The sequence below is a fragment of the Streptomyces sp. NBC_00503 genome, assembly GCF_036346895.1.
Lineage (GTDB): Bacteria > Actinomycetota > Actinomycetes > Streptomycetales > Streptomycetaceae > Streptomyces.
Genome location: NZ_CP107855.1, coordinates 569,435 through 684,777, shown reverse-complemented (window position 1 = coordinate 684,777; position 115,343 = coordinate 569,435). Strand labels below are relative to the sequence as shown.

The following is a 115,343-nucleotide window of genomic DNA, read 5'->3' as shown; positions in this document are numbered from 1 at the left end:
TCGCGAACTGGGGGAGGGCGAAGTATTCGATCTGCGCGACGTCGGGGGCGCCCGTACCGGCCTTGAGCGTGGTGGTGAGCTTGGTGTACTCGTCCTTGGAACGGCCCGCGTTGACGATGTGGACCTTGACCTTGGGGTACTTCTTCTCGAACAGTGCGACGGTCTTCTCGATGTTCGGGACCCAGGTCCAGAAGGTGATCTCGGCGGGCTTGTCCAGTGCCGCCCGCACGCTCGCGGCATCGGCCTTCTGTCCGCCGTCGGAGGCTCCGGATCCGCCGCCGCATGCGGTGAGGAGGAGGGAGAGTGCGCCGGCGCCGGCCGCGGTGAGGGTGCGGGTGCGAGCCGAGGGACGCGGGGATCTGCTCATTTCGGATCCTTTCGAGGGGGAGGTGGAGCGGGGTGGGCCACTGTTTGAGGCCGACTACTGCTTGTCGCCGACTACTGCTTGACGCCGCCGGCGGCCAGACCCGACTGCCAGAACCGCTGGAGGAAGAGGAACGCGACGACCAGCGGGACGATCGCCAGGAGGCTGCCGGTGATCACCAGGGGGAGGATGGGTATGGCCCCGGCCCCGGCGCCGCCCTGTGCGAGCGAGTCCCACTGGCGCAGTCCCACGGTGAGGGGGAACAGCTTCGGGTCGTTGAGCACGATCAGCGGCAGGAAGTAGTTGTTCCAGGTGGCGACGAGGGTGAACAGCAGCACGGTGACGAAACCGGGAGCCAGCAGGCGCGTGGAGATGGTGAGGAAGATACGGAGCTCACCGGCGCCGTCGATGCGTGCGGCCTCCAGCATCGCGTCGGGCACGGCCTCGGTCGCGTACACCCGCATCAGGTAGAGGCCGAAGGGGCTGGCCAGGGAGGGCAGGAGGACCGCCCACGGCGTGTTGACGATGCCCATGTCGCTGAACAGCAGGTACGTCGGGACCGCGAGGGCGGACGCCGGGATCGAGATCGCTCCGATGACCAGGGCGGACAGCACCCGCCGGCCGGCGAACTCGAATTTGGCCAGGGCGTACCCGCCCATCGTCGCGATGACCGAGGCGCCACCCGCCCCGACCACCGAGTAGAGCAGGGTGTTGCCGAACCAGCGCAGGTAGATCCCGCCGTCGTAGGTGAAGACGTCCCGGATGTTGTCGAACAGGTGGAAGCCGTCCCCGAACCACAGGCCGGGCGAGTCGAAGAGGGTCTGGTTGGACTTCGTCGCGCTGATCGCGAGCCAGAGCAGGGGGATCAGGGTGTACGCGAGCATCAGGCCCATCGCCACGGTCAACGGGGTGGACCTGCCCGGACGGCGCCGGTGGGCGCGGCCCCGGGGGCCCGGGCGCCGGGTTCCGGTCACAGGAGGCGCTCCCTTCGAGCGGTCGCGCTCTGGACCGCGTACGCGACGATCACGGTGACCAGGCCGAGCAGCACCGCGACGGCGGCCGAGTAGTTGAACTGGCGTCCGTCGAAGGCGAGGCTGTAGGCGTACATGTTGGGCGTGTAGTTCGTGGTGACGGCGGCGGGCGCCAGCGACTGGAGCACGCTCGGCTCGTTGAAGAGTTGGAAGCTGCCGATCACCGAGAAGGTGGTCGCCATCAGCAGGGCGGGGCGCAGCGCGGGCAGTTTGATGCTGAACGCCTTGCGGAAGGCCCCGGCGCCGTCCACCTCGGCCGCCTCGTACAGCTCCTCGGGGACGGACCGCAGGGCGGCGTAGAAGATCAGCATGTTGTAGCCGACGTACGACCACGTGACGATGTTGCCGATCGACGCGAGCATCCAGCTCTCGGAGAGCAGGTCGGGCAACTCGGTGTGCAGGAGGTCGCCGATCTCGCCGGCCAGGCCGAAGCGGTCTCCGTACAGGTAGCCCCACATCAGCGCCGCGACCACGCCGGGAACGGCGTAGGGGACGAAGAGGCCGATGCGGAACAGGCCCGGGGCGCGCAGTCGCCCGCTGTCGATCGCGAGGGCTGCCATGAGGGCGAGGCCGAGCATGAGCGGCACCTGGATCGCGAAGAAGAGCGCGACGCGGCCGAGGCCGGCATGGAACAGGCTGTCCTTGAACGCCTTGGTGTAGTTGTCCAGCCCGCTGAAGACCCTCCCGCCGATCATGCGCTCCTGGTAGAGGCTCAGGTTGACCGAGTAGACCAGCGGGGCGAGGACCCCGATGGCGAAGACGCACAAGAACGGCAGCAGGAACGCGTGGGCGGTGAGGTTGCGCCGAACAGCGCCACGTCTTCTCACCGCGGGCTCCGGCGGTGGCGGTCGGCGATGTCTCCATCACGGACCGGGGCCTGGTCGGCTCTCACGGGTAGGACCTCCGATGCATGTTTGCGCCAACATCGTGGCGCGGTTCGGAAGTGTGTCGAGAGCTGTCAGTGAGTGTCAAGAGTTTTGGCGGAGATACTTGACGATCCATCAATTGGCGTGTGGTGAAAGGGTTCTCGAAGGGATGGCCTGTGGGGCAGGGTTCGCTGTTCGGTCCGAATCCGATGAGTTGCCTGTTGACCAATGCGGCGTGTTCGCGCAAACATGATGAGCGCCAGGAGGATGCCTGGGCATCACCCCGCGAGAGGAGCTCCGTCATGGCGAAGGATGGGCAGCGGCCGCGCAAACCCCGTTCCCCGGCGGCGGATCGCCTCCGGCCCCCGTCGATGGCGGACGTCGCTGCCATGGCCGGGGTCTCGGCGCAGACCGTCTCCCGGGTGGTCAACGGGACCGCCCGGGTCGACGACGCGACCCGCGACCGGGTCGTCCGCGCCGTACGCATGCTCGGGTACCGTCCCAACACGGCTGCCCGGGCGCTGGCCACCGGCAAGTTCCGGATGATCGGCGTCATCAGCTTCGACCTCAAGGCACACGGAAACGCACGCACCTTGGAGTCGATCGTCTCCGCCGTGCAGTCGACGGAGTACTCGGTCAACGTCGTCGTACCGCAGGCACAGACCCAGGAGGCGGTACTCGACGCCTTCCGGCGACTGAGCGGCCACGCGGTCGACGGGGTCATCGTCAACGAGGCGCAGATCCTGACCGGTTCGCTGATGCTCCCCTTCGGGCTTCCGGTCGTGGTCGTGGACGGCGGCGACGACCACCGCTACCCCGGTGTCCACACCGACCACGCGGCCGGCGCGGAGATCGCAGTGAATCACCTGCTGGGGCTCGGCCATCCCACGGTCTGGCACCTGGCCGGCCCGCAGGACTCCCACCCCGCGCGCCGCCGCGCCGAAGCGTGGCAGCGGGTGGTCATGGCGGCGGGTGCCCCGGTCCCGCCGGTCGTCCACGGCGACTGGACCGCCGAGAGCGGCTACCGGGCCGGCCGGGAACTCGCCGGCCGGCCCGAGGTCACCGCGGTGTTCGCCGCCAACGACCAGATGGCGCTCGGTCTGGTGCGGGCACTGCGCGACGCGGGGCGTTCGGTTCCCGAGGACGTGAGCGTGGTCGGGTTCGACAACATCGCCGAATCCGGCTACTTCCTCCCACCGCTGACCACCGTCGACCAGGACCTCTCCCGGGTCGGTGCTGCCTGCGTGGGCCGCCTCCTCAGCCAGATCGAAGGCGCGCCGTCGGCGGACTCGTCCGTCGTGTCGGTCATGCCGGTCCTGGTGGAGCGGGACAGCACGGCGCCGCCGCGCCGCTGAGTCATTGAGCCACTGAGCCACTGAGCCGTGTACGAGACGTAATGCCTCCCGAAGTATCTGAAGGGGTAAGACAGATGGACTCTCCGGCGCAAGACCGTGCCCGAGGCCTGGGCGCGCGACTGGGCGGCCTCGGATTCGGCGGCGACTACAACCCCGAGCAGTGGGACGAGGCCACCCGCGCCGAAGACCTGCGCCTGATGAACGAGGCGGGCGTCAACCTCGTCAACCTGGCCGTCTTCGCCTGGGCCCGCGTCGAACCCGCCCGCGACGCCTACGACTTCGGCTTCTTCGACACCGTCATGGACGACCTGGCCGCCCACGGCATCACCGCCGATCTGGCGACCATGACCGCGTCTCCGCCCCCGTGGCTCGCCGTCGAGCATCCCGAGATCCTGCCCGTCACCGCCTCCGGAGGCATCCTGTCCCCGGGCGGCCGCCAGCATTTCTGCCCCTCCAGCCCGGTCTTCCGCGACCGGGCCGTCCGCCTGGTCGAAGCCGTCGCCACGCACTACCGCGACCACCCGGCCCTGGGCCTGTGGCACGTGGGCAACGAGTACGGGATCCACGTCGCCGAATGCTTCTGCGACACCTCCGCCGCCGACTTCCGGAACTGGCTGACGGCCCGGTACGGCGACGTCGACGCCCTCAACGACGCCTGGTCCACCGACTTCTGGTCGCAGCGCTACGCATCCTTCGACCAGATCCTGCCCCCGCGCACCGCCCCCACCTACCCCAACCCCTCCCAGCAGCTCGACTTCAAGCGGTTCAGCAGCGACGCACTGCGCACCTGCTTCGCCCTCGAACGCGACGTGCTGCGCCGCCTCACCCCCGACATCCCGGTGACCACGAACTTCCTCGCCGGACACAAGGCGGTCGACGTCCATGCCTGGGCGCCCGAGATGGACGTCCTCGCCCTCGACAGCTACCCCGACCCGCACGGGGAGGCCGCGCACATCGGCGCGGCACTGTCGTACGACCTCCTGCGCTGCGCGGGCGGGGGGAAGCCGTGGCTGCTGACCGAGCAGGCCCCGTCCGCCGTCAACTGGCGGGCCCGCAACGGGGGCAAGGCTCCCGGCCGGATGCGCCTGTGGAGCTGGCAGGCCGTCGCGCAGGGCGCGGACGCCGTCATGTACTTCCAGTGGAGGCAGTCCCGCGGCGGCGCCGAGAAGTTCCACTCCGGCATGGTCCCGCACGCGGGCTCCGAGACCCGGGTCCACGCCGAGGTGCGCGAGCTGGGCCGGGAACTGGCCCGGGTGCCCGAGCTGGCCGGCACGCGGGTCCGCAACGAGGTCGGACTCGTCTTCGACTGGGACAACTGGTGGGCGCTCGAGCTCGATTCGCACCCCTCGGACGGTGTGCGCTGCCTCGACCGCGTCCTCGACCACTACACCCCCCTGTTCGAAGCGGGCGTCGGCATCGATGTAGTCCACCCCTCCGCGGACCTCTCGCCGTACAAGCTGCTGGTGCTGCCCAGCCACTACCTGCTGTCGGCCGGGAACGCGGAGCGGCTGCGGGCCTTCGTGGCGGAAGGGGGATCCCTCCTCGCATCGTTCTTCACCGGGATCGTCGACGAGCACGACCGCGTACACGCCGGCGGGTATCCGGCCCCGCTGGGCGACGTACTGGGCGTACGCGTCGAGGAGTTCTGGCCGGCCGCCGCCGGCGAGCCGGTCCACCTCCGGGCTCCGGGCGGAGACGCCTCAGGCTTCGGGCCGGACTCCGGCCCCGCCCCGGCCTCGCTGTGGCGCGAGGACGTGAAGCTCGTCGGCGCCCGCCCCGAACTGCTCTTCGCCGGACCCGACTGGGACGACGACCGCCCGGCGGCCACGGTGCACACCCACGGCGCGGGGACGGCACGCTACCTCGCGACCCGCCCCGATCCCCTCACGATGCGTGCCATCGTCGACCGCGCGCTCGCCGACGCGGGGGTCGCCCCCGTGCTGCCCGGCCTGCACGCCGGAATCCAGGCGACGCTCCGCCACGGAGCGGATCACGACGTCCTCATCCTGCTCAACCACACCGAGGACACGCGCGAGGTGACGCTGCCGGCCGCCCGTCGCGACCTGCTCGACGACAAGAGGCCTCAAGTCCGCCACGTGACCCTCGCACCGCGAGGCGTCGCCGTCCTCGGCAACGGCGGCAGTTGACCGCATCACCGCAGTACCCATCACGGCACCAACGTCCCACCAGGTACGGTCCGTTCCCAGGTCCCTCGGAGGACACAGTGAGAAGACCCCTACTGCCGGCGGTACTCGGCGCGGCGCTCCTGCTCGGAGCGCTCGGCGCCTCCCCGGCAGCCGTCGCGTCCGCGTCCGTGGCCGCGGCGAGCGCGACTCCCGCGGCGGACGGCACGCCCGCCGCCCTGTCCGACTCCTGGCGTGCGCCCCTCAGTACGCGGGGCCGCTACATCGTCGACGCGGACGGCAACCGCTTCAAGCTCAAGTCCGCGAACTGGCACGGCGCCCAGGGGTCGTGGAACGGCTCCGGTGACATCAACGACCCGGCCAGCCACCACGACGGCGAGAAGTCCGACCAGATGCCGCTCGGCCTGGACCGCGCGCCGATCCCGCGGATCCTCGACGGATTCCACGAGCTCGGCATCAACAGCATCCGGCTGCCGTTCTCGAACGAGATGCTCCACGACCAGCGCTCGGTCTCCGACGCCTCGGTCGCCGCCAATCCGCAACTGCGCGGCAAGACCCCGCTCCAGGTCTTCGACGCCGTCATCGCCGCCACCACCGCCGAGGGCTTCGCGGTGGTGCTCAACAACCACACCAACACCTCGCGCTTCTGCTGCGGTCTGGACGGCAACGAACGCTGGAACACCAGCCAGTCCACCGCGCAGTGGGAGGACGACTGGATCGGCCTCGCCCGCCGCTACAAGGACAACAAGCGCGTCGTCGGCGCCGACCTCTACAACGAGGTCCGCCGCACCATCACCGACGACGCCAACTGGAACTGGGGCGACGGCCACGACTGGTGGGCCGCGTCCCAACACCTCGGCGACCGGCTGCTCACCGAGGCCAACCCCGACCTGCTGGTGATCGTGGAAGGGATCAACTGGCAGGGCATCCCGGCCGACGGACTGCCCCACAGCCGTCCCACCCTCGAACCGGTACGCACCCTCTCGCACACCCTGGTCGCCTCGAACAAGCTGGTCTACTCGGCGCACTTCTACGGCTACACCGGTCCGAACCACACCGGCGCGACCGGTACCGGCGAGACGCACGATCCGCGTTACCAGGACCTCTCCCGCGAGGACCTGTTCGCGACCCTGCAACGTCAGGCTTTCTACGTCACCTCCGAAACCGGCACCCACTTCACCGCACCCCTGTGGATCAGCGAGTTCGGCATCGGCAGTGACGAGACCAACCCGAAGGCGCGAGCCTGGTTCGGGAACTTCGTGGACTACCTGATCGCCAACGACACCGATTTCGCCTACTGGCCCCTGGTCGGCTGGGCCGGACACGGCAGCTGGTCCATCCTCAACTTCGATGATTCCGGCCGCCGTTCAGGGATCCTGGACGGCGCCGACTGGCGGGCCGCCAACTGGAACAGGCTGGTCTCCGCGCCGCAGAAGAGCGGGCAGATCGCGGTCTCCGACACCTGGGACATGCTCAACCTCGATCACGCCGATGCCGTCCAGTCAGCACGCATGAGGACGCTCGGGGACTGGGACTCAGGAGCCCGCAAGGGCACGTGCCCCGACGGGCAGCGGGTCCTCGGCCTGTCGCACCGTGACGGGCGCGGGCTGTGCACCGACGCCGGGGCCGCCGCTCTGGCCGCCACCGTCCCGGCGACGACCGTCGTGAGCGACGAACGCTACGTACGGCAGGGCGACTGGGCCGGCGGCTACACCAAGTACCAGTGCGGGCCCGACCAGTTCATGACCGGCTACAGCCTGCGCGGCCAGGCGGTCTCCGCGGTCCTCTGCGCCCAGGCCGGCAGGACGCTCGGGACGAACGGCCGCACCGTCTGGTTCGACCGGGGTGACAACAGGCCGGCCGGAGGCCCCGGGGGAGAGTTCGCGTCCGGCAACTACAAGGGGCAGTGCGGAACGGACGAATACGCCGCGGGGATCGCCTTCACCGGGGCGTGGGCCAAGGGCAAGACGCCTGACGCCCTGTTGTGCCGCAAGCTGTGACGGTGGAGGGCGCGGTGACCCACCGGGGAGCGATGGGCGGCTCCGGCTGACGTCGGGCTGTTTGAGCCACGCATTCCTGGCCAGACGAGAAGGGATCGCGCATCCGAATCCGGTGCGAATCCGGTCCGTCTCCGATGGAGGTTCCGAGGTGGGAAACGTGACACGTCTGCCCGGCCGTGCCGAGCACCACTGGTTGTGGCAGGAGCGGGCCGCCTGCCGGGAACTGGGCTCGCGCCTCTTCTTCCACCCCGCGGGCGAGCGGGGCCCGGAACGCGAGGCGCGGGACGCGGCGGCGAAAGAGGTGTGCGCGCTGTGCCCGGTGCAGCGCGACTGCCTGCGGCACGCGCTGCGGGTGGGGGAGACGTTCGGGGTCTGGGGCGGGCTCACCGAGGACGAAAGGCGTCGGCTCCGCGCCGTTGGAGAGGACAGGTCCGCACTGTCCTCCACTGCCTGAGTCCCGCCGTCCCCGTCTGCCGAGGGAGTTGTTTCCGCAGGGCTGAGAACGTGTGGAGTTGCACGTCGACCGCCGGTCACCTGGCCGGAGCCGATCTGACCGGCTACGAGGTCGAGGCGACCGACGGTGCCATCGGCAAGGTGGACAAGCACTCCGGCGAGGCGGGTGACGCCTACCTCGTCGTGGACACCGGTGTCTGGATCTTCGGCAAGGAGGTCCTGCTCCCGGCGAGCACCGTGATCCGGGTCGACGAGGCCGAGGAGACGGTCTACGTCGGCGGCGCCAAGGAACAGATCAAGAACGCCCCGGAGTTCCACCGGGAGACGCACCTCGACGACCTCGGGTACCGCGAGGTGCTCGGCACCTACTACTCCCACGGCGGCCCCTTCGGCGGCCGCATTGTCTGATCCGGATCCGGTGAGGGGCCCGAACCCGATGGGTTCGGGCCCCTCACCGGACCCCGACGAGTACCCCGCGCCACAGCACGTGCCGCCACCGGGCCCACCAGCGGGACGGCGGCAGGTCCCAGACGCTCTCCATGCACGGACCAACTCCCCGCGGTACCGGCGGGTGACGCGGCGGCGCTCCTGCCGGACCGGTCAACGGCCGGTGGGCCTGACGGTGGCCGAGCGAGACATGGTGGCCACTCCCTCCCGATTGACTGACGGCTGCCCGGGCGCTTTTGCCCCGGCTTTCCGGGCCTGCACACATCGGCGGGCACCGGTCCGTTCCCCGGGGCGCGCGGTGCCTCCGAAGGCCTGTGCCCCGCCCCGCGCGGACTCGTCGGCCGAGCGACCGGGCATACTCCCTTGACGAGGACGTTGCAGGCGGCGATCCGGGGAGGCGGACATGACCGGAGCAGGGGACGCGTACCGGCCGGGTGTGCTCGGGGACGCCTACTCGGCGCAGGGCGGGTGGGTGGTGGCGGCCCGCGGGGAGCTGGACCAGGACACGCTGGCCCCGCTGGAGGAGGCCCTCACCTCGGCCGCGGGCCGATACCCGATGGTGGTCCTGGACGCCGGATCGATCACCTTCGGGGACTCCTCCTTCCTGAACCTGCTGCTGCGGCTGCACCACCTCACGGTCCTGCGCATCGCCGCCCCCGGCGAGCAGTTGCGGCGGGTCTTCGCCGTGACCGGCGCCGATACCATCCTCTCCCTCCACGCGAGCGTGGAGGAGGCCCTGGCGGCGTGAACGCCCGCCGGTCAGCCGGAGTGGGAGTACGGACCGGCCGCGTGCCGGCTCCGGCCCCCGACGAGCCGGAAGAGCCGTCCCAGGTCAGCAGCAGATGCGCGGTGCCGGCCCGCGCTGCCCCGACTCCTTCCGCGACGGGAAACGAACGTGCCCAGCCCACTGCCTTGACCGCCATTGCCCTCACCTCTTCCCCGCCGTCGAGCGCGCGCTACGGGTTCGTCTACCCGGAGCCGGCGAGGGCATCCGAGGATTTCCGCACCACGCTGCGGGAATTCGGGTTCGGTCCCGATGCGGCTGCGTTCAGGAATGTGGTCCATACCAAGCCCTTGACAGGGTTTTCGTTCACTACTTAAATCACATTGTGATGAAAGGGCCCCCCGGGCCCGACTTCTCACCCCCGTCCCTGTCGGCGCAGCAGCCATTCGGGTTTGCGAGCGCTCCCATGCCCGTGCTTGTCATATGCATGCCACAGGACGATATATCCGCCATGCTCCCTGGAAGGGAGAGTCATGCACCCCCCACACTTATCCCGACGCCTGCTGCTGTCTCTCGTCTCGGTCCTCACCCTCGCGTCGCTGTCCACCGGACTTGCACAGGGTTCGCCCGCGCCGGCGGTGGCGCAGCCACCCGCGACGGCGGCCGCAGCGGCGGCCGCCGTCACCTTCTCCGACGAGTTCGACGGACCGGCGGGCTCCGCCGTGGACGGCGGGAAGTGGCAGATCGAGACCGGCGACAACGTCAACAACCACGAGCGGCAGTACTACACGGCGGGGAACCGCAACGCCGCCCTCGACGGCCAGGGCCATCTGGTCATCACCGCTCGCCGTGAGAACCCCGGCAACTACCAGTGCTGGTACGGAAGGTGCGAGTACACCTCCGCCCGGCTGAACACGTCCGGTCGCTTCACCACGACCTACGGACGCGTCGAGGCCAGGATGAAGATTCCGCGCGGGCAGGGCATGTGGCCCGCGTTCTGGATGCTCGGAAACGACATCGGCCAGGTCGGCTGGCCCAGCTCCGGCGAGATCGACGTCATGGAGAACGTGGGCTTCGAACCGTCCACCGTCCACGGCACCCTCCACGGTCCCGGGTACTCCGGCTCCGGCGGCATCGGCGCCGGGTACACCCTGCCCGGCGGCCAGGCGTTCGCCGACGCCTTCCACACCTTCTCCGTCGACTGGAGCCCGAACGCCATCACCTGGTCCGTCGACGGCGCCGTGTACCAGCGCCGTACCCCCGCCGACCTCGGAGGCCGGCAGTGGGTCTTCGACAAGCCCTTCTTCCTGATCCTCAACCTCGCGGTCGGCGGCTATTGGCCCGGCGACCCCGACGGCAGCACGGCCTTCCCCCAGCAGCTCCTGGTCGACTACGTACGGGTCACCACCGACCCCGCCCCGCCGGCCGGCGCCGGCACCATCACCGGCCTGGGCGGCAAGTGCGTGGACGTGGCGGGAGCCGACACCGCGAACGGGACGGCCGTGCAGCTCTACGACTGCAACGGGACCGCGGCCCAGAGCTGGTCCGTGGGCTCCGACGGCACGGTACGGGCGCTGGGCAAGTGCATGGACGTGACATCGGCCGGCACCGCCGACGGCACCCGGACGCAGCTGTGGGACTGCAACGGCTCGGGTGCACAGCAGTGGTCGGTGAGCGCGGCGCGCGACATCGTCAACCCGCAGGCCAACAAGTGCCTGGACGCGACGGGAAACACCTCTGCCAACGGCACCCGGTTGCAGATCTGGACCTGCACCGGAGCCGCCAACCAGAAATGGACGGTGAACCGATGACCCTACGACTCCTGCACGTGCCCGCGGTGCGCGGCGTACTCGGCGCAGCCGCCACCGCGGCCCTCGTCGCCGGTCTGACCGGCAGCCCCGCGAGCGGCGCCGCGGCCGCCACCGGCACCGTCACCGGCCTCGGCGGCAAGTGCGTGGACGTGGCCGGTGCCAACACCGCGAACGGGACCGCCGTGCAGCTCTACGACTGCAACGGGACCGCCGCGCAGCAGTGGAGTGTCGGCAGCGACGGCACGATACGCGCACTCGGCAAGTGCATGGACGTGACATCGGCCGGCACCGCCGACGGAACCCGGATCCAGCTGTGGGACTGCAATGGCAGCGCCGCCCAGCAGTGGTCGGTCACCGCGGCGCGCGACATCGTCAATCCGCAGGCGAACAAGTGCCTGGACGCGACGGGAAACACCTCGGCCAACGGCACCCGGCTGCAGATCTGGAGCTGCACCGGAGCCGCCAACCAGAAGTGGACGGCGCCGGACGGGGGCGGTACCCCGGTACCCGGACCGGGGGCCATGGCCGTGGCACCGTACCTCTACAACGGCTGGGGGAGCCCGCCGAGCCCCACCACCGTGACGAACGCGACCGGCGTCAAATGGTTCACGCTCGCGTTCGTCCTCAGCAACGGCTCCTGCAATCCGCAGTGGGACGGCAGCCGGCCGCTGACCGGAGGCGTCGACCAGCAGACGGTCAACACCGTGCGGACGAACGGCGGCGACGTCATCCCTTCCTTCGGCGGCTGGAGCGGCAACAAACTGGAAAGCTCCTGCGGCAGCGCGGGCGAGCTCGCCGCGGCGTACCAGAAGGTCATCAACGCGTACGGGCTGAAGGCCATCGACATCGACATCGAGGCGGCGGCGTACGACAGCCCGACCGTCCAGCAGCGCACGGTCGACGCGCTGAAAACCGTCAAGGTCAACAACCCCGGCATCAAGGTCTACGTCACCTTCGGCACCGGACAGGACGGCCCCGACGGCAGTCTGATCAGCAAGGCCGCCGCTTCCGGGCTGACGGTCGACAGCTGGACGATCATGCCGTTCGACTTCGGCGGAGCCGGCCAGAACATGGGAGGGCTCACCATCCGTGCGGCCGAGGGCCTCAAGAACGCGGTCAAGAACGCCTACGGGTACTCGGACGACCTCGCCTACCGCCACACCGGGATCTCCTCGATGAACGGCATCACCGACAACGGCGAGACGGTGACCGTCGACGACTTCCGCACCATTCTCGGCTACGCCCAACAGCGTCACCTCGCGCGGCTGACCTTCTGGTCGGTCAATCGTGACCGGCCCTGCACCGGCGGCGGAGCCGACACCTGCTCGGGTGTTTCCCAGCAGCCGTGGGAGTTCACCCGCGTCCTCGCCCAGTACAACGGCTGACCCCTCCCGTCGCCGCCTACCCCCCACTCATGCCGTACAGCCGGCACAGGAGAGAACGTGCTCAGTTCCCCACGCAGGCCCCGAGCGGTTCGCCATGGCCCGAGCCGGGCCCGCGTCGCACGGCCCTGGACCGCGGCCCTGGTGGTCGCTGCTTCGGCCGCGTCGGTCCTCACCGCCCTTCATCCCAGCCAGGCCGCCACCCCGCGGGCCGCCACCCCGAACGCTGTCGCGAAGGCGGCCGCCGACCTGCCCACGAGCTGGTCCACCGTCGTCAATGCCGGCAGCGGCAAGTGCCTGGACGCGCGGTCGGCCGCGACCGCGAACGGCACTGCGGTGCAGCAGTACTCCTGCAACAACAGCAACGCGCAGCAGTGGGGCTTCACGCCGACCAGCGACGGCTTCGTGCGGATCGGCAACCGCAACGCGAGCACCCAGGTCGTCGACGTGAGCGACGTCTCCTCGGCCGACAACGCCGCCGTGCACCTCTGGGCGTACGGCGGCGGCGACAACCAGCAGTGGCGGGCCGTCGACGAGGGTGGCGGCGCGTACCACTTCGTCAGCCGCCACAGCGGCAAATGCCTGGACGTCCCGGCCGCCTCGACGGCCGACAGCGTCCAGCTGGTGCAGTACACCTGCAACGGCACGGCGGCCCAGCGCTTCCAGGTGGCGCCCGTGAACACCGCGCCCGGGGACGTCGACCTCGGACCGAACGTGGTCGTCTTCGACCCGTCGATGCCGTCGTCCGCCATCCAGAGCCGCCTGAACTCCGTCTTCCAGCAGCAGGAGACCAACCAGTTCGGCTCCCAGCGTTACGCCGTGATGTTCAAGCCGGGTACGTACAGCAACGACGTCAACGTCGGTTTCTACACGCAGGTCCTCGGCCTCGGTCAGTCGCCCGACTCGGTGACGATCAACGGCGCCGTGCACGTGGAGGCGGACTGGTTCCCGCCGCAGAACGCCACCCAGAACTTCTGGCGCGGTGCCGAGAACCTCTCGGTGAACCCGACCGGCGGCACCGACCGGTGGGCGGTCTCGCAGGCGTCCGGGTACCGGCGCATGCACGTCCGCGGCAACCTCGAGCTGAGCGACGGCGGTTGGGCCAGCGGCGGGTTCATGGCCGACAGCAAGATCGACGGACAGGTCCGGTCCGGCACCCAGCAGCAGTGGCTGACCCGCAACTCCCAGCTGGGCAGTTGGACGGGTTCCAACTGGAACATGGTGTTCGTCGGCAGCCAGGGCGTGCCGGGCAACACGTTCCCCAGTCCGCCGTACACCACGGTGGACCAGACGCCGACGGTCCGCGAGAAGCCCTTCCTGTACGTGGACGGCGCGGGCGCGTACAAGGTGTTCGTACCGTCCCTGCGAACCGACTCCACGGCCACCAGCTGGGCGAACGGGAATGCGGCGGGCAGCTCGCTCGGCATGGACCAGTTCTACGTCGTCAAGGCCGGAGCAACGGCCGCACAGATCAACGCAGCCCTGGCCGAGGGCAAGAACCTGCTGGTCACCCCCGGTGTCTACCACCTCGACCAGACCCTGAAGGTGACCCGCCCCGAGACGGTCGTCCTCGGTCTCGGCCTCGCCACTTTCCTTCCTGACAACGGTGTCACGGCCATGACGGTCGCCGATGTCGACGGCGTGAAGGTCGCGGGTGTCCTCTTCGACGCCGGAACCACCAACTCGCAGACCCTGATGGAGATCGGCCCGGCCGGCGCCGCCGCGAACCACGCGGCGAACCCCACCTCTCTGCACGACGTCTACTTCCGGGTCGGTGGTGCCGCTGTCGGCAAGGCGACGACGAGCCTGGTCGTCAACAGCGGCCACGTGATCGGCGATCACATGTGGATCTGGCGCGGCGACCACGGCAGCGGCATCGGCTGGAACAGCAACACGGCGGACACGGGGCTCGTCGTCAACGGCGACGGCGTCACCATGTACGGCCTGTTCGTCGAGCACTACCAGAAGCATCAGACCATCTGGAACGGCAACGGCGGGCGGACGTACTTCTACCAGAACGAGATGCCGTACGACCCGCCGAACCAGGCCGGCTGGATGAACGGCTCCACCCAGGGCTACTCGGCGTACAAGGTCGCGAACTCGGTCACCAGCCACCAGGCCTACGGGCTCGGCAGCTACTGCTACTTCAACGTCGATCCGAGCGTGACCGCCGAGCATGCCATCGTGGCCCCCAACAGCCCGAACGTGCGCTTCCAGAACATGGTGACCGTCTCGCTCGGCGGCACGGGGACCATCCGGCATGTCATCAACGACCGGGGCGGCCCCTCCAACGCGTCGACCAACGTGGCCAACCTGGTGAGCTACCCGTAGCCTGCCGGGCCGTGCGCCGCCCGCAGTTCGTCAGTGGGCGGCGCCCCGGGGGACGGCGAAGTCGGCGAGCCGGACCGATCCCGGCGTGAGCTCCGGCCAAGGGCCGGGGCAGGCGAGCACCGCGATCGCGGACGTCGGGAATTTCTCCGACAGGCGCTCGACCGCTCCGGCTTCCGCGGGGTCCAGGGGCTCGCGGGCGAGCATGACGGCCAGATCCGCCAGGCCCGGGTTGTGCCCGACGAGCAGCAAAGTCCCTACTTCCTCCGGCACTTCGGACACCACCTCCAGCAGGTCTTCCGGCTCGGCGGCGTACACCCGCTCGTCAAAGCGCACCGGGACCTCGGCGCCGAGCTGTCCGGCTGCCAGCGCCCAGGTCTCGCGGGCCCGCCGGGCGGTGGAACAGATCACCAGCGCGGGCAGGCAGCCGGCGTCGCGCAGCCAGCGGCCCGCCGCGGGCGCGTCCCGCAGCCCCCGCGGGCCGAGCGGCCGCTCATGGTCCGCGACGTCGGGCCAGGCGGATTTGGCGTGGCGCAGCAGCACCAGGCGGGCGTCGGATCCCGTGCTCATGAACTCACCCTCATGGGCTCAGCCTCGCACGGTCCACCGGACCGGGGCGGGCCGAACCGTCCTCGAGAGGGCCTGAATGAGGTGCTGCACCCGCCTCCCGGCCATCGAAGTAACCGGACGCGCAGCCCCGCTCTGAGGGCGCACGCCGAACGAGGAGGACGGCCATGGACGAGCAGGGCGGCTCAGGAGGAATCCCGGCGCACGCGAGCTAAGGGCAGGACTCTTCGGTTTTGGCGACGGTGAAGGTCAAGGGCTGGCCGGTGAGCGCGGTGCCGGCCTTCGGGTCCTGCGTGCAGACCTTCCAGTTCGACTCCTGGAGGACCATGCGGCTCTGCGCCGCGTCCTTCACGGTGATGCTCGCATTGGCCGGGAGGGCGGAGCGGACGGCCTTCATGCCCTGGCCGACGAAGTTCGGCATGACGTCGCCCGCGGGCTTCGGGGCCGGTGCGTCCGTGGCGGGGCAGGTTTCTTCGAGCTTGACCGCGCCGAAGTCCACAGCGGTCTTGGTGTCGAGGCCCGCGCCCGGCCCGGGGGTCTGGCTGCACACCTTCCAGTTCCGGTCGAGAGCCTGGAGCCGCTCGCGGCCGAGGGCGTCGTGCGACGTGAGGACGAAGAAGCCGGCCCGCTGCGCTTCGTCCTGGGCCGTCTGGAGGCCCTTGCCGACGAGGTCGGGCAGAGTGGCCGTTTTGGTGGCTGTGCGGGCGCTGTGACCGGTCTGTGCCGCAGGAAGACAGCGCTGTGACGGTTCTGCCTCGGCGTTGAGGATGCTCGGCGGCAGCCTCAACGCCGTCGTAACCGATTCCTCCTCCCCCCCGGGAGCCCTGCGCAGACTCGCCGGACCGGGGTGACGTTCCGGCGGGGGGTGAGGGGACAGACTGGGAGGAGCGGTCACCGGACGGTCTGACGGCTGCACGCAGACCCGAAGAGCCGGGCGGGGCGACCCGAGTCCGCCGGGTACGGGAACTCTCCGTCGATCGGTCCTCACATGCGCGAACTCACCATCACGGCGTCGAAGCGACTCGTGGCCGGGGGCATTCTCTGGGCGTCCCTGGTCCAGATGTTCGTCGTCAACAACGTGATCGTCCTTCCGCGTGCCACGAACCAGAACCTGGTGCACGAGATCATCTCGGCGCTCGGGGTCACGCGGTGCGGACACGTCGGAGGGGTCCGCTTCTGCTCGCCCCTGCACGAGGAGGCCAACGCCGCCTGGATCATCGGCGGGGTGTGCCTGGCCGCGGGTGCGCTGCTCAACATGGCGGTCGTGCCACCGGGCCGGACGCGGAACCTGGCCTTCGGTGCGCTGGCCGTCAGCGGTCTGGGACTCCTGTCCAGCGGCCTCAACCCGTACAACCTCCGCCCGGCCCTCCACCTGCTGTCCGCCGGTACGTGCTTCTTCTGCGGCGGCGTGGGCGCACTGCTGCTCGGCGGTCTGATCCGGCGGGCGCACCGGCCGCTCTGGGGCACCCTGGGCGTCGTGTGCGGGGTGACCACTCTCGTCTTCACCGTCCTCACGGGCCTTCGGCCCGACCCCGGGGTGCAAGGACTGTTCGAGCGGACCTCCGCCTGGCCCACCGTGGTGTGGATCATCGGCTCCGGCGGCTCCATCGCTCTCCAGGCCTGGCGAGCCTCTCGTAGCAGCGGGGCTGAGCGAACTCCCGGCGTGTCCCCGTCAGACGGGTGACTGCTCCCCGCTCTCCTCCGTGCCCTTCGGGGTCACCCGCGTCCCCGGGTGCAGGAACGAGCACAGGAGAGCCGCGGCCATGGCGATGGCCATGCCGTAGAAGACCCTTTGGTTGGCCTCGGCGTAGTCCATGCGGACGGCCCGATCCGCGGTGCGCAGCACCGCGCTGATCGGCCCCACGCCGCTGGCCCGGTGGTCGTCCGGGTGGCCGGTGACGGCTTCCGCGACCCCGCGGGCCAGGCTCCGGGCCTCCGCCTCCGGCATGCCCCTCGTGGTCAGTGTCATCGTGACCCGGCTGGTGGTGACGTGGACGAGGACCGTCCCGAAGACCGCCATGCCCACGGCGGCCGCGAAGTTGCGCACGGTCTGGGTGATCCCGGTGACCTCGCCGTACGAGGCGTCGATCGACCGGTTCGCGGCGTCGGTGGCGGCCGGGGACAGCAGGAGGCCGATGCCCGCCCCGGCCAGCGCGGCGTAGGGCCACTGGTCGTGCGGCGCCAGCTCGGTCAGCTTCCCCGCCCACAGGGCGAAGCCGACGCAGCCGACCGCGCTGCCGAGCATCATCGCGGGCCGGGCCCCCCGTTTGTCGAGGATCCGGCCGCCCAACTGCGCCGAGAGCCCGAAGCCCGCGAAGAAGTACAGCAGGTAGAACCCGGCCTCGTCGGGCGAGGCGCTCAGGCAGATCTGCGCGTACACCGACGCGAAGAACATGACCGGGACGAAGGCGAGCATCGCGAAGAACAGCACCAGCACATCGGCTGTGAACGCCCGGTCCCGGAAGACCCGCAGCTTGATCAGCGGTTCGTCCGTGCGCAGTTCGTGTCGGCAGAACAGTACGAGGACGAGCAGGCCGGCGAGGGTGCACGCCCAGGTCGCCGGGGACGCCCAGCCCCAGGCGGACGCCTGCTGGAGACCGAGCACGCTCAGCCCGAGGCCCACGGCGACGAGCACGGCGCCCGGCAGGTCGAGGCGTTCGGGCCGCCGGACGTCCGGGACGTGGGCGACGGCGGTGAGGACGAGCGAGAGAACGGCGATGGGCACGTTGACCCAGAAGATCGCCCGCCAGGTCCAGGCGGTCAGCCACCCGCCGAGCACCGGGCCGAGGGCGGTCAGTGATCCGGCGAGGACGTAGAACAGGGCCAGTGACCGGCCGCGTTCGTCGACGGGAAAGGCGCCGATGACGACGGCGAGCGCGGCGGGGAAGACCAGCGCGGCGCCCAGCCCCTGGGTGGCCCGGAACACGATGAGCCAGCCCTCGGCGAATTCCCCGGTCGGCACCGAACCGCACAGTGCGGACGAGACGACGAAGACGAGCGTGCCGGCCACCAGCATCCGGCGCGGCCCGAAGATGTCGGCGAGGCGTCCGCCGAGTGCGAAGAACGCGGCCAGCGCCAGCAGGTAGGCGTTGACCACCCGCTGCATCCCGGAAGCGGAGAGGCCGAGCTCCTCGATGATGCTCGGAGCGGCAATGCTCACGATCGTCTGGTCCACGAAGATCATCGCGACGGCGACGACCATGGCCGTGAAGGTGACGGCCCTGTCCGGGGCGCCCCGCCGGCGGGGCGCCCGCCCGCCGCCGTTGCCCGCGGCGCCAGGAGAGGTGCCTGCGGCGGTGCCTCCCGTGCCCTTCACGGACGCCATTCTTCCCGTCGTCGGACCGCTCCGCCCGGCGGCACACCGCGCGCCACCAGCGAAGAAGGTCGTCCGCTCGTCGCCCGGGCGGCCGGAGGTGCCGCGGGCCGTCACATCGGCGGAGCGGTCGTCACGGTCCGTGATGCGAGAGCGGCCGGAAGGAGGCCGTCGGTCGGCCGAACACCGGATCCGGGTGGAGCATGTGAGTGAAGGGTCTCCCCATCGGGACCGCCACGATCCGGCGACCATCCCTCACGGAAGGTGACCTCCGATCATGCCTTCACCAGAGTCGACGGGCCCCACGGCCGCAGGGGTGGACACGAGGAGCGACTTCGCCCGCCTCACCGATAAGATCCAGGCCGCCGGGCTGATGGACCGCCGGCCGGCACATTACGCACTGCGCGTCACCCTCGTGACGGCGCTGTACGTGTGCGGCTGGGTGGCGTTCGTTGTGATCGGGGACAGTTGGTGGACGCTGCTCGTCGCCGCCTTCCTCGCCTTCGTGTTCGGGCAGGTCGGCCTTTTGGCGCACGACATCGCGCACCGGCAGGTCTTCCGGCTGCGCAGGGCCACCGAGGTGTCCGGACGCCTCGCGGGAAACCTCGGGATCTGCCTGGGATACGGCTGGTGGCAGGACAAGCACTCCCGTCATCACGCCAATCCCAACAACGAGGACCTCGACCCCGACATCGCTCCGACGTTCCTCGTCTGGACACGGGACCAAGCACGCGCCGCGCGAGGTCTGCCCCGGCTCCTCGGTCGCTACCAGGCGTTCCTGTTCTTCCCCCTGCTCACGCTGGAAGGGTTCCACCTCCACCTGTCCTCGATCCGGTCACTGGCGGACAAGTCGCTGGGGAACCGGGTCTGGGAAGGAACCCTGCTCTTCGCGCACGTCTTCGCGTACCTCGGTGCCCTCTTCCTGGTGCTGCCACCGACCAAGGCCATCGCCTTCCTCGTGGTCCACCAGGGCCTCTTCGGCATCTACCTCGGCTCCGTCTTCGCCCCCAACCACAAGGGCATGCCGACCCTGCGGAGCACGGACAGGCCCGACTACCTGCGCCGCCAGGTGCTGACCTCGCGCGATGTCCGGGGCGGCAGGCTCACCGACCTCGTCCTCGGCGGATTGAACTATCAGATCGAGCACCATCTCTTCCCCAGCATGCCCAGCCCGCACCTTCGCAAGGCGCAGGGCATCGTCCGCCGCCACTGCGAGGAGCTGGGGATCAGCTATCTGGAAGTCGGCCTGGTGGCCTCGTACCGGCAGGCCATGGCCAGCCTCCACCACGCGGGCACGGCGATCCGGGGGGCCGGCACCACCTGACGCGGCGGTGCCGGTCGTCGGGCCCGCCCCTGCGCGCCGCGTCGGCGCCGTCCCTCGAAGGCGTCTGCCGGTGTTAAGGTTTTGTCTGATCGATCTCGATCGCAGGATTGTTACTCCCCGAGGACGCCACCTTCGTCGCCACGCGACGCCAAGGCGGTGTGCCGATCGAGGGGAGGCAAGGCCTGGGTAGCGCCGTGTGCGCGACCCGGGCCTTTTTTGTTGCCCTGATCCGGGCGGGAGAGATCGTGGACCGAAGCAGGATGGCAAGAGCCCCAGGATGCAAGGACGCATCATGAACACACCCGTAGCCGGGCCCGGCACGCAGGCGGAGCAGATCCTCCGCGGCGTCGGTGGAGCCGCGAACATCGAGAGCCTCACGCACTGCGCGACGAGGCTGCGCTTCCAGCTCCACGACGGGGCGAAGGTCGACGCGGCCGCGCTCGATGCCCTCGACGGAGTCATGGCCACCGTGCCGCAGTCCGGTGACCGCCTCCAGATCGTGATCGGCGGAGCCGTCGCACGCGTCTACTCCGAGATCATGAACCTGCCGTCGATGAGCGGCGGCGGCACGGCCCGCCCGGAGTCCGACGCCGACGTCAAGGCCGCCATGCGGGCCAAGAGCCGCGGCCGCTACGCCTGGGTCGACAACTTCTTCGAGTACCTGTCCGACTCGTTCCGCCCGCTCATGGGCGTCCTGCTGGGCTCCTCGCTCATCATCGCGATCGCCTCCGTCCTCGACGCCCTGGGCGTCGTCGACTTCCGCGCCGCCGACAAGTCCGCCACCTGGGTGTTCGTCGACGCCATGTGGCGCTCGGTGCTGTACTTCCTGCCGATCATGGTCGCCTACAACGCCGCCAAGAAGCTGAAGATCGACCCCTGGGTGGGTGCCGCGGTGATGGCCGCGGTGATGACCCCGAACTTCACGGGCATGCTCAACCCGAAGTCCGGGATCCCCGGCATCACCTGCACCACCAACGGGACGCTGGGCACCCAGGAGTGCGTGGCGCACGTCTTCGGGCTGCCGATGCAGCTGAACGACTACGGCGGCCAGGTGTTCGTGCCGCTGCTGATGGTCGCCCTGCTCGCCCTGGTCTACAAGGGCCTGCAGCGGATCTTCCCGGAGGCCGTGCACCTGGTCTTCGTGCCGTTCTTCAGCATGCTGATCATGATCCCGATCACCGCCTTCCTCATCGGCCCGCTGGGCGTCTGGGCCGGCAACGGCCTCGGTGAGGGCCTGTCGTGGCTGAACGGCAACGCCCCGATCGTCTTCGCGATCATGATCCCGTTGATCTACCCGTTCCTGGTGCCGCTGGGCCTGCACTGGCCGCTCAACGCGCTCATGCTGGTCAACATCAACACCCTGGGCTACGACTTCATCCAGGGCCCCATGGGCGCCTGGAACTTCGCCTGCTTCGGCGCGACCGCCGGTGTGCTGCTGCTCTCGCTCCGCCACCGCGAGAAGGAGATGCGCCAGACCGCCACCGGCGCCCTGGCCGCGGGCCTGCTCGGCGGCATCTCCGAGCCCTCGCTGTACGGCATCCACCTGCGCTTCAAGCGGATCTACCCGCGCATGCTCGTGGGCTGCCTCGTCGGCGGCGTGATCGTGGGCGTCATGGGCGGCGTGGACACCAAGGCCTTCGCCTTCACCTCCCTGCTGACCATCCCGGTCTTCTCCCCGATGGCCACCTACTCCATCGCGATCACGGCGTCCTTCTTCGTCTCGATGGCGCTCGTGTACTTCTCCGACTTCCGCACCCCGGAGGACCGCGCCCAGGCCAACGCCGAGCGCGACGCCGCCGAGGCGGCCTCCCGCGGGGAGTCCGCGGCGGCCGATGAGCGCGAGCTCGTCGCCGTCGGCGCAGCGGCGTCCGCCGCAGGGTCCGTCGCGGGGTCCGGCTCCGTGAGCGGTGCTTCCGCCTCCGCGGCCGGCGCTCCCGCCTCCGCGGCCGGTGCTTCCGCCTCCGCGGCCGGTGCTTCCGCCTCTTCCTCCGCATCCGCCGCCGGGAAGGGCATCGAGCTCGCCGCGCCGGTCGCGGGCCGCGTGGTAAGCCTCGACGAGGTCGGGGACCCCGTCTTCGCCTCCCGGGCTCTCGGCGAGGGCGTGGGCATCGAGCCGGCCGACGGCCGCGTGGTCGCCCCGGTCGACGGGGAGCTGATCATCGTCGCCGCCACCGGCCACGCCTTCGGCATCCGTACCGCCGACGGCATCGAGGTGCTCATCCACATCGGCATCGACACGGTCCAGATGAAGGGGGAGGGCTTCGACGTCCGCGCCGAGGCCGGCCGGCAGGTCTCCGTAGGCGACCTCCTCGTCGAGGTCGACCTCGACGCCGTGCGCGCGGCGGAGCACCCGACCGTCACCCTCATGACCGTCACGAACACGGCGGACCTCGCCTCGGTGGAGCCGCACACCGGGCAGACCGTCACGGCCGGGACCCCCGTGGTGACCGTACGGCGCTGACGCCCCTCCACCGGTCCGACGCGGGCGCGCGCCACCTCGTGGGGCGCGCCCGCGCCGGACTGGGTCGGGGGAGGGTGGCGCCCGGGCGGCGGACGATGCGGGATCATTGGGGAGAACCGGACTGTGGACGAGAAGGAGAGCGGGCGTTGAAGGCGCTGCGGGTCCTCAACAACAACGTGGTCCTCGCGCGCGACGACAAGGGCCAGGAGGTCATCCTCACCGGGCGGGGCATCGGTTTCAGCTCCCGCCAGGGCAAGCCCGTCGACCCCGCTCTGATCGTGCGCGTCTTCGTCCCGGCGGACGGCCGCGACCCCGACCACCTGAGCGAGGTCCTCGCGCTCATCGACGAGGAGGTCCTGCGGGCCGTCGTGATCGCCCTCGACGAAGCCGGCATCGAAGGGCGCGAGTCCACCCGGCCGACCCTCGCCATCGCCGTCGCCGACCACGTCGCGGGCGCGCTGGACCGGGCCGCGCGCGGCATCGTCATCGAGTACCCGCTGCGCGCCGAGGTCGAGGCGCTGTACGCCACCGAGTACCGCCAGGCCCAGCGCCTGCTGGAGGCCATCAACGAGCGCGTGGACCCGCGACTGGAAGCCTCCGAGGCGATCGCGCTCGCGCTGCACCTGGTCAACGCGGGCTTCGCCACCGGCGACCTGTCCTTCACGTACACGATGACCGGTGTCATCCAGCAGATGCTCGCCGTCGTGCGGGAGCGCTACGGGCTCTCCGTCTCCCAGGAGTCCATGAGCGCGGCGCGCTTCATCACCCACGTGCGCTACCTCTTCGTGCGGATCCAGCAGCACCGGCAGCTGACGGGGCACGAGTCCACGATCGGCCAGGGCATCCGCCGGCACTACCCGGAGGCGACCCGCACCGCGCAGCAGCTGGCGACGATCGTGGAGCTGCGCCTGGGGCAGCACCTGAGCGAGGACGAGGTCTCCTACCTGGCGCTCCACGTGGCCCGCATGACCACGGAGCCGGACGACACCGCCGCCTGAGTCCCGTGCCGGTGCCGTCCTGGGACGGCTCCGTCTGCTCGTTCCCGCCGCGCAGGGCCCCGGACGGCCGTTCCGCGGCCGGGCCGCGATAACCTTGGGCCGATTTCCCCCTTCGGAGCCCTCCTGACCAGCGAGGACCTGCCAGACAAGCGAAAGGCAAACGATGGACCACACCCTCAGCGGAGACGGCGTCGAGATCACCGACGCGTTGCGCGCGCATGTCGGCGAGAAGCTGGCCAGGCTCGATGGGCAGGGCACCGAGACCACCAGGGTCCAGGTGACTCTCAGGACCAACGGCTCGGAGCAGACCGCCACGGGCACCCTCCTCCAGGTGGACGGGCAGGACCTCACCCCCATCACCGCAGCCGCCTCCGACATGTTCGTGGCCGTCGACAAGCTTGCCGACAAGCTCTATTCCCAGGTCAGGCGGCACACGCAGCGGGAGTACGGGCGCCCCAAGTAGCCGAGGACGGCTCGGAGCCGCGGGGTCCGCGGCTCCTTTTCCTCCGGCCCGGGATGCGCGCGACCGGCCCTTCGGGGCTGTGAGTTGGCTGTGAAGCGACGTGCGCGGGGGATACCGGGTGCAGGAGGATTGCCGACAAGTTCTATATTCGTATGAACCATCCATGCCGGCCAGGCTGCGGTGATCAGGGGGACGACAGCTATGGGGGACGACTGCGATGGCTGACACCGACGCCGCTCCAGGTGCCCGGGAAGAGTCCCGGAACACCCGCAAGGTGCGCAGGCGGGCGCAGAACCGCAAGCGCCTGGGCATAGCCATGGCCGTGATATCCCTGGCCGGGGCCGCCACGGCGGCTTACGCGTTCACGGTGCGAGGCTCCTCGGGGACCACCGGGAGCGACGCGAAGCTCGCGGCCGCGGGCGGTACGGCCGACGGGGCCGCCGCCGCGAAGGGCGCGGAGCCGCCCTGGGACGGCAAGGTCAAGGTGCTGGGGGACGGCTCCACCTCCTACACCGGGCCGCAGCCCGGACAGCTCAAGCCCGAGCGGCTGAAGCCGGGCGAGAAGCCGCCGCAGTTCGTGGTGTTCTCCTGGGACGGCGCACTGGAAGGCGATGACCACCTCTTCTCGCACTTCCGTCAGGTGGCCAAGGAGAACAAGGCCCACATGACCTTCTTCCTCACGGGCATCTACCTGCTGCCGGAGAACAAGAAGATGCTCTACAACCCGCCCCAGCACAGCCAGGGCTCGGCCGCCATCTCCTACCCGACCGTCCCGCACGTGAAGTCCACGCTGGAGCAGCTGCGCGGCGCCTGGAGCGACGGCAACGAGATCGGTTCGCACTTCAACGGGCACTTCTGCGGGCCCAAGGGCGGCGGCGACTGGAGCCCCGCCGAGTGGAAGAGCGAGATAGACCAGACGTACTCCTTCATGAAGGAGTGGAAGACCAATACCGGTTTCGCCCAGGAGGCGCCGCTGCCCTTCGACCCGGACCGGGAAGTGGTCGGCGGCCGCGCGCCCTGCCTGGAGGGCCAGAAGAACCTCCTGCCCGCGATCAAGCCGTACGGCTGGCGCTACGACGCGAGTTCCGCGGGAGACTTCCAGATGTGGCCGTCCAAGCAGGCGGACATATGGAACTTCCCGCTCCAACTCGTCCCTTTCCAGGGCAAAGAGCTCCAGGTCCTCTCCATGGACTTCAACTTCCTTTACAATCAGTCGGGCGACAGCACGCAGGGCGACCCCTCGAAGTTCGCGGCGTGGCGGGCACAGACCCGGGGCTCGTACATGAACGGCTTCAACCGTGTCTACAACGGAAGCCGCGCGCCCATGTTCATCGGCAACCACTTCGAGGACTGGAACGGTGGCATCTACATGAAGGCCATCGAAGACGTGATGAAGGACGTCTGCCCGCGCGAGGACGTCCGCTGTGTCTCGTTCAAGGAGCTGGCGGACTGGATGGATGCCCAGGACCCCAAGGTCCTGGCGCAGCTGCGGCTGCTCGACCCGGCGCAGGCGCCGGACTGGACCACGCTGATCAAGTAGTCGGGCTCGCCGGAGGCGCCGGGGCGCCGCGACGTCGGGTCGGGCTCGCCGGGGCGTCTTCGCCCCGGCCTACTTCACTGCCTTGATGTAGCCGGCCCACAGCCGCACCGCCCGCTCGCTGGCGGGCGTTGCCGGGGCGTCGCCGCCCAGCCCCGTCAGCGGCAGCGGGACCAGGTCGGTCAGCGCCATCCGGTAGACCACCACGGCCGTCGATTCGCTCTCGGTGTTGGCCACGAACCAGCCCGCCGTGTTCGCGGGGGTCGTTCCCGTCTTGCCCGCCGCACCGGGATGCGCCTTGCCCGCCGTCTTCGCCGATCCCCCGGTGACGGCCTCCTGCATGGCGTCCGTCACCGCGCGGGCGGTCTTGGCCGTCAGGGCCCGGACCGGCTTCGGCACGCTGATCGGCACGGCCGTGCCGTTGCGGGTGATCGAGCGGACCGAGAAGGGATCGGTGTGCATCCCGTCGTTGGCGAAGGTCTCGTAGGCGCCGGCCATCCGGATCGCGCTGGGCGTCGAGTTCTCCCCGAGCGCGAACTGGGGGATCCGCGGTCCGAGGCTCGGTCCGAGCAGACCCACGCGCTCGGCGAAGGAGTCCACCCGGTCGAGGCCCACGTCGAGGCCGAGCTGGAGCATGGGGGTGTTGATGGAGTCGGAGACGGCCTGGCGCAGGGTCACCCGGCCCCAGCTGCGGTCGCCGTCGTTCTGCCCCTTCACCACCTTGCCGTTGCGGTCCCAGTACGGGCCCTCGGGCGTCTGCACGGTGACCTGGTCGTTGCCGTCGTACGTGGTGGAGGGGGAGACGGTCGTACGGTCCTTGCCGCGCGTGCGCAGTACCCCTTCCTCGAGCGCCGCGGCGTAGACGATCGGGGTGAACGCCGTGCCCACCGGAATGGTCGTCGCGTTCGACTCGTTGAAGCCCTGCTTGCGGTAGTCGGGGCCCCCGTACACGGCGAGCAGCCGGCCGTCCGGGGCGACGCTCGCCGCACCGATCTTCACGTTCTTGTCGGTGTTGGGGCGGCGATCGGCGTCGAAGCCCTTCTGCGTCTCCTGCACGGCAGCGGTCAGGGCGGCCATGCGCGACCTGTCGAAGGTCGTGTAGATCTGGTAGCCGCCGAGGTCGAAGTCGGCGTCCCGGATGTGGCCGGCCTTGACCGCGTACGCCTTGGCCAGTTCGACCAGGTACCCCTCCTGGGGGTCGGCGGTGCCGGGGACGGACTGGACCGAGGGCTCGGGGAAGGTCGTGTACGTGGCGCGCTCGGCGCGCGAGAGGTTGCCGGTCGCGACCATGCGGTCGAGGATCCAGTTCCACCGTTCGACGGCCCGGGCGTGGTTCTCCGGGCTGATGGCGGGGTCGTAGAGACCGGCGCCCTTGAGGAGCGAGGCCAGGAAGGCGCCCTCGCTGGCATTGAGCTGCGAGACGTCCTTGCCGTAGTACGCCTGGGACGCGCGCTGGATGCCGTAGGTGCCGCGGCCGAACCAGCTGGTGTTCAGGTAGTCCTGCAGGATCTGCTTCTTGGGCCTCTGGTTGTCCAGCTTCACCGCGAGCAGGAGCTCGGTGAACTTCCGGGAGAAGGTCCGGTCCTGGTTCAGATAGGCGTTCTTCACGTACTGCTGCGTGATGGTGGACCCGCCCTGGGTCTCACCTCCCGTCACCGTGGCGCGCACGGCCCGCAGGACGCCGGAGGGCGAGACGCCGGGGTCGGAGTAGAAGCTCGCGTTCTCGGCCGAGAGCACGGCGCCCTGGACCTTCGTGGGCACCTTGTCGAGCGGCATCTCCTGCCGACTGACCCAGCCCGTCCGCGCCATCGTGGAACCGTCGGCCCAGTAGTAGACGTTGTCCTGTTGTGTGGCGAAATGGTTGAGGTCGTCGGGTACGTCGGTGGTCGCGTACGCGATGGTGAGGAAGCAGCCCAGGCCTATGAACACGTAGACGCAGGCGCCCAGCCACTGGCGCCAGGAGGGTATCCAGCGGCGCCAGCCGCTGCGGCCCGGCCTCGGGTACTCGGGGCGCAGGCGCCGCAGCTGCGTGCGCGCCACGGCAGCGGCCGGTGCGAGGGCATCGAGGCGACCGGGCCGGCGGAGGCGGTCGAGGCGGAGAAACCCGCCGAGGCGGGCCAGGCGTCCGGCGCCCGCGCGGGGTCGTCGGCGCGCCCCGGGCTTGCCCCGGAGGCCCGTCGTCGCCCCGTCGCCGCGCTGCGGAGCAGCCCGCCTGCCTCGCGATCGCCCCGTTGGGGCCGAGTCCTGCCCGTCCACTCCGAATGCCCCCTGTGCTGTGCTTGTCGCCGCCCAGACTAGATGTACATGCTGTGGGGCCGTCCAGCAGGTGGCAGGTGTCACCTGCTGGACAGCAGGGTCTGCGGTGATCAAGCGGAGGCGGGAAGCCCGGCGTGCGGGGCGACTCCCGTCAGGCGGCCGAGGATGGAACCGGAACGCAACCAAATGCTCGCCCAGTTGTGCGAAAATTCCCTCTCCCGGTTTATGTGGACCGGGTGAAAAAGGGGAAAACAGAGTGATACCCAAGAGGTTCAGGCCTGCCGCCATAGCGGCCCTGACCGTGGCCCTGGTGTCCGGCAGCATGCTCGCCTACTCCGCGTCCGCGGTAAGCGGGCCCAAAGCAGCCGACCGTGCCACCGCCGACACCTTCGCCCGCATCGCCGACGACGTCCTCTCCCAGCGCACGCAGGCGCTGGTCGAGGACAAGGCAGGGAGCCACGGCTCCGGCAAGCCCGGCACGAAGACCCGTCTGTCCGCCAAGCTGAAGAAGGACGAGGACACCGCTCTCCAGTCGCTGCGGGCACGCAAGACGCGACTGGCGGAACTCGGCGAGGCCTACACGGGCGCCGACACCCGCGTGGTCGTGGACCGTGCCACGATCACCGGCGGGAAGGCGACCGTCCAGGTCACCGAGCAGACCACGCTCACCTACAAGAAGGTGCGCGGGGACGAGCCGGCGACCACCGATATCGGGACGAAGTACGAGCTGACCCTCACCAGCAAGAAGGGCGGCAACTGGGAACTGGCCTCGATCAAGTCCCAGGACAGCGGCCCCGTCGCGGTCAACGAGCCCCTGGCCGCCAAGGTGAACGTCGTCACGGACGACGGCAACCAGTACCCGCAGGGCACGCCCGCGTCCACCAAGTACCCCGCCACGGCGAACCCCAAGGTGAAGACGGGCGGTGCGTACGACTACACCGCCATGGCGAAGTACGCCGAGAAGTACTGGAGCAACTACAACCCGGCGTACCGGAAGTTCAGCGGGAACGGCGGCGACTGCACCAACTTCATCAGCCAGTCGCTGAAGGCCGGCGGCTGGAAGAACGTGTCGGGCACCACGTACGACTACCGCAACTGGTGGTACGACGGCGCCCTGCAGACCGACTCGTGGGTCGGTGCGAACGAGTGGTCGTGGTTCACGCTGTCCAACCAGCGGGCCACCAACCTTGCCAACGTCTACCAGGCGGACATCGGTGACGTCCTGCAGGTGGACTTCAACAAGGACGGGTCCAAGGACCACTCGATGATGGTGACGTACCGCAGCGCCGCCGGAATGCCGTACGTGACGTACCACTCCACCAACACGTACCGCAAGTCGCTCGCGAGCCTGATCGCTTCCTACCCGGACGCGATCTACTACGCGTACCGCACCTGACAGACGCCGTTCGGCTCCTCCTGCCGCGGCACCCCCGTGGCAGGAGGAGCCGACGGCGGAGCACGTCACCTCGTGACCGACGTCACGCCCCGGGGGCGTCCGCCGGGCCTTCGTAGACGAGAAGGACATGTACATCTGACCGGGCTCGGGGGCCGGACGGGCCACAGCCGACCAACGTACGGACGTGTCGGCGCCGGAGCCGGTACGGCTCCTGCCATGGTGGGCCACCGCGCTCCGTCTCCCCGGGAGGTACCTCCGTGTCCCCACGCACGTCCGGCCGCACCGGCAGGATCCGCTCGTCGCTGCGCCTCGCCGCGGCCGCCGCCGTCTGCAGTGCCGTGCTCGGCGCCTCGGTGCAGCCCGCACAGGCCGGAGCGGACCGGAACCCGCCGCCCGGGACCGGGCTCCACCAGGAGCTGCGGGAGCTGGTGACGAGGCCCGACGGGCCCCCCGGAGCCATCGCCGTCCTGCGCGACGGCGACCACACGGAGGTCTACCGGGCGGGCACGGCCGACGTGGAGAGCGGCCGGCCGCCCAGGGCGACCGACCACATGCGCATCGCCAGCGTCGCCAAGGCCTTCACCGGGGCGGTGGCCCTGGGGCTCGTCGACCGCGGCCGGCTGCACCTGGACGACACGATCGGCGAGGTGCTGCCCGGTCAGCCCGCCGCGTGGCACCGCGTGACCCTGCGCCAACTGCTCCATCACACCAGTGGGTTGCCGGACTATTCGGCTTCCCAGGGGTTCATCGACATCATCTCCGAGGACCCCCGGCATCGCTTCGACTCCCGGCACCTGCTGGAGTTCGTCGCCGACGAGGACCTCGAGTTCCGGCCGGGCAGCCGCTACCAGTACTCCAACTCCGACAACATCGCCGTCGCCCTCATGGCCGAGGCCGCCACCGGACGCCGCTACGAGTCACTGCTGCGCGAGCTCGTGTACGAGCCGCTGGGCATGGACGCCACGAGCCTGCCGCAGGGATACCGGCTGCCCGTGCCCTTCCTCCACGGCTACCAGATCGATCCCGAGGACGGGCCCGTCGACGTCAGTGAGGCCTTCGGCGCCTCCGGGGCCTGGGCGGCCGGGGGCATCGTCTCCACGCCGAAGGACCTGACCGCGTTCATCCGGGGCTACGCGGGCGGGGCGCTCGTCTCGGAACGCCTCCGGCGCCAGCAGTTCACCTTCATCCCCGGCGCCCTGTCCCAGCCCCCCGGCCCGGGTCGCACCGAGGCGGGCCTGGCGATCTACCGCTACACCACGCGCTGCGGAACGGTGTACGGCCACACCGGGAACACGGCCGGCTATACGCAGCTGGTGGCGGCCACGGCCGACGGCCGGCGCTCGCTGACCTTCTCGATCACCACGCAGACGTCCCTCACCAACAACCCCGACCTGCTCGCGCGGGTCCGGGACATCCAGGAGGACTTCGTCTGCGCCCTGCTGCGCAAGTGATCCCGGCCCGCTCCCAGCGGGTGCGAGGTCCCCGCGAAGGGGGCAAGCTGGGTGAGGTGGCGGACAGGCCGGCAGGGTGGCGAGGAAGGCTCTTCGTGAACGTTTCAGCAGCTGGCCGACCCGCACGCGCATCCCGGTGCAGGATGCGGATGACCACCCTGCTGTGCACGGCCGCGGCCATGGCGGCCGCCGTGATCCCCGCCTCCGCGCACACCGGCGCAGCGCCGTCGGCCCGGATCCTGGATCCACGGGCTCCCGGTCCAGTGGTGGTCGTCGACTGCTTCTCCCAGGCCCGGATGCGCCCGGAGGAGTACCTCCTGGCCTGCGGGGACGGCAACAACCGCCTCGTCGCACTGCACTGGGACAGCTGGGGCACGAGGACCGCTACGGCCACCGGCACCGACATGGTGAACGACTGCCGCCCCTACTGCGCGGCCGGCCGTTTTCGCGCCTACCCCGTAACGGTGACCCTGAGCAATCCGGAGACCTGGCCCGACCACCCCGATCTCCTGCGCTTCACGACGATCCGGCTCCTGTACACCGACACCGCACCGGACCCGGTCCCGAAGGACGTGACCTACAAGCTCGTGTACTGAGCGCCGTGCGGGCCCGACGCGGCCGGACGCGCAGGCAGTCAGCAGTTGTTGCCGACCGCGTCGATCTTCCCGCCGAAGCGCCCCTGGTAGTTGGAGGCGTAGTCGCCGACCCGGACCGGGCGGCAGTCCTTGTGGGTCGCCCAGTCGATGAAGGCACCGGTCCTATTGGCCCGGAACGAGCCGACGTGGTCCACGAACGAGGCGGGCAGGTCCACGTAACCGCCGCGCCATACGTACACGTCGCCGGTGCCGTCCTGGAAGCGCCACAGGCAGATGGCGTTGCTCGGGCACGAGGGCAGGGCTTGCGCCGCCGTGGGGGAGCCGAAGGCGGCCACGGCGACCGTTCCGGCGACGAGCAGGGTGCGCAGGGTACGTGCCCTCATGTGCCTCTCCTTCGAGCGGAGTCGTTGCTCCCATCCTCCTCGCACACGCGCGGCTGTGGGAAGACGGCCTCGCCGCCCGGGTCCCCGGGCGCCTTCACTCGGTCGCGGTGTCGCCGTGCCGGTGTGCGACCCTCCATTCGCCGTCCTCGCGGCGGTACACCTGGGTGGCCCGCAGCGTGTACGTGCGCGGCTGCCCGTCCACGGAGGTGGAGGTGTGTTCGAAGCCCGCCGTGTAGGCCATGTCGCCCACCACGTCGTACGCCTGCACTTCGAACGCGTACGAGGTGCAGTCGGAGAAGCTCTTGCCGAGTGCGGTGAAGAGCTTGTCGAGTTCCTGCTGGCCGGTGGCGTTGCGCCACGCGCCCAGTACGCTCACGGGCTCGTTCCGTGACCAGAGGGCCCGGCGGGGCGCAGGGTTGCCGTTGTGCAGCGCGAGCTCGGCCTCGTACAGGGCGGTCTTCACCCAGGTCAGGAAGGTGTCGCGGTCGCTCGTGTGTTCGTCGTCGCGGTTCATGATGCGTCAAGGACACACCCTCCGGTGGGTCCCTGGAAGGAGGCGCGCCCTGAGCGGCAACGCAGGTGGCATGCTCGGAGCAGACGGACGGTCAGTTCTTCCCAGGGGAGGCCGACGTGGCCCTGCTTCCAGACATCACTGCTTTCTACGGCGCCGGTGACGAGGCCGCCCGTCTCACTTCGGGGCGAACGATCGGGACCCTCGAGCTGGTCCGGACCCAGGAGCTGCTGCGCCGTCACCTTCCGGCCCCGCCCGCGGACATCCTGGACGTCGGCGGCGGCCCCGGTGTGCACGCCCGGTGGCTCACGGACGACGGCTACCGGGTCACCGTCGTCGACCCGGTGGAGCAGCACGTCCGCCAAGCCCGCGACCACGGGCTGACGGCCTTCGTCGGGGATGCTCGCCAACTGGACCAGGAAGACGCGTCGTTCGACGCGGTGCTGCTGCTCGGCCCCCTCTACCACCTGCCCGATTCCCCGGAACGGGCACGGGCTTGGCGGGAGGCGCGTCGAACCGTCAGGCCCGGCGGCCTGGTGGCCGCGGCCGCGCTCAACCGTTTCGCCAGACTGCTGGACCCGGGCGCGGGCAGCGCGTTGGACGTCGCGGAGACCGGGCTGCGCACCCGCCGCAACGGCCCCACGACCTACTACCACGGGCTCGCGGAGCTGCGCGAAGAAGCCCGGGAGGCGGGCCTGACCAACCCGGCCGTCCACGGGGTACAGGGCCCTGCCTACGCGGCGCTGAAGGCTCAGGAGCGTCACACCGGGATGCGGGACCTCGGGCCGCAGGCACTCGAAGGGGCCCTCGCCGTGGCACGCTTCGCCGACAGCCGACCCGAACTCGCCCTGACCAGCATGCATCTGCTCGCCCTCGCCTGCCGGACCCCGGCCTAGGCGCAAGCAGTGCCGATGCCGGGCCGCCACAGGGCGCGGAAGATCTCGTCGACCTGCTCCGGTGTGCTCTGCGGACTCTCGGTGAGCCACCACTCCACGAGGGCGACCTGGGCGGCGACCAGGCAACGGGCGACCGCCTCCCGCGGGATGCCGCCGTCGCCCGGGGGAGGGAGGTCGCCGCGCACCACGTCGACCAGCAGGTTCTCGATGTGCGCGCGTACCGGCCGCAGGCCCCGCCCTCATCGCCCCCGCCGCCCAGCCCGTCCCCATCCGGGTAGGGGGCCGCACCATCGTCCCCCTCGTGGAGGCGGTGGGCCTCGCGCTGCCCGCCCGCGCCACCTATCCGCTGGCGGGTCCCGAGGAGCTGCGGGACCTCCTCGATGCCGAGGGGGACGGATACGGCGACCCGTCCCGCAGCCATCTGCGCATGGCCTCCCAGGGGTTCGCCATCCTCGGAGCCAGCCGCGTCATCCTGGTCGACACCTGCCTCGGCGGCCCGAAACCCGACCGGCCCCGCCCGCGGGCCGCACGGCGGATACCTGCGCACCGTCGACGACGGGTGGGGACTGACGGCGGCACCCTGACGAACGGCGGACGCGGCTGCCGCGACCGGCGCCCCCGGTGGGGTATACGTCGGGGTAGGTGCCGGACGGGGCGTACCCGACGCCGGCGGAGGGAGTGGTCGCCGTGGAGCGTACGGCCTGCTGTGTCGTGGGAGGCGGGCCCGCCGGGATGGTGCTGGCCCTGCTGCTGGCGCGGGCCGGGGTGGAGGTCACCGTGCTGGAGAAACACGGGGACTTCCTCCGCGACTTCCGCGGCGACACCGTCCACCCGTCCACCCTGTCGCTGCTGGACGACATCGGCCTCGCCGAGCGGTTCGCCCGGCTGCCGCAGCGGCGGGTCACCTCGGTGCAGCTGCCCATCGGACCCGACCGCTCCCTCATCACGGTCGGGAACATCGCGGCGCTGCACGGCAAGTACAACTACATCGCGATGGTGCCGCAGTGGGACCTGCTCGACCTGCTCGCCGACGAAGCGCGCAAAGAGCCTTCCTTCCGGCTGCGCATGAACACCGAGGCGACGTCCTTCCTGATGGAACGGGGCCGGGTCGCGGGCGTGCGGTACCGCACCGCGGACGGCGCCACCGGTGAGCTCAGGGCCACGCTGACCGTGGCCTGCGACGGCCGCGGATCCTTCGCCAGGGTGCTGCCCGAGCTCGGCCTGGAGAGCTTCCCGTGCCCGATGGACGCCTGGTGGTTCCGGCTACCGCGCCACGAGGACGACCCCAGCGGGCTCGTAGGAGGTCTGGGCGAACGGTTCTTCAGCGCGCTCATCGACCGCGGCGACTACTGGCAGATCGCGGGGCTCATCCCCAAGGGAACCGATGCCGAGCGCCGCGCCGAGGGCCTGGACCGGTTCATGGCCCAATTCACGCAGGCCGTCCCGTGGCTGGCCGACCGGGCGCACTCGGTCACCTCCTGGGACGAGGTCAAACTGCTCGACGTACGGCTGGACCGGCTGCGGCGCTGGCACCGGCCGGGTCTGCTGTGCATCGGCGACGCCGCCCACGCCATGTCGCCGGTCTTCGGCATCGGCATCAACCTCGCCGTACAGGACGCCGTGGCCGCGGCCCGCCACCTCGTGGAACCCCTGCGCGCGGGAAGCGTGGGGCTCCGCGACGTACGCGGCGTACAGCGCCGCCGCATGCCCACGACACTGGCGACCCAGGGGCTGCAACGCCTGGCCCACGCCCAGGTCATCGAGCCCCTGCTGGCCGGGCGCGTCGCGTTCGGCCACCCGCGGCGGGCGAAGCGGCTGACGGAGCTCGTCACCGACTCGCGGTGGCTGAACCGGGTGCCGGCCTACTTCATCGGCTACGGGGCCCTGCGCGAGCGGCCGCCCAAGGAATCGCTCCGCAGCCGCTCCGCCGTCCGGGAGGCGCCATGAGCCAGGAGCCGGTCCTCCTCCCTTACGCCGACCCGGCCTTCGTCGCGGACCCGTTCCCGCTGTACCGGCGGCTGCGCGAGGACGGCCCGGTCCGACGGGTCGTCATCGCGGGCGGCCTCGAGGCCTGGCTCGTCACCCGCTACGAGGACGGGCTCGCGGCCCTGTCCGACTCCCGGCTCAGCAGCGACGTGCGCGACGCCTCCGACACCCGGCTCCTGCGGCAGCTGCCCGACCCGGAGCACGAGGCGATGCTCGGCAACATGCTGCACAGCGATCCGCCCGACCACACGCGCCTGCGCCGCCTGGTCTCCAAGGCGTTCACCGCCCACCGCGTGGCCGACATGGGGCCGCGGATCCAGGCCGTCACCGACCGGCTGCTGGACGCGGTCGTGGCGGACGGGAGCGCCGACCTCGTCGCGGACTTCGCCCTGCCGCTCCCGGTCACGGTGATCGGCGAACTGCTCGGGGTGCCGGTGGACGAGCGGCACGAGTTCCAGCACTGGACCGACCGCATGATGACGCGGGGCGCGGAGCCGCCGGACCCCGCCGTGGTGAACGAGGCGTGGCAGCACATGCGCGCGTACGTCACCGAACTGATCCGCAGCAAGCGGGCGGACCCCGGCGAGGACCTGCTCAGCGCCCTCGTCGCCGCCCGGGACGAGGAACAGCGGCTGACCGAGGACGAGCTCGCCGCCATGGTGTTCCTGCTGCTGGCCGCCGGCTACATCACCACGGTCAATCTCATCGGCGGCGGCCTCGCCATGCTGCTCGCCCACCCCGACCAGCTCGACCTGCTGCGCCGGGATCCCGGCCTGTTGCCGGGCGCGATCGAGGAGTTCCTCCGCTACGACGGCCCGGTCAGCCCCGGCATCGCCCGTTTCGCGCGCGAGGACCTGGAGATCGCGGGCGTGCGCATCCCGCGCGGCGCGACCGTGCTGATCGGCTCGGCCGTCGCCGACCGGGACCCGGAGCGGTTCCCGGACCCCGACCGCCTGGACATCACCCGGCCCGACAACGCCCACTTGGCGTTCGGGCACGGCCTCCACTACTGCCTGGGCGCTCCGCTGGCCCGCCTGGAAGGCCGGATCGCCATCGGCACCGCCCTGCGGCGCCTGCCCGGCCTCGCCCTCGCGGTACCCCCGGCGGAGATCCCCTGGCGCCCCGGCGGCCTGCGCGGCCCCCTGGCCCTGCCGGTGACGTTCGCCCCGGGCGGTTGAGCCCCGGGCGGTTGAGTCCGGGGCGGTGAACGGTGCGGAGGGTCAGGAGACGGAGTCGAGCAAGGGGGCGAACACCGCGGGGAGTCGTCTCCATCCTTCCCGCCCGGCCGAGTATTCGGCGTCGGTCAGGAGGCATGAGTCCAGGAGCCGCTCGGTGCCTTCGCGGTCGAGGTCCGGGGAGGTGAAGACCAGGTGCTGGCAGCAATCGCCGTGCTCGGGGTCCCAGTCGAGGGCGGCCGCGGCCCGCCGCGGGGCGGGGACCAGCTCCCAGGCGGCGTCGGGGAGCGAGGCGAGCCAGGGGCCGTGGTTCTGCACGCACAGCGCGCCGCCGGCCGCGTCCCAGGCGAGCAGCGTGTCGGGGCGGTCGGCGAGCCAGAACCGGCCGCGGCTGCGGGCCGCTGCGCAGGCCAGGTCCTCCAGGGCCGCGTAGAGCCGCTCGGGGTGGAACGGGCGGCGGCGCCGCCAGACGAGAGTGGCCACTCCGGCCTCGTCGGCCTCCTGGGGGAGGCGCGCGCAGGCGGGGTGCTGGGCCGCGGCGGCCGCCTCCACGTCGAAGCCGGCGAAGGCGAGCCGGGTCAGCTCGCTGGAGCCGGTGGGCACCTTGCGTGCCGTCGGGTGCAGCTGGGCGAGCAGGGCGCGGTCCCCGTCGCCGGTCTCCTCGGTGTCGGCGATCGCGAGGACCGGCGCGTATTCGAGCTGACGGGCCCAGGTGTCCCCGACGGTGCGCCGGTCGGTGGCCGCCGCGGCGAGTCCGGCCTCGGCGAGGTCGTCGCCGTTGCCGAGGCAGGGCAGGACCAGCGAGGGGTCGACGGCGGTGATCACGTTGGTGAGTTCCAGCAGGTCACCGGCGTGGGCGGCCACGACTTCGGCCATGGCCCTGGGCTCGACCGAGTCCCAGAGCTCCACGACGGCCAGCCGGGTCAGCCCGCTCGCGGCCAGCCGCTCCAGCTCCGGGACGAGGTCCTCGCGCAGTGCGCAGCAGGCACAGTCGTTGACCAGCGGGGTTTCGTCGGCGGACACCTCACCTCCGGAATCGCGCAGGGTGCGAAGGACGTTGCCGTCGGCGGCCGAGGACAGGTCGTGGTGCAGGGCGACGCTCCCCGGCACCGAGCGCAGCAGGTGTTCGACGGTCTCCTTGCGCGCGTCGGCGTGCATCCCGCCGACGATCACGACGGGGAGGGTCACTTGTGTCCTCCGTAGCGGCGTTCGAAGCGCTCGACGCGTCCCGCGGTGTCGAGGACGCGCGCGGTGCCGGTGACGACGGGGCCGTAGGCGGGGTGGATTCCAGGTTTCATCGGGTGGCTCCTTCCGGGGGAGTGGGGGTCAGCGTTCTTCGCGGAAGTCGACGTGCCGGCGGACGACCGGGTCGTACTTGCGCAGCACCATCCGGTCGGGGTCGTTCCGCCGGTTCTTGCGGGTGACGTAGGTGTGGCCGGTGCCGGCGGTGGAGCGGAGCTTGATGATCGGGCGTACTTCGTTGCGTGCCATGGCCCCAGTATATGGGAATGGCAATCGTTTTCAATAACTGCTCGCAGAGACGCCGGGCACGGCGAGGGGCCGGGCGTCTACCAGGTCGTGTGCAGGGTCTGCGGCGAGCGGTGGATCAGGGTGGGGCGCATGGCGGGCGGGGGGCCGTCCGGGTCGAGGCGCAGGCCCGGCAGGCGGTCGGTGAACACCTCGAGGGTGATGCGCAGCTGTTCGCGGGCCAGGTGCGAGCCGGGGCAGCCGTGGGGTCCGTGGCCGAAGGCGAGGTGGCGGCGGTGTTCGGGGCGGCTGATGTCGAACCGGTCGGCCCGTTCGTACCGGTCCTCGTCGCGGTTGGCCGAACCGTAGGCGACCAGCACCGAGGCGCCGGCCGGAAGCTTCGTCCCGGCGAGCGTCACCGGACGCGTGGTGGTGCGGTGGAAGGCCTGGACGGCCGAGTCGTAGCGCGCGGCCTCTTCCACCGCGGCGGGGATCAGGGCCGGGTCGGCGCAGAGCGCCTCCCACTGGGACCGGTCGCGCAGCAGATGCAGCAGAGTGCTGCCGATCAGCGCGCTCGTGGTGAGGAATCCGGCGATCAGCAGGTTCTGGAGGCCGGCCACCAGCTCGTGGCGCTGTTCCAGGGTGAGCTCGCCCTCGCCGGGTGCGAGGGCTGCCACCATGGCCGAGCACAGGTCGCCCCGGGGCGAGGCGCGCCGGTCGCGGAGGTATCCGTCCAGCAGGTGCTGGAGCGCGACCACGTCCTCGGCCGCCGCCACCTGTTCCTGGGGCGACATCGGCCTGAAGAACAGCTCTTCGGCCCGGTACCCGCCGCGCACCGCGGCGGGCACGTCCGCCGGGTCCAGGCCGATGAGCCGCCCGACCACCTGCCCGGGCAGCCGCCGGGCGTACGCCGCCATCAGCTCCGAGGAACCGTCCGCCGCGATGCCGTCCACCAGCTCGCGCGCGCACTCCCGGGCGTACGGCAGCACGGCCGCCACGCGCGGGACGGACAGTCCCTGGTTCAGTACGCCCCGGTGGCGCCGGTGCTCCGCGCCGTCCGAGGTGACGACGGTGGGGCGCGGGCCGAAGCCCCGGGGCAGCACGCCCAGGGCCGCTTCCGAGAGGGCGATGTCCGGGGTGAGCGAGTTGACGGAGGAGAAGTCCTCGGCCCGTACCAGCACCTCCCGTACGTCCTGGTCCCGGGCCACCAGCCACGCGTCGAACTCCGGTACGTACGTCAGGCCTTCGGCCCGACGGGCGCGGGCGTAGAGCGGGTACGGGTCGAGGTACAGCTCATCGCGCCTCGCCTGGTCGTCAGACGTCACAGGGGCCTCCGGACCGCGGTCGCAGGGGACGCGGGGGAGGCCCCGCGCCGGTGAACTCCGGTGCCGGGCCATGATGCCCGAGCCCCGCGCCGCCGGGTAGTGCGCGGTGCGGGGCCTCAGGGGGTGTCTGTTGCCGCTCCGAACGACTCGAGGGCCCCGGTCAGGGTGTTGAGGGTCTCCTCCGCGAGGGCGCGCAGGAAGGCGGAACACACCCACGCGTCCAGGGGCTCGTCCTCGCCCTCCGGCTCCTCCGCGTCGCCCCACCCTTGGTCCTCGGCGAACTCCGCGCGGCCGCCCGGGCTGCGCAGGAGGTAGCCGACCTGGCTCAGGTGGTCCACGTCGCCCGTGTCGGGATGCTCGCCGGGGCCGTGAGTGCACGGGTCGTCGCGCAGCGACGGAACGGCGGCCCGGACCCCCTCGATCATCGCGTCCAGAACCGAGCGCTCGGTGATCCTCTCGGACGCCGCGTACCAGCACGTCGCGTTCATGGTGACGAGGTAGCCGGCCAACACCCCGCGGGTCGGATACGCGGGCAGGCAGGCGGCCTCGTCGGCCAGCGCCTCGGCCGGATCGCAGTAGGGGTAGTCGTTCACGATCCCCGAGAGGTCGCTCATGCGGCTGTGGTGGTCCTCGGGCGCTCCCGCCGGGATGCGGCGCACGGTGAACGGGGCCAGCACGTCCGCGGCGAGCCGGGCCCAACCCGCCACGTTCGCCGGGCACAGCACCCGCCCGGTGTCGGCGGAGTCGCCGCCCTGCACGGTCGGTTCGCCGGTCAGCAGCCCGTTGTCGCCCGCCCAGACCTCGTCCCCGTACGGGTCCATCTCGGTCTCGTACGGGTGGTCCTCGTGCGTGCAGGAGCGGTCGCCCAGTGCCTTCGCCGCGGCGCGCAGGGCATCGAAGGAGGCCCGCTCGGCCGCCCGGCCCGGACGCCAGGCGAGGTAGTCCGACATCGAGAGGAGCCCGGACACCCACACATGGGCCAGCTCCCCACCGGGGTCGGCGGCGAGGCGGCGGGCGCACTCCAGGGCTACGGGATCCGCCTCGTCCACGGGGGACGCGCAGTGGATGTGCTTCCAGGCATCGGCGAGCCGGTCGGTCGTCAGGTCGGTCATCGGGTCGGTCATCAGTTCGGTCTTATCGATCACGAAGTGCAGGACGGTTACGGCCTTCCTGATGGTTCCCGGGTTCGGCCTCGGCCGCCTCGGCTACTGGGCGCTGACCGACTGTCAGGGTGCCGCCGGGTTCGTCGTCGACTGGACCGCATGGCGCTCGACGCGCGCGAGCCACTCGAGGAGGAGGGCGCGCAGGAGTTCCGGTTGCTCGTGGGGAAGGGCGTGCCCCGCGTCGTCGACGACGGCGAGCGAGACGTGCGGGTAGTGGTCGAGGAGGTCGCCGGCCGCGGCATGTCCGACCGTCGAGTCCAGCCGCCCCGCCACGACCGCGGTCGGTCCCGGGTACGGCGGCGCGTGCACGGGGGTGAGCGCCCACCGCTGCCCGATGCGCTCGAGCGCCGGCTCGTCGACGAGGGCCGCGGCCGGAGCGACGTAGCGCTCGTACCGGTCGAGCATCTCCGGGGTCTGGATCACGAAGTAGCTCCGGAAGACCTCGTCACCGATCGCACCCGATCCGGCGACGACCCGGTGCTCCGGTACATCACGCAGTGCCGGCAGCAACGGGCAGACGAGCGCCAGACCGGCGACCTCCCGCGGGCGCCGCGCGGCCATCGCCTGCGCGTAGTACGCGCCTGCCGAGTGACCGATGAGGAGGTGGGGGGTCCCGCCGGTGGCCTCGGCCGCGAAGGCGAGCAGCGTGTCGAGGACGTCGTCGGCGCTGCGGAGGGTTACGGGGGCCTTGGTCCGGCCCATTCCGGGGAGATCGGGGTAGATCCGCCGCAGCCCGGCCACGCCTTCGAGGGCCGGCTCGAAGCAGGCCTCGGCCTCGCGGTGGTCGACACCGGCGCCGTGGAGGACCAGCACGGGTCGACCGGTCCCGTGCTCCACGTAGTGCACTGCCACCCGGCCCACGCGGATCTCCATCCCCGCAGGCTAGGCCCGCGGGCGCGCCGAGGCCACGGGCGGGGCCGAACGGAGCCGGACGCCGTCGTGGCGATGAGTTCGGCGGCGCCCACGGGTCTACCTTCCGACGGGGGCAACCAGAGACATCGGGAGTACGCCATGGGCCTCATCCACATCGAGATGTTCGCAACCCTGGACCTCGTCGGGCAGGCGCCCGGCGGGCCCGACGAGGACCCGGCGGGGTTCCCGTTCGGCGGCTGGCAGGCGCCGCTGCTGGACGAGGTGTCCGGGGCGCAGGTCGCCGCCGCGTACGAGGGCACGGACGCCCTCCTGCTCGGCAGGCGGACCTACGACCTCTTCGCCGCCTACTGGCCCCACCAGGAGGGCGGTGAGGACAACGAGATCGCCACCCTGTTCAACAGCGTCCCGAAGTACGTGGCCTCCCGCGGCAGGCCCGAGCTCTCGTGGGCGGGGTCCGCACAGCTGGGCCCGGACCTGCCCGCCGCGGTGCGCGAGATCCGCGACCGGCACGAGCACGTGAAGGTCGTCGGGAGCCTGAACCTGGTGCAGACCCTGCTGCGCGAGAAGCTCTTCGACCGTCTTGACCTCTGGGTGCACCCGATCGTGCTCGGCGTCGGGAAGAAGGTGTTCGACGGCGGCGAGGTGCCCACGAACGTCACCCTCCTCGAACCGCCGGCAGCCGGCCCGAAGGGCACCGTGTACCTGCGCTACGGGCTCGCCGACGGCACACCCGGCACGGGCGACATGAGCGCACCCGGTCGCGGTGTCGGGCCCGACGCCTGAGCGGGGCTGCCCCGACCGGCCCGGAGCGGGCAGACTGGGTACGTGTGAGTGGAGGCGAGCTCCCATGACCGAAGGCGCGATTCCCTACGTTTCCGCGGCGCGGGTCACCGTACTCGGGGTGCACGGCGGCGATCCGCCGTTCCGCATCGTCGAGATCGACGGCCAGTTCGCCGGCACCGCCAGGTCCATGACGGACGTGGTGGTGACCGCGGCGACCGGCGGCATCGTGATCCACGACCTGGACGACCCGGGCGAGGTCTGCTGGGTCGGCGGAGGGAAGTTCCGCTGGACCGCGCACTGACCGCGCAGTGATACGCCGCCGCCCGATCGGGTAGACGGTTCCCATGGCGAATCGAGCAGCGCACACGCAGACCCCGCTGACCTGGCACGGTGCGGCGGCCCAGTGGGACCGCCGCATGTTCGACGCGGTGGCCCGGCGGCACTGGCACGGGGCCGACCGGGTCCTGCCGGGGCTCGGGCGCGCCGCGAACCACGGGATGCTGTGGGCCGGGGCCGCCGCGGCGATCGCCGTCATCGGATCGGCCCGGTCCCGCAAGGCCGCCGTGCGGGGTGCCGCCTCGCTGGCGGTGGCCTCCGCGACCATCAACACCGTCGGCAAATGGTCCGTGCGAAGGCCGCGGCCGCTGCTGGACGGCGTACCGGTGGTGCGGCAGCAGGCGACGCAGCCGCAGACGACCTCGTTCCCGTCCGGGCACGCGGCATCGGCCTTCGCCTTCACCGCCGGGGTGGCACTGGAGTCCCCGGGCTGGGGCGCCGCGTTGGTCCCGGTGGCCGCGTCGGTGGCCTTCTCCCGGGTGTACACCGGGGTGCACTACCCCTCAGACGTGCTCGCGGGCGCCGCCCTGGGAGTGGCCGCAGGGTTCGTCGTACGCCGCCTCGCGCGCGATGCGCAACAGGTCCGGGCCGTGCCGGGCGGCGAGCGGGCCGCCGCCGGGGCGCCCGCGCTGCCCGACGGGACCGGACTCGCGGTGGTGGTCAACACCGGGTCGGGTACGGCCGCGGACGCGGGGCTCGACGTACTGCGCGCCCGGCTGCCCGGGGCCGAGGTGATCGAATGCGAGGGCGGGGACCTGCCCGCGCAACTGGCGGAGGCCGCTTCGCGGGCGACCGTGCTCGGGGTCTGCGGCGGCGACGGCACGGTCAATGCCGCCGCTACCGCCGCGCTGCGCGCCGGGGTGCCGCTGGCGGTGTTTCCGGGCGGCACCCTCAACCACTTCGCCCTGGACCTCGGCCTGGCCGGAGTCGAGGACACCTGCCGCGCCGTGGCCCAAGGCCACGCCGTCCACATCGCGGTGGGCCGCTTCAGCCCGGGTCCGCGGGGGGCGTCCGGGGCCGGGGGGTCCGGCTACTTCCTGAACAACTTCAGCATCGGCGCCTACCCGGAGCTGCTGCGCCACCGCCTGCGCTGGGCCCCGCGGATCGGCGGCGGCCCCGCGGCGGTCCTGGCGGCCTGGAAGGTGCTGAGGGCCGAGCGGCCCGTGCGGCTGAGGCTGGCCGGGAGGCCCCGTAGCGTCTGGCTCCTCTTCGCGGGCAACGGTACGTACCACGGCACCGGCCCCACCCCCCGCCGCCGGGACACCCTCGGCGAAGGCCTCCTCGACGTCCGCCTCGTCCACGGCGGCGGCCGCCCGGGCCCGCGCCTGCTGGCCGCCGCCTTCACGGGGCCCCTGACCCGCTCCCCGGTCCACGTCGCGACCCGGCTGCGCAGCCTGCGCATCGGGGACATCCCGGAGGGCACTCCGATCGCCTACGACGGCGAGTACGCGAAGGCCCCCTCCGCCCTGGTCCTCGACGAGCTCCCCGACGCCCTCACCGTCTACCGCCCGCGTTGACATACGGCACCGGGGTTTCCGAGGATCATGGTCGAGACGGGGTCCGACGGAGAGCAGGGGCTCCGACGCCCCTGGACAGTGAGGAGTGACCGGCAGTGATCACCACGGAGCGACTGAGGCTGCGCCCGCTCACCGAGGCCGACACCGACTGGTGGGTGCGCCTGCACGCCGACGCCGAGGTCAACCGCTTCGTCGGCGGCTACACCCGGGAGCAGGCCGCGGCGCGCCTGCACGCCATCGAGCAGCAGTGGACGCAGCGCGGCCACGGCCTGTGCGCCGTCGAGCTGCGGAGCACCGGCGAGGCCATCGGGCGCAGCGGTCTGAACTGGTGGGAGGAGTTCGGCGAGACCGAGATCGGCTGGACCCTGGCGAGCCCGTACTGGGGCCGGGGCTACGCCACGGAGGCGGCCCGGGCGGTCCTCGACTGGGGCTTCGGTCCCCTGGGGCTCAAGCAGATCACCGCCATGATCCACCCGGACAACACCGCCTCGGCGGCCGTCGCCCGGCGCCTCGGATTCACGTTCTTGCGCGAGGACACCGTCATCGGCCGCCCCTGCGTGGTCCACGCCCTGACCCGGGACGACGCCGCCTTCCGCTGAGACGTCGGGGGATCCGTGCCGTTCAGAACGTGCAGCTCGCGGTGAGCGGCGTACCGGCGCGCCGGGCGTCCATCCAGGCGACCGCATCGTCCAGCGGGCCGTCGCTGATCGTGTGCCCCTGGTCGGCGTAGTACTTGAACTCCAGGTTCACGCCCTTGTCGCACAGTTCCCCGGCGAGCGTCCGGTTGAGGTTGCTCAGCACGTCGTTGCCGCCCTGCGGCAGCAGCACCGGGACCTTGGTGGTGGCCCCGTCGCTCGCACTGGCCTTGAGCGCGGCGTTGAGGGGTTCCAGATCGGCGCCGGGGCGCAGGATGTCCGGCGCGGGCGGGAGCACGGTGTCGCCGACGACGCAGGGTTCGGTCCAGATGCGGTCCGCGGCGGCCAGCCCCTCGGGGGTGAGGAGTTCGGCGGGTTTGACCGCGGGATCGGCTGCTGCGGCCCCGTCGATGAGCATCAGCAGCATTCCGGCGTAAGGAGTGGCCACCTCGCTCTGCTGGGAGAACAGGGCGGGCATCCACTCGAATCCGACCGCCGGCGCGTTGGCGACCACGCCCTTGAGGTCGATTTCGGGAGCGTACGCGGAGGCGTGGTGCGCGCTCCACAGTGCCGCGTGCCCGCCCTGCGAACCGCCGTAGACGAGGGTGGTCGCGCCCGCGCCCGGGTCGATCCCGCGAGCGGCACGGATGATGTCGAGGGTGGCGTACGCGGCGGACTTGCCGTTGAGGTAGGGGTGTCTGACCCCGGTCACCCCCAGGCCGATGTAGTCGGGCTGCACGACGGTGAATCCGCGCGCGAGGAGCTTGCCGACCGGACTGGTGTCCTGCAGCCCGGCGAAGGCCGGCATGCGGGACGGGCCGCATTTCGAGCCGATGCCCATCGTGCCGTGGTCCACCGCCGCGACGGGCCGTCCCCCGGTGGGAGCGGGGCCGTCCGGAACGCTCACCAGCCCGCTCGCGGCCACCGGCTTGCCGTTGGTTCCGGTGCTCAGGTACATCACCAGGAACGTGTGCGACGGCAGTGTCAGCGTCGACTCCGGCGGCGCGTAGGGGCGTTGGCGGATCACGGTGCCGGGTTTGCCCCGGGGCAGCGGGTTGGGCGGGTCGTAGAAGGCGTCGCCCTCGGGTACGGACGTGGCCGAGGCCCGCTCCTCCGGGGCCCGGTCGTGGCCGTCCGCGCTGCACCCCGACAGCGCCAGCACCGCGACGGTCGCACAGGCGAGGGCGCGCAGGGACGCCCGGAGTGGAGCCGTAGGTGGGCGGGCGCTCGCTGGGAGGATGCTCATCGCGTAACAGTCGCGCGGTGTACGGCAGTTGTCGAGCCGGACGGCCCGCTCCGGTTCCATGCGCGAAACGCTGGAAGGCGCGGCCCCGTCGTCGAAGACGGGGCCGCGCCGGTCGTTCACTGCGAGGTCGGGCCGGGGTCAGGCCGAGGCCGGGACCGCGCGCCGGGCGAGGGCGTCGGAGGTCCGCACGGTGACGTAGAGGGAGGCGACCAGGGTGAGGACCAGCAGCGCGCCCACGGCGAAGATGCTGCCGCTCGAGACGGCGGCCGGACTGCCGGCCTCGGAGCGGGCGGAGCCGCTGAGGAAGGGGACCACTGCCAGGACGGCGATTCCGAGGACGACCTCGCCCCAGACCACCTTGGGGAAGTGGTGCAGGGTCAGGTGCAGGAGGGAGGAGGTGTCGTCCTCCTCGCGGGCCTTGGCGATGCGGGGCATCAGCCAGAACTGGTTGACCGCTCCGGCCGCCATCATGCCCAGAACCAGCAGGATCTTGATGAGCACGAAGAGCCCGTAGGTCGTGGTCCAGAGCTGGCTGATGGAGCCGACGTGCTTCCAGCTCATCCACAGGCCGGAAGTCAGTACGGCGCCGACGCTCACGAGCGCTACGAGGGCGAAGCGGCGCCAGATGTCCGCCCACAGCAGGCCCGCACCCTCGCCCAGTCGGCCGCGGGAGGTGGCGAGGACGGCCAGGAAGGCCAGACCGCCGACCCAGACCACGCCGCTGATGATGTGCGTCTGGCCGAACACCAGGTCCAGCACCTTGTCCGAGTCCTTCGGCTTGGTGGCCGGCACTGCCCCGATGAGGGTGATGGCGAGGCTCAGGGGCAGTGCGGTCAGGGCGAGGGCGTCGAGGCGCCGGCGCGCCGCCGGAAGGAAGAGGGAGATCAAGGTGGCGGCGGTGATGACCAGTACGACGTTCTGAACGATGTAGATCGTCCCCTGGGCGATCCAGGCGCCCTTGGCCGCCGGCGCCTGGAGGAAGTCCCAGATTCGCGCGGGCGAGAGGGCGTCGCCGAAGGGCATGCCCTTGCCCGCCCGGGCCAGCCGGGCGGCGAGCTGGAAGTAGCCCGCGACGAGCAGAACGACTCCGGCCCAGGCCAGGTGCCCTGCCGTTCTTCGTCTCATGACATCCGCGTTGCCGCCTTGGCTCTCCGCTGCGCGGAGTGCGGGGCGTACCGACGACGCGTAGGTGACCGTGGCGCCGATGGCCGCGGACAGGCCCACGAAGTATCCGGCCTTGGTGAGGATGCGCCAGAGCGGAGGCGTGGTGTAGCCGGCCGAGGCGGCCAGATGTATGAGCTGCATTAGGGCAGGCTAACCTAAGGCAATGGATCCTCGTCTCGGCGTAAATCAGACATAGTTCAACCTTTTTCCTTCCTTTCTGGCTGAATGTGACGCAAAACATGCGCGCGGCCGCTCGGTTCGCTCCCGAGTCGCGCGGTCCTACGGCGGTCGGCTCCTGCCCCCGGCGCAGCTCGCGCAGATGATGGCCGAGCTCAACCCCAAGGGAGCCGGAGCTCCCGGTTCCCAACTCCCCGGCGCCCTTTGCGATCCCACCAGGACCTGGCCCGAGTGCATCGTCAACCCGGCCATCAGTGCGGTCGGTTCGGGCGACAGGGCCACGCCCGGCTACTGGTACGCGAGCCGTCCTTGGAAAGCGGTGCAGGCCGACTGCGGACTCGGTCTCACCCGACGTGCCATCACCTGGCCGAGTTCAGCACCGTCTGAGCGCCGTTTACCTCGTACGACCCCGCGTGTCGCGGCCACGAGCCGGCCGCGACACGTCCGTCCGGGTGGCGTTGACCCTTCGCGGGCCGTAAGTGCCGCTGGAAGCGGGTCGGTCCGTGCTCTGCTGTGGCCGCGGCCCGATGACGGCCGTACGCGGGCCCGCCCGCTGTTCGCGGCAGGTCCGCACCAACAGCGAAGGAGGACTGATGTCGCACCACTGGACAGTCCGGCGAAGCCGGAACGTGATCGGTCAACTGCTGGCAACGGCAGTGTTGTTGGTCGTGTCCTTCTTGGACGTCTCCGGGGCTCACGCCGCCGCTGTCCACTCCAAACCGGCGCCCGACTGGGACGCCATCGCCCGGTGCGAATCCAGCGGGAACTGGCGGGCGAACACCGGCAACGGCCATTACGGCGGCCTCCAGTTCACGCAGTCGAGCTGGAAGGCGGCAGGAGGCCGCAAGTACGCGCCGCGCGCCGATCTCGCCACGAAGGCCGAGCAGATCGCCACGGCGAACAGACTCGCCGAGATCCAGGGCATGGGGGCCTGGACCTGCGCACGCCGTCGCCGTTAGGCCGGCTCCTTCGGACCTTGCCGGGCCCTGCCGTGCCGCAGGTCGTAGAGTGCGGCCGCCGTGACCCGAGAGGACACGAGTGCGCCGCCGGCCGGGGCCAGGAGGGCCAGGAACAGCGGAGGCGGGATCGTGCCGCCCACGAGACCCGCCACCCCCGTCAGGGCCGCGGCGCCCGCGAGGCAGCACATCGCGGCGTGCAGGCGTTGCCGGAACACGGCGTCGTGCGGTGCGAGGGCGGCGCCCGCGATGCCGAGGACGAACAGCATCAGCCCCGACGACTCGGCCAGGACCGTCGGTGTGGGCGAGAGGGAGAAGGTGAGGAGCCGGGCCGCCAGGACGAGGGCCCAGAGCGTCACCCCGAGCGTCGTGAGGTGGCACACGAAGAGGAGCGGGGTGCGCAGGGGGGACGAAGCGGCCGTCACGGTGCCGAGGTCGTGCCCGGCGCGCACTCGCGGCTGAAGGAGGCGGACGGAACGGGGACGCCGGGCGCCGAGCAGGCACACGGCGCCCAGGAGCGGAAGGCCGAGGACCACCGCGTAGCGGTACGGCGCGGTGGCCGACGGAAGCGCGGTGGGGAACCACCCGACGAACACGAACGCCCCGTAGGCGCCGGTGAGGAGCAGAGCGGCCCGGCGGCGCAGCGCCACCGCTTCGGCGCCGAGGGCAACCAGGGCGCAGAGGCCCAGGGATGCGGCGGAGGTCAGGGCCAGGCCGAGGCCGGCCGAACCGGTGAGCGCCTGCCACAGCATGACGGGCTGCCCGTCCGTGAGGGAGCGATCGGTGATCGGCCCGGGGTGGATCAGGCAGCCCAGACACAGCCCGGCCCAGAGGCAGGCCGACAGCCCGGCCAGGCGGATCGTCGGGCGGACACCGCCGTGATGGCCGCTGCGCCAGGCCAGGACGGAGTACCGCAGGCCCAGGCCGATGACGGGTCCTGCCACCAGGAGCAGCGGCAGGGTGGCCCAGACGTACACCGGCCGGAGCGTGTCCAGTTCGGCCAGCTCGAGGATGCCGGTCCTGAGCCCGAACAGTGCGAGGTCGTAGCTGTGCACCAGTACGAGGTTCACGGCGAACGTGAGGATGCAGCCGATCAGGGCCGCCTCCCAGCCGGTGAACTCGTCGGCGAGTGCGGGACGGACCAGCGCGGCCCTCCGGCGGGCGAGGGAGGGGTGCGTGGCGAAGGGCCAGGCCGACGTATGGCCCCCCTTGTCGGGGCGTTCCGCGGCCAGCCGGCCCAGGAACCGCTCCAGCGCCTGCCGGATCTCCTCGCCGCCGGAGCCGCCGGTGCGGCCGTTGCTCCCCGCCGGGTGGGCCGCCGCGAAGGCGTCGGCGTGCAACTCGCGGGAGTGCAGGTAGCTGTTGCGGGCCGCGTAGACCATGTAGGTGAGCAGCACGAGCTGCAGGCACAGGGCGCGCAGGCCCGCACCGTCGGCCGCGAATCCCGTCAGGGAGAGGCAGAAGGTGGCGGCGACCAGCGCGACGAACGCCCACCACAGTGCCGTGATGCCCTGGGTGACGTCGAGGTCGCGGTTGCGGATGTGGCCGAGCTCGTGGAGCACGACGGCGTCGAAGGCGGCCGGGTCCTTCTCGAGCAGCCCCTCCATGCCGCTCGCCAGCTCCACGTACCGTCGGCCCGCGTGTCCGAAGGCGACGGCGTTGGCCGTGGTGTCGACCGCGTTGAACAGCACCGCGTGCACGGTGACCCCCACGTCGGCCGCCAGCCTTCGCACGGCGGAGTCGAGGCAGGGCAGGGGTGTTCCGTCCGCATCGACGGCGTCGGCCTCCTGCGGGGGCTCGGGCCTGAGGCCGTACCGGAGGACGGTCAGGTAGGGGAGCAGCCAGTAGAGGAGGAACCCGCCGCCCGCCAGCACGCCCACGGCCAGGCCCGCACGCTGCTCGGGACGGTCGACGGGGTTTACTCCGCACTTTTGCGCGACGGCTTCGAGGACCTCGGGGCGGTAGCGGTCCGGGAGGAAGGTCCTGTGCCAGAAGGGGACCGCGGCGGCCTGCTGTTCCTCCTCGGGCGTGCGAGGGAGCGTACGGAGATAGGCGGACTCGACCTCCGCCGCGCAGATCCGGTGGCTGTCGGCGGCCCGCGCCTGACTCTCGGGCGTCGTGGGGAAGGCGATGGCTCCGGCCGCGACGGTGAGGGCGAACCAGAACAGCAGTGCCCGCAGGAACACGGCGGTCGTCAGCGGTCGGCAGCCGGCGGCCCGTCGGCAACGGGCGGGTCCGGAGGGCTCGGGTTCGGGCCGGCCGGGTTCGGGTTCGCGGACTCCGCCGGGTTCGGGTTCGCGGACTCCGGCGGGAGGGCGTCCCGAGCGGTGTCCCCGGCGGCGACGGGGAGCGACCTGGCGGCCAGGTACTGCACGAGGTGCGCCAGCGCGGAGTCGGCGATGCGGCGGGCGAGTTCCTCGGGGACCCGGCACTCGCGGGCGGCCTCCAGCGCACTGGTGTGCCAGCGCGCCAGATCCGCGGCCGTGGGCTCGGATCCGGCGGCTGTCGGGGGCGGTTGGGACGGCGTGCCGGCCGATGCGGGCTCCGCCCGATGCTGTCCGCGTCGGCGCAGCAGGCCCGTGGTCCGTTGCCTCAGGCCGGCGACCAGTTCCGTGGACACCGCCCCCAGCAGGGCCGTGGAGACCGCCAGGGCTGTCGGGGTCAGCAGTTCCGAGGGGAGGCCCAGCAGATCGAACCGTGTGGTGCGGCGGCCGCGCCAGGGCAGGCGGGGGCGGAAGTGTGCCCGGGCCCGCTGCTCGAAGTGGCGTGCCTCGCGCGGTGCCAGGTCGATGACCACGCGCCGCGCCACGTCCTGAGCCAGCTCCCGATGGCCCCGGGGGAGCCGGCCGGAGCTCGCGCCGGGGTGTGCCGCCGGTCTTGATTGAGTCGTCATAGGTGGTGATCAGCCCCTCGCGCCCCGGTGTGATCATCACTCGTGGGGTGGTGGTCGCTACCGTACGTGAGTAAGTGTCCGGCGTGTTCTCGCGGTATGGCAAGGCCGTCCGGTGCGCGGGCCGGGAGGGCTGTGTCACGCCGGGGCGATGTTTGAGGCCGTGGCGGCCCGGCCGGTCGCATCGAACGAACCTGCGTGCGGGGAGAGTTGGGGTCGGGGGTCGGGGTGGAGGGTTGGGGTGGAGGGGCGGGGGCGAGGCGTCACCCGGCGAGGCGGGCCGCCGCGGTCCGCCAGGCCGCGGTCACCGCGCGATGGGCCGCGGCGGTCGCCTCCGGGAGGCCCTCCGGCAGCGACAGGGGTGCGCCGACGTGGACGTGCAGGCGCGGGCGGCGGGCCGGGGCGGTGAGGACTCCGGCGATCTGCTTGGCCGCCCGCCCGGAGCTCACGCGCCGGGCACCCGCCTGGCCGACCGGGCGGACGGGCGCGCCCGTGGTCCGGGCGAGGCGGGCCAGGCCGCTGCGGAAGGGCAGCGGCGCGGCCTCCCCGGAGTCGCGGCGGGACGGAATCCCGCCCTCCCCGTACATCAGCACGCATCGGCCGGCCGCCAGCGCCTCGGCGGCGCCGTCGAGCGAGCTCGCCGCGCGAGCCGTTCTCCGGTGGACCGGGATGTGCCCCTCGCGGGCGAGCGCGCCTCCGAGCACCGGCACCCGCCACAGCCCGGCCGCGGCCATGACCACCGGCTCGACGCCGAGTCCCCGTAGCGCGGCGACCACGAGGACCGGGTCGAACAGGCTCGTGTGGTTGGAGACCAGGATGGTCCCGCCCGCGACGGGGTCCGGCGAGTCCGCGGTGACCGTCATCCGGCCGAACGCCGGGGCCAGGACTGAGGCGAGGCGGCTGATCATGGAACCTCCGGGGTGCGCGGGCTTCGTGTCCCCAGGGTGTCGGCCGCCGCCCGGCCCGGCATGAGTAGGCCTACTCAACCCGTCTGGGTACGCGGCCCGCGCGGGTCCGGAAGTTGACATCCCCGACGCTCGCGAATTACCTTCGCATCGCATTACTTGAAGACATGAACCATCTAGCTCATTAAGTATCTTTGGTTTCTGGGCAGCACCATCATGAGGAAGGGCGCAGACATGGAACCCGCTCAGCACGGAGCTGCCGTCGCGGCCGAGGCCGCCGGATTCGTCGCCGCGGTCAAGGCGGCCGACCTCTCCACGCCGGTGCCCACCTGTCCCGGCTGGACCCTGGCGGACCTCACGCAGCACGTCGGCAGCGTGCACCGCTGGTTCACCGCACTGCTCCGCCGGCGCATCCAGCAGCCGCCGACCAGCCGTGAGGTGGATCTGCGGCTGCCGGAGCACCCCGACGGCCTCCCGGACTGGCTGGCCATGGGCGCCGGAGAGGCCGCCGAGGTGTTCGCCGCCACCGACCTGGATGCGCCGATGTGGGCCTGGGGAGTCGACCAGCACGCCCGGTTCTGGGTTCGGCGGATGCTCTTCGAGACCCTCGTCCACCGGGTCGACGCCCAACTCGCCCTCGGACTGCCGCCGCACGTCGACCGCGCACTGGCGGTCGACGGCATCGACGAGTTCCTCACCAACCTCCCCTTCGCCACCCCCTTCGCACCGCGGACCGCCCAACTGCGCGCCCCTGACCGGAGCATTCGCTTCAGCTGCACGGACGGCGAAGGCCAGGGAGGCGGCGAAGGCGACTGGCTGGTCGGGCTGCGCCCCGACGGGTTCGCCCTGGTGGCCGACCCGGCCGAGCCGCGGGCGGCCGACGCCACGGTCCGGGGATCGGCCGCGGACCTCCTGCTGCTCCTCTACGGCCGCCTGGACCGCCGGAGCGGGGCCTTCGAGCTGCTGGGCGACCCGGACCTGCTCGACCACTGGTTCGCCCACTCGGCCTTCTGAACCGGGAGCGGCAGGTCCCCCGGGGCGGGGATCAGACCTGGCAGGCGATCTCCGTCGCGGCGCGTTCGCCGGAGGCGACCGCCGCGTTCAGGGTGGAGTCCTCCGGATCGGTGTGCTCGCCCGCGAAGTGGATCCGGCCCTCCTGGAGGGCCTCGCAGCCGGCCATCGAGGTGTACTGGCCCACCTTGTAGTACTGGTAGGCGCCCCGCTGCCACGGGGCGCGCGACCAGTGGTCCTCGTACGCCTTGCCGGTGAACGCGGCCCTGGTGCCCGGGTACACGGTCTCGACCTGGGAGAGGAACCAGTCGACGTCCGCCGCGGGCGCCGGGCCGTGCGCGGCTCCGGTGAGCGTGTCGCGCGCGGTGTTCCCGCCGGGGAACCCGACCATGAGCGCGGGCGAGCCGTTGGGGCCGAGGGCCACCGAGCCGTCCCAGGCCGTCTGGTAGCCGAGCGGGCCGGTGTTGCTGATGCCGTTGTAGCCGAGGCGCGGCCAGGTCTTGGCCGAGAGCTCGGTGACAAGCTTCGCGTTCTGGCCCATGCCCTGCTGGCGGATGGCGGTCAGCTTGCGGGCGGACAGGCCCGCCCCGGAGAGGTCGACGTCGCGCAGCGTGCTGAAGGGCAGCGCCAACACCACGTGGTCGGCCGCGGCCGTGACCGTGCTGCCGCCGTGGTCGAAGGTGCAGGTGTACGAGCCGTCCCCGTTCCGGCGCAGCGCGACGAGCTGGTATCCCTGGCGGACCGTCCCGGCCGGCAGCTGCGCCGCCATCCCGCTGACCAACTGGTCGTTGCCGCCCACGAGGTGGTACTTCTCGTCGAAGCCGCCGCCCGCGAAGACGGACGAGCCCCCGAGGAAGCCGATCATGCCGAGCGCCGAGGCCTCGGCGGGTTCGCCGCCCGACTGGAGCTGGAGGGACCGGATGAGCTGGCCCAGCCGCGAGCCCGGGTTCAGCCCGATCTCGTCGAGGTAGTCCAGGCAGGAGAGTTGGTCCAGCCGGTACGCCTCCGGGGTGTAGCTGTCGTAGCGCGCGGTGCCGGCCGCCGCGTAGGAGGCGCTGAACGCGTCGTAGGCCTCCGCGATCCAGTCGTCCTGCTGGTCGGACCCGGGGTAGGAGCCGCCGTTGATCCGGGCGGCGTAGTCGCCGGCGTTGAGGGCGCCGCCGTTCGCGATCTCCCGCTGGAGGCCCAGGTCGTGGGCGAGTCCGAGGGCCGCGGAGTCGGTGGAGCTGATGAAGGAACCGCCGTGCTCGTGGACCGCGCCGCCGGAGAAGAAGCCGCGCAGGGACCAGCACCGGCCCCCGATGTGGGTGGTGTCCGCTTCGTAGACCGTCGTGGCGAGCGGGGTGCCCCGGTTCCACAGGCGGTGCGCGCAGCGCAGTCCCGCGAGCCCCGCGCCGACGATCACCACGCGGGGCGCGGCGGCGCCGGTGGCGGCCGCGGCGCTGCGCGGGGAGAGCAGGCCGCCGGGCAGGCCCGCGGCGAGGGCCATCGTGCCGGCCGCGCCGAGTATCCGGCGGCGGCTCGGCATGCGGGCGGGGGAGTCGTGTTCGGCGGCGCGGCGGGCGCGCCGGTTGTTCTCGGCGGCCGCGGTGTGCTCGCCGGTGACCTCGGCGACGGGCATGCCCCGGCGGCGGGCTTCGGCGTGCAGGGAAAAGGCGAGGCGCAGCGGGTCGGGTATGCCGGCGCGGTTGGCCGACTGGTGCACGTGGTGCATGAGATCCCTCTTCTCGGAATCCTGCGGAGACGGCATGGACTCGGGCTGAGGGGGAGTGAACCGGTGGCGCAACGCCGTTGTCAACGGTGTTGCGCCACTTTCCGCGTGCGGGGGTACGGGCAGGAGTACGGGCAGAGGTGCGGGCTGGAGTACGAGCAGGGCTGTGGGCAGGGGCGCGACCAGGGCTGTGGGCAGCGGTGCGGACGGTGGCGCGGGCTGAAGGGGCGGGCGGGCGCGGGCCGTTCGGCTATGCGCCGCGCAGCGCCTCGACCCGGGTCTCGATCGCGGTGATCAGTGCCTCGACCCTGGCCCGGAAGATCTCCTCGTCCGTCACCTCGGCCAACTGCGCGCTCAGGCGGGTGATGTTGGGGAATCCCTCGGGGTCGACCAGCCGGTACTCCCGGCTCCAGGAGGATTCGTCGGCGGCCCGGACGTCCGGGTCGAACAGCAGGTAGGCGGCGCGCTGGCCGACGTAGGCGAGGAGGGAGTCGCCGACCATCCGGTAGTGGACGGCCGCCTCGGCCCCTTTGAGCCCGGCCTCGGTGACCGCGCCGAGGATCAGCTCGACCACGCGGAACTCGTTGGGCCTGCGGGTGGTCCGGCTGGCCATGGTCGAGCCGACCACCGGGTATCTGAGGGCGACTTCGAGGGAGCCGTCGGCGAGTGCCCGCAGCCGGTCCTTCCAGTCGAGGCCGGCGGGGATGCTGTCGAGCACCTCGCCGAGCGTGCGGTCGGCGACCGAGAGCAGGAGCTCGTCCTTGTCGCGGAAGTGCCGGTAGATCGCGGTCGGGTCGGCGCCGAGTTCCTCGCCGAGACGTCGCACGGTGAAGGCGTCCTCGCTGCCGCGGGCCGCGATGCGCAGGCTCGCTTCGATGATCGCGTCGGGTGTGAGCTGGCTGCCCGCGCGCTTGGACCGGGCGGGTGTGTCGGATGGCTTCGGCATGGTGCGGCCAGTGTATCGATTTGGAACAGAGGGAGCGCAACACCGTTGACAACATTGTTGCGCTCCCGTTCACTCCTCCTCAACGAACAAGCCGTGCGGGTATGACCCGCCGAGCCGGAGGATGCGTCGATGGGCAAGACCAGGCAGCGTGCCGACACCGTCTTCGTAGGAGGGCGGGTCTTCACCGGGACATCGGCCACCCCGATCGACGCCGCCGTAGCCGTCGCGGGCGGCCGGATCGTCGCCGTCGCCGACGCGGCCACCGTACGATCCCTCGCGGACGCGGACACCGAGGTCGTCGACCTCGCGGGCGGCCTGCTGATCCCGGGATTCCAGGACGCCCACGTCCACCCCGCGGTGGCCGGAGTCCAGATGCTCGGCTGCGACCTGAGCGCCGAGCGCACCATCGAGGGCTACCTCGCGGTGGTCGCCGACTTCGCGAAGGCCCACCCGGACGCGTCCTGGATCCGCGGCGGCGGCTGGTCGATGGACGTCTTCCCCGGGGGTACGCCGACCCGCGCCATGCTCGACGCGGTGGTCCCGGACCGGCCCGTCCTGCTCACCAACCGGGACGGACACGGAGCCTGGGTCAACACCCGGGCCCTGGAGATCGCCGGAGTCGACGCGCAGACCCCCGACCCGGCCGACGGCCGGATCGAGCGGGAGGCCGACGGAAGCCCCGCCGGCACCCTCCAGGAGGGCGCCGTGGAGCTGGTCGCGCACCACGTGCCCATCGCCACGCCGGACGAGGCCCACGCCGGCCTGCTCGCCGCGCAGGAGCACCTGCTCTCCCTCGGCGTGACCAGCTGGCAGGACGCCATGATCGGGGCCTTCCCCGGAAACCCCGACAACTACGACGTCTACCGGCGCGCCGCCCGCGAGGGCTCCCTGCGCGCACGCGTCGTCGGCGCCCTGTGGTGGGACCGCGAACGCGGCCTGGAACAGATACCCGACCTGGAGGAGCGCCGCCGCACCGGGCAGGTGGGCCGTTTCAACGCCACCAGTGTGAAGATCATGCAGGACGGCATCGCCGAGAACTTCACGGCGGGCATGCTCGAGCCCTACCTCGACGGCTGCGGCTGCGCCACCGGCAACTCGGGGCTCAGCTTCATCGCCCCCGAGGTGCTCACCGAGGCGGTCGCCCGGCTCGACCGCGCGGGCTTCCAGATCCACTTCCACGCGCTCGGGGACCGGGCCGTGCGCGAGGTGCTCGACGCGCTCGCCGAAGCCCGCGAGGCCAACGGCGCCAACGACAACCGCCACCACCTCGCCCACCTGCAGGTCGTCCACCCCGAAGACATCGCCCGCTTCGCGACCCTGGACGCGGCCGCCAACATCCAGGCGCTGTGGGCCGCCCACGAACCGCAGATGGACGAGCTCACCATCCCCTTCCTCGGACCCGAACGGGCCCGGCTCCAGTACCCGTTCGGCGACCTCCAGCGCGCCGGGGCCCGCCTGGTCGCGGGCAGCGACTGGTCGGTCAGCAGCCCCAACCCGCTCTGGGGCATCCACGTCGCCGTCAACCGCTCCGTACCCGACGAGGCCCCCAACTCGCCCGACGCCTTCGAACCGATGCCGCCCTTCTTCCCCGAGCAGGCCCTGACCCTCTCCCAGGCACTCACCGCCTACACCGCGGGCAGCGCCTGGGTGAACCACCTCGACGAGGTCACCGGCACCGTCGAGGAGGGCAAGTACGCGGACCTCGTGGTCCTCGACCGGGATCCCTTCGCCCACCCGCCGATGGAGATCGCCGACACCCGCGTGCTCCGCACGTACATCGACGGCGAACTGGTCTTCGCCGCCGACACCGCCTGAGCGGCGATCGGCCCAGCAGCGCGATCCGCCCCAGCGGCGATCGGCCCCATCCGCGATCGACCCCGCAGCGATCGCCCCAGCAGTCACCGGCCGGGCCGCCACCGGCCGAGCGTCATCCACCCCACCGAGCTCATCCCTCAGGGAGCCAGACGATGTCATCACCCCGATCGGGATCCCCGCTGCACCGCAGTGGCCGCAGCCGCGTCCGCCACGCCGTGGCCGCGGGCCTCGCCGCGGCCGCCGTGCTCGTCACGAGCGCGTGCAGCGGCACCGCGAACCCGGCCAAGGACCAGGCCGCCTCCTACCGGCTCACGGACAAGACGCCCGCCGCCGCCGGAAACCTGGACTCCTTCACCTGGTCCGTCTACGCGGAGCCGACCACCATCGACTACGCCTACTCGTTCGACTTCCCGCCCAACCAGATCCTCGCCAACGTCTGCGAGAGCCTGCTGCGCTGGAACCCGGACCTGACGACCTCGCCGGGCCTCGCGGCCTCGTACGCCAACCCCACGCCCACCACCTGGGTCTACCAGATCCGCCCCGGCGTGAAGTTCCACGACGGCACCGCGCTCACCGCGGACGACGCCGTCGCCTCGCTGCGCCGCAACCTCGACCCCGAGACGGCCAGCGTCTGGGCGAACCAGTACAAGAACGTGAAGTCCGTGGACAAGACCGGGCCGATGGAAGTCACCGTCACCCTGGCCAAGCCGGATTCCACCTTCAACAAGTACCTGGCCGCGAGCCCCGGCACCGTGGAATCCGCCGCCACCCTCGCCAAGGCCGGCAAGGACTACGGCAATCCGCAGACCGGCGTGAACTGCACCGGCCCCTTCTCCTTCGGGTCCTGGACCTCGGGCCAGTCGCTCACGCTCAAGCGGTTCGACGGGTACTGGAACCAGGAGCTGAAGGCCAAGTCCGGCGAGGTGAAGTTCGTCTTCCTCGCCGACGCCACGACCCGCGTCAACGCCTTCCAGAGCGGTGAGGTCGACGGCGGCTGGATGGTCCCGCCGACCGCCTACGCCCGACTGGGCTCCACCGAGGCCGGAAAGCTCTACTTCGGCCGCAACACCACCGTCGCCGACGAGGTGGTCAGCAACCTCAAGGGCCCCCTCGGCGACCCCCGCGTCCGCCAGGCCCTCCTCATGGCAACCGACCGCAAGGGCATCGTCAAGGCCGGGGCCGGCGGGGTCGGCGAGGTCTCCGACTCGCTCGTCACCGACAGCCTGTGGGCCGACGCGCCCCCCGGGAGCAGCGAAGCGCTCCTGAAGGACCTGCCGAAGTACCCGTACGACCCGGCCAAGGCCAAGGCGCTCGCCGCCGAGGCCGGGGTCAACGGCCAGAAGATCGTGATCGCCACCAGTCCGCTGGACTCCCAGACGACCATCATCACCCAGGCCGTCGCCCAGGCGGCCACCGCCATCGGGCTGAAGCCGGAGATCGACTCCCTCTCCGCCGAGAAGTACACGACCCTCTTCACCGACCCCGCGGCGCGCGAGGGCATCGACCTCTTCCTCACCTTCTGGTACACCTCCATCACCGACCCGCTGGACATGTTCGCCTCGCTGGAGACCGGCGCGTTCAGCAACTACGGCAACTGGTCCGATCCCGCCTTCGACGCGGCCGTCGACAAGGCCGTCGGAGCCTACGACCCCGCCGCGCACGCGGCCGCCAACGCCGAGGCCCAGAAGATCGCCTCGCGCGAACTGCCCTGGCTGCCCCTCTACACCCAGCCCGTCAGCGTCTTCCTCGGCAAGAAGATCACCGGTGTCCAGCCGTCCATCGCCTACCTCTACTACCCGTGGGCGGCCGAGATCGGAGCCAAGGGATGACGGCCGCCCTCGCCCGGGCCGGACGGGTGCTGCGCCGCCTCGCCGGCATGGCGGCGACCCTGCTCGTCACCTCCTTCCTCGTCTTCTCCTCCCTGTTCCTGGCGCCCGGTGACCCGGCCAGCTTCCTCATCAAGGGGCGCAGCCCCAGCCCGGAGGACCTCGCCGCGCTCCGCAGCCAGTACGGCTTCGACGAGCCGTTCCTGGTCCGGTACTGGAACTGGCTCGGCGGGGTGCTGCACGGAGACTTCGGCCGCTCCTACCTCTTCCACCAGGACGTCAGCTCCGTCGTCTGGTCGCGGCTGCCCTCGTCCATGCTCCTCATCGGCGTATCGGGCCTGATGATCGCGGTGTTCGGCATCGGCTCCGGCATCGTCGGCGCCCTGCGCCGGGGCAGCCGCACCGACCGTTCCCTCATGCTGCTCGTGACGGTGGGCGCGGCGGCGCCCGCCTTCGTCGCCGCCCTGCTCCTGCGATCGGTGTTCGGCGTGCAGCTGGGCTGGTTCCCGACCATCGGCAACGGCGAAGGCGTCCTGGACCGGCTGCACCACGTGGTCCTGCCCGCCGTGGCCCTGTCCGTGACCTTCACCGCGCTGGTGACCCGCGTGACCCGCTCGGCCATGCTCGACGAGCTGCGCCGCGACCACGTGGAGGTCGCACTGAGCCGCGGGACCCCGCGCCGCACCGTCATCCGGCGCCACGTCCTGCGCAACGCGCTCGGACCGATCGTCACCGTCTCCGCGCTCCTGGTCTCGGGCATGCTCGTCAGCACCGCGATCGTGGAGACCGCCTTCGGAATGTCCGGAGTGGGCTCCCTGCTCGTCCAGTCCGTGGACCAGCTCGACTTCCAGGTCGTCCAGGCCATCGTGCTGCTGGTCGTCGCCGCGTTCGTCGTCGTCAACGCCCTCGTGGACATCGTCCACCCGCTGATCGACCCGCGCATGGCCGCGGCGGGGAGCGCCCGATGAGCACACTTCCCGAAGCGGCCGCCAAGGCCCGCGCCCCGCGCACCCGGCGCCAACCGCTCGCCCGCCTGCGGCGCCTGGGCGGCAGCCGGCTCCAGCGGACGTGCCTGGCGCTCCTCGTCCTGTTCGTCCTCGTCGCGCTCCTGGGACCCTGGATCGCCCCCGAGGACCCGACCTTCGGCCACCTCGGCGACACCCTGCTGGGGCCCAGCGCCGCACACTGGCTGGGCACCGACCAGGGCGGCCACGACACCTTCTCGGCGCTGCTCGTCGGCACCCGGACCAGCCTGGCGGGCCCGCTCGCCGTCGTACTCTTCTCCACCCTCCTCGGCGTCGCCGTCGGCCTGTTCACCGCTTGGCGCGGCGGATGGATCGACACCGCCGTCGGCCGGGTGCTCGACATCCTCTTCGCCTTCCCCGCGCTGCTCCTCGCGATCCTCGCGGTGGCCCTGTTCGGCAAGGGGATGACCGCACCTGTCATCGCCATGGCGATCGCCTACATGCCGTACACGGCGCGGCTCGTCCGCGGACTGGCCGTCCAGGAGAAGTCCCGGCCCTACATCGCCGCCTACCAGGTGCAGGGCCACTCGGCCCTGTACGTCACCGTCCGCAGGCTGCTGCCCAACATCGCCCCGACGCTGCTCGCCCAGTCGACGGTGAACTTCGGCTACGCCCTGCTCGACCTCGCCGCCCTGTCCTTCCTCGGACTCGGCGTGCAGCCGCCGACACCCGACTGGGGCGCCATGATCAACCAGGGGCAGGCAGCCGTCCTGCAGGGGCAGCCGCTGTCCGCGATCGCGCCGGCCGTGGCGGTCGTCCTGGTCGTCGTCGCCTTCAACGTCGTCGGGGAAGACCTCGGCGACCGGCTCGCGGGGAGGGACTCCTGATGACACTGCTCGCCTACGACGCCCTGAGCGTCACCCTCCCGGCGATGGCCCGCCCCGTCCTCGACGGGATCACCCTCACCGTCGCCGCCGGGGAGGTCGTCGCCCTCGTCGGCGAATCCGGCTCGGGCAAGTCGGTCACCGCCCGCGCCGCCCTCGGCCTGTTCCCGCAGGGCGCCGAGATCGGCGGCCGGGTACGCGTCGACGGGACCGACCTCGTCGGCGCCGACCCCGCGAGCCTGCGCGAGGTGCGCACCAACAAGGCCGCGATGATCTACCAGGACCCGCGCGCCGCCATCAACCCGGTACGCCGGGTGGGGGACTTCCTCACGGAGCCGCTGCGCCAGGTGCACGGCTGGTCCAGGTCGCGGGCCGACGTCAGGGCCGCCGAACTCCTCGGCGCGGTCGGCCTGCCCGATCCCGTCCGGCACCTGAACCAGTTCCCGCACGAGCTCTCCGGCGGAATGCTCCAGCGCGTCGTGATCGCCGCGGCCCTCACCGCCGAACCGCGGCTGCTGCTCTGCGACGAGCCGACCACCGCGCTCGACGTCAGCACCCAGGCCGAGATCCTGGCCATCCTGGGAGGACTGCAGCGCGAACGCGGCCTCGGGCTCCTCCTCATCACCCACGACATCGAGCTCGCGGCCTCCGTCAGCGACCGGATCTACGTCATGTACGCGGGCCGGATCGTCGAAACGGCGCCGGTGGCGGAACTCTTCGACTCCCCCCGCCATCCCTACACCGCGGGCCTGCTCGGATCCTCCCCGCCGCTCGCCGGCCCGCTGGCCCGCCTCACCCCCATCCCCGGCGCCCCGATGGGGCTGCTGGAGTCCGCGCCCGGCTGCGCCTTCGCACCCCGCTGCCGGTTCGCCGAACCAGGGCTCTGCGACCGGTCCGCGCCGGAACTGGAACGGCACGGCCCGGCCGAGGTCGCCTGCCACCGCGTCGCCGAACTCACCCGCGAGGAGGACCGTTGAGCACCGAGCAGAGAACAGACGGCGAGCAGAGAGCAGACGGCGAGCCGAGAACGGACGGCGAGCCGGGCACGGACGGGGCCCCCGAGCTGCTCCGGGTGCGCGGCCTGCGCAAGACCTACCGGACCGGCGGGACGGAGGTCGTCGCCGTGGACGGCCTGTCGTTCTCGCTACGGGCGGGCGGGGCGCTCGGCATCGTGGGGGAGTCCGGGTCGGGGAAGACGACCACGGCCCGGATGCTGGTCGGTCTCGAACGCCCCGACGCGGGGGAGATCCTCGTCCAGGGACGGCCGTTGGCGGACTCCGTACGGGGGAGGCCGGCACGGCTGGCGAGGGCGAAGGCCGTTCAGATCGTCTTCCAGGACCCCTACCTCTCCCTCGACGCCCGGATCAGCATCGGCGCCACGATCGACGGGGTGCTCCGGCTGCACGGCATGGCCGACCGGGCGGCGCGCGCCGCCCGGGTCGGGGAGCTGCTGGCCCAGGTCGGCCTCGGCGACCGCGAGGCGGCCGCCCTGCCCCGCCGGCTCTCGGGCGGGCAGCGCCAGCGCGCCGCGATCGCCCGGGCGCTGGCGGTCGAACCGGCCGTCCTGGTGCTGGACGAGGCGGTCTCCGCCCTGGACGTGTCGGTGCAGGCCCAGGTGCTCAACCTGCTCTCCGACATCCGGCGCGACACCGGGATCGGCCTGGTCTTCGTCAGCCACGACCTGGCCGTGGTCCGCTACGTCTGCGACGAGGCGCTCGTCATGTACCGCGGCCTGACGATGGAGCACCGCCCGGTCGGGGAGCTCCTCGGAGACCCGCAACACCCGTACACACGGCTGTTGCTGGCCTCCGTACCCCGTCCGGGATGGGACCCCGACTCGATCAGCCGGCGGCGCCGCGAGCTGGATCCGCTGAGCGGGACGGCGGCGGGGTGAAGCGGCGGAGGGGTGGTGCGGACCCGCGGTGCTACGCGGTCCCGCTCTCCTCTTCCTCCTCTACCTCCTTCTTGAGCCAGTCCGGCGTGTGGAAGGTCGCGCCGCCGTACATCGGGAGGGGTATGGATTCCCCGTAGCGGGCGAGCTGGCTCCAGGGGCGGTTGATTCCGGTGGAGCCGTAGCGGCGCACCCGGGTGACGACGTCGAGGTCCAGTACGTCGACGAGGACCTCCTCGCCGGGCCCGGCCTGCTGGCGGACGGTGCCCTCGGGGTCGACGATGGCGCTGGCGCCCACCCCGGCCGGGTCGGCGGCGTTCACGTTGACGACGTACACCTGGTTGGTCCAGGCGTTGGCGCGTGCGCAGACCAGCTCCATCTCCCGGTCGCGGGTGGGGGTCAGGGTGGGCTGGATGACGATCTCCGCGCCCAGCCAGGCGAGTTGGCGGACCGTTTCGGGGAAGGAGCCGTCGTAGCAGATGGCCAGGCCCGCCCGGCCGGCGCCGGGTATGTCGAAGACGGTGAACTCGTGGCCGGGGCGGGTCCCTTCGTACGGCTGCCAGGGGAAGACCTTGCGGTAGGTGGCGACGATCTCGCCCTCGGGCGAGACGGCGAGGGCCGTGTTGTAGACGTGGCCGTCCTCGGCGCGCTCGTAGAGGCTTCCCGGGATCAGCCACAGTCCGGTCTCCCTGGCCAGGGAGCAGATCCGGTCGGTGAGCGGTCCGGGGATCGTGACGGCGGCCTGCTCCATCCAGTCGTCGGGGGCCGGGCGCAGCAGCGGGCCCTCGGCGGCGAGCAGGAGTTCGGGGGCGACCACCAGCTGGACGTGGGGGAACAGCTCGTGCGTGGCGCGGATCTGTTCGCTGAAGCGCTGCCAGCTCGCTTCGAGGTTGTGGGGCACGGGCTTGGTCTGCAGGGCGGCGATGGCGAGGGTGCGCATGGGGTTCGTCAGTCCTTGGTGAGGGTGGGCTCGGTGACGGTCAGGGCGGGATCGGCGACCGAGGTGCGGCCGTCGCGGAAGAAGCGCCGGAAGCGGGTGCGGACGACGGCCACGGCCAGGGCGCCCGCGGCGATCGAGCCGGCTCCGAGGAGGAAGACCCCGCCGATGCCGTGGAAGGAGGTGCTCCCGTAGGCCGGGTCGTACATGTCGTGGGCGCTGCGGGCGAAGGCCGCCAGCATCAGTGCTCCGCCCACCAGGGGCAGGACCCCGCGCAGCAGCAGGTCGCGCGGGGAGTCCAGGAGCCCCTTGCGGAAGTGCCAGACGCAGGCCAGCGCGGTGGTGCCGTAGTAGCAGGCTATGAGCAGCCCGACGCAGAGGATGGCGTCGCCGAGGAAGTCTCCGGAGACGAGCGTGAGCAGGACGAGCAGGCAGGCCGCGGCCGCTCCGAAGCAGAGGGTTCCGAAGGCGGGGGTGCGGTGGCGCGGGTGGATGCGGGCCAGCGCGGACGGCAGGGCTCCGTGGGAGGCCATGGACAGGGTGCTGCGTGAGCTGCCGACCAGGCAGGTCAGCAGCGCGGAGACGGCCGAGATGCAGACGGCCAGCTGCATGGCCTTGGCCAGGGCGGTGCCGAGCACCGGCGGGGCGAGGGTGCTCAGGACGTCCGCGGCGTTGTCGGGATTGCCCAGGCCGATGCCGTCGGTGCCGGTGCCGGCGAAGCTGATCGCCGCGAACGCGGTGAAGAGGTAGGTCCCCAGCAGCACCACGGTGGAGATGACGGCGGCCTGGCCGGAGACGCGGTCGCCGTCGCGGGTCTCCTCGTTCGCCGTGATCAGGGCGTCCCAGCCCCAGTAGATGAACAGGCACAGCAGTACGGCCTCGGCCAGCGACCCGAGACCGTCGAACGCGAAGGGGTTGAGCCAGGCGAGGGACGGGGCGGCGGCTCCGGCCCGGCCGAAGGCGGTGACGCCGAAGCCGAGCAGGGCCAGCAGCTGGAGGCCGAGCAGTACGTACTGGACGGAGGCCGCGAGCTGCAGTCCCCGGTAGGCGATCGAGGTGACGACGGCCAGCAGGAGCACCGCGGTGACCGTCACGGCCGTGCCGCTGTCGGCGAGGGAGTTCAGGCCGAGGAGGTGCAGCAGGTAGCCGGCGCCGACCTGGGACAGGGCGGTCATCGCGATGAGCGTGGCGCAGGTGGGCACCCAGCCTCCCGCGAGCCAGCCCGTCACCGGCCCGAAGGCGCGGGTGGTCCACACGAAGGTGGTTCCGCAGTCGGGCATCACCCGGTTGAGCTCGCGGAAGGCGAACGCGGTCAGCAGGACGGGCAGGAAGCCGAGGAGCAGGGCGGCGGGGGCCAGGTTCCCGACGGTCAGCGTCACGAAGCCGAGGGTGACGGCGATGCTGTACGCCGGCGCCACGGACGACAGCCCGAGGGTGACGGAGGCGAGCAGGCCCACGGAACCGCCGCGCAGCCCCTTGCCGGCCGGGGCGGGCGCCGGCCCGGTTCTCGCCCCGGTGTCGGTCGGGTTGGTCATGATGCCTCCTGGAGGCCGCAGAGGGGGGAGCGCTTTGTTAAACGCAGATTTAAGACCTGGGATCCTGGACCGTCAAGAGCTGGATCGTTATTGTTAAAGCTGCATATAAAGAGGATCTTCGGAAGAGGTGGGCGTGGCAGCCAGGAAGGGCAGCGGCAAGGAGAACCGCCGCGCGGAGCTGGGCAAGGCGGTGGAGCGCGCCGTACTCGCGCGCGGACTGGAGGGCCTGCGGCTGCGCGACGTCGCCGAGGAGGCGGGGGTCACGCCCGCCGCGGTGCTGTACTACGGGGATCTCGACGCCCTCGTCCAAGCGACCTACCAGCAGGCCATCGAGCGCTACAGCCAGGAACGCGAAGAGGCCGCGGACCGCTTCGACGACGCCCGCGACAAACTGCGGGCCTGCATCGACAACGGCGTCGCCGGCGGACCCGACGACGCACTGACCCGGCTGCTCTTCGAGTACTGGCCGCGCTGCCTGCGCGACGCGAGGGCGGCGGCACTGGACAGCGCACTGACGGAACGCCAGATCGCGGTGTACTCGGGCATCCTGGTCCTCGGCCGCGCCCAGGGCCACTTCGCCCTCCAGGACCCGCCCCGGCTGCTCGCCGCGAACTTCGTCGCCATGGAGGACGGCTACCAGATGGAGGTCCTGGCCGGCCGCCGCACCCGTACCGAAGTCATCGCCGCCCTGTACTCGTACGCCCGCGCCGCCACGGGCCACGACCTGGCCCAGGGTCTGTCGTCAAAGTGATCTTGCGTTGTGGATCATGGTGTCGTGATACGTCGCCATGAACTGTCCGATGTCGAGTGGGAACTCGTGCAACCGCTGCTGCCCCGGCCTGGTTTCGGGCGGCCCCGGCTGGACGACCGGACGGTCCTGAATGGAATCGTGTGGAAGTTCCGCACCGGGGTCGCCTGGCGGGATGTCCCTGAGCGGTACGGGTCGTGGGCCAGCCTCCACACCCGTTTCCGCAGGTGGGCAGCGGACGGGACCTTCGAGCGGATGCTCCGGGCCGCGCAGGCAAAGGCAGACGCGGCAGGCGATATCGAGTGGCTGGTGTCGGTCGACTCCACCGTCGTCCGCGCCCACCAGCTTCAACCGCCTCAAGCAGTGGCGCGGTATCGCCACCCGGTACGACAAGACAGCCCAGTCCTACCAAACAGCCGTCACCCTCGCATCGCTCCTGATGTGGGCGTGACACTTTGACGGCAACTCCTAGGCCTGCGGGGCCGGGGCGTCTCCGGGAGGAGCCGTCCTAGTCCCGCAGGACCTTCACGGCCCGGTCGAAGGCCGAGTCCTTGTTCTGGTCGAACTCCTCCGTGGTGAAGACCGGCTCGGTGAGGTGCGGCGGGATGCCCGCGCCGTCGAAGGTCCTGCCCGACCGGGTCAGCAGCTCCTCGTTCGGCAGCCAGAGCGACATGCCGTTGGGGAGCTTGCGCACCATGACGTCCGAGAAGACGCCCTGCGTGGGCTGCCCGATCCGCACGGTCCGGCCGGGCCGGTCCATGAGGGCCTGGGTGAAGGTCTCTCCCGCGCTGACGGTGGAGCCGCCAGTCAGTACGGCGACCGGCCCGGTGTAGCGGGGGCCCTGGGCGGGCGTGACGTACAGGGGCTGGGGGCGCGTGTGCCGGGTGGGGTCCGCGGGATCGTTGCGAGCTCGCTTGGAGTAGGCGAGGTAGGGCGTGTCGGTCAGCCGCCCGGCAAGGTGGAGCCCCATGGCGTCGGAGCCGCCGCCGTTGATCCGCAGGTCGATGACCAGGCCCTTCAGGTGCCGGGTGCGCTCCTGGCCGAGGATCGTGTCCAGCGCCTTGTCGAGCTCGGCCAGCTCGGCGGCGTAGGAGGCGTCGCCGCCCGCGTAGCCGCCGAAGCCGGAGATCCGCAGGTAGCCCTGCCCGCCGGGGAGGTCGGCGTAGGTGATCCGCCCGGCGGCGAAGTCCTGGAGGTTCCGGGCGTCCTTGAGGTCGCGCTCCACGACGAACTTCTTGACCTTGGCGTCGAGCTTCCCGTCGGGCCGCACGGTGCCTGGGCGGACCTGCGCGAAGGCCCGGTCGGGGTCACCGTCGCCGTCACCGTCGATGTCCCAGACGGCGACGTGGGCGTCGTGGAGCGGCTCGACCATCTTGCCGAAAACGGCGAAGAGTTCGTCCGGGGTCGTCCCTTCGTGGACGGTGGGCCGGTACCGGTCGCGTACGGCGTGCCAGTCGATGCCCTTGGCGGCGAAGAAGGGGTAGTTCTCCTCGAAGGACTGCCAGAAGACGTCGAAGGAGGCGAGCGGTCCCCCGGGGGCGGAACGCGTGCAGGCGTCGGGCAGTTCCGTCATCCGGCGCAGGTTCCGTTCGCCGACGTCGCCGTCCAGCCGTACGGAGGCGCGGTCGCGGGCCCCGCGGGTGCGCACGGTGAGGACGATGCCTCCGGGCGTGGTGTAGGCGCCGGGGCCGGTCCACCGTGCGGTGTCGCCCGCGATGCAGCTGACGGCGGTGGTCTGGTACTCCTGGAGGGTTCCGTTCCGGATGGACAGCACAGTGCCGTAGCCGTCGGTGCGCCAGATTCCGTCGGTGGCCGGCTGGTGGGCGGTGGCGGTCGGCGCGGCTGCGCCGACGAGGGCCAGGGCAACGGCGGTGGCCGTGACGATGCGCACGAATTTGCCTTCTCTGCAGGCGACTTGCTGGGTACCGCCCTACCGTCGCCGACACGGGATCCACCGGGCCATAGGGCTGTCCGGCCGATCGGGGGTGGGGCCAGCCCCCGCTACCCGCGGTACCCGGGACCACACACCTAGGGAGTGTCGTCAAAGTGGCGCCAGCCAGACGAGACTTTGACGACACGACCTAGTCCTGTGACCGGCCACGGCGCCAGCGCCCCGAAATCCTCCTACGGTGCTGCGCGCGAGGGTCCCGTCAGGCGCTCGGGGTGATCAGGTCGGGGCCGTTGTTGCGGACGCTGTTGACGGCTGTGGAGACGGCGGTCACCGCGAGGCGGCCGCCGGCGGGGGTGTGGAGGAGGGCGCGCAGCCCCGTCGCGTTCTGGTGGGTGGGGTCGAGCCAGGCCTCGTAGTCGCCCGGGTCGAGGGCCAGCGGCATGCGGGGGTGGATGCGGCCGGCCGCGTCGGTGGCCTCGGTGGTGATGATCGTGGCCGTGGTGAGCCAGGCGTCCGGGTCGTCCGCGTCGGCGACCGCGGGGTCGCGCCAGAACTCGTACAGCCCGGCCATGGCCATGACGGATCCGCTCCGGGGGCGGATGAAGTAGGGCTGCTTGTACGCCTTGGCCGACCCGGTGGCGGGCACGGCGACCCACTCGTAGAAGCCGTCCGCGGGCAGCAGGCACCGCCGCTTGGCCAGGGCCCGCCGGTAGGCCGGCTTCTCGTGGACGCTCTCCACCCTCGCGTTGATCATCCGCGATCCCGCGGCCGGGTCCTTGGCCCAGGAGGGCACCAGGCCCCAGCGCACCGGGCGCAGTTGCCGCCGTACCTCTCCGGTGTCCTTCGCGGCGCGTTCCAGTACCGCCCACACCTCGTCGGTGGGGGCCACGTTCCACGAGGGCCCGAGGGTCCGACCCGGGTCGAGCCGGGCGTCGAAGAGTCCCGCGAGGTCTTCCGGTGCCCGGGACGAGGCGTATCGGCCGCACATGCCTACCACTGTCCCACCCTTCCCCTCCTACGAGGGTCGCGCCCTGCTGGAGACCGTGACGTTGTCGACGCGCATCGGGTGGCCCGGTTCGGTGTCCGGGCCCGGGGCCGCGCCGTCGGCCAGCGGGAGGCTTCCGCCGATGGCCACGTTGAGGATCAGGAACAGTCCGTGGTCCACCGCCCGCTTCCAGGTGCCCGGGTCCATCGCGGAGGCGGCCACCCGGTGGTGCACGCGGCCGTCCAGGTACCAGCGCACCTCCTCGCCGCCGGGGGAGAGGTCCACCTCGACGGCGTACGAGTGGAACCCCGAGCGGCAGGTCTCGCACGGCCGCGGCCCCGAGCTCAGCCCGGCCGGCTCGCGGCACGGGCCGCCTTCGAGGATCCCGCAGTGCAGGGTCGCGTAGACGCTGTCCCGGCCGTTCACCGACTCCATCACGTCGAGCTCCCCGATGCCCGGCCAGCCCGTGTACCCCTCGCGCAGCGGGGCCCCGAGGGTCCAGAACGCCGGCCAGTAGCCCGCCGCCTTCGCGCCGGTGACCTCGGGCAGGGCGATCGAGGCCTCGATGCGCAGGGTGCCGCCCGGGGGCGGCACGAAGTCGGAGCGCCTGGTCTCGATCCGTCCCGAACTCCACCGGCCGTCCCGGCGGGTGGGGACGATCTCGAGGACCCCCTTGCCGTCGAGGCGGACGTTCTCGGTCGAGTCGGTCATGGTCTCGATCTCGCCCGTACCCCACTGGGGTGCCGGGCATCCCGGGTAGCAGGTGCCGGTGTCGTGCACCCAGTCGGCGGCGGAGGGGCCGCTGCCCGCGGGGCCGTCGAAGTCCTCGCGCAGCAGCTCGGTCCACCCGGTCGCCTTCGGCGCCCCGGCCGCGGCCGGGGCGGGCAGTGCCCCGGACTCCGTGAGCAGCCGTTCCAGCCGGGGGGTCAGGACCACGACCGCGACATTGGTCAGGTGGGCGTCGTCCCGGTAGAGCAGGATGCGGTCCAGTACGGCCGGGCAGCTCGGGCCGTCCCCCGGGCACAGGACCTCGTTCACGCCGACGCCGAGTACGCCGGGCAGCGAGCCGGAGGCGATCCGCCGCGCCAGCGGATCGGGCTGCTGGGCCTTCCCGCGGCTGAACGCGCAGGCGTCGGGGGCCCCGGGGCTGCCGGAGACGCACGCGGGGACGTCCGTACCGGGTACGGGGGTGTCCTCGATGTAGACGATGGGGACGCCGAGCGCCCGCAGCGGCTCCAAGGTCTTCTCCCAGCCGGCCGCCAGGAGTTCGGGATCGGATGTGTAGCGGTTGAGGGAGGAGATCACGATGAGGCGGGGCTTGGGCTGCTTGCGCAGCCGGTCCAGGGTGTCGGCCCGCCAGGTGTCGCACTCCCGGTAGGCGCGGCCGAGCTGCGGGCTGTCCACGGCCAGTTGGGGCAGCGGGCAGCCCTGTTTCACCAACTCCTGGAGCGCCCAGCCGCGTTGTGAGGCCATGGCGAGCATCGCGGAGAACCACTGGCCCGCGTGCGAGTCGCCGAGCAGCACGATCCGGTCCGGGCTGTCGACCGCGCCGAACAGGCAGTCCGGGCTGCGGGTCACCGCCGGGGCCACCTCGCAGTCACCGTCCGGCGGGAAGTCCCCCCGCGCTTGGACGGGTCCGGGGACCACGGGGCCGTCCGGGAGCGGTGCCGCGTCCGTCCGGGCGAGCAGATGGGGGCCGGAAGCGGCGCCCGGGGGCAGGCCGTTCAGCGTGATCGGCGCGGCCGGACCGAGCAGGTTCAGGGTCGCGGTCCCCACCACGAGGGCGAGCACCAAGGGCAGCACCACGGCTGTGACGCCCACCGACAGCCCGCGGCGCGGGAGTTCGGAGACCGTGCGGCTGCGGCGCAGCGGTCGCTCGACCCAGCGCATGGTGGCGTAGGCGGGCAGTGCGGCGGCCAGCGTGAGCGCGGCCTTCACCGGCCAGCCCAGGGCGCCGAACCGGGCCTCGGCCAGGACGAGCACCGGCCAGTGCCACAGGTACAGGTTGTAGGAGAGCCGCCCCACCGCCCGGGGTGCCCGGCCCGCCAGCAGCCGGCCGACCCCGTGGGCGCCGATCGCGGTGCGCTCGCCCCGGCCGGGTATCGCGGCGAGGATGACGGCCCCGGTGGCCAGGGTCGGCACGAGGGCCGCGTAGCCGGGAAAGGGCGTGGAGGTGTCGTACGAGACCACGCACCACAGGATCGCCGCGGCCCCGGCCCAGCCGCACAGCAGCCGCAGCGGCCGGGGGCCCCGCATGAGGTGCCAGGGCAGCAGGGCCAGCAGCGCGCCGATGCCGAACTGCCAGACGCGCGAGGGCGTCGCGAGGTAGGCGAGCGAGGCGGAATGCTCCGTCCACCGCAGCGACAGCGCGAACGACCCGAGGGTCACTGGGACGGCGGCGAGGCACACGGCGGAGCGCACGGCGCGGCCGCGGCGCACCGACCGGGTCGCGCCGAGCACGATCAGGGCGAGCAGCGGGGCCCAGAGGAGGTAGAACTGCTCCTCGACGGCCAGGGACCAGAAGTGCAGCAGCGGGCTCTGGTCCTGTCCGGCGGCGAGGTAGTCGGTCTGCTGGGCGACGAACCGCCAGTTGGCGGCGGAGAGCGCCGCCGCGACCACGTCGTGCTCCAGGTCGGCGCGGCGCAGCGGGACGGTCAGCCAGGCCCCGGCCAGGGCCACCGCGGCCAGGACGACGGCGGCGGAGGGCAGGAGCCTGCGGGCCCGCCGGGAGAAGAAGTCCAGGAGCCGGATCCGGCCGGTGGTGACCGCCTCCCTGACGAGTAGGCCGGTGATGAGGTAGCCGGAGACGACGAAGAACACGTCCACGCCGACGAAGCCGCCCGCGAGCCCCGGAACCCCGGCGTGGAAGGCGAGGACCGCGAGGACCGCGAGGGCGCGCAGCCCCTCGATGTCGGGGCGGAAGGCGGACCGGTGCGGGCTGGGTCCGGACTCGCCGCCGGGGCGCGGCGGGGGTGCCGGGGACGCCGGGGACGACGGGGGTCCGGACGGTGGCTCGGCGGCGCGCCGGTCGTGGTGCGCGCCGGGTGCCAGGGGGAACGGCATGGTGGTGAAGCCTTTCAACTCAGCCAGGGAAGCATCGGGTTGACCCACCCGGATGCCACCAGGCCGGTGAGCAGGAGGACCGCCGAGGCGGCGAGGGTTTCGGGCCAGCGGCGGGGCAGCAGGCCGGAGCCGGAGAACGCGAAGGCCCGTACGGGACCGCGTCGGCGGACGGTGGCCGGGACCGGGGCTGCGGCCGCCGCCGGGCGCAGCTCGGCGATCAGGTCGCGGATCAGCGGTCCGTTGATCTGGCACTGCACCAGGAAGTAGAGGAGCAGGCCCCAGTTGGGCTCCCAGCCGTTGCGGGCCACGGCCAGCGCGAGCCCCGCGGCGGCGGCGCCGTTGGACAGGACCAGCCAGAGCAGCGAGACGCCCACCACCCGGCGGGCCATCCCGCCGGAGGAGCCCGGGCTCCGGGCGCCGGTGGGCACCCAGTCGGCGCTGCGGCCGCGCAGGGTGTGCAGGAAGGCGGTGGCGGCGGCGACGCTCGTGAGCACGTTGGCCCGGATGACCTCCACCCGCCAGCGGGTCCGGCTGATCCGCGGCAGCAGCACGTGCCAGAGCCACAGCGGGGCGAGCAGCGGCAGGACGTGCCAGGGCCGGATGTGGTCCGGGTACCAGAACATCATCACCAGGGGCGGCAGCGGCGCAGCGAAGGTGTTCACGGCGGCGGCCAGGTAGCCGACGACGCCCTCGTAGAAGCACAGCCTCATCCGCCAGGGCGCGCCCATCCGCCGCAGTACGGGGGTGCCGAGCAGGTGGAGGTTTCCCATCGCCCACCGGTACTGCTGGTTGACGAAGGAGGTGACCTGGTCGGGGGAGGTGCCCTTGGCGACCAGCACCGGTACGTACAGGGTGCGGAACCCCTGTGCGTGGAGGGCGAGGCCGGTGTAGAGGTCCTCGCTGTGGTCGAGGCGGGCGAAGCCGCCCGCCAGGTCGATGGCGCTGCGCCGGTAGACGGCGTTGCTGCCGCAGCAGATGGCGGCGTCGCTGGCGTCCCGGGACGGCTGGATCCAGCGGAAGAACCACTCCTGGGCGGAGCCGGCGGCCCGCTGGATCCAGCCCATGGTCTCGTCGGTGTCGAAGCACTGCGGGCTCTGCACGATGCCCACGGCCGGGTCGGCCAGGTAGGGGACGAGGTGGCGCAGGAAGTCGGCCCGGGGTGCGAAGTCGGCGTCGAGGATGGCGATGAACTCGGCGTCGCTCAGGGTCAGCGCGTGGTTGAGGTTGCCGGCCTTCTTCAGGTGTCCCCGGTCCGGGCGCACGACGTACTCGTACCCGTACGAGGCCGCCAGCGCGGCGACTTCGGGCCGGTCGGCGTCGTCCAGGACCCAAGTGGTCAGTGCATCGGGCCAGTCGACGGCCGCGACGGCGCGGTAGGCGTTGTCCAGGACCGGGAGCGGTTCCCCGCAGGTCGGCAAGTACAGGTCCACGCGCGGCAGTCGGGCGGGCTGCCAGGCGTGTACGAGGACCTCGTGCGAGGGTCTGGTGAGCCGGCGCTGGCGCAGACTGTTCACCGAGGAGAGGGTGAGGGCGACGACGTTGAGCCCGAGGACGGCGAGGAAGGCCCACAGGGCCGGGGTGCGCAGCGCGAAGGTGAACATGGTCGCCGCGGTGAAGACGAAGGCGAGCGAGGTGCTGATGAGGACCCAGCGCCGTTGCGGGCCGAAGTACCAGTAGAGCTCTTCGTCGGAAGGAGGTTGCGGAAGATGAGAAAAGGTCATAAAGCCCCCCACGGCTGTTTATGCGCCCGTTTCAGGTGGCCACCATAGCGCCACAGGTATAGACCATTTGTTGCGGGACGGCCAACAAGCCGAATCAGACACGGGATTGGCGCGTCTCATGTGGTCCAGACCTTTGGGATGTCCATTCGAGCGCCTGTACCCCTTCCGTCGGGGAGGTGCAGGTCACGCGGGGATGAACAGGCCTCAAAGACTTGCGTGGCCGGGCCACTGTTATCGGCTTCGCGGCCGCGCACCCCCGCGCCGCCGTACGATCGCCCCGGATCATCTGCGCGGGGCGCGGCGGCCGTTCGCCCAGGGGGCCGACTTCCCCGCGGGAACGGGAGCTCGGATGGTGTCCGCAGTGGACGTGGTACGGGAGTCGGCCGGAGCCGGACGGGTCGTGCTGTTCGAGGAGTCGCCACGGGACGGGGCCCAGGCGAAGACCCTGATGAGCGCCGACTTCAGGGTCCGGCTCGCCCGCGAACAGGGAGCGGTGTTCGGAGCGGACGGCCCCCGGCACGTGGTGTTCGCCGCCGGATTCCCCTCCGTGTGCGGGCAGGAGTTCGAGGCGACCCGGCAAGTCGCCCTGGAAGCACAGGGATCGGTCAGCCCGTCCGCGATCTGCCGGGGCACGGTGCAGGACGTACGACTGGCGCTCAGCGCGGTACGGGGCGCCGCGCACGGGCGGATCATGGTGATCGTGGCCGCTTCGGAAGCCACCGCCCGGGCCCTCGTGCACAGCGACGCCCGGACCGCCCTGGCCCGCGGCCTGGACGTGGTCAAGGAGGCCGTGGACCGCGCAAACGGCATCGCGGTGGACGTCTGCCTGGTGGACGCGCCCCGAGCGGACCACGCCCTGGTGGCCGAGTATGCCGGCCGGATGACGGCGCAGGGAGCGGCCACGATCGTGCTGGCCGACACGGTCGGCGACCTGCTGCCCGGCCAGACCCGGACGTTGTTCCAACGGGTCGCCGCCGACGCGGGACCGGAGACCGTCCTGGTCTCCCACCTCCACAACGACCTCGGTCTCGGCCTGGCCAACACCCTGGCCGCACTCGAGAGCGGAGCACGGGTCGCGGCCTGTTCCTGGCTGGGCATGGCCGAGCGCAGCGGAATGGTCGCCACAGAACAACTGCTCTTCCTCCTCGCGCACGACCCGGGCAAGGCCGCCCAGATACTGGGCCCCGACTGTGAGCCGTGGTGGACGCCACCCGACCTGACGCGGCTGCCGGGCATCGCCCGGATGGTGTCCGCCGAGACCGGGGTGCCGCTCACCGTCACCACCCCCATCGTGGGCACCGGGGTCGCCACCATCTCCACGGGCACCCCCTTCACGCACCCGCGCACCTTCCAGCCCTACGACCCCGAGCGACTCCTCGGCCTCGCGCCGACCGTGGTCCTGACCCACCTCGCCAGCCGTCGCGTCCTGCTCGCCGTCGCCGAGCGCCTGGGCCACCGGCTGGACGCGGATCGGACCGGCGAGGCCCTGGCCTGGGTCAAGGACCGCGCCTACCGCCTCAACCAGGCCGTGGTCCCCGACCAGGACTTCGCCGAATACCTGCGTGGCCTGACGCCCGCCACGGCAGCTACGTCTCCGACGCCCGCGACCCCTCCCACGCCCGCCGCGCCTCCCACGCCCGCCGCGCCTCCCACGCCCGCCGCGCCTCCCACGCCCGCACCCTGAACGGACACCACCCATGCCGGACACCCCCCTCCCCGCCGTCGGCGCCGCCGCCCACGCACTGCAGGCCGGAGAGGCCGTCATCCTGCCCAACCCCAGCCCGCTCACCTACGTGGTCACCGCCACCACGCCCCGGGCCGTCAACGCGGCCAAGGGCCGCCCCACCGATCAGGAAGTCGCCCTGTGGGTCCACGAGGACACCACCTGGAGCGGCCTCGCCCCCCACCTCGACCTGGAGCCGGCCGCCCTGCGCACCGCCTTCACCCTGCTGCGCGAGGAACTGGTCACGCTGCTGGTGCCCGTACGCGCGGACGCCCCGCTCCCGTCCTGGACCGCCCCGGCCCTGCGCGACGGCCACCTCCTGCTCTTCGGCGCGCACTGGCAGCCGCTCTCCCCGCTGCTGACCCGCTTCCCGCGGCTCTACGTCAGCAGCGCCAACCGGACCGGACAGCCGCCGGCGGCCACCGCGGCCCGGGCGGCGGAGATGTTCGGGCCCGGAGTCACCGTCGTCGACGCCGACGCGCTGCGCCGCCCCGACGCCGCCCACGCGGCCACCACCATGCTGCGCATCGGTCCGGCCGGAGACCTGGCCCACGTCCGCCACGGAGCCCAGGACCTGGCCCACGGCCCGGACCCGCAGGTGTACCTCGCACACCTGCAGACGTCCCTCGAGTAGGTCACGCTCCGCATCAGGCGTCCACCTCGGGGATCAGGCGTCCGGAGCCCCCGTCGGAGTGACGCGGTGGCACGGTCAGGGCCGCGCCCCTGCCCCGTCCCGCAGGCGCTCGGCGAAGGCCCGGGTGGCGGCGAGGTCGCCGGGGTTCGGGCGCTGCTTGTTGATGCCGCCCACGAGCTTGAAGGGAGCCCACGTGTCGAACGCCCGGCAGGAGAAGCTCCCGTCCACCCCGAAGCCCTTGGCTTCGAGGAGCCGGACCAGGGGGCGGGTGAAGGGGGCGAGGGACAGCTCCGGGAGCCCGCTGGTGGCGAACACGAAAGCCCGGCCCGGTCCCGCGGGCAGCGCCTCGACGGCGGCGGTCAGGCTGGGGTGGAGCCTGCCGTAGAAGACGCCCGATCCGAATCCCAGCAGGTCGGCTCCGGCCAGCTCCTCCGGGTCGGCCTGCTCGGGGGTGACCACCTTCGCGCCCAGTACCCGGGCCATGGTGTCGGCGACGCGACGCGTATTGCCGTGCGACACGGAGGCGCAGACGATGACGGTCTTCATGGTGACGGTCCCTTCCCTCGGATTTCCGGCTTCTGCAGCGAGGACCGAGCGGGGACGCCGAATGTGACACCGGGCCGGCCCCCACTCCTCCGGGGAGGGGCGGGGGCCGGCCGGGATGGGGGTCGGGTTCAGAAGCGGGTGGAGACGGTGGTGTCGGCGAAGTCCTGGGCGGCGTAGAGGCTGATGTAGAGGTAGCCGGCTGCGGGGTTGTTGATGGTGAGGGTCTCGGTGTTGCCGCTCTGGACCGAGCGGGCCGTGTAGTTGCCGGTGGTGGCCCAGGTGGTGGGGCTGTAGTACAGGTCGGCGTTGCCGGTGCCGCCCGCGACGGCGATGTCGAGGGAGGCCGTGCCGGCCGGGACGTTCACGTAGAAGTAGCGGTAGTTCCCGGTCGTGGCCGAGACGTTGGAACGGTGGCAGTCCGCAGCCAGCACCCGGGTGTCGGAGGCCGCGCACTCCGCCTGGGGCGCCCCGAACCGCGCGGAGACGGTGGTGTTGGCGAAGTCCTGGGCGGCGTAGAGGCTGATGTAGACGTAGCCGGCTGCGGGGTTGTTGATGGTGAGGGTCTCGGTGTTGCCGCTCTGGACCGAGCGGGCCGTGTAGTTGCCGGTGGTGGCCCAGCTGGTGGGGCTGTAGTACAGGTCCGCGTTGCCGGTGCCGCCCGCGACGGAGATCTTGAGGGACGCGGTGCCGGCGGGGACGTTCAGGTAGAAGTAGCGGTAGTTCCCGGTGGTGGCCGAGACGTTGGAGCGCAGGCAGTTGTCGCCCAGCACCCGGACGTCGGAGTTGGTGCACTCGGCGGGCCCGGCGGCTCCCACGGTGACCGCCTTGCTGGTGCTAGCGGTGGCGCCCTTGTTGTCCGTGACGGTGAGGGTCACGGTGTAGGTGCCGGCCGCGGCATAGGTCTTGGCCGGGTTGGCGGCGGTGGAACCGGCGCCGCCGTCACCGAAGTTCCAGGAACGGGAGGCGATGGTGCCGTCCGCGTCCGTGGAGGAGTCGGTGAAGTTGACGGCCAGACCGTTGACCGCGCTCGTGAAAGCGGCCACCGGGGCCTGGTTGGCGGGCGGGTTGGTGCTTCCCCCGCAGTCACCGGCGGCGCACTTGGCCAGCCAGGCCGCGAAGTCGGCGTCGTAGCGGGTGCCGATCGTGGAGGTCAGCAGGGTGCGGGCGGCGGCCCAGTTCCCGGTGCGGTAGTGGCCGAGCAGCGTGGCCACGTCCTGCGGGTGCGACTGGAGCAGGTAGCGCACCGCCAGGTAGCCCCACTGGTAGACGCGGGTCTGGTCGGAGTTGTCGTAGGTGGTGTCGAACAGCGTGCTGAGCTTGTACGTGTTCTTGCCGGCCTCGGTGACCGCCCGGTCGTAGGTGACGTTGCGGTACGAGTACGAGATGTACTCGGCGAAGCCCTCGACCCACATCACGGTCGGGGTCGTCATGCCCAGGTCGAAGTCCCCGTACATGTCGAAGCGGCCGTCGAGGTAGTGGGTGTACTCGTGGTTGAGGTTCCAGATCTGGAACTCGGGCCGCACCCACTCCGCCTCGTACGCGATGAAGCGCGGCTGGTTCCCGGCGGCGGCCGGGTCGCCCTCCAGGTACATGCCGCCGTTGTCGGTGCTGATGCCGAAGATGGTCCCGGCGTAGGTCTGGTAGTCGGCGCTGGAGTCGAACACCACCACCTCGATGGTGGTGTTGTTGTCGTTCGCGACCGCACCGCTGTCCTTGACCACGTTGTGGAAGAAGGCGTCCTGGTTGGCCAGGCTGGTGCAGCTGGCGGCCAGTTCGGCGGCCGTCAGCTGCTGCGCGACGATCCGCAGGCTCGGGCTGCAGGTGTGATTGACGGTCAGGACCGCGGCGCGCACCCGGCTCGGCAGGTCACAGGTGTTGTAGTAGGCGCAGTTGGCCGCGTCGTACGAGGAGGTCATCTCGGCCAGCGGCACCCAGAGGGAGGCGGTCCGGCCGGTGATCGAGCCGCGGTCGAGGAGCTGCTTGACGAGCGGCCGCACGGTCGCCTGGAGCTCCGCATGCTGGAGGAAACGGCCCAGTTCACGGCCGGCGTTGGCCGTCAGATAGGCCTTGTCGGTGCCCAGCAGGGCGTCGTGGGCGACGGCGAAGTCGCGCAGCACGGTCAGGACGCTCGGGTCCGCCTGCACGGCGGGCAGGAACTCGGCGGTCTGGTGGCCGCGGAACAGGACGGTGTAGGAGTTGTTGACCGCGGCCACCATCGACCAGGAGGCGTCGTAGGAGGAGTTGTATCCGGTCAACAGCCGCTTGACCACGCCGAGGTAGCGCGCGTTCTCCTGGGCGCTGTCGATCAGGACGACCGCCTCGGACAGGGTCTGTCCGTTGGCCTCGGTCACGTCCTGGGAGCGCGGCGAGGCGAAGAAGCCGTCCAGGGCGCCCTGGATCGAGCTCTTGAGGGCCGGTCCGTAAGTGCCGACGGTGGACGCGTTGTACCACTGCACGAAGTACCCGGCGCGCAGGAAGAGCACGAGCTGACCGGCCGACGTGCTGTTGTTGCCGGGGTAGCCGGCGGAGGTGGAGCGCAGCGCGTCCGCCACCGAGACCATCTGCGCCTCGCGGAAGGCGGCCTTGGCGTCGGCGCCCTTGAGCTGGAACAGGGTGTTCACGCAGTCGAGGTCGGAAGCCTTGATCTGCTGGACCAGCGCACTGCCGGTCTTCGAGGTGAAGTCGGAGACGTTGCAGGCCGCGGCGAGGGCGCCGACGCCACTGCTCGCGCCCGTGCCGGACGCCAACTTGGCTTTGGCGGCGCGCTGTTTGGTCTGTGCCGGGTCCGTGGCGGCGGCCCGGAGCGGGGCGCGCCGGGACAGGTCCGTGTCCGGCCGGGCGGCGTGCTCCGCCCTCAGTGCGGCGGCCGCGGCCGATTCCGTGGAGGGTTGCGGGGCGGCGCCCGGTGTCCAGGCCGGCGCCGGTGCGGCGGGCTTCGGCTCGCGCGCGAAGGCCTGACCGGCGGGGGCGAGCAGGGTCAGGCCCAGACAGCAGGCCAGCGCGGCTATGAGGGGCCGGACGCGGCCCTTCGTGGTGGGGGAACTTCGCATGGGGGGTCGGCCTCCGAGCCGGTCTGCCGCCGTGCTGGCAACACGGCGGACGGGCAATAAGTGCCGTACGGACGACTGGAGTTGGTGGGGAATCCAACCCTGTCGTGTACACGGCGATGATGTGTGCGATGTAACATGGCACACATCACATGGCTCTGGAAGACCTCGCGGAACATCTCGACATCCGAATGGACGCTCCGCGCCCCGAATGCGCCGTTCGCCCCACGCGCAGATACTGACGGGGTGAGACGCATGGGTACGGTCTTGCTGAGCCTTGCCGGACTGACGGGCGCCGCCCTTCCGGCCGGGACGGCCGCGGCCGGGGAACCCGCCGCGGCGGCCCCGCGGGCCTGTGTCAGCTCGCCCGGCCCCGCCGCGGGCGACGCCCGCGCGATCCTCACCATCGCTCAGCAGGCACAGCGGGAGTTCGGTCTGAACTCGGTGGTCCTGCGGGTCTCCTCCGACGGCCGGGAAGTCCTCACCACGGCTCTCGGCGAATCGATGACGGGGGTCCCGGCCGAGCCGTCCATGCACTTCCGTACCGGGTCCGTGGCCATCGTCTACATGGGCGCCGTCCTGCTCCAACTCGTCGAACAGGGCAAGGCCTCACTCGACGACCCGGTGTCCCGCTGGCTGCCGGACGTGCCGCACGGCTCGGAGATCACCCTGCGGATGCTCGGCAGCTCCACCTCCGGCCTGCACGACTACGTCACGGACCCCGCCTTCCTCAAGGAGCTCGAAGCCGCACCGTTCCGCAAGTGGACACCGGCCGAGGTCATCGGGATCGCCACGACCAAGCCGCTCCTCTACAAGCCGGGGACCAACTGGAGCTATTCGCACGCCAACTTCGCGATCCTCGGCGCCGCGCTCGAGAAGATCAGCGGCCTCCCGCTGGACGTGCTGCTCACGCAGCACGTGTACGAACCGCTCGGGCTGAGCCAGACCAGCAACCAGTACACACCGCAGATCCCGGAACCCGTGCTGCACTCCTTCACCTCCGAGCGCGGCACCTACGAGGAATCAACCTTCTGGAACCCCTCGTGGACCACCGCCCCCGGCGCGGTCCTCGTCCAGAACATCTGCGATCTGGACCGGTCGGCACGTGCCATCGGGACCGGGGAACTGCTCTCCGCGCAGTCCTTCAAGACCCAGCTCGATCCGGGCACCCTGGGCCTCGGCCACGCGACGGCCACGTGCCCGGCGAGCGTCTGCCTGCTGACCAATACGGCGGCCCACCACTTCGGCCTGGGCGTGATCGTCGTCGACGGCTGGATCCTGACGAACCCGTCCTTCTCCGGGTACGCGGCCGTCCAGGCCTACTTGCCGGCGAAGAAGCTCGCGATCTCCGTCACCGTGACGCAGGGCCCCAAGAGCCCCGCGGGCAACTCCGCCCAGACCATCGCCGAACGCATCTCCGAGGCCCTCGCCCCCGGACACGCGCTCAAGATGCGCTGAGGCTCAAGACGCGCTGAGGCGGGGCCGCGTCCTATTCGCCTTCCTGCCGCCGCACCATCTCGGCGATCCAGGCGGGCGCGAACGGAGACGTACAGCCCGGGGGAGTCGGATAGTCCCGTGCGGGCTCTTCTTCACCACGTAGTTCACGAGCCAGTCGTGCACCTTGGGCGTGCGGGCTCCGCGCAGCATGCCGCCTGGTGTGTCACGGACGGGACCGAGCCTACGACGGGCCGGGGCGATCGGGGCTCCGCGGACCGGCGCGGGGCGCGCCGGGACGTACGGCAGATGGCGGACGCGACTTGTGGCGCGGCCTTCCCGTCAGCACGCTGGCCCCATGCCCGCACCCGCCCCCGGTCCGCTCCGCTCTCCCGCGCCAGTCCGGCCGGCCGGCTCCCACCACCGGGCACTGGTGGCGGGGTCCGTCGGCAATTTCATCGAGTGGTACGAGTTCGGCGTCTACGGGTACTTCGCCACCGTCATCGCGGCGCACTTCTTCACCCCCGAGGGCGGCAGCGCCGTGGCGGGGCTCGTCAGGACCTACGCGTCCTTCGCCCTCGCGTTCTTCTTCCGGCCGGTCGGGGCCGCCCTGTTCGGGCGGCTCGGCGACCGGATCGGCCGGCGGCCGACGCTCGTGCTGGTCATCTGCCTGATGACCGCCGCCACGACCCTCATCGGCGCCCTGCCGACGTACGCGTCCATCGGCGCGGCCGCCCCGTGCCTGCTGACCCTGCTGCGGATCGTCCAAGGGCTGTCGGCGGGCGGGGAGTTCGGGGGAGCGGTGTCGGTCATGACGGAGTCCGCGCCGCCGGGCCGCCGGGGGCTGTACGGGGCCTGGCAGTCCTTCACCGTATCGCTCGGCCTGCTCGCGGGCGCGGGGACGGCCGCGCTCCTGGCGGCCGTGCTCACCACCGCGCAGCTCGACGGATGGGGCTGGCGGCTGCCCTTCCTGCTGACGCTGCCGCTCGGGCTGGTCGCACTGTGCCTGCGGCTGGCTCTCGACGAGACCCCCGCCTTCACGGCCGCCGTCGGCGACCGGAGCGAACCCGTACGGCGACCGCCCGCCGGGGAAACGGTCAGGGCCGTCGCCCTGGGCGCCGGGCGGCTGATGGGGTGGTCGGCGGCCGGCTACACCTTCCTGGTGGTCCTGCCCTCCTACCTCCAGAGCACCCTGGGCGCCTCCTTCCAGCAGGCGCTGGCCGCCACCGCCCTGGCGAACCTGGGCTTCGCGGCGTCGATCCTTCCGGCCGGCCTGCTGAGCGACCGGATCGGGCGCCGCCCGGTGATGGTGGCCGGAGCGCTGCTGGTCGCCGTACTCGCCCTGCCGCTGCTGAACCTGGTGCAGGACACCGGCACGCCGGTGTACGCGAAGGGGGCGGCGCTCTTCGGGGCGGGGGCGGCCGTCGGGCTGATGGCCGGCCCCGGGCCCGCGATGCTGGCCGAGATGTTCCCGACCACCGTCCGCTACACCGGGCTCGGGCTGGCGTACGCGCTGTCCAACGCCGTGTTCTCGGGCAGCGCCGGGCTGATCATCACCGAGCTCGTCCAGTGGACCGGGGACACCGACATCCCCGCCTACTACGCCGCCGCTGCCTGCGCGGTGAGCGCCGCCGCACTGCTGACACTGCGCGGCGACGACCACGAGCGGGCGCTGAGGTGAGCGCCCTGCGGGTGATCGGGCTGATGTCCGGCACCTCGTACGACGCCATCGACGCGGCCGCCGCCGACCTCGCCCTGGACGGGGACACGCTGGTGCTCACACCGCTGGGCATGATCAGCACGGCGTACGGGGAGGACCTGCGGGCGGCGCTGGCCGGGGCGCTGCCGCCCGCCGCGACGGATCTGGCCACGGTGTGCCGCCTCGACACCCGCATCGGCCAGGCCTTCGCCGCGGCAGCGGTCCGGGCCGACCGCGAACTGTGCGACGGGCGGGCCGACTTGATCGCCTCCCACGGGCAGACCGTCTACCACTGGTCCGAGGCCGGCCGGGTCCACGGCACCCTGCAGATCGGCGAGCCGGCCTGGATCACAGAGGCGACCGGCCGCCCCGTCGTCTCCGGCTTCCGCACCCGCGACGTGGCCGCCGGCGGCCAGGGCGCTCCCCTGGTCGCCGTCGTCGACGTCATGTGGCTGCGGGGACGGCCGGGCGTGCCCGTGGCCCTCAACCTGGGCGGCATCGCGAACGTGACCGTGATCCCGGAGGGTGACCCCCTGGCCTTCGACACCGGGCCCGCCAACGCGCTGATCGACGCGGCGGTACGGGAGCTCGCCGGGCCCGGCCCCGGAGGCCGGGAGCGCCGCATGGACGCGGACGGCGCGCTGGCCGCCCGGGGAACCGTGCACCAGCCGCTCCTGCGCAGACTGCTGGAGGAGCCGTACTACGCCCTGCCCGCGCCGAAGACCACGGGCAAGGAACTCTTCCACCTGCCGTATCTGCGTGCGGCGCTGGACGCCTTCGGGCCGCTGCCCGCCGAGGACGTCCTCGCCACCCTGACCCGCCTCACCGCCCGGACCGTCGCCGACGCCCTGCGGCCCCTCGGGGCCACGGAGGTGATCGCATCGGGCGGTGGCACCCGCAACCCGGTCCTGATGCGCGCGCTGCGCGAGGAGCTCGGCGGCGCGGGCGCGGGCGCGGTGCTGCGGACCTCGGAGGAGCTGGGGATGCCGTCGGGCACGAAGGAGGCGTACGCCTTCGCCGTCCTGGGCTGGCTCACCGCGCACGGCCTGCCGGGAACCGTCCCCTCCTGCACCGGCGCCCGGCATCCGAGCGTCCTCGGCTCGTTCACCCCCGGCGCCGGGGGCCTGCGCCTGCCGCCGCCGCTGACGGCCCCGCCCACCCGCCTGACCCTGCGCCCGCCCGCCTGACCTGCGCCTACCGGGGGTGTGCACCACGGCTTCGCGGGCGTCCCGGAGCGGACCCGGCCGATCGAACATACGATGGGCGGGAACCGGGCGCGGGCGGCTCGCCGCGCCGCGCCGCCAGTCCAGGGAACTCGGGGCGGGAGAGGCATGACAGAGGGCGCCGACACAGCGCGGACCGTGATCCTGACCGTGGACGACGATCCGGGAGTCTCCCGGGCCATCGCCCGTGACCTGCGGCGGCGCTACGGATCCGGGTACCGGATCGTGCGCGCCGAATCCGGCGAGTCCGCGCTGGAGGCCCTGCGCGAGCTGAAGCTGCGGGGCGACCTCGTCGCCGTGATCCTCGCCGACTACCGCATGCCGCAGATGAACGGCATCGAGTTCCTCGAACAGGCCCTGGCCGTGTACCCGGGCGCGCGGCGCGTGCTGCTGACCGCGTACGCCGACACCAACGCGGCGATCGACGCGATCAACGTCGTCGACCTCGACCACTACCTCCTCAAGCCCTGGGACCCGCCGGAGGAGAAGCTCTACCCGGTCATCGACGACCTCCTCGCCGCCTGGCGCTCCAGCGACCACCGGCCCGTGCCCGCCACCAAGGTCATCGGCCACCGCTGGTCGGCCCGCTCCTCGGCCGTGCGGGATTTCCTCGCCCGCAACCAGGTCCCGTACCGCTGGTACTCCAGCGAGGAACCGGAGGGGCAGCGCCTGCTGTTGGCGGCCGGGGCCGACGGGCAGCGGCTGCCCGTGGTGATCGCTCCCGGGGGCGGGGTGCTGATCGAGCCGGACGACCCCGAGCTGGCCGCGCACGTGGGGCTCGCGACCACGCCGACCTCCGAGTTCTACGACCTCATCGTGATCGGCGGCGGCCCGGCCGGCCTCGGCTCGGCCCTGTACGGGGCCTCCGAAGGGCTGCGTACGGTCCTGGTCGAGCGGTCGGCGACCGGCGGGCAGGCCGGGCAGAGCTCCCGCATCGAGAACTACCTCGGATTCCCGGACGGCGTATCGGGCGCACAGCTCACGGACCGGGCCCGCCGCCAGGCCGGCCGCTTCGGCGCCGAGATCCTCACCGCCCGCGAGGTCACGGGACTGGAGGTCAACGGCGCGGCGCGCGTGGTCCGCTTCTCCGACGGCTCGGCGATCGCCGCGCACAGCGTCATCCTGGCCACCGGCGTCTCCTACCGGCAGCTCCAGGCCTCCGGCTGCGACGACCTGACCGGCTGCGGTGTCTACTACGGCTCCTCGCTCACCGAGGCCTCCTCCTGCCTGGAGCAGGACGTGTACATCGTCGGCGGCGCCAACTCCGCCGGACAGGCGGCGATGTACCTGGCGCGCGGCGCCAAGTCGGTGACGCTGCTGGTCCGCGGGGAGTCCCTGACCGCGTCGATGTCGTACTACCTGATCCAGCAGATCGAGGAAGCGCCGAACATCACGGTGCGGACCCGCACCGTCGTCGAGGCGGCGCACGGCGAAGGACACCTGGAGCAGCTCACGCTGCGGGACGTGGACACCGGCGCGAGCGAACTCGTCGACACCCAGTGGATGTTCGTCTTCATCGGCGCGGCCCCGCTGACCGACTGGCTGGACGGTACGGTACTGCGCGACGAGCACGGCTTCATCCTGGCCGGTCCGGACCTCACCCCGGACGGCCGACCGCCGGCCGAGTGGGCACTGGACCGGCCGCCCTACCACCTGGAGACCAACGTCCCCGGCGTCTTCGTGGCGGGCGACGCGCGCGCCAGCTCGGCGAAGCGCGTCGCGTCCGCCGTAGGAGAGGGAGCCATGGCAGTCATGCTCGTCCACCGGTACCTGGAGCAGTCGTGAGCGGGCGGGTCATGCCCTGCAGCCCGCAGGAGATCTCCTCGCTGTTCCTCTTCGAGAAGCTCTCCCCGGAGCAGCTCGGGCGGCTGTGCGCCGAGGGGCGCGTCGAGCGGTTCGACGCCGGTCCCGTGTACGCCGAGGGCGCCCCGGCGACCTGCTTCTACGTGATGATCGAGGGCACGGTCGTACTGTCCCGCCGGGTCGGCGCCGACGACGTGGAGGTCGGCCGGACCTCGCAGCGCGGGGTGTACGCGGGAGCCATGCAGGCCTACCTGGGCGACCGGGTGCCCCAGACGTACAACAACTCGATGCGGGTCACCGAGTCGACGCGGTTCTTCGTGCTGCCCGCGGAGTCTTTCGCGGACGTCATGCGGGATTGGTTCCCGATGGCCGCGCACCTGCTGGAGGGGCTCTTCTTCGGTACCAGGAACACCCAGCAGGCCATCGGCCAGCGCGAACGGCTCCTGGCCCTGGGCTCGTTGTCGGCCGGACTCACCCACGAGCTCAACAACCCGGCCGCGGCGGCCGTCCGGGCCACCGCGGCACTGCGCGAACGGGTCGGCAAGATGCGGCACAAGCTGGCGATCATCGCCCAGGGCCCCTACTCCCGCGAGGCGCTCGCCGAACTCATCGAGATCCAGGAGCGCACCGCCGAACTCGTCGCCAAGGCCCCGGTGCTGAGCCCCCTGGAGGCATCCGACCGGGAGGACGAACTCGCCGACTGGCTGGAGGACCACGGCATCGCGGAGGGCTGGCGGATCGCACCGGTCTTCGTCCAGGCAGGCCTGGACACGGACTGGCTGGACCACGTGGCGGCGACGGTGGCCGAGGACATCCTGCCGGGGGCCATCGGCTGGCTCAACTACACGGTGGAGACCGAGCTGTTGATGGACGAGATCAACGACTCCACCACCCGCATCTCCCACCTCGTGGACGCCGCCAAGCAGTACTCGCAGCTCGACCGCGCCCCGCACCGGGTCGTCGACGTCCACGAACTCCTCGACAGCACCCTGCTGATGCTCTCCGGCAAGATCGGCCGCGGGATCCGGGTGGTCAAGGAGTACGACCGCTCCGTGCCGGACGTGCCCGCGTACCCGGCGGAACTCAACCAGGTGTGGACCAACCTCATCGACAACGCCGTCTTCGCCATCGGGAGCACTGGTGGCGAGGGCACGCTCACCGTCCGCACGGCACGGGAGGGGGACCGGCTGCTGGTGGAGTTCCGGGATACCGGGCCCGGTATCCCGGCGGAGATCCGCAGCCGCATCTTCGATCCCTTCTTCACCACCAAACCGGTCGGCGAGGGCACCGGGCTCGGCCTGGACATCTCCTGGCGGATCGTCGTCAGCAAGCACCACGGCAGCCTCCAGGTCGAGTCCGCACCCGGTGACACCCGCTTCCAGGTCCTGCTGCCACTGACCGCCCCGGAGACCGAAGCCGAGCCGGTCGCCGAGCCGGGCATCGAGCCCGGAACCGAGACCCACGAGGAGCCCGTATGACCGCCATCGACGGAGTCGACCCGAGCGTCCCGCCCAGTGGCACCGGCTGCGGCGACTGCGACGCGGTCGGCGGCTGGTGGTTCCACCTGCGCCGCTGCGCCCAGTGCGGCCACATCGGCTGCTGCGACTCCTCGCCCGCCCAGCACGCCACCGCCCACTGGAAGTCCACGGGCCATCCGCTGGTGCAGAGCTACGAGCCGGGCGAGGACTGGTTCTGGGACTACGCCGGCGACGAGCTGTACGAGTCCGGCCCCGAGCTGACCCCGCCGTCCGAGCACCCGTCGGACCAGCCGGTCCCGGGCCCGACCGGCCGCGTGCCCGAGGACTGGACCCGACAGCTCCACCGCTGAACGGCGTGGCCGATCAGAAGGGCTTGGTCGGCAGGTACTTGCCGTCCAGCGTGATGACCGCGCGCTCGCCGCCGTCGGGGTCGGCGACCTTCTTCACGTCCAGCTTGAAGTTGATCGCGGAGATGATCCCGTCACCGAGCTGCTCGTGCACCAGTGCCTTGAGGGTGGTGCCGTAGACCTGGAGCATCTCGTAGAAGCGGTAGATCGTCGGGTCGGTGGGGACGGAGCCGGGGACGGAGCCGCGCATCGGGATGGTCTGCAGCACCATCGCGTCTTCGGCGTCCAGGTCCAGGAGACCGGCCACGGCCTCGGCCGAGGCCTTGGGCAGCGGGTGCTGACCGAGGACGGCGGCGGTGACGAAGGCGACCGACAGCCCCGCGGCGTCGGCGATCTCCTGCCAGGTCAGGTCCTTGCGGATCTTGGAGTCGACGGCCTTGGCGGCCAGGACCTGACGGGCGGTGTTGTCGAACTGGGCGTGCACCATGAGAGGGCTTCCTTTCGGTACGCCACTCACCCCGGGAGGGGATGAGGGAGGGGGAGGGGGAGGGAGTCGGTGGGTCAGGCCGCGGGGACGGCCGGGCGGGCGGTGTCGAGCTCCTCGACGCTGCCCGCGGGAATGTCGTAGACCCAGCCGCGCAGGGCGACCGCGTTCGAGGCCAGGGCGCGGGCCACCGAGGGATGGGTGGCCAGATTCGCCAGCTGGGCGCGCACGTTCTCCCGTACCAGGGCGTCGACCTTGCGCACATCGGACTCGGCGGCGGTACGGGCGACGGAGGCGTCGGCGTGGCGCAGCCAGTCGGCGATCGCCGGGGCACCGCTGAGGTCGTGCCGCTCGGCGAGGGCGGTCATCGCGCCGCAGGCGGAGTGCCCGCACACCACGATCTCGCTCACGCCCAGGACCGCGACGGCGTACTCGATGCTGGCCGCCACCCCGTCGGAGCCGGGCGTGTAGGCGGGCACCAGGTTTCCGGCGGTCCGGATGACGAACAGCTCGCCCGGCTCGCTCTGGGTGATCAGTTCCGGCACGACACGGGCGTCGGAGCAGCTGATGAACAGGGTGGAGGGGCGGTGGGTCGTCGCCAGGTGGGCGAAGAGGCCCGCCTTGGTCGGGTAGACGTCCCGCCGGAACTGCGCGACGCCCTGGGCGAGGTCTTGCATGGTCACTCCCTTCGGTGGCTGCCGACCCCGTGGGGCCGACGAGATCCACCATGCACGACCTGCATCTATAGTGTCCAAGACGCAATATCCATGCCTCTTATAGATCGCATCTATAGTGGAGTCCATGGCCCTGGAACTCCGTCACCTGCGCTACCTGCTCGCCGTCGCCGAACACGCCAACTTCACCCGCGCCGCCGAAGACCTGCGCATCTCCCAGCCCACGCTGTCCCAGCAGATCAAGCAGCTGGAACGCACCGTCGGAGTCCAGCTGTTGGACCGCACCGGCCGCAGCGTCCGCCTCACCGACGCCGGCGAGACCTACGTCCACCACGCCCGCCGGGCCCTGCGTGACCTCGCCGCAGCCGAACGGGCCGTCCACGACGTCGCCGACCTCTCCCGCGGGCACCTCCGGCTGGCCGTGACACCGACGTTCACCGCCTACCTGGTCGGACCGCTGGCCGCCGAGCTCCACGCCCGCCACCCCGGCATCACCCTGGAGGTCAAGGACATGGCCCAGGACCGCATCGAAGCCGGGCTCCTCGCCGACGAACTCGACCTGGGCATCGCCTTCCACGGCCCCCACCTGCCCGGCATCACCGCGACCCCGCTCTACGCCGAGACCCTCGGCCTCGTCACCGCCGCCCGGCAGGACGCGGCACCCGTGCCCGTTCCCGCATCCGTGCCCGTGTCAGGCCTGGCTGATCATCAACTCGCTCTGCTCAGCGGGGACTTCGCGACCCGCGGGCATATCGACGCCTACTTCGCCGCGCACGGGGTGCGGCCCCGCATCGCAGTGGAGGCCAACTCCCTCCAGACCCTCACCGAGATCGTCCAGCGCACGGACCTCGCGACCGTGCTGCCCGACGCCATCACCCACGACCACCCCCACCTCACCCCCGTCCCCCTGGAACCGCCCCTGCCCACCCGAACCGTCGCCCTCCTCGCACGCGAGAACGCCTACCGGAGCGCTGCCGCCCGGGCGTTCACCCACCTCACCCGCGACCACGTCCGCGACCGCGGTTACACCCCCGCATGACCTGCCTCACCTTCGTGGGCTTCGGGGCGCGCAGAGTCCCCCGTGGCGCGACCGGTCCCCTTGCTGGCGCGTGCTGCCAGGGTCCCGGCGATCTTTCCGGCCATAGAGTGGTGATCGTTCCCGGACGGTACGGGCGGCGGAACGGGTCACGGACGGAGTACGGGAAGTCCCGGCTGGAGCGGAGCCCTCCCACGGGGGTGGGGGGCGCGGGATCCAGCGGAACGGGCCACTTCCCGCGCTCCGTACGGAGGCGCCCTCAGGACCCTCGGGTCCCTCGGGTCCCTCCGGTCCCTCCGGTCCCTCAGGGCTCGAGGCGCCCCTTGCGTTCCTCCCGCTGCCGCACCAGTTCCTCGACCGCGGTCGGGAGGGTCGTCTCGAAGTCGATCAACTTCGCCCACGTCGGGGTCACGACGATCCGGAACATGCCGTCGTAGAGCGAGCGGACCTCGGCCTCCCACGTGACCCGCTGCTCGGCGGTCATCACGTGCGAGCCGTTCATCCGCAGGAACTCCTCCAGAATGCCCTCGGCGAACACCAGCTCGGCCCGGCCGCGCAGGAGCAGGATCTTCGGCGGGTGCTCCTCGGTGTCGATGGTCAGGGCGACCGCGGGATTCTCGCGCAGGGCCGGGAGCTTCGGAGCGTTCCTCGGAGTGCACATGACGATCTCCGAGCCGTTCCAGAAGAACGCGATCGGGACGGCCCGCGGAGTGCCGTCCTCGGCCACGTAGGCCAGCCGGGTCAGGTCGCGGGCCAGGAGCTCCCGGCTGATCGGCCGGTTCAGGATCTCTGTGATCTCGCTCGGCTGCACGGTCGGACCACCTTCCAAGAGGCACTACCGGTACCACCCCAGCTTAAGGACCGCGCGCCATCCGGGGGATGGGCCGGGGCCGTAGGGCATGGTGCCCGGGGCGGCCGTGCGACGCGGCGGATGCTGGTGCTTCCCCCTCTGGAGGAGAGGCCCGTGAGCGATCCCGGCCCCCGAGCGACCCCCGGGCCCCCAGCCGTCGCGGCGAGAGACGAGCTTCCCGCTCCCGGGGTCGTCGGCATCGGACTCGCGGCGGTATTGACGTTCGCGCTGGCCCAGGGCTCGTGGCAGTGGTTCGCCACCTTCATCGGGGGGACGCTCCTCGCGGTGCTGCTCGCCTTCCAGCGACGGGCGCAGTGGACGCCGGACATCCGCTCGGGGTACATGCGGGGCCTGATCGCGTACGCGCTGGTCGTCGGCCTGTGCGTCGCGGTCGCCCTCGCGCCGCTCCTGCAGCGCTGGGCCTGGCTGTTCCCGATGCCGGGCACGCGCCACACCTGCGAGCTGATGGGCCGCTACGAGGCCCTCCAGGTGAAGGCCGCCCTGGGCGACCTGGCCGGGGCCGACGGCGCCGCCCTGGACTTCGCGCAGGACGCCCAGGCCGGCAGGGCCGTCGCCGAGTGCCTGGCGGCCACGACCACCCTCTGGCTGCCGGTGTACGGGGTGGGTGCGGCCCTGCTGGTCGGGGTAGCGGCCTGGTTCCGGGACCGGGCCCGGTCCCGGCGGGCCCCCTCGGCCGCCACGGCCTCCGGCGGCAGCGCCGCCGGGTAGGGCGCCCGGGCCCGCCCCGCCTCCGAGGGCGGGGGCGGGGCAGGCCGGGGCGCCGCGCGGAGCCCCGGGCGGTCACCGGAGCGGCAGGGCTCCAGCGACCGAGGCCGGGACCGGCGCGAGACCGGCCGGCCGGGTGGTGAAGGTGCCCCGGCCCTGGGTCCGGCCGCGCAACCGGGACGCGTACCCGAAGAGCTCGGCCAGCGGCACGGTCGCCGTGATCACCGCGGTCCCGGCCTCGGCCGTGGACCCCTGGACCCGGCCGCGGCGGGCCGCGAGATCACCCAGGACGCCGCCTACGCCGTCCTGCGGAACCGTCACCGTGACCTCGACGAGCGGTTCCAGGAGCTCCATCGCGCTCCGGCGCAGGGCCTCGCGCAGCCCGAACCGGCCCGCCGCGCGGAAGGCCATCTCCGAGGAGTCCTTGGAGTGGGTCGCCCCGTCGGTGAGCGTGACCCGCAGCCCCGTCACCGGGAACCCGCCGATCGGGCCCTCGGCGAGCGCATCCCGGCAGCCGGCCTCGACGGCCCGCGCGTACTCCTGCGGAACGCGGCCGCCGACGACCGTCGAGCGGAACTCGAAGGTCGCCTCCGCCAGCGGCTCGACATCGAGGACGACATGGGCGAACTGGCCCGCACCACCGTCCTGCTTGACGTGCCGGTGGACCAGGCCGCTCACCCCGCGCACGACGGTCTCCCGGTACGAGACCTGCGGCCGGCCGACAGCGACCTCCACCCCGTGGCCGCTGCGGAGCTTCTCCACCGCGACCTCCAGATGCAGCTCGCCCAACCCCGACAGCACGGTCTGGCCGGTTTCCGCGTCCGACCGCACCACCAGCGAGGGATCCTCCTCGGCCAGCCGCGCCAGGGCCGCCGAAAGCCGGCCGGTGTCGGTGCTGCGACGCGCCTCGACCGCCACGGACACCACCGGATCGGCCACCGAGGGCGGCTCCAGGACCAGCGGGGCCCCCGGCGCGCACAGGGTCGTGCCCGCCCGGGCCGCCTTCAGCCCGACCACGGCGACGATGTCACCGGCCACCGCCGCCTCCCGTTCCTCGTGCCGGTCCGCCTGGACCCGCAGGATCCGCCCCACCCGCTCCGTACGGCCCGTGGCGGCGTCCAGTACGGTCGCGCCCTTGCGCAGGGTGCCCGCGTAGACCCGTAGGTAGGTGAGCCGCCCGGTCGCCGTCGCCGTCACCTTGAAGGCGAGCGCCGCGAACGGCTCCGCCGGATCGGGGGACCGCTCCTGATCCACGCCGTCGGCCGTGCCCCGTACGGGCGGCATGTCGGCGGGCGAGGGCAGGTACGCCAGGACGGCGTCCAGCAGGGGCTCGATCCCGCGGTTGCGGTACGCCGAGCCGCACAGCACGACCAGCCCCTCCCCGCGCAGGGTCAGCTCCCGCAGGGCGCGCACCAGGGTCCGCTCCGACAGCTCCGCGGTGGCGCAGAACTCCTCCAGCGCCTCCGGGTGCAGCCCCGCCACCGTCTCCTCGAGGAGACGGCGCCGCTGCCGCGCCTCCTGGAGCAGCGGCTCGGGCACGGGCCCCTCCTCGTAGGTGTCGGCGCCGGCGTGCCAGTGCAGCGAGCGCATCCGCAGCAGGTCGACGACGCCGCGGAAGGAGTCCTGCGCGCCGATGGGCAGCTGTACCACCAGGGGTACGGCGCCCAGGCGCTCGCGCAGGGAGGCGACGGCCGTGTCGAGGTCGGCGCCCGCCCGGTCCAGCTTGTTGACGAACGCGATCCGCGGCACTCCGTGCCGGTCGGCCTGCCGCCACACCGTCTCGCTCTGCGGCTCGACACCGGCGACGGCGTCGAACACCGCGACCGCCCCGTCCAGGACGCGCAGGGAGCGCTCGACCTCGTCGGAGAAGTCGACGTGGCCCGGGGTGTCGATCAGGTTGACGCGGTGTCCGCCCCAGGTGCAGCTGACGGCCGCGGCGAAGATGGTGATGCCGCGGTCGCGTTCCTGGGCGTCGAAGTCGGTGACGGTCGTTCCGTCGTGAACCTCGCCCCGCTTGTGGATGGCACCGGTCGCGAACAGGACGCGTTCGGTGATGGTGGTCTTGCCGGCGTCGACGTGGGCGAGGATGCCCAGATTGCGGACGGCGGTGGGGGAGGCGGTGGTGGTGAGGGGTCGACCGTTGGCGCGCATGGCCCGGGCCTTTCGACAGAAATGCAGAGCAAGAAGAGGGCAGCGCGATCCCCGGACCCTTCCCCGTCCGTCCCCGGGCAGCCGCAGCGCCGCCGCCCGGCCCGGAAGCGATCAGGGCAGGGGCGTACGGGGAAGCGGGAGGGGACGGGACGGGACGCCAGGAGTGCCGAGGAGCAGTACCTAGGAGTGGGTCACGGGCATACGGTGACGGCCGCGCAGCCGGCACCGCACGCTGCGAGACACCGGGATCACGTCGTACCGGGACGGGGGAGCCCAGGGTGCGGTGCGGTGTGTGCACATGGCGCGGCTCCCCTTCTCTTCGCTCGGCATGAGGCGCGCGCCGCTCTGTCGGCAGTGCGCACGGCGAGTCTAGGGAGCGGCGTTCCCCGGGGCAGCTGATTTATCGGGCACGTGATTCATTCGGTCCCGGCGGCGACCGGCAGGCGCGCCGGTAGCCCGCGCCGGGCCCTGCGCCGGGATACGAGGCCGTCGACGCTCCACGCGTGCCGGTCCGTGGTGGACAGCGCGAGCATGCCGGCGCACAGCAGGAAGACGCCGTACCGGAACTGCTCGGCAGCGGGCAGCGAGAGGGTCATCGAGACTCCGAAGGCGAACAGCAGGCCCGCCGAGCCCAGTGCGGTGTACCGAAGGCGTATCCCGAGCAGGAGCGAGAGTGCGAGGGCGGTCTCGGCGACGGTGGCCAGCACCGCCAGGAGGGGCGCCAGGCCGGTCGGGAGGAACGAGCTCACGTCCCGGGTGTACGCCACGAAGTGCGCGAAGTCCCCCCAGGGGGAGCCCGGGGTTCCGGGCGGGCCGAAGGCGCCGAAGCGGTCGCCGACCGACAGGAGGAAGTCGGCGGCCATCAGGAACCGGACGGGCACGGCCAGCCACGGCCACCGGCCGTGCAGTGCGGCGAATCCGCCGAGCACGGCCATCACCGTGATGCCGAAGGTGTCCGGACGGTGTCCGACGGACCAGATCAACTGCACGAGAAGGGCAGCCCACAGGGCTGCGAAGGCATAGCGCTTCACAGGGTTCTCCATACGCGGATCGCGGAATGAGCGGGAGGGGAGGGGAGGGGAGGGGAGGGGAGGGGAGGGGAGGGGCAGGGCAGGCGTCAGGGGGCCCTCAGGCGATGTCGAGGCGGCCGCGCAGCCGACGCAGGACCATCGGCCGTACTGCTCGCCGAGAGGCCGCAACGCGGGCCGCAGCAGCCGCGTGCCGGGGAAGCGGAATCCGCCGAGGAAGGTCAGCACCGCGCGGTGCTCCGGGGTCAGCCGGTCGAGTACGTCGCGGATGTCGGCGGCCAGCTGCGGATCGCCGGGCGCGGGCGGGTCGGCGAGCCGTCCGACGTAGGGCGCCGGCATCGCCAGTAGCTCCTGCATCGCGATCACGTCACCGGCCTGAGCGGCGCGGACCAGGGTGCCGAGGCGTGCGGGATCGGTGCGGGAGGGTTCGGTGCGTGCGGGATCGGTGCGGGGCGTCGGCTCCGCAGCCGTGGAAGGTCTTGTCATCGTCACGACCTACGGGTGGTTCTCATGGGGCCTCCGTCCGAGGTGCCGGCGCTGTCACACAGGAGAGGAACCCGTCGGCCCGAACGTTCCCTGTGACCCCCGTCACAGCCCCGGAAGGGCAGGTTCCCCCTGGCTGAAAACTGCCGGGGCGGGGCCGGGAAGCGCCGGAGCGGTGCCAGGCGGCGCCGGGCGGCCCGACGGGGCCCGGGGCGGAAGGGGTCAAGTGGTGGGGCAGGTGTGGCGCGACTGGTTGCGCATACGAAGACTTACGGCGCGGAGTGGTCGGCCTTCAGGGGATCGACCCAGGATTGGCTTGACCGATGTACTGCGGCAACGTAAATTCGAGCTCAACAACCTGTGGAACTGAAGGAGGCGAAGTCGGATGTTCACCATCTCCGAGCTGCTTCGCCTCGCTCACCAGGTCGCCTGGGCTCCGGGTCGTGTCGCACACGGCTGCTGAACAGCCCCCCTCCCGGTGTGCCCTTTTTTGTGGCCCCGGGCATCTTTGCGTCTCCACCACCGCTTAGGCACGTCGTTGCGCCCTGTTTTGTTGCGCTCCGGGTTCTCGAGCTGAGTCACCGAAATAGAAAGCTCCTGAAATGGCTACTAAGATAGTCCGATCCACTGTGCGTCGAAATGAGGACGTGCCATGGTAGCGGCGCGCATCACGGTCAATGGAAAAGAAACGCCGATTGCACCGGCGTCCCCCCACGCCACGGTGCTGGATTTCCTGCGCGACCGCGGCCTGACCGGCACCAAGGAGGGCTGCGCCGAGGGTGAGTGCGGCGCCTGCTCGATCATGGTGGCCCGTCCCGGCGTGAACAAGCCGACCGACTGGGTGGCGGTCAACGCCTGCCTGGTCCCGGTCGCCTCGCTCGACGGCCAGGAGGTCATCACCTCCGAAGGCCTCGCCACCGTCGACGAAACCGGCAAGCCGACCGAGCTGCACCCCGTACAGCAGGAGATGGCCGTCCGCGGCGGCTCCCAGTGCGGCTACTGCACCCCGGGCTTCATCTGCAGCATGGCCTCCGAGTACTACCGGCCGGACCGCTGCGCACACGAGGAGCCGGCGGACCACGCCGACCCCGAGCACGGTCCGAACGGCTTCGACCTGCACTCGCTGAGCGGAAACCTGTGCCGTTGCACCGGCTACCGCCCGATCCGCGATGCCGCGTACGCCGTCGGTTCCCCCGAAGAGGACGACGTCCTGGCGCAGCGCCGCGACGAGGCCCCGCCGGCTCCGGCCGAGACGCAGTACACGCAGGACGACAGCACCTTCGTGCGCCCCGCCACCCTGGCCGAGGCCGCGCAGCTGCTCCGCGAGCGGCCCGACGCGCAGATCGTCGCCGGCAGCACCGACTGGGGTGTGGAGGTGAACATCCGCTCCCGCCGCGCGAAGTACGTGATCGCGGTCGACCGCCTGCCCGAGCTGCGTGAGCTGCGCGTCGAGTCCGACCACGTCCTGATCGGTGCGGCGCAGACCCTCACCGAGATCGAGCGCCGCCTCGACGGCAGCGTTCCGCTGCTGGCGGAGCTGTTCCCGCAGTTCGCCTCCCGGCTCATCCGCAACAGCGCCACCCTCGGTGGCAACCTGGGTACCGGCTCTCCCATCGGTGACAGCCCGCCGGTGCTGCTGGCGCTCGAGGCCTCGCTGGTGCTGGCCGACGCCGACGGCGAGCGCGAGGTGCCCCTCGCGGACTACTTCACCGGCTACCGCCAGAGCGTGCGCCGTCCCGGCGAGCTGATCCGCGCCGTGCGCGTTCCGCTGCCGCTGTCGACGGTCACCGGCTTCCACAAGATCGCCAAGCGGCGCTTCGACGACATCTCCAGCGTCGCGGTCGCTTTCGCGCTCGACATCGAGGACGGCATCGTCCGCAAGGCCCGCATCGGTCTGGGCGGCGTGGCCGCCACCCCGATCCGCGCCCTGTCCACCGAGGCCGCCCTGGAGGGCAAGCCGTGGACGCGGGAGACCGCCGAGGCCGCGGCCCGCGAGCTGCGGGGTGAGGGCACGCCGATGAGCGATCACCGCGCCAGCGCCCTCTACCGCTCCGCGATGCTGGGCCAGAGCCTGCTGAAGCTGCACGCTGAAACCACCGAGGCGGTGTCGTCATGAGTCATCTGTCAGAGCTCCCCGAAAAGCCTGTCGTCGGCATCTCCATGCCGCACGAGAGCGCCACCCTGCACGTCACCGGCACCGCGCTGTACACCGACGACCTGGTCTACCGGACCAAGGACGTGCTGCACGCCTACCCGGTCCAGGTCATGAAGGCCCACGGCCGGATCACCGCCCTGCGCACCGAGCCCGCGCTCGCCGTGCCCGGCGTGGTCCGCGTGCTGACCGGCGCCGACGTGCCCGGCGTCAACGACGCCGGCATCAAGCACGACGAGCCGCTCTTCCCCGACCACGTGATGTTCTACGGTCACGCGGTCGCCTGGGTGCTCGGTGAGACCCTGGAAGCGGCCCGCCTCGGTGCGGAGGCCGTGGAGGTGGAGCTCGAAGAGCTGCCCTCCATCATCACCGTGAAGGAGGCGATCGCGGCCGAGAGCTTCCACGGCGCCCGCCCCCTGATGGTGGCCGGCGACATCGACGCCGGCTTCGCCGACTCCGCGCACGTGTTCACCGGCGAGTTCCAGTTCTCCGACCAGGAGCACTTCTACCTCGAGACGCACGCCGCGCTGGCCCTCTTCGACGAGAACGGGCAGCTGTTCATCCAGAGCAGCACCCAGCACCCCTCGGAGACCCAGGAGATCGTCGCGCACGTCCTCGGCCTGCACAGCCACGAGGTCACCGTGCAGTGCCTGCGGATGGGCGGCGGCTTCGGCGGCAAGGAGATGCAGCCGCACGGGTTCGCGGCCGTCGCCGCGCTCGGTGCCCTGCTGACCGGCCGGCCCGTCCGCGTCCGGCTCAACCGGACGCAGGACCTGACGATGTCGGGCAAGCGCCACGGCTTCCATGCCTCGTGGAAGATCGGCTTCGACGCCGAGGGCCGCATCCAGGCCCTGGACGCCACCCTGACCGGGGACGGCGGCTGGAGCCTGGACCTGTCCGAGCCGGTTGTCGCCCGTGCGCTCTGCCACATCGACAACACCTACTGGATCCCCAACGCCCGGGTCGCCGGCCGCATCGCCAAGACCAACAAGACCTCCAACACCGCGTTCCGCGGCTTCGGCGGTCCGCAGGGCATGCTGGTGATCGAGGACATCCTGGGCCGGTGCGCACCGCTCCTCGACCTGGACCCGTCCGAGCTGCGGGAACGCAACTTCTACCAGCCCGGCCAGGGCCAGTCGACGCCGTACGGGCAGCCGGTCCCCCAGGCCGAGCGGATCTCCGCCATCTGGGACCAGGTCCACGCCGACGCCGGCATCGCCGACCGCAAGCGCGAGATCGCGGCCTTCAACGCCGCGCACCCGAACACCAAGCGGGCGCTCGCGATCAGCGGGATCAAGTTCGGCATCTCCTTCAACCTCACGGCCTTCAACCAGGCCGGCGCCCTCGTGCTGATCTACAAGGACGGCTCCGTCCTGATCACGCACGGCGGCACCGAAATGGGCCAGGGCCTGCACACCAAGATGCTGCAGGTGGCCGCGACGGCCCTGGGCATCCCGCTGAACAAGGTGCGCCTCGCCCCGACGCGGACGGACAAGGTGCCCAACACCTCCGCCACCGCGGCGAGCTCCGGCGCGGACCTGAACGGCGCGGCGGTGAAGAACGCCTGTGAGCAGCTCACTGAGCGGCTGCGTCAGGTGGCCGGCACCCTGCTCGGCGGAAACGCCTCGGACGTGCGCATCGTCGAGGGCGTCGCACGGGTCCTCGGCAGCGACAAGGAACTGGCCTGGGACGACCTGGTGCGCGCCGCGTACTTCCAGCGCGTCCAGCTCTCGGCGGCCGGTTTCTACCGCACCGAGGGGCTGCACTGGGACGCGAAGGCGTTCCACGGCTCCCCGTTCAAGTACTTCTCCTACGGCGCTGCCGCGACCGAGGTGGAAGTGGACGGCTTCACCGGCAAGTACCGCATCCGCCGGGTGGACATCGTCCACGACGTCGGCGACAGCCTCTCCCCGATGATCGACATCGGTCAGGTCGAGGGCGGCTTCGTGCAGGGCGCGGGCTGGCTGACCCTGGAGGACATGCGCTGGGACGCCACCGACGGCCCGAACCGCGGTCGACTGCTGACGCAGGCGGCGAGCACCTACAAGCTCCCGAGCTTCTCGGAGATGCCCGAGGAGTTCAACGTCACGCTGATGCAGAACGCCCACGAAGAGGGCGCCGTGTTCGGCTCCAAGGCCGTGGGTGAGCCTCCGCTGATGCTGGCCTTCTCGGTGCGAGAGGCGCTGCGCCAGGCAGCCGGCGCGTTCGGGCCGAGCGGGATCAGCGTGGAACTGGCCGCGCCGGCGACGCCGGAAGCGGTGTACTGGGCGATCGAAGAGGTCCGCCGCAGCGCCGCCGACCAGAACGCTCACGCCGACAACGGTGTGGTCCGCACCGACGCAGCAGCGTTGAGCGGTGTCTGACATGACCTGGATCGCCGCGGTCGCGCGGTTGCGGGCACGTCGGGAGTCCGGCGTGCTGGTGACCGTCGCGACCGTGCGCGGCCATGCCCCGCGCGACGCCGGTGCGAAGCTGGTGGTGGGGCAGGGCGAGACCTGGGGCTCGATCGGCGGAGGCAACGTCGAGGCCGTCGCGATCGACCGGGCCCGGGAGATGATCGAAGCGGGCAAGGCCGAGCCGGAACTGATGGATTTCGCCCTGAACGACAAAGTGACCAACCAGCACGGCGTGCAGTGCTGCGGCGGAACGGTCTCGGTACTGCTCGAGCCCCTGCCGGTGGTACGGGCCGTGGCGGTGTTCGGCATAGGACACGTCGGTCTGGAACTGGCGCGCATCCTGGCGCGTCAGGACCTCGATCTCCACCTGATCGACACCCGCGCCGACATGCTCACCAAGGAGCGGCTGGATGTGCTCTCGGACGCGGTGGCGCAGGTGCACGTGCACCACACGCCGCTGCTGCCCGAGGAGGTGCTGGAGGAGCTGCCGCGCGGCACCCACATCCTGATCATGACCCATGACCACGCCGAGGACGCCGCCCTGTGCGACGCCGCTCTGCGCACGACCCATCTCGGCTCCATCGGGCTGATCGGGTCGGCGGCCAAGTGGGTCAGGTTCCGTAAGCGCCTGTCCACCGAGGGCGGTCACGACGACGCCACCATCGATCGGATCAAGACCCCGATCGGGCTGGCCGACATCACCGGCAAGGAGCCCGCGACGATCGCCGTGAGCGTCGCCGGCGACCTGCTGCGCACCTTCGAAGCCGAGGGTGACTGCTGACCGGTCCGCCCGGATCACACAAGGGTGCCCCGCATGCGTTGGCTCGCATGCGGGGCACCCTTTTGGCGTCGGTACGGCACCGGGATCCCGGCATCGGTGCCGGTGTCGGTCTCGGCACCGGGATCCCGAAGGCACAAAAAAGGGGGGCTGCCACGAGGCAGCCCCCCATCCGCTCGTACGAGCGGTCGTCAGTAGTCGATGCGGTCCGTCTTGGCGACCCACGCGTCGAACGGCGCGTTGCGGTTCGGCATCTCGATCCGCTCGATCTTCACCGGCCACTGCTCCGAGGGGCGGGTCTCGAAGAGGTCGTAGAACTTGCGGTCGTCGAAGCCGGCCACCGCGGCGTCGTCGCGGTCGGCGGCGAAGATGATCCGGTCGACGCGCGCCCACAGCGCCGAGGAGAGACACATCGGGCAGGGCTCGCACGAGGTGACCAGGACGCAGCCTTCGAGCGAGAAGCTGCCCAGCTTCTGACAGGCGGCGCGGATCGCGGTTACCTCGCCGTGCGCCGTCGGGTCCAGGTTCGACGTCACGTTGTTGTTCCCGATCGCGACGATTTCGCCGTCCTTCGCGATCAGTGCGCCGAACGGACCGCCACCGTTCAGGACACTGGTGGTGGCAAGGCCGATGGCCTCGTCCATCCAGGTGCGCTCGAGCTCCTGGATGCTCTTCTCCTGGGTGTGCGCGGTCATGGTCTCTCCTCTATAACAAACGGTGGGGACTCCCCGAATGCTCTGCCCGTGCGGAGTCCCGCAGGGGCAGAGCGCTCGGGGCAACAAGCGGGGATCCGTGGGTGCCGCCTCGGGCTCGGCCCGGTCGGCGGCATTCGCGGGAGATCGGCCCGACAGGGCGCCGACAGCGCGTTCCGGTGACGTCGAGGCGAGGGCGGAGGGAGTCTGGATGGTCATCAGGAAACCTCCACTGTCCCTTCAAGGTCTCGTTCACGCGCTGTTAATCCGGATAAGCGCAAGTACATCCGTCCCGACCCGCCGGGGAAAGTCACCGAAACGCTAAAGGAATTGCCTGGTCAGCTGGCCCCTCTTGTAGAGTCGCACGAAAGGCGGGATCCCGCTCTGCTCCCCGTCGAACTGGGGCAACCCCGTGCAGGGTTGCCCTGCGGGGCCTGTGGCCGTGTGCCAAAACGGACGAGTCGGGGTATCGAATCCCGCCACCGTGGCGGGAAACATCGCAAGTGCGAACTTTTTATTGGGTGATCGCACCGACACGCTCAGTCGCGAAGGAAGGCCGCCGCGGTCGCCGCGAACAGGTCGGGATCGTCGATCCACGGGTAGTGGCCCCCTCCAGGTTGCACCACGAGGGTGGCGTCGGGGAACACGTCCGCGAACGCGGCCGCCGCCGCCGGCGGGCTGTTCAGGTCGAACTCCCCGGTGAGCAGCAGGACGGGGGCCCCGCAGGCGGAGAGCGCCGCTCGGGTGGCCTCCGGGGTGAAGGCGCCCTCGGCGGCGAAGAGGGCGGCGGCTTGTGGATTCTCCGGCTGGCTGGACTTGAAGTGCTGCTGTGCCGCGGCGTCCCATCGGCCGCAGAAGAAGGGTGCGACCGCTTCCCAGTCGCTGCCCGTGCCCTCGGTGATCGCCTGCAGGGCGGCGAAGGCCGTCGGGAACCACGGCTCGTCGCGCCGGAGCCGTGCGGCTTCCCGCCGCGCCTCCGCCGGGACCGTCACGCCGACGGCCCGGCCCCCGGGGCCGATCAGGGCGAGCCTGCTGATCCTCTGCGGATACCGGGCCGCGTACTGCGCCGCGATGTTCGTACCGGCGGAGTGGCCCAGCAGGTCCATCAGGGGGAGGCCGAGGTGCTCGCGCAGTGCCTCCACGTCGTCGACCAGTCGGTCGCAGCGGTAGGAGGAGGGGTCGTCGGGAACCGCGGACCGGCCGGTGCCGCGAAGGTCCAGCACGATCAGCCGGCGGTGCGCGGACAGGCCGCCGAGGTCGCCGAGGTACTGGGAGTCCGCGGGGCCTCCGGGGATGCAGACGACGGGGTCGCCGTGGCCGGTCACGCGGTACGAGAGCTGGGTGCCGTCAGGGGCGGAGAAGGTGGGCATGGCCTGGATCCTGCCACGCATAACCGGGTTGTACAACCAGGTTATGCAGGGAGGTGTCGTGGTGTATAACGGGGTTATGGCTGGCGAAGAGAGCGTGCACCGGATCTCCGGGACCCTGACCGAAGAACAGGCCCGGCGGATGCTCGCCGGAATGAACGAGGTGATCCGCGCGGGCGAGGAGATGCGGAAGCTCCGCGCCGAAATGATCAAGGTGTTCGCGGATCTCGGCTGGACCCAGGAGCGCATCGCGCAACTCACCGACATGAGCCAGCCGGCCGTGTCCAAGCAGATGGCGAAGTACCGGACCGAGGACCCGCAGCCTCCGATGGGGCTCTCCCTCGACCAGTCGGACGTCCCCTGGCTCGAAGGACGGCTGTGGGGCCTGGCCGAGGAGCTCTCGGAGACCTTCCGCGAGAGCGCGGCCTGCACCGACTGGGTCAGCGCGCTCGCCCGGGGGAAGAAGCGGTTCTCACCGCAGACCGTCGACGCGTTGCGACGCCTCGTCGAAGAGGACCTGCGGCGGCACCGGGCAGAACTGCCCGGTGGCCATCAGGCCGCGTACGACCGGATCGGCCGCGGTCTCGACCTTCCCCCGAAAGGCGGCGCCACCCCGTCCGGGTCCGCGTCCGTACGCCGCTCCATCGCCCACCGGATGCAGCGCGACGCACTGGGCGGTGCCTGAGCCGGAGGGCTGTCAGGCACCCGGCAGGGCCGGCGGCTCCAGGTCGTCCAGGATCAGCTGGAACGGACGCCGCAGGGCCACGGCCGCGGGCCGGGGATCCTCGTGGGCGTAGGCGGCCAGCTCGGTGCGGGCCCCGGTCACCGCGTCCCGGGGGTCCGCTCCGCCCAGCGTCTGCCCGATGGCCCGCACGGTGGCGGACACCACGACGGGCAGCCGGTCCGTGGAGCGGGCCAGGACGGGGGCGAGGTCCTCCCTCCCGGTGAACACGGCCACCTCCCGGGCCAGGGTCGACACGTGGACGGCAAGGGCGTCGGCGGTGGCGACGGCCCGGGCCAGCAGCCGTACGGCATCGCGGTCGCGCCGGTGCAGGGGATTGAAGCGGATGGCCTGCTCGGCCTGCCGGGCCCGGGCGGCCGCGGCCCGTACCGCCTCGGTGTGGGAGCCCACGAGCGTCAGGTTGTCGCGCGCGGCGGCCGGATCGGTGCCCAGGACCGCCACCGTGCCCCTGAGGGCGTGTACGAGGTGCGTACGGCAGTCGTCGGCGATGCGCGACAGCACGCGGACCGGGTCGGCGGGCCACAGCAGCGGGGCCAGCAGGACCGTGACCACCGCCCCGGCCCCGGTCTCCCAGACCCGGTGGAAGGCGTAGGAGTCGGGTGAGTCGCTCGCGAAGACCAGCAGGGAGGAGGCCGCCACCTGGATGTTGAGCCCTCCACCGGCCCGCAGGGCCATGCCCAGGCCCAGGCCCAGGGCCACCACCAGGGCCAGTGCGGCGGTCGAGAGGTGCAGTACGGCCAGGACCGCCATCCCCAGCAGCACCCCGGCGACCACGCCCAGCACCCGCTGCAGCGAGGCCCCCACGGCGGTCATGGGATCGCTGCGAAGGGCGACCAGGGGAACGATCGCCGCGTAGACCGGCGGCTGGTCGGCGCCCAGCCACAGCGCGACCTGCCAGGCGACGGCGACGGTGACCACGATGCGCGCGGCCGCGGGGCCCTCCGCGGACACGATCTCGCGGACCCGGTCGGCGCGTCGTGGCCGGACGGGTTCCACGCTGCCGCTCATCCGCGTTTCTTCCCTCTTCCTCGTTCCGCTGCCGGGCGCGGCGCGGCCAACGAGGACAGCCTGCGACCGCCGAAGGGTCCGCCACCCCCATTACGCCGAGGAGCGGCATGTCACGGCCGGGCCGTCACCGCACTCGGTGACGGCCCCCGCGCTGCCTCCGTGCTGCCCGCCGGGTCAGGAACGCGACAGCGCGCCGCAGCCCGTCGCCGTACCGTCGGCGAGCGTTCCCGTGCGGTCGTACGGGTCCACCGGCGTTCCGGACGGGGTGGGCCCGGTGGGCGCGTCATCGTCGAAACGCGGGTGGAAGAAGCCGTCGTTGAGCTCACAGGCGCTGTTGCCGATGCTCCGGTTGGTCGCCGCGACCCACAGGGTGCCGGCGGTCGTCTCCCACTTGCGGGGGTCGACGATGGAGAAGGTGATCTCGCGCCGCACGATGGTCCGTGCGACCTGCTCCGAACCCGGCTTCGCCTTCACGAGCGGGTAGACGAAGGTGTAGTCCGCCTTCACCTCCACCTGACCGGCCTTGCTGCCGGCTTCCGCCCACATCCGGCCGCGGACCTTGACCACGTCACCCACGAGCTTCAGCTGGGCGGGGTCGACCCGGCTGAAGAGGGTGAGCGGGTCCTTCTTCTCCGACGGGTGGCTCAGACCCTCCTCGACATCGGCCATGTACTCGTCCATCTTCGGATCGAGCAGCGCCAGAGCCGCCGTCGGCCGCGCCCCGGACAGGGTCGCGCGGTCCAGGTTGGCGGCTACGAGGAACTGCTTGGCCTTCTCCAGCGTGGCGGCGACCTTGTCCTTGGACACGGCGCCGACGGCCTGTGCCTCCGGAACCTCGATCCCGGCCGCCCCGTCGGCCCACTGCACGGCGGGGGATCCCTTGAAGGGCTCCCGGAGCGTCGGCTGGTCGGGGTACACCACGGAGGGCGCACTGGTCGGCGCCACGGTCTCCGCGGGCAGCGGCTGCCGGGACTTGGCGTCCTGCGCGGCCTTGCCGGTCACCTTGTCGATGACCAGCTCGGGCCGGATGGCTATCAGGGCGAGGGCCGCGACGAAGACGATGGCCGCCGTGGCCTTGAGCCGCCGCTTGGTCTTCCCCCGCCCCTGCATCTCCTGCCAGGCGGGACCCGTCCGCCAGCCGGGCGGCTCGGCCGGGGCGCGGCCCCGGCGCTTCTTCGCCGCCTTGGCACGCTGCTCCTCCTCGCGGCGCAGCCGCTCGGTGACCATCCGGGCCCGGGCGGAAGGCTCCTTGGGGGCTTCCCCCGCGCCCGACGCGGCGTCCTCCATGAACCGGGCCCAGTCCTCTTCGGAGACGGTCGGTCCGCCGCTGTCTTCGTGGTTGTCGTTCTTTCCCATGTTCCCCACCCCTGGATCAACCGGCCGGACAGCCCGGCGGGGGTCCCCCGGACCATGTCCGGGAAACCCCCGCCTTCGGAACTCGGTTCACTCGACGAAGCAGCCCGCGATGTCCGCGAGCAGGTCGACGGTACCGCTGCCGCCGCAGAAGTTGACCTTGGGGTGGTCGCAGTGGCACGGTCCCCCCGCCCCCGGGCTACTCCGGAGCCGGCCAGACGTAGCGGATGTCCGGCTCCTGCTCCTCGTTGCGCAGCCCGTCGGTCCGCTCGACCGCGACGAAGCCGTGCCGCTCGTAGAAGCGCTGCGCCGCCCCGTTGACCTGGAAGGTCCACAACTCCAGCCCGTTCGGCCGCTGTTGCTTGGCCAGGGCGATGAACCGGTCACCCAGCCCTCGGCCGCGCCACGAGGGGGCGAGGTAGAGCTGCTCCAGATCCCCGCCGTCGAGCACCAACAGCCCCGCCACGGCGCCCTGCACGAGGGCCACCCAGGTCTCGCGCTCGGGCACGACCACGAAGCGGAACCAGTCCCGCACCGCGTCGTCGTCGTGCGCGCGGCGCACGCTCGGCAGCGCGGCGGAGAAGGAGCGCAGCCATACGTCGGCCAGCTCGATGGCGTCGGAGTCCTCCGCACGCCGGAGTACAAGATCATCACTGTTCACGGTGCGGAGGATCGCAGACGCCGGCCGGGCTTCGCTAGCGAATAAGCCCGAAGGCGGCGGCCGCGACGGCCGTGCCCACGGCCGTGCCCACGACGACCTGGGCGGCGGTGTGGTCCCTCAGCTCCACCCGGGACCAGCCGACGGCCGCGACCAGCGGACAGGCCAGGAGCGCCCAGGACCCGTAGGTCATGGCGAGCATGGCGACGCTTCCGCCGGACACGGCCGCGTGCACGCTGATCTTCCAGACCGGGGTCACCGCGAGGAGGGCCGCGAGGGTGGCCAGCATGGCCGCGATCAGCGCGATCATGGCCCGCGGGGCGCCGAAGGTCCACAGCAGCAGGATGCCGGTGGTCACCGAGCCGATGACGAAGGCCAGCACGATGATGCGCTGGTGCCGCTGCCCGGCGTGCCGGTCGGTCCATCGGCCCCGGCGGATGCCGTGCTTGATGAAGGCCAGCGGAATGACCGCGGCGAACAGGCAGCCGAGGAGCCCCCATCCGATCCCGGCGAGGCGTCCGGTGTGCCATCCGATGAGGAGGGTGTCGGCGATGATCCAGGTCTTGGGGTCGAGCCCGTCGGTGAGCAGGCGTGCGGTCCGGGATTCGCCGGGCAGGGTGGTGGTGGTCGTCACGCCGTGGTCTCCCGCGTGGTCGAGTGGAGGAAGTCGTCGGCCAGCGGGGAGTGGTAGACCCGGGCGAGCTGGATGAGCCTGTGCACCTCGGTGGTGAAGTCGAGGTCGTCGATCCCGTCGGTGCCGGGCTTGCGCGTGCTCGCGACGGGCGGGGCGCCGCGCCCCTTGGTCTCGCGCGCCGCCCGGATCCAGAGGGCTTCGGCCGCCGGGCTGGTATCGGGGTCGAATCCCGCCTGCCGCGCGGCGGTTCGCGCCCGCTCGCGGATCTCGCCGGCGGCGTAGGCGTCCAGGGCCAGGGCCGCGTCGCGGATCTCGATCACCCGCCGGTACAGCCGCAGGCGGGGGCCGCGCAGCAGCCCGGCCTTGAGGACGATGTCGGGGGTGACGGCGGTGAGGTCCTGCCAGAGCGGCTGGAGCCGGCGGTGGTGACGGCCGTCCTGGACGGTCCGCCAGGCCACGCCGAAGGCGGGGATGCTGCTTCCGACGAGGATGAAGCCGATCGCCACGTACTTCAGGGCATCGGTTGCGTTGTCGACCGGCACGTCGCTGCTGCCGTCGGTGAGGCCCGCGAGGCGACTGGTCATGTACCCGGCCCGTACCAGGGTGTAGAGGACTCCGACGGCGGTTCCGATGCCCATGAGGCGTACGCCGGTCCGGAGCCATCGGGCACTGGCGTGCCGCGCGCTGCCCCAGAAGAGCCAGGTGGCGGTGGCCATGGCGATGCCGAGGTAGACGACGAAGACGAGGTAGTAGACGGTGGCCCAGCCGTGGCCCGCGTGCTCCTCGAAGAAGTCGGTCGCTTCGCGGGGGCGCGGGACGAGGAAGACGAAGAGCACCGCCATGACCGTCATCGCGGTCAGGGCCGCGTAGTGGCGGGCCCGCAGCCGGCGGCCGGTCTCCGGCCGGGCGATGGCGACGACGAATTCGACGACCGCGCCGGCCGCGATCATGCCCAGCCAGTGTTTGACGAGGGTGGAGAGGTTGTTGACCCCCGCCCGGGCGTCCAGGCCGATTATCACGCCGGGGAGGCGGAGGGTCATGGAGAGGGTCAGGGCGGCGAACGCCGTCCACAGAGCCCGCTGCTTGGCGGTTCGGACGGCTGAGGGGAGGCGCCAGACGGTCACCGTCCACAGCATGATCAAGACGGCGATCTCGAGATGTTTCACTTCACGACCAAGTGTTTCGAACGGGGTGCCCGAGGGCGTCATGGAGGCGCGCGAGACGGTCCTCGGCCTCGCTGGAGGTCGACTGCGTCGTATAGCGGCCGGCGCGTTCGTGGATGAGCGTGGCCAGGGTCTCGGCCTGTCGCTCCTGCGGGCTGGCGAACTTGCTCCGCCCCATGAGGTGCGCCAGGCGCTCGATGTCGAGGCCGAGTTCCTCGTCGATCGATTCGCTCGTGCGGGCCATGCTCCTGATCCGGGCCGCCTCGGCGCGGATCACCGAAGCCACCGGGAGTTCGGGCCCGTCAAGGCCGGAGACGGCCGTCTGGGTACGGGTCAGGAGGCGCTGGAAGTGCTCGGAGGCACGGGCGATCTCGAGCTCCGACGGCTGCTGCGGCACGTCGAGCTCGGGGGCGACGTGGCCGAGCAGCATGTGGGAGATCTCGTGGAGGACGATCTGCACCTTGAGGATCTCGGCCGCGACGGCGTCGTAGAAGACGAGGTCGGCGACCTCCAGTCCGAGCCAGATCCCGCACGGCAGGGCCGGGTCGGGCGGACCGTCGAGAGGCAGCAGGATCAGCGGCCGGCCCCGCTGCTCGGCTATGCCCGCGCAGAAGACCTCGAGGTCGAACGGCTGGGGGATGACGAGCTGGTCCGCGACGGCGGCGCACTGCGCATCGGCACGCTTCCACCACCGCATAGCCGTCCTTCCCGCGCGTGGGCTCCCACCGGCGTGAGGCTCAACAGGCCGTGTCTTGCGGCCGCTTCGCACTCCCGATCGGTTTTGAGAGTAACGGGAAGCGCGCGTGTGGCCGACAGGGGCCGTACCGACCGGCCGAAAGACCCTTGTTCGTACAGACCGTGTGACTGATTCGCGCCTCAGGTCTCCTTGCGCCGGCGACGGCGCGGCTTCACGTCCGGCAGCCCTTCGGCCTTCCGGAGCTGCTTGATCAGGCCGGTGACGGACCGCATGGACCCGGCGGACAGCCCGCTGAGGCGGAAGGCCGCGGCCTTGACCTCCTCGTCCTCGAGGACCTGGGCGAACTCGTCGGCGGCCGCCGCCCTGCCCATCTCCTCGCGCAGCCGCGTGATCCGCTCCTCGATCCGCTGCTCGATCGCTTCGGCGTTCTCGCCGTCGGCGAGGTATCCGACGGTGACGCCGAAGAAGTTGGCGATCGCGCGGATCGAGTCGATACCGGGGTTCGGGTTGTTGTTCAGCCGGATGGTCTGGACCGTGCCGTGCGAAACGGAGGGGCCGGTCAGCTTCTTCGTGCCGTCGGCGATCTCTTGGTACGTGTACGGGCCGCGGCCCGCCGGGTGGATCGTCTCGATCAAGAAGCCGAGGCGGTCGCCCATGGTGTCTCGGCGGCCGGTGGGGGTTTCCTCACCCATCACCGTCACTGCTCCTGTCTACTGCCGGATCTCGTAGTTCACTGCTGAACCACCACCCTCATTGTCTACCGAACTAGATGGATGCCGCCACACTGTCCAACGAATTGCGTCTACCCGGCTAGCGGGCGTCCGCGAAAGTGACCCACGCCACGCCGCCGCATGATTACCCAGCAGTTCCCTTGACAGGGCCCGTGCCCGGCGACGTATCTTCATTCAGCCATCTAGCCCACTAGATGAAGTGGCACTCACCTGCTCGACGGTTCACGTCTAGCGGGCTGAATGCCGAAGCTGATGGGCGAGACGGACACGGGGGAGAGGCGGTCACGGTGCCTTCGCGGCACCGGGCCTCCTCGGCAAGGCCGTTGCCCGGGGGTGCGATGCCCCCGAGACGGCGAAACGCCTCCCCGACGGGGGGTGGCACGGTTCGCCGGGAGTCCACCCCTCCCGGCCGCGGGCTGAGGTACGGGGGTCCTCAGCCCGCGGCCGGCGAAGGCCCGCCTGTGGGGCCGGTGTGCCGACGGGGCCGGTGCGCCGCGCACGGGGCGGCGGGCCGGTGCCGTGCTGGCGGGGCGGAGCGGTGCTGCCGTGGAGCGATCCCGTGGTGGAGCGGTGCCGTGGTGGAGCGGTGGTCAGTACTCCGTCGTCAGGGCGAGCTGGCGGTCGCGGTCCTGTCTCAGGAGCTGCGGGATGGCGCCGCTCGGTGCCACGTCCAGCTCCGACACGAGGAGCTCCCGGTAGAGGCGGTACCGGCGGTGGGCGTCGGCCACCTCGCCGACGGAGAGGCACGACTGGATGGCGATGCGCCGAGGGCCCTCCCGCAGGGGGTCGGCCTGGGCCGCCGCGTCGGCCAGTTCGAGTGCCGCGGAGTGCTGCCGGTGCCGCAGGAACGTTTCGGCAAGCCGCTCCAGCGTTTGGACGCGCTGCAGCTTCCACTTCTCCTGGAACGGCACGAGCCAGTCGTGGTCCCAGCTGTACAGGAGCGGGTGGCGGAGCAGACTCCACGCGTGCGGCGGACTGTCGCCCCGCACCGCCCCGCCGGCCCGCGATACGGCGGAGACCAGAGCGGACACCGTCCGGTAGTCCACCTCCACCTCGTCGGCCAGGGTGATCATGGTGTTCGAGGCCCGCACCACGGCTCCGGCCGTGGCCTGGTTCAACCGCCACAAAGTTTGGCGTAATCGCGCCCCCGCTCGGGCGGGTGGGACGTCGGGCCACAGCCGGGCGGCGAGTTCGCCGCGCCCCATCGGGCGGTCGCTGAGCACCAGGGCCGCCACGAGGCGCTGCTGGATGTCGCTGAGATCGGCGACCCGCTGGTCCGTGCGGCAGACAAAGCCTGGCAACAGCGATATGTGCACGATGCCGGAGCCTGTGGGATTCATCGCACCTCTCGGTTCGTCCGACGGGTCGTTGGCCCGCCGACTGGGTGTGTCGTTGATGTCTCCGGTGCCGATATCCCCGTGCAATTCACATGAGCTTCACAAGTGCTGTGGTATGAGCGTGAGGCACGGCATGGAGACCGTCAACACCCCCGAGTGGCCGGTTCAAGCCGCTCTGAACTCCCCCCCGAACCACGGCTCGTCCGCGCGCGTATGTCCCGGTGCCCCTTCCCGCACAACCCACATTCGTGGGGTTGTTTCGCCGATCCGCCGCGAGCAGTCTCGGTGCATCCCCGATCGATCGGAACTGCGAAAGGTGGAAGACATGTCCTTCAACTCCCTGGAGGCACTCCGTGCCGCCGGCGTCATCGGCGGCACCATGGCGCCCGCGCTCGAAGAGTTCTACTCGAGCTTGACTGCCGAGGAGACCCACGTCCTCATCTCCACCAAGACCCGCCTCGCGGCGATCCTCCCCGACGTGGCCGCGCACTCCCAGGAGTGGTCCTCGCCCGAGGCCACGAAGGAGGGCTTCGACGCCGCGATGCTGTGTGCCTGCGGCGTCTGGTCCGGATCCGGCAACGCGGCTCAGTAGCAAGACAGTTCACGGGCGGGGCCCGACGGCCGTTCGCGTCGGGCCGCGCCCGTGCCACCCCAGGGAGGAGGCGGGATGCGCGGGAATCTGATCCGGAACCTTTCGTTATTCGATGTGCCGCAGGGCCTGACGTACTTTGTGCACGGCGAGGACCACCTCGTGGTCAATCCGGAGGTGGCCGCCCGGTGCGTTCTGACGGAACGTGAGTTCCTGGTCCTCCAGGCCCTGGCCGCCGCCCGGGCGCGCGGGGAGCAGCCGGTGCTGGAGCCGGACAGCGGGACGGAGCGCGCCCTCGCCAAGCTCATCCTGAACTGGATCGTCTACTTCAACGGCAACCGGCCCACGGTCAAACTCGCCGAACCGCCCCTGAGCTTCGCCTACTACGCCATCACCGACGGCTGCAACCTCCGGTGCCCCTACTGCTACGCGTCTTCGGAGAAGTGCCTGCCGGGCGAGCTCGACACGGCGGAATCGCTGGACCTGGTCTCGCAGATCGCCGACTTCGGCACGGGGACCATCGTCTTCACCGGCGGTGAGCCGATGCTGCGCAAGGACCTGTTCCGGATCGTCGAGCACGCCAACAGCAGTGGCCTGAAGTCGAACATCATCACCAACGCGACGATGATCCGGACCGAGGCGACAGCGAAACGATTCGCCGAGCTCTTCAACGCTGTCACGGTGAGCCTGGACGGAGGCACGGCCGAGACCCACGACCGCACCCGCGGCAAGGGCTCGTTCGCCAGGACCCGCCGGGCCATCCAACTGCTCAACGAAGCGGGCGTGAAGCCGGCCATCAACCACATCGTCACCTCGGACAACGTCGACGAGCTGGAGGGCTTCGCCTCCTTCCTCGACGGGATCGAGATCCACAGCGTTCGCCTGATGAACCACAACGACCTGGGCCGGGGCGCGAGCGACGAGGACGACTTCGGATGGCAGGACCACCTGCGGGTGCAGCAGCTGGTCTGGACCTCACCGGTCGCGGGCAAGTTCCGGCCGGACGGGCCGAGACCGGTCTCCCCCTGCTCGGTCAAGGGCAACTGCGGGATGGGCGGCAACGAGATCTACATCAACTCCCTCGGCGACATCTACCCGTGCAAGCTCGTCACCAGCAAGGCCGACCACGCCGGCAACATCAGGAAGCAGCCGCTCTCCGAGATCTTCAACAGCCCGGTCCTGACCTCGATGCGGCGGAGCACCGTCTTCGGCGGGGAGTTCCACGCCGACTGCGAGAAGTGCTACATCAAGGCGGCCTGCGGCGGCGGCTGCCGGGCCGCGCACATGTCGGAGTCCGGGGACCTGCGGCGCAACAGCCGGCACCTGTGCCGGATCCTGCGGCACGGCGTGACGACGCAGCTGTGGACGGAAACGGGCGTGACCCGCGCCCAACTTGCCGCAGGGGACCTCGACATGACGGTGCCCCGGATGGTCGCGACCGGCGAGGTGCACGAGGTCCACGAGCAGTGGAAGACCTACGTCCGCACCCCGCAGCCCGCGATCAAGGTCGGCGAACTCATTCCCATCATGCCGGTGAACAGGAGGCTGGGCGATGTCCCTGCACATCAGTGAGGCGGTCATCTGGCAGGAGACCCCGGACGGGGTCTCGCTCTACCACACGGAATCCGGAGACTTCCGGACCCTGAACGCGACCGCCGCGCAGATCTGGGTGCTCGTCGAGAGCGAAGAGGACCGCGAGAAGGTCGGCGGGAAGCTGGCGCTGCTGTTCGCCGGCCACAACCCTGTGATGACCCGGCGCATCCGCGCGGAGGTGGACGCCTTCATCAGTTCCCTGGTCGAGGCCGAACTGATCGAGGAGACCTCGGACCAGCCGGCCGGCCGCCCGTGACCCAGGCCGTCGTCCTCGGCGGAGGCTTCGCCGGCGTCCTGGCGGCCACGGTGCTCGCCCGGCACGTCGGCGAGGTCACCGTGGTCGAAGGCGGCCGGTACCCGCAGGGTCCGGAGCCGCGGCCGGGACTGCCCCAGGCGTTCCACAGCCACGTGCTGGTGACCGCCGGAGCCGAGGCCCTGGAGACCCTCCTCCCCGGCACGCAGGCGGCGCTGGAGGCCCGCGGGGCGCACCGGCGCGGCCTGACGGACGGGGCCCTGATCCTGAGCGCGGGCGGCTGGTTCCGCCGCCAGGAAACCGGCGCCCACCTGATCTCGTGCAGCCGGTGGCTCATGGACCACGTCATCCGCGAGCGGGCGCTGTCCGGCGGCACGGTGACGGTGCGGGAGCGCACCCGGGTCCTGGGGCTGGCCGGGGACGCCTCGCGCGTCACCGGCGTCCTCCTGGCGCGCGAGGACGGCTCCACCGAGACCCTGCGCGCCGACCTCGTGGTGGACGCGACGGGCCGCCGCTCGCGGGCCCCGCGCTGGCTGGCCGCGCTGGGCGGGCCCGCCGTCGAGGAGGAGGTGGTCGACCCCGGGCTGGCGTACTCCACCCGGATCTACCGGGCCCCCGCCGCCCTCGCCGCCCGGATCCCGGCGGTCATGGTGCACCCGGACCCGCACCCCGGGAACGGCCGGTCGGGCCACGGCGCGACGCTGTTCCCCGTGGAGGACGGCCGGTGGACCGTCACCCTGACCGGCACGCGCGCCGCGGCGCCGCCGGTCGACGGGCAGGGCTTCACCGACTGCATCCGTGCGCTGCGCTCACCGGTCGTGGCCGAGCTCCTGGCCGAGGCCGAACCGCTGGGCTCCGTACGCCCGTTCCGGGCCACGGCGAACCGCCGGAGGTACTTCGAGCGCGGGCCCCGACCGGAGGGCTTCCTGGCCCTCGGCGACGCGCTCGTCGCCGTCAACCCGGTCCACTCCCACGGAATGTCCGTCGCCCTGCTCGGCGCCGTGCGCATCGACCGCGAGCTGGCGCGCACCGGCGCCGTCCCCGCCGCCTTCCCCGCGCTGCAGGCCGCCCTGGCGGAGGTGGCGGAGCCCTCGTGGCGGATGGCCACCGAGCAGGACCGCGAGGCCGCCGCCGAAGACGGCGCCGAAGACGGCGCCGGGGACACCTCCGGGGACGCCGCCCGGGCTGCCGGGCAGCTGGTACGGGCCCTCATGTCCCGGGCCGTGCTCGGCAACCCGGCCTTGATGACCGACCTCTTCCGTACGCAGACGCTGCTTCCCCGGCGGTCCGGGCGGTCCGGATCCCACCCGCCCCCGCACCCCGCGCCCTCCGCCGGATCGGGGCCGCCGCTCGACACCGACGAGGCGGTCGCGCAGTTCCCCGTACTCGCCCAGTGGTGGTTCTCGGGGCGCCGGAGCCGGAGCCCCGCCCTGGAGGAGACCCGTGGCCACTGACGGCGTACCGCTGATTCCGCACTCCGTGCTGTTCGGGAACCCCTCGTACCTCGTTCCCGAGATCTCGCCGGACGGGACCCGGCTGCTCTACCTGGCCCCGGAGGACGGCGTCCTGAACGTGTGGACGGCTCCGGTGGACCGGCCGGACGAGGCCAGGGCCGTGACGCACGACCGCGGGCGCGGCATCCGGACGTACGGGCTGTGCCACGACGACCGCACCCTGTTCTACCTGCGCGACGGGAACGGCGACGAGAGCTGGAAGCTCTACCTCGTCGACCTCCTCACAGGCGAGGAGCGCTGCGCCACACCGTTCGACGGGGTCCAGGCGCGGGTACTGGCCCACAACCGGTGGCACCCCGGCACCATCCTCCTGGGACTGGACAGGGACCGGCCGGGGCGGCACGACGTCTACCGCCTGGACCTGCCGACGGGCGCCCTCACCAAGGTCGCCGAGAACCCCGGGTACCTGAGCTGGATCATCGACACCGACCTGCGGGTCCGCGGCGGCACGGCCCTGACGCCCGACGGCGGGATGACCCTGCGCCTCCACCCCGCGGACGCTCCGGACGGGGAGGGCACGCCTCCGTGGCTGGAGGTGCCCTACGAGGACGCGATGGGCACGCGCGTCGTCGGCTTCGCCCGCGACGGCGCCACCTGCTACCTCCTGACCTCACTGGGGGCCAACGCGAACCGCCTGCACGCGGTGGACGTGGCGAGCGGACGGCGGACCCTGCTCGCCGGGGATCCGGTGTACGACGTCAAACAGGTCGAGACGGACCCGGTGACCGGTACGCCG

99 protein-coding genes and 2 pseudogenes (2 of these 101 running past the window's edge) are annotated in these 115,343 nt (G+C 71.6%); 55 read left to right on the top strand and 46 right to left on the bottom strand.

Going from position 1 to position 115,343, the window contains the following annotated elements:
• From OG490_RS03200 to OG490_RS03190, 3 genes are all read right to left on the bottom strand, one after another.
• Positions 1-367 carry the 5' end (the start) of an ABC transporter substrate-binding protein gene (locus tag OG490_RS03200; protein ID WP_330294747.1) on the bottom strand. The gene continues 983 nt to the left of window position 1, outside the view, so 367 of the gene's 1,350 nt are visible here — the first part of the coding sequence; its start codon is at positions 365-367; its stop codon lies beyond the left edge, outside the window.
• A gap of 71 nt (positions 368-438) precedes the next feature.
• Entirely contained in the window at positions 439-1,338 is a 900-nt protein-coding gene (locus OG490_RS03195; protein WP_330294746.1) for a carbohydrate ABC transporter permease, read from the bottom strand.
• Complete coding sequence (locus tag OG490_RS03190; RefSeq protein ID WP_330294745.1) at positions 1,335-2,222, bottom strand: carbohydrate ABC transporter permease; 888 nt, start codon at positions 2,220-2,222, stop codon at positions 1,335-1,337. The genes OG490_RS03195 and OG490_RS03190 overlap by 4 nt, the downstream gene beginning before the upstream one ends.
• Positions 2,223-2,563: 341 nt before the next feature.
• Here OG490_RS03190 and OG490_RS03185 point away from each other — a divergent pair, with 341 nt between their 5' ends.
• The 9 genes from OG490_RS03185 to OG490_RS03145 all read left to right on the top strand — a co-directional run bounded on the left by OG490_RS03185 (position 2,564) and on the right by OG490_RS03145 (position 14,908).
• On the top strand, positions 2,564-3,616 hold the full coding sequence (locus tag OG490_RS03185) for a LacI family DNA-binding transcriptional regulator (protein WP_330294744.1): 1,053 nt from the start codon (positions 2,564-2,566) through the stop codon (positions 3,614-3,616).
• A gap of 74 nt (positions 3,617-3,690) precedes the next feature.
• On the top strand, positions 3,691-5,763 hold the full coding sequence (locus OG490_RS03180) for a beta-galactosidase (protein ID WP_330294743.1): 2,073 nt from the start codon (positions 3,691-3,693) through the stop codon (positions 5,761-5,763).
• Positions 5,764-5,840: 77 nt separating this feature from the next.
• Positions 5,841-7,760 (top strand): glycoside hydrolase family 5 protein, encoded by a 1,920-nt coding sequence (locus OG490_RS03175; protein ID WP_330294742.1) that lies wholly within the window; start codon positions 5,841-5,843, stop codon positions 7,758-7,760.
• Between the two features lie 148 nt (positions 7,761-7,908).
• On the top strand, positions 7,909-8,214 hold the full coding sequence (locus OG490_RS03170) for a WhiB family transcriptional regulator (RefSeq protein ID WP_443065740.1): 306 nt from the start codon (positions 7,909-7,911) through the stop codon (positions 8,212-8,214).
• A 50-nt stretch (positions 8,215-8,264) separates the two neighbouring features.
• The gene (locus tag OG490_RS03165) at positions 8,265-8,621 is read left to right on the top strand and encodes a PRC-barrel domain containing protein (RefSeq protein ID WP_330294740.1); all 357 of its coding nucleotides are present in this window, start codon (positions 8,265-8,267) and stop codon (positions 8,619-8,621) included.
• A 442-nt stretch (positions 8,622-9,063) separates the two neighbouring features.
• Positions 9,064-9,408 (top strand): STAS domain-containing protein, encoded by a 345-nt coding sequence (locus OG490_RS03160; protein WP_330294739.1) that lies wholly within the window; start codon positions 9,064-9,066, stop codon positions 9,406-9,408.
• Between the two features lie 509 nt (positions 9,409-9,917).
• Entirely contained in the window at positions 9,918-11,195 is a 1,278-nt protein-coding gene (locus OG490_RS03155; protein ID WP_330294738.1) for a ricin-type beta-trefoil lectin domain protein, read from the top strand.
• Positions 11,192-12,580, top strand: a complete 1,389-nt coding sequence (locus OG490_RS03150; protein ID WP_330294737.1) for a ricin-type beta-trefoil lectin domain protein — start codon at positions 11,192-11,194, stop codon at positions 12,578-12,580. The genes OG490_RS03155 and OG490_RS03150 overlap by 4 nt, the downstream gene beginning before the upstream one ends.
• Positions 12,581-12,637: 57 nt before the next feature.
• Positions 12,638-14,908: an RICIN domain-containing protein gene (locus OG490_RS03145; RefSeq protein WP_330294736.1), complete on the top strand. Its 2,271-nt coding sequence runs from the start codon at positions 12,638-12,640 to the stop codon at positions 14,906-14,908.
• A 30-nt stretch (positions 14,909-14,938) separates the two neighbouring features.
• Here OG490_RS03145 and OG490_RS03140 read toward each other — a convergent pair whose 3' ends face one another.
• Positions 14,939-15,475: a SixA phosphatase family protein gene (locus OG490_RS03140; RefSeq protein ID WP_330294735.1), complete on the bottom strand. Its 537-nt coding sequence runs from the start codon at positions 15,473-15,475 to the stop codon at positions 14,939-14,941.
• 208 nt (positions 15,476-15,683) lie between these two features.
• Entirely contained in the window at positions 15,684-16,259 is a 576-nt protein-coding gene (locus OG490_RS03135) for a hypothetical protein (RefSeq protein ID WP_330294734.1), read from the bottom strand.
• 201 nt (positions 16,260-16,460) lie between these two features.
• Here OG490_RS03135 and OG490_RS03130 point away from each other — a divergent pair, with 201 nt between their 5' ends.
• Positions 16,461-17,156: a DUF998 domain-containing protein gene (locus OG490_RS03130; protein ID WP_330294733.1), complete on the top strand. Its 696-nt coding sequence runs from the start codon at positions 16,461-16,463 to the stop codon at positions 17,154-17,156.
• Here OG490_RS03130 and OG490_RS03125 read toward each other — a convergent pair.
• A complete protein-coding gene (locus tag OG490_RS03125) occupies positions 17,145-18,797 on the bottom strand; it encodes an MFS transporter (protein ID WP_443065739.1) in 1,653 nt (550 codons plus the stop codon). The genes OG490_RS03130 and OG490_RS03125 overlap by 12 nt on opposite strands.
• Before the next feature lie 265 nt (positions 18,798-19,062).
• On the opposite strand from OG490_RS03125, the gene OG490_RS03120 reads away from it, so the two are divergent.
• The 5 genes from OG490_RS03120 (at position 19,063) to OG490_RS03100 (ending at position 25,571) form a co-directional block, all read left to right on the top strand.
• Positions 19,063-20,109, top strand: coding sequence for a fatty acid desaturase family protein (locus OG490_RS03120; RefSeq protein ID WP_330294732.1), 1,047 nt, complete (start codon positions 19,063-19,065; stop codon positions 20,107-20,109).
• 292 nt (positions 20,110-20,401) lie between these two features.
• A complete protein-coding gene (locus OG490_RS03115; protein ID WP_330294731.1) occupies positions 20,402-22,570 on the top strand; it encodes a glucose PTS transporter subunit IIA in 2,169 nt (722 codons plus the stop codon).
• A gap of 146 nt (positions 22,571-22,716) precedes the next feature.
• Positions 22,717-23,568 carry a PRD domain-containing protein gene (locus OG490_RS03110; RefSeq protein WP_330294730.1) on the top strand — a complete coding sequence of 284 codons (852 nt, stop codon included), beginning with the start codon at positions 22,717-22,719 and terminating at the stop codon, positions 23,566-23,568.
• A 163-nt stretch (positions 23,569-23,731) separates the two neighbouring features.
• Positions 23,732-24,031 carry a ribosome hibernation-promoting factor, HPF/YfiA family gene (gene hpf / locus OG490_RS03105; protein WP_330294729.1) on the top strand — a complete coding sequence of 100 codons (300 nt, stop codon included), beginning with the start codon at positions 23,732-23,734 and terminating at the stop codon, positions 24,029-24,031.
• 217 nt (positions 24,032-24,248) lie between these two features.
• Positions 24,249-25,571, top strand: a complete 1,323-nt coding sequence (locus OG490_RS03100) for a hypothetical protein (protein WP_330294728.1) — start codon at positions 24,249-24,251, stop codon at positions 25,569-25,571.
• 69 nt (positions 25,572-25,640) lie between these two features.
• Here the strand turns inward: OG490_RS03100 and OG490_RS03095 are convergent, their stop codons facing one another.
• A complete protein-coding gene (locus OG490_RS03095) occupies positions 25,641-27,608 on the bottom strand; it encodes a transglycosylase domain-containing protein (RefSeq protein WP_330294727.1) in 1,968 nt (655 codons plus the stop codon).
• A gap of 472 nt (positions 27,609-28,080) precedes the next feature.
• Here OG490_RS03095 and OG490_RS03090 point away from each other — a divergent pair, with 472 nt between their 5' ends.
• The 3 genes from OG490_RS03090 (at position 28,081) to OG490_RS03080 (ending at position 31,267) form a co-directional block, all read left to right on the top strand.
• Entirely contained in the window at positions 28,081-29,220 is a 1,140-nt protein-coding gene (locus tag OG490_RS03090; protein WP_330294726.1) for an amidase domain-containing protein, read from the top strand.
• A 257-nt stretch (positions 29,221-29,477) separates the two neighbouring features.
• Positions 29,478-30,671 (top strand): serine hydrolase domain-containing protein, encoded by a 1,194-nt coding sequence (locus OG490_RS03085; protein WP_330294725.1) that lies wholly within the window; start codon positions 29,478-29,480, stop codon positions 30,669-30,671.
• Positions 30,672-30,820: 149 nt separating this feature from the next.
• A complete protein-coding gene (locus tag OG490_RS03080; RefSeq protein WP_330294724.1) occupies positions 30,821-31,267 on the top strand; it encodes a hypothetical protein in 447 nt (148 codons plus the stop codon).
• Positions 31,268-31,305: 38 nt separating this feature from the next.
• Here the strand turns inward: OG490_RS03080 and OG490_RS03075 are convergent, their stop codons facing one another.
• Both OG490_RS03075 and OG490_RS03070 read right to left on the bottom strand, forming a co-directional pair.
• A complete protein-coding gene (locus OG490_RS03075) occupies positions 31,306-31,650 on the bottom strand; it encodes a peptidase inhibitor family I36 protein (RefSeq protein ID WP_330294723.1) in 345 nt (114 codons plus the stop codon).
• A gap of 94 nt (positions 31,651-31,744) precedes the next feature.
• Positions 31,745-32,164, bottom strand: a complete 420-nt coding sequence (locus tag OG490_RS03070; protein ID WP_330294722.1) for a nuclear transport factor 2 family protein — start codon at positions 32,162-32,164, stop codon at positions 31,745-31,747.
• Between the two features lie 116 nt (positions 32,165-32,280).
• Here OG490_RS03070 and OG490_RS03065 point away from each other — a divergent pair, with 116 nt between their 5' ends.
• Complete coding sequence (locus OG490_RS03065) at positions 32,281-33,057, top strand: class I SAM-dependent methyltransferase (RefSeq protein WP_330294721.1); 777 nt, start codon at positions 32,281-32,283, stop codon at positions 33,055-33,057.
• Here OG490_RS03065 and OG490_RS03060 read toward each other — a convergent pair.
• Entirely contained in the window at positions 33,054-33,245 is a 192-nt protein-coding gene (locus OG490_RS03060) for a hypothetical protein (RefSeq protein ID WP_330294720.1), read from the bottom strand. The two genes, OG490_RS03065 and OG490_RS03060, sit on opposite strands and share 4 nt — an antisense overlap.
• A 499-nt stretch (positions 33,246-33,744) precedes the next feature.
• Here OG490_RS03060 and OG490_RS03055 point away from each other — a divergent pair, with 499 nt between their 5' ends.
• Both OG490_RS03055 and OG490_RS03050 read left to right on the top strand, forming a co-directional pair.
• A complete protein-coding gene (locus OG490_RS03055) occupies positions 33,745-35,004 on the top strand; it encodes an FAD-dependent oxidoreductase (protein ID WP_330294719.1) in 1,260 nt (419 codons plus the stop codon).
• The gene (locus tag OG490_RS03050) at positions 35,001-36,221 is read left to right on the top strand and encodes a cytochrome P450 family protein (RefSeq protein WP_330294718.1); all 1,221 of its coding nucleotides are present in this window, start codon (positions 35,001-35,003) and stop codon (positions 36,219-36,221) included. Before OG490_RS03055 ends, OG490_RS03050 begins: the two co-directional genes overlap by 4 nt.
• 42 nt (positions 36,222-36,263) lie before the next feature.
• Here the strand turns inward: OG490_RS03050 and OG490_RS03045 are convergent, their stop codons facing one another.
• The 6 genes from OG490_RS03045 to OG490_RS03020 form a co-directional block, all read right to left on the bottom strand.
• A complete protein-coding gene (locus tag OG490_RS03045) occupies positions 36,264-37,376 on the bottom strand; it encodes a CobW family GTP-binding protein (RefSeq protein WP_330300752.1) in 1,113 nt (370 codons plus the stop codon).
• Between the two features lie 26 nt (positions 37,377-37,402).
• The gene (locus OG490_RS03040) at positions 37,403-37,516 is read right to left on the bottom strand and encodes a 50S ribosomal protein L31 (RefSeq protein WP_330294717.1); all 114 of its coding nucleotides are present in this window, start codon (positions 37,514-37,516) and stop codon (positions 37,403-37,405) included.
• Between the two features lie 28 nt (positions 37,517-37,544).
• Positions 37,545-37,709, bottom strand: a complete 165-nt coding sequence (gene rpmG / locus OG490_RS03035) for a 50S ribosomal protein L33 (protein WP_330294716.1) — start codon at positions 37,707-37,709, stop codon at positions 37,545-37,547.
• A gap of 77 nt (positions 37,710-37,786) precedes the next feature.
• Entirely contained in the window at positions 37,787-39,010 is a 1,224-nt protein-coding gene (locus tag OG490_RS03030; protein ID WP_330294715.1) for a cytochrome P450, read from the bottom strand.
• A gap of 116 nt (positions 39,011-39,126) precedes the next feature.
• Positions 39,127-40,155, bottom strand: a complete 1,029-nt coding sequence (locus tag OG490_RS03025) for a hypothetical protein (protein ID WP_330294714.1) — start codon at positions 40,153-40,155, stop codon at positions 39,127-39,129.
• 81 nt (positions 40,156-40,236) lie between these two features.
• Positions 40,237-41,046, bottom strand: coding sequence for an alpha/beta fold hydrolase (locus tag OG490_RS03020; RefSeq protein ID WP_330294713.1), 810 nt, complete (start codon positions 41,044-41,046; stop codon positions 40,237-40,239).
• Between the two features lie 138 nt (positions 41,047-41,184).
• Here OG490_RS03020 and OG490_RS03015 point away from each other — a divergent pair, with 138 nt between their 5' ends.
• From OG490_RS03015 to OG490_RS03000, 4 genes are all read left to right on the top strand, one after another.
• Positions 41,185-41,829: a dihydrofolate reductase family protein gene (locus tag OG490_RS03015; RefSeq protein ID WP_330294712.1), complete on the top strand. Its 645-nt coding sequence runs from the start codon at positions 41,185-41,187 to the stop codon at positions 41,827-41,829.
• Positions 41,830-41,893: 64 nt separating this feature from the next.
• On the top strand, positions 41,894-42,130 hold the full coding sequence (locus OG490_RS03010; RefSeq protein ID WP_330294711.1) for a hypothetical protein: 237 nt from the start codon (positions 41,894-41,896) through the stop codon (positions 42,128-42,130).
• Between the two features lie 43 nt (positions 42,131-42,173).
• The gene (locus OG490_RS03005) at positions 42,174-43,682 is read left to right on the top strand and encodes a bifunctional phosphatase PAP2/diacylglycerol kinase family protein (protein ID WP_330294710.1); all 1,509 of its coding nucleotides are present in this window, start codon (positions 42,174-42,176) and stop codon (positions 43,680-43,682) included.
• Positions 43,683-43,777: 95 nt separating this feature from the next.
• The gene (locus OG490_RS03000) at positions 43,778-44,281 is read left to right on the top strand and encodes a GNAT family N-acetyltransferase (RefSeq protein WP_330294709.1); all 504 of its coding nucleotides are present in this window, start codon (positions 43,778-43,780) and stop codon (positions 44,279-44,281) included.
• A gap of 22 nt (positions 44,282-44,303) precedes the next feature.
• Here the strand turns inward: OG490_RS03000 and OG490_RS02995 are convergent, their stop codons facing one another.
• Together OG490_RS02995 and OG490_RS02990 are read right to left on the bottom strand one after the other, a co-directional pair.
• Complete coding sequence (locus OG490_RS02995; RefSeq protein ID WP_330294708.1) at positions 44,304-45,563, bottom strand: lipase family protein; 1,260 nt, start codon at positions 45,561-45,563, stop codon at positions 44,304-44,306.
• Between the two features lie 138 nt (positions 45,564-45,701).
• A complete protein-coding gene (locus OG490_RS02990; RefSeq protein WP_330294707.1) occupies positions 45,702-46,868 on the bottom strand; it encodes a copper resistance D family protein in 1,167 nt (388 codons plus the stop codon).
• A gap of 704 nt (positions 46,869-47,572) precedes the next feature.
• Here OG490_RS02990 and OG490_RS02985 point away from each other — a divergent pair.
• Positions 47,573-47,863, top strand: a complete 291-nt coding sequence (locus OG490_RS02985; protein WP_443065738.1) for a transglycosylase family protein — start codon at positions 47,573-47,575, stop codon at positions 47,861-47,863.
• Here OG490_RS02985 and OG490_RS02980 read toward each other — a convergent pair.
• The 3 genes from OG490_RS02980 to OG490_RS02970 form a co-directional block, all read right to left on the bottom strand.
• Positions 47,860-50,046 carry a M48 family metalloprotease gene (locus OG490_RS02980; RefSeq protein WP_330294705.1) on the bottom strand — a complete coding sequence of 729 codons (2,187 nt, stop codon included), beginning with the start codon at positions 50,044-50,046 and terminating at the stop codon, positions 47,860-47,862. The genes OG490_RS02985 and OG490_RS02980 overlap by 4 nt on opposite strands.
• A gap of 8 nt (positions 50,047-50,054) precedes the next feature.
• Positions 50,055-50,669: a hypothetical protein gene (locus OG490_RS02975; RefSeq protein ID WP_330294704.1), complete on the bottom strand. Its 615-nt coding sequence runs from the start codon at positions 50,667-50,669 to the stop codon at positions 50,055-50,057.
• Positions 50,670-51,013: 344 nt separating this feature from the next.
• Complete coding sequence (locus OG490_RS02970) at positions 51,014-51,658, bottom strand: lysophospholipid acyltransferase family protein (RefSeq protein WP_330294703.1); 645 nt, start codon at positions 51,656-51,658, stop codon at positions 51,014-51,016.
• A gap of 231 nt (positions 51,659-51,889) precedes the next feature.
• Between OG490_RS02970 and OG490_RS02965 the strand changes: the two genes are divergently transcribed.
• On the top strand, positions 51,890-52,669 hold the full coding sequence (locus OG490_RS02965) for a maleylpyruvate isomerase family mycothiol-dependent enzyme (protein WP_330294702.1): 780 nt from the start codon (positions 51,890-51,892) through the stop codon (positions 52,667-52,669).
• A gap of 31 nt (positions 52,670-52,700) precedes the next feature.
• On the opposite strand, the gene OG490_RS02960 is transcribed toward OG490_RS02965, so the two are convergent.
• Both OG490_RS02960 and OG490_RS02955 read right to left on the bottom strand, forming a co-directional pair.
• Positions 52,701-54,380 carry a flavin monoamine oxidase family protein gene (locus OG490_RS02960; RefSeq protein ID WP_330294701.1) on the bottom strand — a complete coding sequence of 560 codons (1,680 nt, stop codon included), beginning with the start codon at positions 54,378-54,380 and terminating at the stop codon, positions 52,701-52,703.
• 247 nt (positions 54,381-54,627) lie between these two features.
• Entirely contained in the window at positions 54,628-55,323 is a 696-nt protein-coding gene (locus tag OG490_RS02955; RefSeq protein ID WP_330294700.1) for a TetR/AcrR family transcriptional regulator, read from the bottom strand.
• 129 nt (positions 55,324-55,452) lie between these two features.
• Between OG490_RS02955 and OG490_RS02950 the strand changes: the two genes are divergently transcribed.
• The 6 genes from OG490_RS02950 to OG490_RS02925 all read left to right on the top strand — a co-directional run bounded on the left by OG490_RS02950 (position 55,453) and on the right by OG490_RS02925 (position 62,707).
• On the top strand, positions 55,453-57,138 hold the full coding sequence (locus tag OG490_RS02950; RefSeq protein ID WP_330294699.1) for an amidohydrolase: 1,686 nt from the start codon (positions 55,453-55,455) through the stop codon (positions 57,136-57,138).
• Between the two features lie 152 nt (positions 57,139-57,290).
• A complete protein-coding gene (locus OG490_RS02945) occupies positions 57,291-58,967 on the top strand; it encodes an ABC transporter substrate-binding protein (RefSeq protein WP_330294698.1) in 1,677 nt (558 codons plus the stop codon).
• Positions 58,964-59,932 carry an ABC transporter permease gene (locus OG490_RS02940; RefSeq protein WP_330294697.1) on the top strand — a complete coding sequence of 323 codons (969 nt, stop codon included), beginning with the start codon at positions 58,964-58,966 and terminating at the stop codon, positions 59,930-59,932. The genes OG490_RS02945 and OG490_RS02940 overlap by 4 nt, the downstream gene beginning before the upstream one ends.
• Positions 59,929-60,816, top strand: coding sequence for an ABC transporter permease (locus OG490_RS02935; RefSeq protein ID WP_330294696.1), 888 nt, complete (start codon positions 59,929-59,931; stop codon positions 60,814-60,816). The genes OG490_RS02940 and OG490_RS02935 overlap by 4 nt, the downstream gene beginning before the upstream one ends.
• Positions 60,816-61,790 carry an ABC transporter ATP-binding protein gene (locus OG490_RS02930; protein WP_330294695.1) on the top strand — a complete coding sequence of 325 codons (975 nt, stop codon included), beginning with the start codon at positions 60,816-60,818 and terminating at the stop codon, positions 61,788-61,790. The genes OG490_RS02935 and OG490_RS02930 overlap by 1 nt, the downstream gene beginning before the upstream one ends.
• 86 nt (positions 61,791-61,876) lie before the next feature.
• Positions 61,877-62,707: an ABC transporter ATP-binding protein gene (locus OG490_RS02925; RefSeq protein ID WP_330300751.1), complete on the top strand. Its 831-nt coding sequence runs from the start codon at positions 61,877-61,879 to the stop codon at positions 62,705-62,707.
• 31 nt (positions 62,708-62,738) lie between these two features.
• Here the strand turns inward: OG490_RS02925 and OG490_RS02920 are convergent, their stop codons facing one another.
• Positions 62,739-63,644: a carbon-nitrogen hydrolase family protein gene (locus OG490_RS02920; protein WP_330294694.1), complete on the bottom strand. Its 906-nt coding sequence runs from the start codon at positions 63,642-63,644 to the stop codon at positions 62,739-62,741.
• A gap of 8 nt (positions 63,645-63,652) precedes the next feature.
• Positions 63,653-65,176, bottom strand: a complete 1,524-nt coding sequence (locus tag OG490_RS02915) for an APC family permease (protein ID WP_330294693.1) — start codon at positions 65,174-65,176, stop codon at positions 63,653-63,655.
• A 133-nt stretch (positions 65,177-65,309) separates the two neighbouring features.
• Here OG490_RS02915 and OG490_RS02910 point away from each other — a divergent pair, with 133 nt between their 5' ends.
• The 3 genes and pseudogenes from OG490_RS02910 to OG490_RS39085 form a co-directional block, all read left to right on the top strand.
• On the top strand, positions 65,310-65,927 hold the full coding sequence (locus OG490_RS02910; RefSeq protein ID WP_330294692.1) for a TetR/AcrR family transcriptional regulator: 618 nt from the start codon (positions 65,310-65,312) through the stop codon (positions 65,925-65,927).
• Positions 65,928-65,936: 9 nt separating this feature from the next.
• A pseudogene (locus OG490_RS39090) lies at positions 65,937-66,257 on the top strand (transposase); the annotation flags it as partial.
• 13 nt (positions 66,258-66,270) lie between these two features.
• A pseudogene (locus OG490_RS39085) lies at positions 66,271-66,375 on the top strand (IS5/IS1182 family transposase); the annotation flags it as partial.
• A 57-nt stretch (positions 66,376-66,432) separates the two neighbouring features.
• Here OG490_RS39085 and OG490_RS02905 read toward each other — a convergent pair.
• The 4 genes from OG490_RS02905 to OG490_RS02890 form a co-directional block, all read right to left on the bottom strand.
• Complete coding sequence (locus OG490_RS02905; protein ID WP_330294691.1) at positions 66,433-67,815, bottom strand: S41 family peptidase; 1,383 nt, start codon at positions 67,813-67,815, stop codon at positions 66,433-66,435.
• A 259-nt stretch (positions 67,816-68,074) separates the two neighbouring features.
• Positions 68,075-68,803 (bottom strand): SOS response-associated peptidase, encoded by a 729-nt coding sequence (locus OG490_RS02900; protein WP_330294690.1) that lies wholly within the window; start codon positions 68,801-68,803, stop codon positions 68,075-68,077.
• Between the two features lie 27 nt (positions 68,804-68,830).
• A complete protein-coding gene (locus OG490_RS02895) occupies positions 68,831-71,863 on the bottom strand; it encodes an acyltransferase family protein (RefSeq protein ID WP_330294689.1) in 3,033 nt (1,010 codons plus the stop codon).
• Positions 71,864-71,877: 14 nt separating this feature from the next.
• Positions 71,878-73,584, bottom strand: coding sequence for a glycosyltransferase family 2 protein (locus tag OG490_RS02890; RefSeq protein ID WP_330294688.1), 1,707 nt, complete (start codon positions 73,582-73,584; stop codon positions 71,878-71,880).
• A gap of 349 nt (positions 73,585-73,933) precedes the next feature.
• Here OG490_RS02890 and OG490_RS02885 point away from each other — a divergent pair, with 349 nt between their 5' ends.
• Both OG490_RS02885 and OG490_RS02880 read left to right on the top strand, forming a co-directional pair.
• Complete coding sequence (locus OG490_RS02885; RefSeq protein WP_330294687.1) at positions 73,934-75,268, top strand: 2-isopropylmalate synthase; 1,335 nt, start codon at positions 73,934-73,936, stop codon at positions 75,266-75,268.
• A gap of 13 nt (positions 75,269-75,281) precedes the next feature.
• Entirely contained in the window at positions 75,282-75,941 is a 660-nt protein-coding gene (locus tag OG490_RS02880; protein WP_330294686.1) for a Sua5/YciO/YrdC/YwlC family protein, read from the top strand.
• A 75-nt stretch (positions 75,942-76,016) separates the two neighbouring features.
• On the opposite strand, the gene OG490_RS02875 is transcribed toward OG490_RS02880, so the two are convergent.
• Together OG490_RS02875 and OG490_RS02870 are read right to left on the bottom strand one after the other, a co-directional pair.
• The gene (locus OG490_RS02875) at positions 76,017-76,487 is read right to left on the bottom strand and encodes a flavodoxin family protein (RefSeq protein ID WP_330294685.1); all 471 of its coding nucleotides are present in this window, start codon (positions 76,485-76,487) and stop codon (positions 76,017-76,019) included.
• Between the two features lie 128 nt (positions 76,488-76,615).
• The gene (locus OG490_RS02870; RefSeq protein WP_330294684.1) at positions 76,616-79,537 is read right to left on the bottom strand and encodes a collagenase; all 2,922 of its coding nucleotides are present in this window, start codon (positions 79,535-79,537) and stop codon (positions 76,616-76,618) included.
• 252 nt (positions 79,538-79,789) lie between these two features.
• Between OG490_RS02870 and OG490_RS02865 the strand changes: the two genes are divergently transcribed.
• From OG490_RS02865 to OG490_RS02840, 6 genes are all read left to right on the top strand, one after another.
• Complete coding sequence (locus OG490_RS02865; protein WP_330294683.1) at positions 79,790-80,992, top strand: serine hydrolase domain-containing protein; 1,203 nt, start codon at positions 79,790-79,792, stop codon at positions 80,990-80,992.
• A gap of 334 nt (positions 80,993-81,326) precedes the next feature.
• Complete coding sequence (locus tag OG490_RS02860) at positions 81,327-82,649, top strand: MFS transporter (protein WP_330294682.1); 1,323 nt, start codon at positions 81,327-81,329, stop codon at positions 82,647-82,649.
• A 5-nt stretch (positions 82,650-82,654) separates the two neighbouring features.
• Positions 82,655-83,854, top strand: a complete 1,200-nt coding sequence (locus tag OG490_RS02855) for an anhydro-N-acetylmuramic acid kinase (protein WP_330300750.1) — start codon at positions 82,655-82,657, stop codon at positions 83,852-83,854.
• A gap of 144 nt (positions 83,855-83,998) precedes the next feature.
• Positions 83,999-85,675, top strand: coding sequence for an FAD-dependent oxidoreductase (locus tag OG490_RS02850; RefSeq protein WP_330294681.1), 1,677 nt, complete (start codon positions 83,999-84,001; stop codon positions 85,673-85,675).
• Positions 85,672-87,171, top strand: a complete 1,500-nt coding sequence (locus OG490_RS02845) for an ATP-binding protein (protein WP_330294680.1) — start codon at positions 85,672-85,674, stop codon at positions 87,169-87,171. The genes OG490_RS02850 and OG490_RS02845 overlap by 4 nt, the downstream gene beginning before the upstream one ends.
• On the top strand, positions 87,168-87,521 hold the full coding sequence (locus tag OG490_RS02840; RefSeq protein ID WP_330294679.1) for a UBP-type zinc finger domain-containing protein: 354 nt from the start codon (positions 87,168-87,170) through the stop codon (positions 87,519-87,521). The genes OG490_RS02845 and OG490_RS02840 overlap by 4 nt, the downstream gene beginning before the upstream one ends.
• Positions 87,522-87,534: 13 nt before the next feature.
• On the opposite strand, the gene cynS is transcribed toward OG490_RS02840, so the two are convergent.
• Positions 87,535-88,005 carry a cyanase gene (cynS, locus tag OG490_RS02835; protein ID WP_330294678.1) on the bottom strand — a complete coding sequence of 157 codons (471 nt, stop codon included), beginning with the start codon at positions 88,003-88,005 and terminating at the stop codon, positions 87,535-87,537.
• Between the two features lie 74 nt (positions 88,006-88,079).
• The gene (locus tag OG490_RS02830) at positions 88,080-88,679 is read right to left on the bottom strand and encodes a carbonic anhydrase (RefSeq protein ID WP_330294677.1); all 600 of its coding nucleotides are present in this window, start codon (positions 88,677-88,679) and stop codon (positions 88,080-88,082) included.
• A 124-nt stretch (positions 88,680-88,803) separates the two neighbouring features.
• Between OG490_RS02830 and cynR the strand changes: the two genes are divergently transcribed.
• Positions 88,804-89,715: a transcriptional regulator CynR gene (gene cynR / locus OG490_RS02825; protein ID WP_330294676.1), complete on the top strand. Its 912-nt coding sequence runs from the start codon at positions 88,804-88,806 to the stop codon at positions 89,713-89,715.
• 301 nt (positions 89,716-90,016) lie between these two features.
• Here cynR and OG490_RS02820 read toward each other — a convergent pair whose 3' ends face one another.
• Positions 90,017-90,523 (bottom strand): pyridoxamine 5'-phosphate oxidase family protein, encoded by a 507-nt coding sequence (locus OG490_RS02820; RefSeq protein WP_330294675.1) that lies wholly within the window; start codon positions 90,521-90,523, stop codon positions 90,017-90,019.
• Between the two features lie 153 nt (positions 90,524-90,676).
• Here OG490_RS02820 and OG490_RS02815 point away from each other — a divergent pair, with 153 nt between their 5' ends.
• Positions 90,677-91,291, top strand: coding sequence for a hypothetical protein (locus tag OG490_RS02815; protein ID WP_330294674.1), 615 nt, complete (start codon positions 90,677-90,679; stop codon positions 91,289-91,291).
• A 72-nt stretch (positions 91,292-91,363) separates the two neighbouring features.
• On the opposite strand, the gene fusA is transcribed toward OG490_RS02815, so the two are convergent.
• Positions 91,364-93,439 (bottom strand): elongation factor G, encoded by a 2,076-nt coding sequence (fusA, locus tag OG490_RS02810; protein ID WP_330294673.1) that lies wholly within the window; start codon positions 93,437-93,439, stop codon positions 91,364-91,366.
• 416 nt (positions 93,440-93,855) lie between these two features.
• Positions 93,856-94,953, bottom strand: a complete 1,098-nt coding sequence (locus tag OG490_RS02805) for a DoxX family protein (protein WP_330294672.1) — start codon at positions 94,951-94,953, stop codon at positions 93,856-93,858.
• 649 nt (positions 94,954-95,602) lie between these two features.
• Between OG490_RS02805 and OG490_RS02800 the strand changes: the two genes are divergently transcribed.
• Genes OG490_RS02800 through xdhC form a run of 3 tightly spaced genes read left to right on the top strand, consistent with a single transcriptional unit; the run spans position 95,603 to position 100,279 of the window.
• Positions 95,603-97,066 (top strand): xanthine dehydrogenase small subunit, encoded by a 1,464-nt coding sequence (locus tag OG490_RS02800; RefSeq protein ID WP_330294671.1) that lies wholly within the window; start codon positions 95,603-95,605, stop codon positions 97,064-97,066.
• A complete protein-coding gene (gene xdhB / locus OG490_RS02795) occupies positions 97,063-99,465 on the top strand; it encodes a xanthine dehydrogenase molybdopterin binding subunit (RefSeq protein WP_330294670.1) in 2,403 nt (800 codons plus the stop codon). Before OG490_RS02800 ends, xdhB begins: the two co-directional genes overlap by 4 nt.
• A gap of 1 nt (position 99,466) precedes the next feature.
• Positions 99,467-100,279 carry a xanthine dehydrogenase accessory protein XdhC gene (xdhC, locus tag OG490_RS02790; protein ID WP_330300749.1) on the top strand — a complete coding sequence of 271 codons (813 nt, stop codon included), beginning with the start codon at positions 99,467-99,469 and terminating at the stop codon, positions 100,277-100,279.
• 188 nt (positions 100,280-100,467) lie between these two features.
• On the opposite strand, the gene OG490_RS02785 is transcribed toward xdhC, so the two are convergent.
• Together OG490_RS02785 and OG490_RS02780 are read right to left on the bottom strand one after the other, a co-directional pair.
• Positions 100,468-100,971 (bottom strand): nucleoside deaminase, encoded by a 504-nt coding sequence (locus tag OG490_RS02785; protein ID WP_330294669.1) that lies wholly within the window; start codon positions 100,969-100,971, stop codon positions 100,468-100,470.
• A gap of 536 nt (positions 100,972-101,507) precedes the next feature.
• Entirely contained in the window at positions 101,508-102,338 is an 831-nt protein-coding gene (locus tag OG490_RS02780) for an alpha/beta fold hydrolase (RefSeq protein WP_330294668.1), read from the bottom strand.
• 76 nt (positions 102,339-102,414) lie between these two features.
• On the opposite strand from OG490_RS02780, the gene OG490_RS02775 reads away from it, so the two are divergent.
• A complete protein-coding gene (locus tag OG490_RS02775) occupies positions 102,415-103,020 on the top strand; it encodes a sigma-70 family RNA polymerase sigma factor (RefSeq protein ID WP_330294667.1) in 606 nt (201 codons plus the stop codon).
• 12 nt (positions 103,021-103,032) lie between these two features.
• Here OG490_RS02775 and OG490_RS02770 read toward each other — a convergent pair whose 3' ends face one another.
• The 8 genes from OG490_RS02770 to OG490_RS02735 form a co-directional block, all read right to left on the bottom strand.
• Positions 103,033-104,085 (bottom strand): FUSC family protein, encoded by a 1,053-nt coding sequence (locus OG490_RS02770; protein WP_330294666.1) that lies wholly within the window; start codon positions 104,083-104,085, stop codon positions 103,033-103,035.
• A 174-nt stretch (positions 104,086-104,259) separates the two neighbouring features.
• Positions 104,260-105,441 carry a hypothetical protein gene (locus tag OG490_RS02765; protein WP_330294665.1) on the bottom strand — a complete coding sequence of 394 codons (1,182 nt, stop codon included), beginning with the start codon at positions 105,439-105,441 and terminating at the stop codon, positions 104,260-104,262.
• Positions 105,442-105,637: 196 nt separating this feature from the next.
• Positions 105,638-106,099: a GNAT family N-acetyltransferase gene (locus tag OG490_RS02760; protein ID WP_330294664.1), complete on the bottom strand. Its 462-nt coding sequence runs from the start codon at positions 106,097-106,099 to the stop codon at positions 105,638-105,640.
• A 34-nt stretch (positions 106,100-106,133) separates the two neighbouring features.
• Positions 106,134-106,730, bottom strand: coding sequence for a hypothetical protein (locus tag OG490_RS02755; protein ID WP_330294663.1), 597 nt, complete (start codon positions 106,728-106,730; stop codon positions 106,134-106,136).
• Positions 106,727-107,896 carry an MAB_1171c family putative transporter gene (locus tag OG490_RS02750; protein ID WP_330294662.1) on the bottom strand — a complete coding sequence of 390 codons (1,170 nt, stop codon included), beginning with the start codon at positions 107,894-107,896 and terminating at the stop codon, positions 106,727-106,729. The genes OG490_RS02755 and OG490_RS02750 overlap by 4 nt, the downstream gene beginning before the upstream one ends.
• A 1-nt stretch (position 107,897) precedes the next feature.
• Positions 107,898-108,590, bottom strand: coding sequence for a hypothetical protein (locus OG490_RS02745; RefSeq protein ID WP_330294661.1), 693 nt, complete (start codon positions 108,588-108,590; stop codon positions 107,898-107,900).
• Between the two features lie 179 nt (positions 108,591-108,769).
• Complete coding sequence (locus tag OG490_RS02740; protein ID WP_330294660.1) at positions 108,770-109,282, bottom strand: XRE family transcriptional regulator; 513 nt, start codon at positions 109,280-109,282, stop codon at positions 108,770-108,772.
• Positions 109,283-109,911: 629 nt separating this feature from the next.
• Positions 109,912-110,661, bottom strand: a complete 750-nt coding sequence (locus OG490_RS02735; RefSeq protein ID WP_330294659.1) for an AfsR/SARP family transcriptional regulator — start codon at positions 110,659-110,661, stop codon at positions 109,912-109,914.
• A 322-nt stretch (positions 110,662-110,983) separates the two neighbouring features.
• Here OG490_RS02735 and OG490_RS02730 point away from each other — a divergent pair, with 322 nt between their 5' ends.
• The 5 genes from OG490_RS02730 to OG490_RS02710 all read left to right on the top strand — a co-directional run.
• On the top strand, positions 110,984-111,250 hold the full coding sequence (locus OG490_RS02730) for a StsA-related sactipeptide RiPP (RefSeq protein ID WP_330294658.1): 267 nt from the start codon (positions 110,984-110,986) through the stop codon (positions 111,248-111,250).
• 75 nt (positions 111,251-111,325) lie between these two features.
• Positions 111,326-112,819 carry a StsB family radical SAM/SPASM domain sactipeptide maturase gene (gene stsB, locus OG490_RS02725; RefSeq protein ID WP_330294657.1) on the top strand — a complete coding sequence of 498 codons (1,494 nt, stop codon included), beginning with the start codon at positions 111,326-111,328 and terminating at the stop codon, positions 112,817-112,819.
• Positions 112,800-113,096 carry a PqqD family protein gene (locus OG490_RS02720; RefSeq protein ID WP_330294656.1) on the top strand — a complete coding sequence of 99 codons (297 nt, stop codon included), beginning with the start codon at positions 112,800-112,802 and terminating at the stop codon, positions 113,094-113,096. The genes stsB and OG490_RS02720 overlap by 20 nt, the downstream gene beginning before the upstream one ends.
• On the top strand, positions 113,093-114,547 hold the full coding sequence (locus OG490_RS02715) for an NAD(P)/FAD-dependent oxidoreductase (RefSeq protein WP_330294655.1): 1,455 nt from the start codon (positions 113,093-113,095) through the stop codon (positions 114,545-114,547). Before OG490_RS02720 ends, OG490_RS02715 begins: the two co-directional genes overlap by 4 nt.
• A protein-coding gene (locus tag OG490_RS02710; protein WP_330294654.1) for a S9 family peptidase crosses the window boundary here: on the top strand, positions 114,537-115,343 show its beginning. It continues 1,047 nt past the right edge of the window; the window shows 807 of its 1,854 coding nt (coding positions 1-807); the start codon lies at positions 114,537-114,539; its stop codon lies beyond the right edge, outside the window. Before OG490_RS02715 ends, OG490_RS02710 begins: the two co-directional genes overlap by 11 nt.

Coding starts and splice junctions, on each gene's coding strand:
- OG490_RS03010 (WP_330294711.1), top strand. CDS start 41,894: ATGACCGAAGGCGCGATTCCCTACGTTTCCGCGGCGCGGGTCACCGTA.
- OG490_RS02800 (WP_330294671.1), top strand. CDS start 95,603: ATGGTAGCGGCGCGCATCACGGTCAATGGAAAAGAAACGCCGATTGCA.
- xdhC (WP_330300749.1), top strand. CDS start 99,467: ATGACCTGGATCGCCGCGGTCGCGCGGTTGCGGGCACGTCGGGAGTCC.
- OG490_RS02880 (WP_330294686.1), top strand. CDS start 75,282: ATGCCGGACACCCCCCTCCCCGCCGTCGGCGCCGCCGCCCACGCACTG.
- stsB (WP_330294657.1), top strand. CDS start 111,326: ATGCGCGGGAATCTGATCCGGAACCTTTCGTTATTCGATGTGCCGCAG.
- OG490_RS03005 (WP_330294710.1), top strand. CDS start 42,174: ATGGCGAATCGAGCAGCGCACACGCAGACCCCGCTGACCTGGCACGGT.
- OG490_RS02990 (WP_330294707.1), bottom strand. CDS start 46,868: ATGCAGCTCATACATCTGGCCGCCTCGGCCGGCTACACCACGCCTCCG.
- OG490_RS02885 (WP_330294687.1), top strand. CDS start 73,934: ATGGTGTCCGCAGTGGACGTGGTACGGGAGTCGGCCGGAGCCGGACGG.
- OG490_RS03185 (WP_330294744.1), top strand. CDS start 2,564: ATGGCGAAGGATGGGCAGCGGCCGCGCAAACCCCGTTCCCCGGCGGCG.
- OG490_RS03150 (WP_330294737.1), top strand. CDS start 11,192: ATGACCCTACGACTCCTGCACGTGCCCGCGGTGCGCGGCGTACTCGGC.
- hpf (WP_330294729.1), top strand. CDS start 23,732: ATGGACCACACCCTCAGCGGAGACGGCGTCGAGATCACCGACGCGTTG.
- OG490_RS02865 (WP_330294683.1), top strand. CDS start 79,790: ATGGGTACGGTCTTGCTGAGCCTTGCCGGACTGACGGGCGCCGCCCTT.
- OG490_RS03180 (WP_330294743.1), top strand. CDS start 3,691: ATGGACTCTCCGGCGCAAGACCGTGCCCGAGGCCTGGGCGCGCGACTG.
- OG490_RS02770 (WP_330294666.1), bottom strand. CDS start 104,085: ATGAGCGGCAGCGTGGAACCCGTCCGGCCACGACGCGCCGACCGGGTC.
- OG490_RS02850 (WP_330294681.1), top strand. CDS start 83,999: ATGACAGAGGGCGCCGACACAGCGCGGACCGTGATCCTGACCGTGGAC.
- OG490_RS02945 (WP_330294698.1), top strand. CDS start 57,291: ATGTCATCACCCCGATCGGGATCCCCGCTGCACCGCAGTGGCCGCAGC.
- rpmG (WP_330294716.1), bottom strand. CDS start 37,709: ATGGCACGCAACGAAGTACGCCCGATCATCAAGCTCCGCTCCACCGCC.
- OG490_RS03050 (WP_330294718.1), top strand. CDS start 35,001: ATGAGCCAGGAGCCGGTCCTCCTCCCTTACGCCGACCCGGCCTTCGTC.
- OG490_RS02775 (WP_330294667.1), top strand. CDS start 102,415: ATGGCTGGCGAAGAGAGCGTGCACCGGATCTCCGGGACCCTGACCGAA.
- OG490_RS02830 (WP_330294677.1), bottom strand. CDS start 88,679: ATGCAAGACCTCGCCCAGGGCGTCGCGCAGTTCCGGCGGGACGTCTAC.
- OG490_RS03160 (WP_330294739.1), top strand. CDS start 9,064: ATGACCGGAGCAGGGGACGCGTACCGGCCGGGTGTGCTCGGGGACGCC.
- OG490_RS03130 (WP_330294733.1), top strand. CDS start 16,461: ATGCGCGAACTCACCATCACGGCGTCGAAGCGACTCGTGGCCGGGGGC.
- OG490_RS02995 (WP_330294708.1), bottom strand. CDS start 45,563: ATGAGCATCCTCCCAGCGAGCGCCCGCCCACCTACGGCTCCACTCCGG.
- OG490_RS03075 (WP_330294723.1), bottom strand. CDS start 31,650: ATGAGGGCACGTACCCTGCGCACCCTGCTCGTCGCCGGAACGGTCGCC.
- OG490_RS02890 (WP_330294688.1), bottom strand. CDS start 73,584: ATGACCTTTTCTCATCTTCCGCAACCTCCTTCCGACGAAGAGCTCTAC.
- OG490_RS03015 (WP_330294712.1), top strand. CDS start 41,185: ATGGGCCTCATCCACATCGAGATGTTCGCAACCCTGGACCTCGTCGGG.
- OG490_RS02840 (WP_330294679.1), top strand. CDS start 87,168: ATGACCGCCATCGACGGAGTCGACCCGAGCGTCCCGCCCAGTGGCACC.
- OG490_RS02860 (WP_330294682.1), top strand. CDS start 81,327: ATGCCCGCACCCGCCCCCGGTCCGCTCCGCTCTCCCGCGCCAGTCCGG.
- OG490_RS02740 (WP_330294660.1), bottom strand. CDS start 109,282: ATGGGTGAGGAAACCCCCACCGGCCGCCGAGACACCATGGGCGACCGC.
- OG490_RS03020 (WP_330294713.1), bottom strand. CDS start 41,046: ATGGAGATCCGCGTGGGCCGGGTGGCAGTGCACTACGTGGAGCACGGG.
- OG490_RS03070 (WP_330294722.1), bottom strand. CDS start 32,164: ATGAACCGCGACGACGAACACACGAGCGACCGCGACACCTTCCTGACC.
- OG490_RS03120 (WP_330294732.1), top strand. CDS start 19,063: ATGCCTTCACCAGAGTCGACGGGCCCCACGGCCGCAGGGGTGGACACG.
- OG490_RS02805 (WP_330294672.1), bottom strand. CDS start 94,953: ATGACAAGACCTTCCACGGCTGCGGAGCCGACGCCCCGCACCGATCCC.
- OG490_RS02930 (WP_330294695.1), top strand. CDS start 60,816: ATGACACTGCTCGCCTACGACGCCCTGAGCGTCACCCTCCCGGCGATG.
- OG490_RS02950 (WP_330294699.1), top strand. CDS start 55,453: ATGGGCAAGACCAGGCAGCGTGCCGACACCGTCTTCGTAGGAGGGCGG.
- cynS (WP_330294678.1), bottom strand. CDS start 88,005: ATGGTGCACGCCCAGTTCGACAACACCGCCCGTCAGGTCCTGGCCGCC.
- OG490_RS02955 (WP_330294700.1), bottom strand. CDS start 55,323: ATGCCGAAGCCATCCGACACACCCGCCCGGTCCAAGCGCGCGGGCAGC.
- OG490_RS02965 (WP_330294702.1), top strand. CDS start 51,890: ATGGAACCCGCTCAGCACGGAGCTGCCGTCGCGGCCGAGGCCGCCGGA.
- OG490_RS02970 (WP_330294703.1), bottom strand. CDS start 51,658: ATGATCAGCCGCCTCGCCTCAGTCCTGGCCCCGGCGTTCGGCCGGATG.
- OG490_RS03115 (WP_330294731.1), top strand. CDS start 20,402: ATGAACACACCCGTAGCCGGGCCCGGCACGCAGGCGGAGCAGATCCTC.
- OG490_RS03155 (WP_330294738.1), top strand. CDS start 9,918: ATGCACCCCCCACACTTATCCCGACGCCTGCTGCTGTCTCTCGTCTCG.
- OG490_RS02870 (WP_330294684.1), bottom strand. CDS start 79,537: ATGCGAAGTTCCCCCACCACGAAGGGCCGCGTCCGGCCCCTCATAGCC.
- OG490_RS02785 (WP_330294669.1), bottom strand. CDS start 100,971: ATGACCGCGCACACCCAGGAGAAGAGCATCCAGGAGCTCGAGCGCACC.
- OG490_RS02875 (WP_330294685.1), bottom strand. CDS start 76,487: ATGAAGACCGTCATCGTCTGCGCCTCCGTGTCGCACGGCAATACGCGT.
- OG490_RS02915 (WP_330294693.1), bottom strand. CDS start 65,176: ATGACCAACCCGACCGACACCGGGGCGAGAACCGGGCCGGCGCCCGCC.
- OG490_RS02765 (WP_330294665.1), bottom strand. CDS start 105,441: ATGGGAAAGAACGACAACCACGAAGACAGCGGCGGACCGACCGTCTCC.
- OG490_RS03125 (WP_443065739.1), bottom strand. CDS start 18,797: ATGGCGTCCGTGAAGGGCACGGGAGGCACCGCCGCAGGCACCTCTCCT.
- OG490_RS02960 (WP_330294701.1), bottom strand. CDS start 54,380: ATGCACCACGTGCACCAGTCGGCCAACCGCGCCGGCATACCCGACCCG.
- OG490_RS03140 (WP_330294735.1), bottom strand. CDS start 15,475: ATGAGCACGGGATCCGACGCCCGCCTGGTGCTGCTGCGCCACGCCAAA.
- OG490_RS02720 (WP_330294656.1), top strand. CDS start 112,800: ATGTCCCTGCACATCAGTGAGGCGGTCATCTGGCAGGAGACCCCGGAC.
- OG490_RS02935 (WP_330294696.1), top strand. CDS start 59,929: ATGAGCACACTTCCCGAAGCGGCCGCCAAGGCCCGCGCCCCGCGCACC.
- OG490_RS02900 (WP_330294690.1), bottom strand. CDS start 68,803: ATGTGCGGCCGATACGCCTCGTCCCGGGCACCGGAAGACCTCGCGGGA.
- OG490_RS02745 (WP_330294661.1), bottom strand. CDS start 108,590: ATGCGGTGGTGGAAGCGTGCCGATGCGCAGTGCGCCGCCGTCGCGGAC.
- OG490_RS03080 (WP_330294724.1), top strand. CDS start 30,821: ATGACCACCCTGCTGTGCACGGCCGCGGCCATGGCGGCCGCCGTGATC.
- OG490_RS02730 (WP_330294658.1), top strand. CDS start 110,984: ATGTCCTTCAACTCCCTGGAGGCACTCCGTGCCGCCGGCGTCATCGGC.
- OG490_RS02895 (WP_330294689.1), bottom strand. CDS start 71,863: ATGCCGTTCCCCCTGGCACCCGGCGCGCACCACGACCGGCGCGCCGCC.
- OG490_RS02735 (WP_330294659.1), bottom strand. CDS start 110,661: ATGAATCCCACAGGCTCCGGCATCGTGCACATATCGCTGTTGCCAGGC.
- OG490_RS02920 (WP_330294694.1), bottom strand. CDS start 63,644: ATGCGCACCCTCGCCATCGCCGCCCTGCAGACCAAGCCCGTGCCCCAC.
- xdhB (WP_330294670.1), top strand. CDS start 97,063: ATGAGTCATCTGTCAGAGCTCCCCGAAAAGCCTGTCGTCGGCATCTCC.
- OG490_RS02940 (WP_330294697.1), top strand. CDS start 58,964: ATGACGGCCGCCCTCGCCCGGGCCGGACGGGTGCTGCGCCGCCTCGCC.
- OG490_RS03040 (WP_330294717.1), bottom strand. CDS start 37,516: ATGAAACCTGGAATCCACCCCGCCTACGGCCCCGTCGTCACCGGCACC.
- OG490_RS03045 (WP_330300752.1), bottom strand. CDS start 37,376: ATGCACGCCGACGCGCGCAAGGAGACCGTCGAACACCTGCTGCGCTCG.
- OG490_RS02780 (WP_330294668.1), bottom strand. CDS start 102,338: ATGCCCACCTTCTCCGCCCCTGACGGCACCCAGCTCTCGTACCGCGTG.
- OG490_RS03100 (WP_330294728.1), top strand. CDS start 24,249: ATGGCTGACACCGACGCCGCTCCAGGTGCCCGGGAAGAGTCCCGGAAC.
- cynR (WP_330294676.1), top strand. CDS start 88,804: ATGGCCCTGGAACTCCGTCACCTGCGCTACCTGCTCGCCGTCGCCGAA.
- fusA (WP_330294673.1), bottom strand. CDS start 93,439: ATGCGCGCCAACGGTCGACCCCTCACCACCACCGCCTCCCCCACCGCC.